The sequence below is a fragment of the Prochlorococcus sp. MIT 1306 genome, assembly GCF_047304515.1.
GTDB classification, from domain to species: domain Bacteria; phylum Cyanobacteriota; class Cyanobacteriia; order PCC-6307; family Cyanobiaceae; genus Prochlorococcus; species Prochlorococcus marinus_D.
In genome coordinates this window covers 1651075-1766417 of the sequence record NZ_CP138959.1, presented here as the reverse complement: position 1 = coordinate 1766417, position 115343 = coordinate 1651075, and the positions used below count along the sequence as shown (strand labels likewise).

General features: G+C 51.7%; 99 protein-coding genes, 4 tRNA genes and 2 pseudogenes (2 of these 105 only partly in view). 31 read left to right on the top strand and 74 right to left on the bottom strand.

Annotation, left to right across the window (positions count from 1 at the left end):
• Positions 1 to 760 carry the 3' portion of an Rne/Rng family ribonuclease gene (locus tag SIB74_RS08945; protein ID WP_063396880.1) on the top strand. 1184 nt of this gene lie to the left of the window's left edge, so only the last 760 of its 1944 coding nucleotides appear in the window; its start codon lies beyond the left edge, outside the window; its stop codon occupies positions 758 to 760.
• Between the two features lies 1 nt (position 761).
• A complete protein-coding gene (locus SIB74_RS08940) occupies positions 762 to 1364 on the top strand; it encodes a ribonuclease HII (protein WP_063396881.1) in 603 nt (200 codons plus the stop codon).
• Here SIB74_RS08940 and SIB74_RS08935 read toward each other — a convergent pair.
• Positions 1320 to 1904, bottom strand: coding sequence for a DUF1997 domain-containing protein (locus SIB74_RS08935; RefSeq protein WP_082818525.1), 585 nt, complete (start codon positions 1902 to 1904; stop codon positions 1320 to 1322). The genes SIB74_RS08940 and SIB74_RS08935 overlap by 45 nt on opposite strands.
• Before the next feature lie 33 nt (positions 1905 to 1937).
• On the opposite strand from SIB74_RS08935, the gene pheA reads away from it, so the two are divergent.
• Complete coding sequence (pheA, locus tag SIB74_RS08930) at positions 1938 to 2780, top strand: prephenate dehydratase (protein WP_063397011.1); 843 nt, start codon at positions 1938 to 1940, stop codon at positions 2778 to 2780.
• Between the two features lie 2 nt (positions 2781 to 2782).
• Here the strand turns inward: pheA and SIB74_RS08925 are convergent, their stop codons facing one another.
• The 8 genes from SIB74_RS08925 to SIB74_RS08890 form a co-directional block, all read right to left on the bottom strand.
• Complete coding sequence (locus SIB74_RS08925) at positions 2783 to 3718, bottom strand: methyltransferase domain-containing protein (RefSeq protein ID WP_063394976.1); 936 nt, start codon at positions 3716 to 3718, stop codon at positions 2783 to 2785.
• Positions 3718 to 4380: an LON peptidase substrate-binding domain-containing protein gene (locus tag SIB74_RS08920; protein WP_011131151.1), complete on the bottom strand. Its 663-nt coding sequence runs from the start codon at positions 4378 to 4380 to the stop codon at positions 3718 to 3720. The genes SIB74_RS08925 and SIB74_RS08920 overlap by 1 nt, the downstream gene beginning before the upstream one ends.
• Before the next feature lie 58 nt (positions 4381 to 4438).
• Entirely contained in the window at positions 4439 to 4759 is a 321-nt protein-coding gene (rpsJ, locus tag SIB74_RS08915; protein ID WP_011131150.1) for a 30S ribosomal protein S10, read from the bottom strand.
• Positions 4760 to 4907: 148 nt separating this feature from the next.
• The gene (tuf, locus tag SIB74_RS08910) at positions 4908 to 6107 is read right to left on the bottom strand and encodes an elongation factor Tu (protein WP_063396882.1); all 1200 of its coding nucleotides are present in this window, start codon (positions 6105 to 6107) and stop codon (positions 4908 to 4910) included.
• 42 nt (positions 6108 to 6149) lie between these two features.
• Entirely contained in the window at positions 6150 to 8225 is a 2076-nt protein-coding gene (fusA, locus tag SIB74_RS08905) for an elongation factor G (protein WP_011826957.1), read from the bottom strand.
• Between the two features lie 92 nt (positions 8226 to 8317).
• Positions 8318 to 8788, bottom strand: coding sequence for a 30S ribosomal protein S7 (gene rpsG, locus SIB74_RS08900; RefSeq protein WP_011131147.1), 471 nt, complete (start codon positions 8786 to 8788; stop codon positions 8318 to 8320).
• A gap of 59 nt (positions 8789 to 8847) precedes the next feature.
• Positions 8848 to 9225 (bottom strand): 30S ribosomal protein S12, encoded by a 378-nt coding sequence (gene rpsL / locus SIB74_RS08895; RefSeq protein WP_011131146.1) that lies wholly within the window; start codon positions 9223 to 9225, stop codon positions 8848 to 8850.
• Between the two features lie 233 nt (positions 9226 to 9458).
• Positions 9459 to 11210 (bottom strand): phosphodiester glycosidase family protein, encoded by a 1752-nt coding sequence (locus tag SIB74_RS08890; protein ID WP_063396883.1) that lies wholly within the window; start codon positions 11208 to 11210, stop codon positions 9459 to 9461.
• Between the two features lie 126 nt (positions 11211 to 11336).
• On the opposite strand from SIB74_RS08890, the gene gltB reads away from it, so the two are divergent.
• Entirely contained in the window at positions 11337 to 15920 is a 4584-nt protein-coding gene (gltB, locus tag SIB74_RS08885; RefSeq protein ID WP_413681662.1) for a glutamate synthase large subunit, read from the top strand.
• Positions 15921 to 15923: 3 nt separating this feature from the next.
• Complete coding sequence (locus SIB74_RS08880) at positions 15924 to 16232, top strand: YciI family protein (protein ID WP_063396885.1); 309 nt, start codon at positions 15924 to 15926, stop codon at positions 16230 to 16232.
• Between the two features lie 2 nt (positions 16233 to 16234).
• Here SIB74_RS08880 and lipA read toward each other — a convergent pair whose 3' ends face one another.
• Positions 16235 to 17119, bottom strand: coding sequence for a lipoyl synthase (lipA, locus tag SIB74_RS08875; protein ID WP_063396886.1), 885 nt, complete (start codon positions 17117 to 17119; stop codon positions 16235 to 16237).
• Positions 17120 to 17186: 67 nt separating this feature from the next.
• Between lipA and SIB74_RS08870 the strand changes: the two genes are divergently transcribed.
• From SIB74_RS08870 to crtL, 4 genes are all read left to right on the top strand, one after another.
• Positions 17187 to 17260: transfer RNA gene (locus SIB74_RS08870), tRNA-Pro, on the top strand.
• Positions 17261 to 17482: 222 nt separating this feature from the next.
• On the top strand, positions 17483 to 17875 hold the full coding sequence (locus SIB74_RS08865; protein ID WP_413681661.1) for a hypothetical protein: 393 nt from the start codon (positions 17483 to 17485) through the stop codon (positions 17873 to 17875).
• A gap of 472 nt (positions 17876 to 18347) precedes the next feature.
• On the top strand, positions 18348 to 18629 hold the full coding sequence (locus SIB74_RS08860; RefSeq protein ID WP_063396888.1) for a hypothetical protein: 282 nt from the start codon (positions 18348 to 18350) through the stop codon (positions 18627 to 18629).
• Positions 18630 to 18838: 209 nt separating this feature from the next.
• Positions 18839 to 20119 carry a lycopene beta cyclase gene (gene crtL / locus SIB74_RS08855; protein WP_063396889.1) on the top strand — a complete coding sequence of 427 codons (1281 nt, stop codon included), beginning with the start codon at positions 18839 to 18841 and terminating at the stop codon, positions 20117 to 20119.
• A 65-nt stretch (positions 20120 to 20184) separates the two neighbouring features.
• On the opposite strand, the gene cobJ is transcribed toward crtL, so the two are convergent.
• Entirely contained in the window at positions 20185 to 21972 is a 1788-nt protein-coding gene (cobJ, locus tag SIB74_RS08850; RefSeq protein ID WP_063396890.1) for a precorrin-3B C(17)-methyltransferase, read from the bottom strand.
• Positions 21973 to 22147: 175 nt separating this feature from the next.
• Positions 22148 to 23614, bottom strand: coding sequence for a hypothetical protein (locus SIB74_RS08845; protein ID WP_413681659.1), 1467 nt, complete (start codon positions 23612 to 23614; stop codon positions 22148 to 22150).
• Positions 23615 to 23841: 227 nt separating this feature from the next.
• Here SIB74_RS08845 and SIB74_RS08840 point away from each other — a divergent pair, with 227 nt between their 5' ends.
• Genes SIB74_RS08840 through psaB form a run of 3 tightly spaced genes read left to right on the top strand, consistent with a single transcriptional unit; the run spans position 23842 to position 28670 of the window.
• A complete protein-coding gene (locus SIB74_RS08840; protein WP_063396893.1) occupies positions 23842 to 24072 on the top strand; it encodes a hypothetical protein in 231 nt (76 codons plus the stop codon).
• Complete coding sequence (psaA, locus tag SIB74_RS08835) at positions 24069 to 26399, top strand: photosystem I core protein PsaA (protein ID WP_063396894.1); 2331 nt, start codon at positions 24069 to 24071, stop codon at positions 26397 to 26399. The genes SIB74_RS08840 and psaA overlap by 4 nt, the downstream gene beginning before the upstream one ends.
• Before the next feature lie 21 nt (positions 26400 to 26420).
• A complete protein-coding gene (psaB, locus tag SIB74_RS08830) occupies positions 26421 to 28670 on the top strand; it encodes a photosystem I core protein PsaB (RefSeq protein WP_011826945.1) in 2250 nt (749 codons plus the stop codon).
• A gap of 783 nt (positions 28671 to 29453) precedes the next feature.
• Here psaB and SIB74_RS08825 read toward each other — a convergent pair.
• Both SIB74_RS08825 and SIB74_RS08820 read right to left on the bottom strand, forming a co-directional pair.
• Complete coding sequence (locus SIB74_RS08825) at positions 29454 to 30017, bottom strand: photosystem I reaction center protein subunit XI (protein WP_011131135.1); 564 nt, start codon at positions 30015 to 30017, stop codon at positions 29454 to 29456.
• A gap of 44 nt (positions 30018 to 30061) precedes the next feature.
• Positions 30062 to 30178, bottom strand: coding sequence for a photosystem I reaction center subunit VIII (locus SIB74_RS08820; protein WP_011131134.1), 117 nt, complete (start codon positions 30176 to 30178; stop codon positions 30062 to 30064).
• A 141-nt stretch (positions 30179 to 30319) separates the two neighbouring features.
• Here SIB74_RS08820 and SIB74_RS08815 point away from each other — a divergent pair, with 141 nt between their 5' ends.
• Positions 30320 to 30799 (top strand): hypothetical protein, encoded by a 480-nt coding sequence (locus SIB74_RS08815; RefSeq protein WP_063396895.1) that lies wholly within the window; start codon positions 30320 to 30322, stop codon positions 30797 to 30799.
• Here SIB74_RS08815 and SIB74_RS08810 read toward each other — a convergent pair.
• Both SIB74_RS08810 and SIB74_RS08805 read right to left on the bottom strand, forming a co-directional pair.
• Positions 30757 to 31719, bottom strand: a complete 963-nt coding sequence (locus SIB74_RS08810) for a glycosyltransferase family 2 protein (RefSeq protein ID WP_063396896.1) — start codon at positions 31717 to 31719, stop codon at positions 30757 to 30759. The two genes, SIB74_RS08815 and SIB74_RS08810, sit on opposite strands and share 43 nt — an antisense overlap.
• 43 nt (positions 31720 to 31762) lie before the next feature.
• On the bottom strand, positions 31763 to 32515 hold the full coding sequence (locus SIB74_RS08805) for a C40 family peptidase (RefSeq protein ID WP_063396897.1): 753 nt from the start codon (positions 32513 to 32515) through the stop codon (positions 31763 to 31765).
• Positions 32516 to 32533: 18 nt separating this feature from the next.
• On the opposite strand from SIB74_RS08805, the gene SIB74_RS08800 reads away from it, so the two are divergent.
• Positions 32534 to 33421, top strand: a complete 888-nt coding sequence (locus SIB74_RS08800; protein ID WP_063396898.1) for a serine hydrolase — start codon at positions 32534 to 32536, stop codon at positions 33419 to 33421.
• Between the two features lie 716 nt (positions 33422 to 34137).
• Here the strand turns inward: SIB74_RS08800 and SIB74_RS08795 are convergent.
• Both SIB74_RS08795 and alr read right to left on the bottom strand, forming a co-directional pair.
• Positions 34138 to 34226, bottom strand: a tRNA-Ser gene (locus tag SIB74_RS08795).
• 64 nt (positions 34227 to 34290) lie between these two features.
• Positions 34291 to 35487 carry an alanine racemase gene (gene alr, locus SIB74_RS08790; RefSeq protein WP_063396899.1) on the bottom strand — a complete coding sequence of 399 codons (1197 nt, stop codon included), beginning with the start codon at positions 35485 to 35487 and terminating at the stop codon, positions 34291 to 34293.
• A 73-nt stretch (positions 35488 to 35560) separates the two neighbouring features.
• On the opposite strand from alr, the gene SIB74_RS08785 reads away from it, so the two are divergent.
• Complete coding sequence (locus SIB74_RS08785) at positions 35561 to 36106, top strand: HNH endonuclease (protein ID WP_063397013.1); 546 nt, start codon at positions 35561 to 35563, stop codon at positions 36104 to 36106.
• On the opposite strand, the gene prfA is transcribed toward SIB74_RS08785, so the two are convergent.
• The 30 genes from prfA to rplC all read right to left on the bottom strand — a co-directional run bounded on the left by prfA (position 36084) and on the right by rplC (position 52799).
• Positions 36084 to 37181, bottom strand: a complete 1098-nt coding sequence (gene prfA / locus SIB74_RS08780; RefSeq protein WP_063397012.1) for a peptide chain release factor 1 — start codon at positions 37179 to 37181, stop codon at positions 36084 to 36086. The two genes, SIB74_RS08785 and prfA, sit on opposite strands and share 23 nt — an antisense overlap.
• Before the next feature lie 54 nt (positions 37182 to 37235).
• Positions 37236 to 37520, bottom strand: a complete 285-nt coding sequence (gene rpmE, locus SIB74_RS08775) for a 50S ribosomal protein L31 (RefSeq protein ID WP_063396900.1) — start codon at positions 37518 to 37520, stop codon at positions 37236 to 37238.
• 48 nt (positions 37521 to 37568) lie between these two features.
• On the bottom strand, positions 37569 to 37976 hold the full coding sequence (gene rpsI / locus SIB74_RS08770) for a 30S ribosomal protein S9 (protein ID WP_011826929.1): 408 nt from the start codon (positions 37974 to 37976) through the stop codon (positions 37569 to 37571).
• Positions 37973 to 38425, bottom strand: coding sequence for a 50S ribosomal protein L13 (gene rplM / locus SIB74_RS08765; protein ID WP_011131125.1), 453 nt, complete (start codon positions 38423 to 38425; stop codon positions 37973 to 37975). Before rplM ends, rpsI begins: the two co-directional genes overlap by 4 nt.
• Positions 38426 to 38626: 201 nt before the next feature.
• The gene (truA, locus tag SIB74_RS08760) at positions 38627 to 39514 is read right to left on the bottom strand and encodes a tRNA pseudouridine(38-40) synthase TruA (protein WP_063396902.1); all 888 of its coding nucleotides are present in this window, start codon (positions 39512 to 39514) and stop codon (positions 38627 to 38629) included.
• A 38-nt stretch (positions 39515 to 39552) separates the two neighbouring features.
• The gene (rplQ, locus tag SIB74_RS08755; RefSeq protein WP_011131123.1) at positions 39553 to 39903 is read right to left on the bottom strand and encodes a 50S ribosomal protein L17; all 351 of its coding nucleotides are present in this window, start codon (positions 39901 to 39903) and stop codon (positions 39553 to 39555) included.
• A 36-nt stretch (positions 39904 to 39939) separates the two neighbouring features.
• The gene (locus SIB74_RS08750; protein WP_063396903.1) at positions 39940 to 40878 is read right to left on the bottom strand and encodes a DNA-directed RNA polymerase subunit alpha; all 939 of its coding nucleotides are present in this window, start codon (positions 40876 to 40878) and stop codon (positions 39940 to 39942) included.
• A gap of 47 nt (positions 40879 to 40925) precedes the next feature.
• Positions 40926 to 41318, bottom strand: coding sequence for a 30S ribosomal protein S11 (gene rpsK, locus SIB74_RS08745; protein WP_011826926.1), 393 nt, complete (start codon positions 41316 to 41318; stop codon positions 40926 to 40928).
• Positions 41319 to 41381: 63 nt separating this feature from the next.
• Positions 41382 to 41747 carry a 30S ribosomal protein S13 gene (gene rpsM / locus SIB74_RS08740; protein ID WP_063396904.1) on the bottom strand — a complete coding sequence of 122 codons (366 nt, stop codon included), beginning with the start codon at positions 41745 to 41747 and terminating at the stop codon, positions 41382 to 41384.
• A gap of 108 nt (positions 41748 to 41855) precedes the next feature.
• Positions 41856 to 41969: a 50S ribosomal protein L36 gene (gene rpmJ / locus SIB74_RS08735; RefSeq protein WP_011826924.1), complete on the bottom strand. Its 114-nt coding sequence runs from the start codon at positions 41967 to 41969 to the stop codon at positions 41856 to 41858.
• A gap of 46 nt (positions 41970 to 42015) precedes the next feature.
• The gene (locus SIB74_RS08730) at positions 42016 to 42564 is read right to left on the bottom strand and encodes an adenylate kinase (protein WP_063396905.1); all 549 of its coding nucleotides are present in this window, start codon (positions 42562 to 42564) and stop codon (positions 42016 to 42018) included.
• A 40-nt stretch (positions 42565 to 42604) separates the two neighbouring features.
• The gene (gene secY / locus SIB74_RS08725) at positions 42605 to 43924 is read right to left on the bottom strand and encodes a preprotein translocase subunit SecY (RefSeq protein WP_063396906.1); all 1320 of its coding nucleotides are present in this window, start codon (positions 43922 to 43924) and stop codon (positions 42605 to 42607) included.
• A gap of 107 nt (positions 43925 to 44031) precedes the next feature.
• The gene (gene rplO, locus SIB74_RS08720) at positions 44032 to 44487 is read right to left on the bottom strand and encodes a 50S ribosomal protein L15 (protein WP_063396907.1); all 456 of its coding nucleotides are present in this window, start codon (positions 44485 to 44487) and stop codon (positions 44032 to 44034) included.
• A 7-nt stretch (positions 44488 to 44494) separates the two neighbouring features.
• Positions 44495 to 45130, bottom strand: coding sequence for a 30S ribosomal protein S5 (rpsE, locus tag SIB74_RS08715; protein ID WP_063396908.1), 636 nt, complete (start codon positions 45128 to 45130; stop codon positions 44495 to 44497).
• 14 nt (positions 45131 to 45144) lie between these two features.
• Positions 45145 to 45513 (bottom strand): 50S ribosomal protein L18, encoded by a 369-nt coding sequence (gene rplR, locus SIB74_RS08710; protein ID WP_011826919.1) that lies wholly within the window; start codon positions 45511 to 45513, stop codon positions 45145 to 45147.
• Between the two features lie 33 nt (positions 45514 to 45546).
• A complete protein-coding gene (gene rplF, locus SIB74_RS08705; protein WP_063396909.1) occupies positions 45547 to 46086 on the bottom strand; it encodes a 50S ribosomal protein L6 in 540 nt (179 codons plus the stop codon).
• Positions 46087 to 46101: 15 nt separating this feature from the next.
• Positions 46102 to 46503 (bottom strand): 30S ribosomal protein S8, encoded by a 402-nt coding sequence (gene rpsH / locus SIB74_RS08700; protein ID WP_011131112.1) that lies wholly within the window; start codon positions 46501 to 46503, stop codon positions 46102 to 46104.
• 24 nt (positions 46504 to 46527) lie between these two features.
• Complete coding sequence (gene rplE, locus SIB74_RS08695) at positions 46528 to 47067, bottom strand: 50S ribosomal protein L5 (RefSeq protein WP_011131111.1); 540 nt, start codon at positions 47065 to 47067, stop codon at positions 46528 to 46530.
• 120 nt (positions 47068 to 47187) lie between these two features.
• On the bottom strand, positions 47188 to 47544 hold the full coding sequence (rplX, locus tag SIB74_RS08690) for a 50S ribosomal protein L24 (RefSeq protein ID WP_063396910.1): 357 nt from the start codon (positions 47542 to 47544) through the stop codon (positions 47188 to 47190).
• A gap of 1 nt (position 47545) precedes the next feature.
• Positions 47546 to 47911, bottom strand: a complete 366-nt coding sequence (rplN, locus tag SIB74_RS08685) for a 50S ribosomal protein L14 (protein ID WP_011131109.1) — start codon at positions 47909 to 47911, stop codon at positions 47546 to 47548.
• The gene (rpsQ, locus tag SIB74_RS08680; protein ID WP_063396911.1) at positions 47908 to 48174 is read right to left on the bottom strand and encodes a 30S ribosomal protein S17; all 267 of its coding nucleotides are present in this window, start codon (positions 48172 to 48174) and stop codon (positions 47908 to 47910) included. Before rpsQ ends, rplN begins: the two co-directional genes overlap by 4 nt.
• 17 nt (positions 48175 to 48191) lie before the next feature.
• Positions 48192 to 48404: a 50S ribosomal protein L29 gene (gene rpmC, locus SIB74_RS08675; protein WP_011131107.1), complete on the bottom strand. Its 213-nt coding sequence runs from the start codon at positions 48402 to 48404 to the stop codon at positions 48192 to 48194.
• A gap of 3 nt (positions 48405 to 48407) precedes the next feature.
• Positions 48408 to 48884: a 50S ribosomal protein L16 gene (rplP, locus tag SIB74_RS08670; RefSeq protein ID WP_063396912.1), complete on the bottom strand. Its 477-nt coding sequence runs from the start codon at positions 48882 to 48884 to the stop codon at positions 48408 to 48410.
• Positions 48885 to 48900: 16 nt separating this feature from the next.
• On the bottom strand, positions 48901 to 49629 hold the full coding sequence (gene rpsC, locus SIB74_RS08665) for a 30S ribosomal protein S3 (protein ID WP_063396913.1): 729 nt from the start codon (positions 49627 to 49629) through the stop codon (positions 48901 to 48903).
• A gap of 19 nt (positions 49630 to 49648) precedes the next feature.
• Entirely contained in the window at positions 49649 to 50017 is a 369-nt protein-coding gene (gene rplV / locus SIB74_RS08660) for a 50S ribosomal protein L22 (protein WP_011131104.1), read from the bottom strand.
• A 4-nt stretch (positions 50018 to 50021) separates the two neighbouring features.
• A complete protein-coding gene (gene rpsS / locus SIB74_RS08655) occupies positions 50022 to 50297 on the bottom strand; it encodes a 30S ribosomal protein S19 (protein WP_011131103.1) in 276 nt (91 codons plus the stop codon).
• Positions 50298 to 50332: 35 nt separating this feature from the next.
• Positions 50333 to 51196 (bottom strand): 50S ribosomal protein L2, encoded by an 864-nt coding sequence (gene rplB, locus SIB74_RS08650; protein WP_036912644.1) that lies wholly within the window; start codon positions 51194 to 51196, stop codon positions 50333 to 50335.
• Between the two features lie 16 nt (positions 51197 to 51212).
• A complete protein-coding gene (locus SIB74_RS08645; RefSeq protein ID WP_011826907.1) occupies positions 51213 to 51515 on the bottom strand; it encodes a 50S ribosomal protein L23 in 303 nt (100 codons plus the stop codon).
• Positions 51508 to 52143: a 50S ribosomal protein L4 gene (rplD, locus tag SIB74_RS08640; RefSeq protein ID WP_063396914.1), complete on the bottom strand. Its 636-nt coding sequence runs from the start codon at positions 52141 to 52143 to the stop codon at positions 51508 to 51510. Before rplD ends, SIB74_RS08645 begins: the two co-directional genes overlap by 8 nt.
• Positions 52143 to 52799, bottom strand: a complete 657-nt coding sequence (rplC, locus tag SIB74_RS08635) for a 50S ribosomal protein L3 (RefSeq protein WP_011826905.1) — start codon at positions 52797 to 52799, stop codon at positions 52143 to 52145. The genes rplD and rplC overlap by 1 nt, the downstream gene beginning before the upstream one ends.
• Before the next feature lie 399 nt (positions 52800 to 53198).
• Between rplC and SIB74_RS08630 the strand changes: the two genes are divergently transcribed.
• From SIB74_RS08630 to recA, 6 genes are all read left to right on the top strand, one after another.
• Positions 53199 to 53660: an NAD(P)H-quinone oxidoreductase subunit N gene (locus SIB74_RS08630; protein WP_063396915.1), complete on the top strand. Its 462-nt coding sequence runs from the start codon at positions 53199 to 53201 to the stop codon at positions 53658 to 53660.
• Positions 53661 to 53731: 71 nt separating this feature from the next.
• Entirely contained in the window at positions 53732 to 54703 is a 972-nt protein-coding gene (locus SIB74_RS08625; protein WP_063397014.1) for an LdpA C-terminal domain-containing domain, read from the top strand.
• 54 nt (positions 54704 to 54757) lie between these two features.
• Complete coding sequence (locus SIB74_RS08620; protein WP_063396916.1) at positions 54758 to 56395, top strand: AAA family ATPase; 1638 nt, start codon at positions 54758 to 54760, stop codon at positions 56393 to 56395.
• A gap of 104 nt (positions 56396 to 56499) precedes the next feature.
• Positions 56500 to 56571 (top strand) — tRNA-Gln (locus tag SIB74_RS08615).
• 15 nt (positions 56572 to 56586) lie between these two features.
• On the top strand, positions 56587 to 57363 hold the full coding sequence (locus SIB74_RS08610; protein WP_063396917.1) for an HAD family hydrolase: 777 nt from the start codon (positions 56587 to 56589) through the stop codon (positions 57361 to 57363).
• A gap of 153 nt (positions 57364 to 57516) precedes the next feature.
• On the top strand, positions 57517 to 58656 hold the full coding sequence (gene recA, locus SIB74_RS08605; protein WP_011826900.1) for a recombinase RecA: 1140 nt from the start codon (positions 57517 to 57519) through the stop codon (positions 58654 to 58656).
• Between the two features lie 108 nt (positions 58657 to 58764).
• Here the strand turns inward: recA and SIB74_RS08600 are convergent, their stop codons facing one another.
• Both SIB74_RS08600 and SIB74_RS08595 read right to left on the bottom strand, forming a co-directional pair.
• Complete coding sequence (locus tag SIB74_RS08600; RefSeq protein ID WP_063396918.1) at positions 58765 to 59004, bottom strand: DUF2839 domain-containing protein; 240 nt, start codon at positions 59002 to 59004, stop codon at positions 58765 to 58767.
• A 41-nt stretch (positions 59005 to 59045) separates the two neighbouring features.
• Entirely contained in the window at positions 59046 to 60491 is a 1446-nt protein-coding gene (locus tag SIB74_RS08595) for a hypothetical protein (protein ID WP_063396919.1), read from the bottom strand.
• A 58-nt stretch (positions 60492 to 60549) separates the two neighbouring features.
• Here SIB74_RS08595 and SIB74_RS08590 point away from each other — a divergent pair, with 58 nt between their 5' ends.
• Entirely contained in the window at positions 60550 to 61494 is a 945-nt protein-coding gene (locus SIB74_RS08590; protein WP_063396920.1) for a prephenate/arogenate dehydrogenase, read from the top strand.
• Here SIB74_RS08590 and crtD read toward each other — a convergent pair.
• Positions 61454 to 62965: a C-3',4' desaturase CrtD gene (crtD, locus tag SIB74_RS08585; RefSeq protein ID WP_063396921.1), complete on the bottom strand. Its 1512-nt coding sequence runs from the start codon at positions 62963 to 62965 to the stop codon at positions 61454 to 61456. The genes SIB74_RS08590 and crtD overlap by 41 nt on opposite strands.
• On the opposite strand from crtD, the gene SIB74_RS08580 reads away from it, so the two are divergent.
• Positions 62950 to 63894 (top strand): fructosamine kinase family protein, encoded by a 945-nt coding sequence (locus SIB74_RS08580; RefSeq protein ID WP_413681652.1) that lies wholly within the window; start codon positions 62950 to 62952, stop codon positions 63892 to 63894. The two genes, crtD and SIB74_RS08580, sit on opposite strands and share 16 nt — an antisense overlap.
• A gap of 22 nt (positions 63895 to 63916) precedes the next feature.
• Here the strand turns inward: SIB74_RS08580 and SIB74_RS08575 are convergent, their stop codons facing one another.
• On the bottom strand, positions 63917 to 64306 hold the full coding sequence (locus tag SIB74_RS08575) for a CAAD domain-containing protein (RefSeq protein ID WP_063396923.1): 390 nt from the start codon (positions 64304 to 64306) through the stop codon (positions 63917 to 63919).
• A gap of 89 nt (positions 64307 to 64395) precedes the next feature.
• On the opposite strand from SIB74_RS08575, the gene SIB74_RS08570 reads away from it, so the two are divergent.
• Positions 64396 to 64863, top strand: a complete 468-nt coding sequence (locus SIB74_RS08570; RefSeq protein WP_231906140.1) for a M67 family metallopeptidase — start codon at positions 64396 to 64398, stop codon at positions 64861 to 64863.
• A gap of 100 nt (positions 64864 to 64963) precedes the next feature.
• Positions 64964 to 65833 (top strand): annotated as a pseudogene (locus tag SIB74_RS08565) (ThiF family adenylyltransferase).
• A gap of 13 nt (positions 65834 to 65846) precedes the next feature.
• Here the strand turns inward: SIB74_RS08565 and SIB74_RS08560 are convergent.
• The 5 genes from SIB74_RS08560 to SIB74_RS08540 form a co-directional block, all read right to left on the bottom strand.
• Positions 65847 to 66773 carry an HlyD family secretion protein gene (locus SIB74_RS08560; protein WP_156486183.1) on the bottom strand — a complete coding sequence of 309 codons (927 nt, stop codon included), beginning with the start codon at positions 66771 to 66773 and terminating at the stop codon, positions 65847 to 65849.
• Between the two features lie 197 nt (positions 66774 to 66970).
• Positions 66971 to 69871 (bottom strand): peptidase domain-containing ABC transporter, encoded by a 2901-nt coding sequence (locus SIB74_RS08555; protein WP_063396926.1) that lies wholly within the window; start codon positions 69869 to 69871, stop codon positions 66971 to 66973.
• Complete coding sequence (locus tag SIB74_RS08550) at positions 69868 to 70584, bottom strand: peptidylprolyl isomerase (RefSeq protein WP_413681649.1); 717 nt, start codon at positions 70582 to 70584, stop codon at positions 69868 to 69870. The genes SIB74_RS08555 and SIB74_RS08550 overlap by 4 nt, the downstream gene beginning before the upstream one ends.
• Before the next feature lie 195 nt (positions 70585 to 70779).
• The gene (locus SIB74_RS08545; RefSeq protein WP_063396928.1) at positions 70780 to 83958 is read right to left on the bottom strand and encodes a putative Ig domain-containing protein; all 13179 of its coding nucleotides are present in this window, start codon (positions 83956 to 83958) and stop codon (positions 70780 to 70782) included.
• 10 nt (positions 83959 to 83968) lie between these two features.
• Positions 83969 to 84223: a hypothetical protein gene (locus SIB74_RS08540; RefSeq protein WP_156486184.1), complete on the bottom strand. Its 255-nt coding sequence runs from the start codon at positions 84221 to 84223 to the stop codon at positions 83969 to 83971.
• Between the two features lie 500 nt (positions 84224 to 84723).
• Between SIB74_RS08540 and SIB74_RS08535 the strand changes: the two genes are divergently transcribed.
• On the top strand, positions 84724 to 86676 hold the full coding sequence (locus SIB74_RS08535; protein WP_156486185.1) for a 6-hydroxymethylpterin diphosphokinase MptE-like protein: 1953 nt from the start codon (positions 84724 to 84726) through the stop codon (positions 86674 to 86676).
• Positions 86677 to 86889: 213 nt separating this feature from the next.
• On the opposite strand, the gene SIB74_RS08530 is transcribed toward SIB74_RS08535, so the two are convergent.
• From SIB74_RS08530 to SIB74_RS08515, 4 genes and pseudogenes are all read right to left on the bottom strand, one after another.
• Positions 86890 to 90285 carry a hypothetical protein gene (locus SIB74_RS08530; RefSeq protein WP_413681646.1) on the bottom strand — a complete coding sequence of 1132 codons (3396 nt, stop codon included), beginning with the start codon at positions 90283 to 90285 and terminating at the stop codon, positions 86890 to 86892.
• Between the two features lie 497 nt (positions 90286 to 90782).
• Positions 90783 to 94607 carry a matrixin family metalloprotease gene (locus tag SIB74_RS08525; protein WP_413681644.1) on the bottom strand — a complete coding sequence of 1275 codons (3825 nt, stop codon included), beginning with the start codon at positions 94605 to 94607 and terminating at the stop codon, positions 90783 to 90785.
• A complete protein-coding gene (locus tag SIB74_RS08520; protein WP_063395031.1) occupies positions 94607 to 94981 on the bottom strand; it encodes a hypothetical protein in 375 nt (124 codons plus the stop codon). Before SIB74_RS08520 ends, SIB74_RS08525 begins: the two co-directional genes overlap by 1 nt.
• Before the next feature lie 452 nt (positions 94982 to 95433).
• Positions 95434 to 95655: pseudogene (locus SIB74_RS08515) on the bottom strand (cob(I)yrinic acid a,c-diamide adenosyltransferase); the annotation flags it as partial.
• A gap of 75 nt (positions 95656 to 95730) precedes the next feature.
• Between SIB74_RS08515 and moeB the strand changes: the two are divergent.
• Positions 95731 to 96894, top strand: a complete 1164-nt coding sequence (gene moeB / locus SIB74_RS08510; protein ID WP_063395032.1) for a molybdopterin-synthase adenylyltransferase MoeB — start codon at positions 95731 to 95733, stop codon at positions 96892 to 96894.
• Positions 96895 to 97017: 123 nt separating this feature from the next.
• Here moeB and SIB74_RS08505 read toward each other — a convergent pair whose 3' ends face one another.
• Entirely contained in the window at positions 97018 to 98226 is a 1209-nt protein-coding gene (locus SIB74_RS08505; protein WP_156486022.1) for a cob(I)yrinic acid a,c-diamide adenosyltransferase, read from the bottom strand.
• A gap of 76 nt (positions 98227 to 98302) precedes the next feature.
• On the opposite strand from SIB74_RS08505, the gene larE reads away from it, so the two are divergent.
• On the top strand, positions 98303 to 99142 hold the full coding sequence (gene larE, locus SIB74_RS08500) for an ATP-dependent sacrificial sulfur transferase LarE (protein ID WP_063395085.1): 840 nt from the start codon (positions 98303 to 98305) through the stop codon (positions 99140 to 99142).
• 305 nt (positions 99143 to 99447) lie between these two features.
• On the opposite strand, the gene SIB74_RS08495 is transcribed toward larE, so the two are convergent.
• Entirely contained in the window at positions 99448 to 99615 is a 168-nt protein-coding gene (locus tag SIB74_RS08495; protein ID WP_156486023.1) for a hypothetical protein, read from the bottom strand.
• Between the two features lie 893 nt (positions 99616 to 100508).
• Here SIB74_RS08495 and SIB74_RS08490 point away from each other — a divergent pair.
• A complete protein-coding gene (locus tag SIB74_RS08490) occupies positions 100509 to 100823 on the top strand; it encodes a hypothetical protein (RefSeq protein WP_197463247.1) in 315 nt (104 codons plus the stop codon).
• A 149-nt stretch (positions 100824 to 100972) separates the two neighbouring features.
• Here the strand turns inward: SIB74_RS08490 and speD are convergent, their stop codons facing one another.
• Together speD and recF are read right to left on the bottom strand one after the other, a co-directional pair.
• Positions 100973 to 101446, bottom strand: a complete 474-nt coding sequence (gene speD / locus SIB74_RS08485; RefSeq protein WP_063395034.1) for an adenosylmethionine decarboxylase — start codon at positions 101444 to 101446, stop codon at positions 100973 to 100975.
• Positions 101447 to 101473: 27 nt separating this feature from the next.
• Positions 101474 to 102571: a DNA replication/repair protein RecF gene (gene recF / locus SIB74_RS08480; RefSeq protein WP_231905982.1), complete on the bottom strand. Its 1098-nt coding sequence runs from the start codon at positions 102569 to 102571 to the stop codon at positions 101474 to 101476.
• Positions 102572 to 102679: 108 nt separating this feature from the next.
• On the opposite strand from recF, the gene SIB74_RS08475 reads away from it, so the two are divergent.
• A tRNA-Arg gene (locus SIB74_RS08475) sits at positions 102680 to 102753 on the top strand.
• A 191-nt stretch (positions 102754 to 102944) separates the two neighbouring features.
• Here the strand turns inward: SIB74_RS08475 and SIB74_RS08470 are convergent.
• The 8 genes from SIB74_RS08470 to SIB74_RS08435 form a co-directional block, all read right to left on the bottom strand.
• Complete coding sequence (locus SIB74_RS08470; RefSeq protein WP_011826878.1) at positions 102945 to 103427, bottom strand: hypothetical protein; 483 nt, start codon at positions 103425 to 103427, stop codon at positions 102945 to 102947.
• On the bottom strand, positions 103399 to 106413 hold the full coding sequence (gene ppc, locus SIB74_RS08465) for a phosphoenolpyruvate carboxylase (RefSeq protein WP_197463248.1): 3015 nt from the start codon (positions 106411 to 106413) through the stop codon (positions 103399 to 103401). The genes SIB74_RS08470 and ppc overlap by 29 nt, the downstream gene beginning before the upstream one ends.
• A complete protein-coding gene (gene gshA / locus SIB74_RS08460) occupies positions 106410 to 107552 on the bottom strand; it encodes a glutamate--cysteine ligase (protein WP_063395036.1) in 1143 nt (380 codons plus the stop codon). Before gshA ends, ppc begins: the two co-directional genes overlap by 4 nt.
• Positions 107549 to 109069: an anthranilate synthase component I family protein gene (locus SIB74_RS08455; protein WP_063395037.1), complete on the bottom strand. Its 1521-nt coding sequence runs from the start codon at positions 109067 to 109069 to the stop codon at positions 107549 to 107551. Before SIB74_RS08455 ends, gshA begins: the two co-directional genes overlap by 4 nt.
• A 64-nt stretch (positions 109070 to 109133) precedes the next feature.
• Entirely contained in the window at positions 109134 to 109562 is a 429-nt protein-coding gene (locus SIB74_RS08450; RefSeq protein WP_063395038.1) for a photosystem I reaction center subunit II PsaD, read from the bottom strand.
• Between the two features lie 118 nt (positions 109563 to 109680).
• Complete coding sequence (locus tag SIB74_RS08445) at positions 109681 to 111072, bottom strand: HAMP domain-containing histidine kinase (RefSeq protein WP_156486024.1); 1392 nt, start codon at positions 111070 to 111072, stop codon at positions 109681 to 109683.
• Entirely contained in the window at positions 111069 to 112352 is a 1284-nt protein-coding gene (gene rodA / locus SIB74_RS08440; RefSeq protein WP_063395087.1) for a rod shape-determining protein RodA, read from the bottom strand. Before rodA ends, SIB74_RS08445 begins: the two co-directional genes overlap by 4 nt.
• A 2-nt stretch (positions 112353 to 112354) precedes the next feature.
• Positions 112355 to 113431 (bottom strand): Mrp/NBP35 family ATP-binding protein, encoded by a 1077-nt coding sequence (locus SIB74_RS08435; RefSeq protein ID WP_063395040.1) that lies wholly within the window; start codon positions 113429 to 113431, stop codon positions 112355 to 112357.
• A gap of 130 nt (positions 113432 to 113561) precedes the next feature.
• Between SIB74_RS08435 and hemF the strand changes: the two genes are divergently transcribed.
• A complete protein-coding gene (gene hemF, locus SIB74_RS08430) occupies positions 113562 to 114635 on the top strand; it encodes an oxygen-dependent coproporphyrinogen oxidase (protein ID WP_063395041.1) in 1074 nt (357 codons plus the stop codon).
• Here hemF and SIB74_RS08425 read toward each other — a convergent pair.
• Positions 114562 to 115343, bottom strand: the 3' portion of a protein-coding gene (locus SIB74_RS08425) for a hypothetical protein (RefSeq protein WP_063395042.1). It continues 73 nt past the right edge of the window; only the last 782 of its 855 coding nucleotides appear in the window; its start codon lies off the right edge, out of view — the gene reads right to left on this strand; its stop codon occupies positions 114562 to 114564. The genes hemF and SIB74_RS08425 overlap by 74 nt on opposite strands.

Sequence of the window (115343 nt, the reverse complement as noted above, 5' to 3'; positions counted from 1 at the left end):
TGGTGGCCTTGGCCATGTGGCGGTACTACCTGGCAAAGATCTGCTACAGCCACTTGCTATGGCGACTGGATTGGTGAGATCAGCAGCCGCTGCTCGAGCTGAAGCGCAGGTGCCAGCGGATGGCGGGAATGGTCGCCGTAGGCGTGGTGGGCGCATTCGTACCGGTGCTGTTGAGCTGCCTGCACATACGCCTCCTTCTGATGTGGCGAATGGAGTTGAGTCAACCACGTCTGTTGAACCTGAGAGACAAGAGCATTCGGCCTCGTCTGAGGGTGTTATTCGTCGCCAGGAACCTGAATTGGTTGCTGTTCCAATGGATTCAGGGCAGGAGGAGGTGTTTGCTTGGCTTGGATTAAACCCTTTGCTTTTGATTGAGCCACCTCCAGAGAATGACAACCTTCTGGTTCGCGTGGTTCGGCCTGGGGAAGATGCTGAGTCTGTCCTTGAGGAGGCTCGTGAGCAGCTTTCAGCTAGTTCCAATCGGCGTCGGCGTCGGGGACGAGGTGGTGGTCGAGGGGCCGGCCGTGGTGCTCCCGAAGCCAGTGTCGAAACCCATTCATCCAATGGCACAGAGGTCGTTGTCCAGCAAGCCAAGGTTGTCGCAAAGAATGAGCCCCTAAGTGTTCAAATCACTCCTCTTGAGATTGATCATTCATCGAGTAGCGCTTCTGTAGAAACCGTTTCTTCAATTTCTGAGCAGCAGGAGAGTGAACCCGAGGATCCTCGCCGCCGCCGCCGCCGCTCCTCTGCCGCAGGCTGATATGGACCCTTCGGCGGAATCCATCGCCGGAGTTGATGAGGTGGGCCGGGGCTGCTGGTTTGGTCCTGTGTTTGCCGGAGCGGTTGTCCTGACTGAAGTTGCGGCAGTCGAATTGTTGGCTGAGGGGTTAACAGACAGCAAAGCACTGACTGTTCGCCGCAGGGCTCGCCTAGTGCCGCTGATTGAGGATGCCGCGACGGCTTGGGCTCTTGGACAGGCCTCGGCTCGCGAAATTGACGCGCTAGGCATTCGCTCAGCAACGGAACTTTCCATGCTGAGGGCACTGCAGCGGCTGCCTACACCGTTGGAGCTTGTCTTGGTTGATGGCGTCTTGCCATTGCGCCTCTGGATGGGGCCACAACGTACGGTGGTGCGCGGCGATAGCAAATGTGCGGCCATCGCTGCAGCCAGTGTGTTGGCCAAGCAGGCTCGTGATGGGCTGATCAAGCGGTTGGCTAGCCGCTTCTATGGCTACGGTTTGGAGCGACATGTTGGCTATGGAACGGCGATCCATCGGCGTGCCTTGTTGGATTTAGGCCCTACAGCGCTTCATCGTCGCTCATTCCTCACCAAGCTGTTTGCTGTTAATGGCAGCCTCATTTGAGCTTATGGGTGTCTCTTGGCACCATTGGCTGAAATCCTTGACAAGTTGTTGGCCAACACGGGTTTTGATGCCAAGCAGGATGCCGCTGAGAATTGATTGACCGGTGCTTTTTAACACCCCTTTGGGGATCAGCTTCAGCAGTGCTGGTGGGGTAACGCTGACCGATAGCAGAGCTTCCCCTTCAAGACCCTTTGGTGTGGCTTCCATGATGGCCTCTAGGCCGAGGTCGAAGTCATCCACTAGATCTAGACCTTTAAGTTCGCTATCGGTTGCGCGGATGCTGAGTTTGCCGTCACAGTTGTCTACTTTGAGTGAGACGACTGGGTTGATCTGCAGCTGAAAGACTTTCAGGCTGGTCACTGCGTAGCTGAAGCGACCCTCGCCTAGTGGGGTAAGTTTTTCCCATTCCAGTAGAGCAGCCAGAACCCTATCCTGCTCGAGCAGGTAAGCAGGCAGTCGCTCAGCGTTTTGCCTTACCGGCAAATTGAGGTTCTGGCTGGCTTGGAAAGCCAGAGGCATGGCTTGCGGTTGACGCGTCATGATCCTATCGACCTCACTTGCGATGCGCTTCTGATGCCAATACGCGTGGCCTTCCTCGGACCGGAGGGAACCTATGGTCAGCAAGCGGCCCAAGCTCTGGCGGAGCTTGAGGGATTAGCAAATTTTGAGCTGGTGCCATGTATAGGTCTGCGTTCCGTCGTTGAGCATGTGGCCACTAAACGCTCTGAAATGGCGGTGGTTCCGGTTGAGAATTCCGTGGAGGGTGGTGTAACTGCCAGCTTGGATGCGCTTTGGTCTCATCCGCAGTTATGCATCCTTAGGGCAGTGGTTTTGCCGATTCGTCATGCTCTACTGAGCAGTGGCGGACTCAAAGACATCTCTGAAGTCCTGTCTCATCCCCAAGCTCTGGCTCAGTGCAGTGGCTGGTTGGCTGATCATCTTCCTGATGCCCTGCAGCTGCCTACAAGCTCTACGGCCGAGGCGGCCAGAATGGTTATAAATAGTCGATTTCGGGCAGCGATCGCTTCTCGGCCTACGGGCCAGGGAAGAGGCCTTAAAGAACTGGCTTTCCCTATCAACGATGTCGCGGGCAATCGCACCAGATTCCTGTTGTTACGGCAGGGAACACCGCTGCAACGTGGTGATGTGGCCAGCTTCGCATTCTCTTTGCATGCCAACGCCCCGGGCAGCCTGCTCGAAGCACTCACTTGTGTGGCTCGACTGGGGTTCAATATGAGTCGGATTGAGTCGCGTCCCTCGAAGCGAGAACTAGGTGAATACGTGTTCTTTGTGGATGTGGAATTGAGGGATGGGGGTGTTGGTGCATCTGAGCAGCTCATCGAGGCCTTGCAGCCTTTCTGTGAACATCTTGTGCATTTCGGCTCTTATCTCAGCAGCGACTTGGAGCTCGATTGAGATCAGTCGCGGCTGCGGAAGACACCGAATTGCATCAGACCATGGGCAAAAGCCCAGCGCATCAACAAAATCGTTGGTATTTCTCTGAATCCCTTGACCACGGCGGCTGGACCCAACCCGAGCACGGCTCCAGGACGACGAAACCCCTCCAAGATCGAATCATTCCAGGAGGGCAGGATGGATCTTGTCCAGTCGTCAGATTCGACAGGGCCGCAAGCAAAAGGGCTATGAAGCAAATTGCGGCGGAATCCTTTAATGCTGGCGAATTCTGGATGGGCCCACTGGTCGAGTAGCTGACGCATCACCCATCGCTCAAGGTTGGTCATCTCCCCATCTTCGTAATCACGGCGGTTCCAATCGGCCACCGCAAGTACACCTTTTGGCCTCAGCACACGCAGCAGTTCATCTGCATAGCGCTGCTTGTCTGGCATGTGGGGTCCTGCTTCCACACTCCAAACAGCGTCGAAGCTACCTTTGGCCAGTTTTAAATCGAGGGCATCCATCACCTGGAATTGGCAGGTCATCCCCTCAGGAGTGAGTTGAGACGCTCGTTTCACCTGGGCTGGACTGATGGTGATGCCAAGCACGTCAAAGTTGTAATCCCGGGCCAGGATTCTTGCGCTACCACCAATACCGCAGCCCACGTCAAGTACTCGGGAGCCTCGAGGGAGTTTGGCGAGTCCACTCCATTGAACGAGCTCATGTACGAAGTCTTGCTTTGCAGCTCGGAAATCTCTGGGGCTAGGAGGTTTGCCGTAATAGCCGAGGTGGACGTGTTCACCCCAGAGCCGCTCGAGCAGCTGGTCATTGGTCCAGGCATCGTAAGCAGAGGCAACACTGGCGCTTGATTTGTAGCGCCGATCCCGTTGGGTCCAGATCACTACAGCAGAAGCCAGGGTTGTCCCTGCCAGGATCAATATCCACACCCAAACGTCCATTAATTGTTGGCTTGATCGACGTTGGTGAGGCTTTCTTTGAGTGCAGTCCTTGCCGCAAGCTGACGGCGGGTGTGGTCAAGCATCTCGTATTCACGCTGCAGGCGATGGCTGGTTCTTGTGAGCTCCAGTAGTGCCTGTTGCTCTTCAGCCACAGGTCCCCCGAGATGGGCGCCGATCCAGAAAGAGAGTTCCCTGGGAAGATCAGGCAGGTCATCCGGCATGGTGATGTCTGAATCTGTGAGCTTGCCTGTAAGCATCACCACATCGTGTAAGGCTTTTGCAACGCTGATGGATAGCTCCTCTAGCTGGCTGTGGTTATCCATTTGGTCATCCTCGATCCAGCTCACCATGGCAGTGCGGAAAGGGGCGTCTCGAATCACATCGAGCACTCGGAAGCGCTGCTGTCCAAGGGTGACGATATTGCTGCGTCCGTCTTTGGATGTTTGGTGTTGCAGGATCTCTGCGCAACATCCCACATTCGCCATTGTTTTTGTTTGAGGATCCCAGCGCAGCACACCAAAACGCCGATCACTTTCAAGCACACTCTGGAGCATCATTCGGTAACGAGACTCAAAAATGTGCAGTGGAAGCACTTCTTGGGGGAATAAGACGACATCCGGCAGAGGGAAGAGAGGCAACTCCCTGACGGACAGGTCGGTCACAGATAATGTCCTAGAGAGATTAAAAGCCTAGTTAGCCGGCCCACATCTTGGTAGACCTTCAGAGTTTCACTTCAATGTCAACACCACTTGGCAGGTCAAGTTTCATCAGGGCATCGATGGTCTTTGCTGACGGGTTGTAGATATCGATGATGCGCCGATGGGTCCGCGTTTCGAAGTGTTCCCTTGAGTCTTTGTCCACATGGGGTGAGCAAAGCACGCAGTAAATCTTCCTTTTGGTGGGAAGAGGGATTGGGCCGATTGCCGTCGCGGCAGTGTTGTCGGCTGTTTCAATGATTTTGTCGCAGGAAAGATCCAACATGCGACGGTCAAAAGCCTTAAGGCGGATGCGGATCTTCTGCTGAGCGATAGCCGTGGACATGAAAGGTTTAGGAGATTTTCCCTGTATTGGGGTTAGGGATGGATTGTCGAGGTTCTTTGGAGATGCATTGAACGTTGATCGTTCATGCAGGCTGAAGCTTTGAATTTAAGGGATGACAAGGCAAAAGGCCCAATCATCCCCCTCTTGATCATTCGATGATCTTCGAGACAACTCCGGCACCGATGGTGCGGCCTCCTTCGCGAATGGCGAAGCGCATACCCTGTTCGATGGCCACAGGGCAGATCAATTCACCAGTCATTTTGATGTTGTCACCTGGCATCACCATCTCCACATTGGAGCCGTCTTCGGCTGTGAAGGCGGTAATTTGGCCAGTCACGTCAGTGGTTCGGATGTAGAACTGTGGACGGTATCCGGCGAAGAAGGGGGTGTGGCGTCCACCTTCTTCTTTTTTGAGGACGTAAACCTGACCCTCGAATTTAGTGTGAGGTGTAATTGAGCCTGGCTTGACGAGGACCATGCCGCGCTCGATGTCTTCCTTCTCGATGCCGCGAAGTAGGAGCCCGCAATTGTCTCCCGCTAAGCCTTCGTCAAGATCTTTACGGAACATTTCCACACCGGTCACGGTGGTTTTGCGGCTGTCTCTAATGCCGACAATTTCAATTTCCTCGCCTTTTTTGACCTTGCCGCGTTCGATTCGTCCGGTGGCAACGGTGCCACGACCAGTGATTGAGAAAACGTCCTCTACGGCCATTAGGAAAGGTTTTTCGATTTCTCGCTCGGGTTCTGGTATGGACGTATCAACTGCGTCCATTAACTCATCGATCTTTGCTTCCCATTCAGCTTCACCTTCAATGGCTTTGAGCCCAGATACTTGGACTATGGGGATGTCATCACCAGGGAAGTCGTAGCTGCTCAGGAGTTCACGGATCTCCATTTCAACGAGCTCAATAATTTCCTCGTCGTCGACCATGTCGCATTTGTTGAGAGCGACAACCAGTGCAGGCACGCCCACCTGCTTGGCAAGAAGGATGTGCTCCTTGGTTTGAGCCATGGGACCATCGGTTGCTGCGCAAACAAGGATTGCGCCGTCCATCTGGGCCGCACCGGTAATCATGTTCTTGACATAATCCGCGTGGCCGGGGCAGTCCACGTGTGCATAGTGACGCCCATCGGTTTCGTATTCCACGTGGGCGGTGTTGATCGTGATGCCGCGCTCACGCTCTTCAGGTGCGCCGTCGATCTCGGCGTAATCTTGCACCTTGGCTTGACCTTTTTTCGCAAGCACACTTGTGATGGCTGCGGTCAGGGTTGTTTTGCCGTGGTCGACATGGCCGATGGTGCCAATGTTGACGTGAGGCTTGTTCCTCTCAAACTTCTCGCGAGCCATTGTGTAAAAGAATCGGGGGGTGGAAAGTGGGTGTTATAGAGATCAGGAATTGCCCTGATTCTTGGAGATGATGGCTTCAGCAACGTTGCGAGGAACTTCCTCGTAATGGCTGAACTCCATCGAGAAGATACCCCGACCCTGAGTCATAGATCGGAGCTGGGTGGCGTAACCGAACATTTCGGCTAGAGGCACTTTGGACTGCACTTTAGAGAGTCCATCGTCAATGGACTGGCCTTCAACCTGACCTCGACGGGAGGACAGATCGCCGATGATCGAACCGAGGAAATCCTCGGGGATCTCGACTTCAACCTTCATCATCGGTTCAAGCAGTACAGGATTGCACTTCTTGACGCCGTCTTTGAAAGCCATCGATCCGGCGATTTTGAAAGCCATCTCGGATGAGTCCACATCGTGGTAAGACCCGTCAACCATGGTGACTTTCACATCGATGAGCGGATAGCCAGCGATAACGCCGGATTCGCATGTTTCACGCATGCCTGATTCGGCAGGCTTGATGTATTCCTTGGGAACGATGCCGCCGACAATCTTGTTGACGAATTCAAAGCCTGAACCAGGTTCGCCTGGCTCCATTTCAATCACCACGTGGCCATATTGGCCTTTACCACCCGTTTGACGGGCAAACTTGCCCTCGCCTTTAGAGCTGGCACGAATGGTTTCCCTGTAGGAGACCTGAGGAGCGCCGATGTTGGCCTCCACCTTGAATTCTCGCAGCATGCGATCCACGAGAATTTCAAGGTGGAGTTCGCCCATACCAGCAATCACGGTTTGACTGGTCTCAGGGTCTGTGCTGACGCGGAAGGTGGGATCCTCTTCCGCTAATGAAAGCAGGGCTTTGGAAAGTTTTTCCATATCACCCTTGGTTTTGGGCTCAACAGCCACCGATATCACTGGCTCGGGGATGTAGAGGGTCTCTAGAACAATCGGATCATCAGTCGTGCAAAGGGTGTCGCCTGTCGTGGTGTTCTTCAGGCCTAGAACAGCACCGAGATCTCCTGCGCGTAGTGCATCGACCTCTTCACGGTCATCGGCCTTGAGAATGATCAGTCGGGATATGCGTTCTTTCTCGTTCTTCGTGGAGTTCAGCACATAGCTGCCTTTCTCGAGCACCCCTGAATACATACGCACGAAGGTGAGCTTGCCGTAGGGGTCCGCCATCACCTTGAAGGCCAAAGCACTAAATGGTGCGTTGTCATCGGATGGCCTTACTGCCTCCTTGCCATTGGGAAGTAAACCTTGAATCGGGGGCACATCAACAGGAGCGGGTAGATAGTCCACCACTGCATCCAATAGCAGTTGAACGCCCTTGTTCTTGAAGGCAGATCCACACAGCAAAGGTACAAGGCCGTGATTGAGAACCCCTTCGCGAATGCCTGATGCAAGTTGGGCTTCGCTTAGTTCTTCCGTCTCTAGAAAAACTTCAATCAGTTCTTCGTCGGTTTCAGCAACACATTCCATCAGCTTGGCTCGCCATTCAGCTGCAAGCTCTTTCATATGGTCTGGGATCTCTGTTTCTTCGATGTCCTTGCCGAGATCGTCCTTATAAATGAAGGCTTTGTTCTTGACGAGGTCAATAATTCCGCTGAGATCTCCCTCTGCACCAATAGGCAGCTGGATTGGGATGGCGTTGGCTTTGAGGCGATTCTTGATCTGTCCGTGAACCTTGAGGAAGTCGGCCCCGGTGCGGTCCATTTTGTTGACAAAAACCATCCGTGGAACGGAATAGCGATCGGCTTGCCGCCAGACGGTTTCTGATTGAGGTTGCACCCCACCTACCGCACAAAACACGGCGATCACACCATCAAGCACTCGCATCGAGCGCTCCACTTCAATGGTGAAGTCAACGTGCCCTGGAGTGTCAATGATATTGATGCGGTGATCGTTCCAGGTTGTCGAGATCGCAGCCGCTGTAATCGTGATTCCGCGCTCGCGCTCCTGAGCCATCCAGTCGGTGACTGCGGCGCCGTCATGCACCTCGCCCATCTTGTGAACCACACCGGAATAGAAAAGGATGCGTTCCGTACAGGTGGTTTTGCCGGCATCAATATGGGCGGCAATCCCGATATTTCTGACGCGTTCCAGGGGAAAGGCGCGAGCCACAGGAAACTCTCCGGGGTTTGGCGTTAAAAGGCGGGTGAGACTCTACAGGTCAGCCCTTGGATCGGTTCAGTGCCGTCAGGGCTTGGCCATGTTCAGTAGCGATAGTGGGCGAAAGCTTTGTTCGCTTCTGCCATCTTGTGGGTTTCTTCTCGCTTGCGAACGGCGCTGCCAGCTTCATTGGCGGCATCCATTAGTTCAGCAGCCAATTTTTGGGACATGCTGCGGCCATTACGGGCTCGAGAGAAGTTCACCAGCCAGCGCAGGGCCATTGCCGTGCCTCGCTCCTGGCGTACTTCCATCGGCACCTGATATGTGGCACCACCAACACGACGGGCTCTTACTTCCACCAGAGGCGTGGCGTTTTTTACGGCTGTTTCGAAGAGCTCTATCGGGTCGCCACCGGTGCGCTCATTAATCAATCCAAAGGCTTGGGCCAGGATGCGTTGTGCAGTTGACTTCTTGCCGTGCTTCATCAGCCGAGAGATCATCATCGTGGCCAGTCGGTTGTTGAACTGGGGATCCGGCAGGACTGGGCGTTTTTCTGCTGCGTTGCGACGGGACATAGACCGTTAGGAGTGGAGAAGGTAGAGCTAATAAGGAGAGAGATGAATAACGAGGCTCTTTAATCCTGCTTAGACGCCTTGGCACCGTATTTTGAGCGGGATTGACTGCGATCCTTGACACCTGCAGTGTCCAAAGTTCCGCGGATGATGTGATATCTCACCCCAGGAAGATCTTTGACTCTGCCGCCGCGGATGAGCACCACAGAGTGTTCCTGGAGGTTGTGGCCGATGCCTGGGATGTAGGCCGTGACCTCAAAACCTGAGGTAAGGCGCACGCGCGCAACTTTGCGAAGGGCTGAGTTGGGCTTTTTAGGTGTGGAGGTGTAGACCCGTGTGCAGACACCACGTCGCTCTGGACAAGCGCGCAGCGCAGGAGATTTTGTCTTGCGAGTCAGGTGCTGACGCTCAGTTCGGATCAGCTGTTGGATGGTTGGCATCGAAGGTCGGCATTTGGTCGGAGATCCGACCTGATTCCACAATCAACCACCATACCGTTTCGGCTTGCCTTATTGATGATCAGACGGAATAGATTGCGATTAGAGCAGCTCTGCAACCAATACTCATTTGAAATTTAATCTTAAAAGCGATGGAGGATGTGGTGATAAGGGAGGAATGGTCCCTTGCAGTGCTTCGGTTTTGTTGGGCGAGAAGCCAAGTTTGATCTCTTTAATTATTTGTTGGCAATTGGATCCTGACCTCTGGCATTTTTAAGAGGCTCATTAGCTTTTTTAGGATTGCCTTTGTGTTGGCGCAAAATGAGTCCAAGGCCATTGTGGATCCTGGGGGGTGTGCCTCGACCTGTTACAACCAATTGATTCGCTACCAAGAGGGACGTTGAACTGCCTCCATCTAAGTTCAGGCCGTCTTTGATCCCAATTTGTTGCAGAGCTAGGCTTGTTTCCAGCAGGGTTGGATCGCTGCCCCTGGCCCCTTTGAGAGTGAGTAGCCAGAGCTTGTCACCCCCTTGGCCCACCACACTGCGGGGAGCTGCAAGGGATAGAAAGCTTGGGCTGAAGCCTTCTTGTCTTCCAGACAGAACCACCCGCCCGTTTTGCAGCAGCAATGGACCACCACCAAGCACTTGAGGCAGTTCGCCAAGAGGATGTGATGCTTTCATCCGCATGCTCACTGTTTCACCAGTCGCCGCCGGTAAAGGGAAGCCTCCTCTGGCTACGACCAGATCCCCATCCTTCCTCAGAGGAACCCCCCGGGCCAGCTGCACTTGTTGGAAGCTCTGCACTACTCGCCCGTTGATGATCATCATTGCGTTCTCTTCTCCGCTGAGGGCTTGGTAGATAGGCCCCCAGGCTCTGGTGTAGCGACTAAGGCCTCGCTGCACATAACCACTATTCAAGGTGCCAAGATTCCATCTCTGCCCTTTAGAAACTTGAAGTTCTTGTTGAAGTTGCAGGCGGCCGAAGGATAGGTGGCCTGTAGGGCCCCAGCCGATTGCCCCTCGATTGAGGATTGGGCCTGAAAACCATGTGCCATCAAGTCGTAAGGCCCCTAGGGGCAACTGGCGCACTCGATTGAAGAAACCCCCGTTGATGGCGATCAGAGCGTCTGCAGGTTGGGCCAACTGGTTGAGAAAACGCAGGCCTTGTTGATGGTTGATTTGCGGCAGAGGCCTGAGGAGCAGGCCTTGCTTTGACAGATTTGTACCAACCCTGGTGATTTGCAATGGTTTGACCCCAACGTTCACCACTTTTGTGTCGAAGATCAGGCCGCGCTGGATGAGGGCCTGGATGGATGGATTGAGCAGTGGTGAGCGCAGATTGGTTGCGTTGCTGTGCTTGCCAATACCGTCCAAGACAATGCGCCAGGGTTTGTCCAGGGTGAGGCTGCTTAGGGCTTCTGCCTGACCGATGAGCATGAGGCCATTGCGCTGCTGTTTGGGCATCAGGCCTAATGCCTTCATCTGCCTACGCTGATGGGCGGTGGCCTGAAAATTAAGAAAGAGATTGTTGTCAAGGCTTTGCACGAGCGCCGGACCGCTTAGGTCAAGCACCAGACGATTTGAATTGCTGCCCTTGCCCTGCCGAAGACCTTTGAGGCGTGGTGTTGGCAGTTCAACGTGAAGGGTCTTGTTTTGCCGCTTGATCTTGACTCCTGTCGTCGTGAGCCATTCGGCCACATTCAAAGCCACTTCATCTTGAAGCGTGATTTGTGGGAGGGATTTCAGAGAGGCTTTGCTTCCATACCATTGCAATTGCTGTCCGTTTGGCTGGGTGGACCTGCGGAAGCCAAAACGTCCGACCAGTAGATCCAGGGGAAGCCAGAGCTGGTTTGCAGTGCCATCCCTATGGCCTCTCCAGCTCCAAGGGGCCTCGATTAACTGACCATCGATGTTGAGGCGATCTCCAACAAATAAGTTCGCGGCTCTTACCTCAACAGTGGGAGGTGGGGGAGGAGGAGAAACCATGATTTCGACGCTAGTCCTCTCATTCGGCTAAGTCTTAGAGGAGGGCGCCTGCCTAGGATCACTGATTGAGCTTTTCACTGTGAACGCAGTCCACTGCGGTGCAGGAAAATAGTTTGGCTGAAGGTTATGTCTCAGGATCACCGTCGCTCCAATTGGCCCTATTGCGACAGCAGCGCGCCTACGGCCGTGGTTGGCGAAAAGGATGCATGTGGCGTTGGTTTCTTGGCTCAAATTGATGGGGTAGCTAGCAATTGGATTTTGCAGCAGGCACTTCGGGCCCTGAACTGCATGGAACATCGTGGTGGTTGCGGAGGTGATGCGGATTCCGGAGATGGAGCAGGTCTGCTTTGCGCTATTCCCTGGAGCTATCTTGAGGCCGTGTGGTCGGCAGTGGAAGCTGCAAACCATCGTTGTGGCCTGGGCATGTTGTTTATGCCTCGAGATGCTGCACGTCGCGCAGAAGCACGTTGCTTTTGCGAGCAGGAGGCCGAGTCTCTCGGTCTCAGGTCCAGAGGATGGCGAGAAGTCCCTGTGGATGTGGCGGTGTTGGGTCCCCTCGCCCGTGATACAGCGCCGGTTATCGAGCAGTGGCTGGTGCAGGGATCTCAGCCAGGTGATGCGTTGGAGGCGTTGTTATTTCGATTGCGGCGGCGTATCGGAGATCGTGCTCGGCAGGCCTGGGGAGAGCATGCCAATGATCTCTACGTGGCGTCACTCAGTAGTCGCACTGTCGTTTACAAAGGCATGGTGCGCTCCGAGGTGCTTGCGGCGTTTTATGCCGATCTCCGCGACCCTCGCTTTGAGGTTCCTTTTGCGGTTTATCACCGCCGCTTCAGCACCAATACGTTGCCCCGTTGGCCACTCGCCCAGCCGATGCGTTTGCTCGGTCATAACGGTGAAATCAATACGTTGTTGGGCAACCTGAATTGGGCTAGGGCCACTGAAGTCAACCTAGATGCAGTTTGGGGTGTTGATGCGGCTGATCTAAAACCGGTTGTTAATGCAGCTTTTAGTGATTCCGCCAACCTTGACGCGACTCTGGAGCTGCTTGTACGCAGTGGTCGCCCGATTGTTGACAGCTTGCTGACCTTGGTTCCTGAGGCCTTCCGGGAACAGCCAGAGCTGGCTGACAAGCCAGAAATTCAGGCTTTTTATGAGTATTCCGCGTGCACGCAAGAGCCCTGGGATGGCCCAGCCTTGCTTGTGTTCTCAGATGGTCGCAGTGTTGGTGCCAGCCTCGATCGCAATGGCTTACGCCCGGCCCGCTATTGCATCACCAGTGATGGCTTGGTGGTGATGGGTTCAGAAACTGGTGTGGTTGAGCTTGAGGAAAGCCGCATCATCGAGAAGGGACGCCTTGGCCCTGGGCAGATGTTGGCGGTTGATCTTGAAAAGGGTCGTTTGCTGCGCAATTGGGATGTCAAGCAGGAGGTTGCTGGCCGATATCCCTATGGCGAATGGCTCAGTCAAAATCGTTGCAAGCTTGGTCAAAAGTCTTGGCAGCAGGATTCTCAACTGGGAGATCTGGAACTGCTTCAGCAGCAGACAGCCTTCGGTTTCACTGCTGAGGATTTGGAGTTAATCATCGATTCAATGGCGGCTGGGGCCAAAGAACCCACTTTTTGCATGGGTGATGACATCCCATTGGCGGTGCTCTCCGATAAGCCCCACCTCCTATACGACTACTTCAAACAGCGCTTTGCGCAGGTCACGAACCCGCCGATTGATCCCTTGCGGGAAAAGTTGGTGATGAGTCTCGAGATGCATCTGGGAAAGCGTGGGTCTCCCCTCAAGCCTGAGGCAGCGGCGGCTTCGTTGATTCATCTTGAGACTCCGATTCTCAATGAAGCGGAACTTGCAGCTTTTGGTCAGCTGGAGTTTCCCACGACCACTCTCTCCACTTTGCTGCCCGTTAATGATGGGCCTAGCGGTTTGGGGGATTCTCTTAAACGGCTCTGCGTTGAAGCAGCGGATGCTGTGCGCGATGGCAGCCAGATCGTGGTGCTTTCCGACCGCGGGGTTGTTGCTAGCACCACCTACATTCCACCGCTGCTAGCGGTTGGTGCAGTGCATCACCACTTGCTGAAGCAGGGTTTGCGGCTGAATGCTTCCTTGGTGGTCGACACGGCACAGTGCTGGAGCACCCATCATCTGGCCTGTCTAATCGGCTATGGCGCTAGCGCTGTGTGCCCTTGGCTTACTTGGGAGACGACGCGTCATTGGTGGCAGCATCCTCGTACTCAGAAACTGATTGAAACCGGCAAATTGCCAGCGCTGACCATTGATCAGGCCCAGGCCAACGTACGTAAGGCGCAGGAAGATGGCCTGCGCAAGATCCTCTCCAAGATCGGTATTTCCTTACTTGCTAGTTACCACGGTGCTCAGATTTTTGAGGCGATTGGTATCGGTGCCGATTTAATTGAGCTGGCTTTTAAGGGCACGACCAGTCGAGTCGCTGGTCTCAGTCTCAATGACTTGGCTAGCGAGACCCTCATCTTCCATGCCAAGGCATTTCCTGAATTGGATCGCACCAAGCTCGAGTTCATGGGCTTTGTGCAATATCGCAGTGGCGGTGAATTTCATCTCAACACTCCGGACATGTCTAAGGCCCTGCATGCGGCCGTGAGGGCTGGGCCGGGCTACGACCACTTCTCTACCTACAAGAACCTGCTGGAGAATCGGCCGGCTAGGGCCCTGCGCGACCTGCTGACGTTTCGCTTAGCCCCTACACCCCTCCCGTTAGATCAGGTTGAAAGTGTTGAATCCATTTGCGCACGTTTTTGTACTGGTGGAATGAGTCTTGGCGCCCTATCGCGCGAGGCTCACGAGGTGCTTGCCGTGGCGATGAACCGTATCGGTGGGAAGAGCAACAGTGGCGAAGGAGGAGAAGATCCGGCTCGATTCAAGATCCTTGATGATGTCGATCTTGAGAGTCGTTCAGAAACCCTGCCCAGCATCAAGGGTTTGCGCAATGGCGATACGGCTTGCTCTGCGATTAAGCAGGTCGCCTCTGGTCGCTTTGGTGTGACGCCGGAATATTTGCGGAGCGGTAAGCAACTTGAGATCAAGGTGGCTCAAGGGGCAAAGCCTGGTGAGGGAGGTCAGTTGCCGGGTCAAAAAGTTGATCCCTACATCGCCAAGTTGCGTAATAGCAAGGCTGGTGTGGCGCTGATCTCGCCACCTCCCCATCACGACATCTATTCAATTGAGGATTTGGCCCAGTTGATTCACGACCTACATCAGGTTCACCCGGCTGCCAAGGTGAGCGTGAAGCTGGTTGCTGAGATTGGCATTGGCACGATTGCTGCTGGAGTGGCGAAGGCCAAGGCTGATGTGATTCAGATCTCCGGTCATGACGGTGGTACAGGCGCATCTCCGCTGAGTTCGATTAAGCACGCTGGAAGCCCTTGGGAGTTAGGTCTCACCGAGGTACACCGTTCACTGCTTGAAAATGGCTTGCGTGATCGTGTGTTATTGCGTGCTGATGGTGGTCTGAAGACTGGTTGGGACGTGGTGATCGCCGCCTTGCTTGGTGCTGAGGAATATGGTTTCGGCTCAGTCGCGATGATTGCCGAGGGCTGCATCATGGCTCGCGTCTGTCATACCAACAAGTGTCCTGTGGGGGTTGCTACCCAGCAGGAGGGCTTGCGCAAGCGCTTCCCAGGTGTCCCGGAGCATGTTGTCAACTTCTTTCTGTTTGTAGCTGAGGAGGTGCGCCAACTGATGAGTGTGCTCGGTGTGGCTCGGCTTGAGGATCTCATTGGTCGCACAGAGCTGCTTGAGCCTCGCAGCCTCAACCTGGTGAAGACCCAAACCCTTGATCTTTCTTGTTTGTTGGATCCGATTCCGGGGGCCGTTGATCGGGCTTGGTTGATTCATGACGCCAAGGCCCATGACAATGGACCGATCCTCGAGGATCAGCTGCTTGCTGATGCCGAGCTGATGGCAGCGATCGATAGCCATGGTCATATCGCCCGCAATCTCGCGATCGTCAACACGGATCGCAGCGTTTGTGCACGGATCTCTGGTGAGATTGCTGAACGTCATGGCAACAAAGGTTTTCGAGGTCAGCTCGATCTCTCCTTTGAGGGGGCTGCCGGTCAGAGTTTTGCGGCATTTCTGCTGCAGGGGGTGAATGTGCGCTTGGAGGGTGAGGCCAATGATTATGTCGGTAAAGGCATGAATGGTGGTCGGATCACGCTGGTACCAGCTTCGAGTGCAGATCACAGCGGCAGCCAGGTGATTTTGGGCAACACTTGCCTGTATGGCGCGACCGGTGGGGAGTTGTTTGCTTTAGGTAGGGCTGGCGAACGTTTTGCTGTGCGCAATAGCGGTGTGAAGGCCGTTGTTGAAGGTGCGGGGGATCATTGCTGTGAATACATGACCGGTGGGGTGGTGGTGGTGTTGGGATCAACCGGCCGCAATGTTGGGGCAGGGATGACCGGTGGCGTGACGTTCCTGCTGGATGAGCAAGGCGTGGTGAGCGATCGGGTCAACAAGGAGATTGTTGAGATCTGCTTGCTAACCACTGTTGAGCAGGAAGCCATTCTCAAAGCACTGCTCGAAGCCCATCTCGCGCAGACTGGCAGTACAAAAGCCAAGGCGATTTTGGCCAACTGGATCAGTTGGAAAGCACTGTTTAAGGTGCTTGTTCCACCCAGTGAAAAGGTCAATGTTGGTTTAACTTTGCTTGAGAAAGTTGCAGCCTGATTAATGCCTTGGTTTATCAAAACCGAGAAGTTTACGGCGGAGACTGTGACCCTTTTGCCAGAGCAGCGGCAGATTTACTTAGCTGCCCACCATGAATGGATCAAGGCTTTGCGCTCCGAAGGTGTCAAGGTTTCGAGTGGTTTTTTGGTTGATGCTGAACAACGACCAGGAGGTGGAGGGTTGTTGGTGCTGCAGGCAGACTCCTTTGAAGCAGCCAAACGCTTAGTCGAACAGGACCCGATGATTGTTGAGGGTTTAGTTAAATGGGATCTGCAGCAGTGGATCCCTGTGTGTGGGGAGCTCATGGCTTGAGTTCAGCGTGGGTGGGCGGCCATCAGCCGCTGGACCTCGCCGGCGTGGTAGCTGCTGCGTGTGAGAGGGGTACTAACCACTTGAAGGAACCCCAGCTCGGTTTCCCCTATAGAGCGGAAATATTCGAACTGTTCTGGTGTCACAAAGCGATCGACTGGCAGATGCTTTGGACTTGGCGATAGGTATTGGCCGATGGTCACTATGTCGACGCGGTGACGGCGTAGATCCTCTAGGACCTCAATCACCTCAACATCTGTTTCACCTAGCCCCACCATCAGGCCGGACTTGCTATAGACCTTCGGCCAGCCTTGCCGCACTTGATACAACAGCTCAAGAGATCGCATGTAGGCGGCTTGAGGACGAGCCCGTTTGTAGAGCCGGGGGACGGTCTCAATGTTGTGGTTGAGCACCTCCGGAGCTGCTCCCATTACCTTGGCGAGGGCATCCCAATTGCCGTTGAAATCCGGAATTAGCAGCTCAATTGTGGTTAGGGGAGAACGTTGGCGAATGGCCTCGATGCATGCGACGAATTGACTGGCTCCCCCGTCGCTGAGGTCATCACGGTTAACTGAAGTGATGACCACATGACGAAGGTTCATCTGAGCCACCGCTTCGCTTAGGCGCTCGGGCTCAGTGGGGTCTAGGGAGCGTGGGCTTTTGTCAAAGTCGATGTCGCAGTAAGGGCAAGCGCGGGTGCAGCCCGGCCCCATGATCAAGAAGGTGGCAGTTCCTCCTGCGAAGCACTCCCCGATATTCGGGCAGCTGGCTTCTTGACACACCGTCTTGAGATTGAGGCCCTTCAGCAGCTCGGCCACCTCGCCGATGCGTTGCTGTTGTGGAGCCTTGACGCGCAACCAGTGGGGTTTCAGTAAGGCCTTTCCAGTCATGAGAGCAGTTCAGGAATCCACTGGCAGCAGCAGTTCCAGGCGACTTCACCTTCTACAGTGAGCCTATCGGGATGTAGCGCAGCTTGGTAGCGCACTTCGTTCGGGACGAAGGGGCCGCAGGTTCGAATCCTGTCATCCCGATTGATCGTTGCTTTGGTCCGAGGTAATCCCTTCGACAATTGATATCAATCAGTTCTCTGTTCATTCTTAAGGCCTGCTTGGAGCCTGAAGTTTTGATGGCATCAGTGCCCAGTTTGGCCGGGGAACGATACTTGCAGCCCTGTTTGTTAAATGGCGCGACTTCAATCAGAGAAACCAGGATGGTCTCACACTGACGAATCTCGACAACGGCAACAAGATCCAATGCCTCGGCACAAATTGATGAAGATCAAAAGAGTCACCCAAATAGCTTCTGCCTCAGGACTAATCGCCCTCGGGGTTATGGCGGCCCCAGCACAGGCTGGTTGCGGGCACTACAACGGCCAGATTCAAATCTGCTTCAAAGGCAAATGCGAGGTGCAGCGAATGGTTCGCCATTGCTCGAGTGCCGTTGCAGGGAATCAGTGGATTTCCGATCAGGGTTATCAACTTGGTTACTCAAATCCAATCGGAGGTCGTTACACCACCTTTGAAGTGAGAAGGCATAGTCAGGTTCTCTACAGCGGTGACCCGGATAAATCTCCATGGTCATTCGAGATATGTGGAGAGTCGAGACACGTTGGCGGTTTTTGCTCGGCCAACCCCTGGGCCAAATAAATCCATCAATGATTATTGCAACAATCGCCTTCTTGTTTCGATCCTCCTCCTCGGGTTCGAGTTATCACTCGGCAATCTTGACCAGATCTTTGCCTCCACTCGGTAGGTAGTTGTTAGTAGTAGCGTTTATGAGTAGGTCCCGCTGAGATTTCGCAAGCCGGACGGCACTAATTGGATCAATCATGATTTTGTTGACCTATTGGCAGGTTATTTAGCAGTAATGCCACTTAGACTTAACGTTAGAATCCTCTTGTCAAGTCCTGTCATCCCGATTGATCGCTACCACTTGAGTTAATGTCTTCGGGATTAGTCATGAATCGGTTTTGTGATCAGTTTCTAGGCCTGTGCTTGAAGGTATGTGGAGCTCTATAACAGCTGTTGATGGCTTCTTAATGCCTAGGTCAAAGAAAAGTTTGCATAAGCTGCTTGACTTTTGGAATGGAGGCTCAAGGCTTAAGGGAAATTTGAAGTGATGAAACCAGTAATTTTGCTTGCTGCAGTGGCAATTGCGGCTGTTCTTTTTGTTCTAAATCCACGCATGGCTGTTGATCACGGTCGGCCGATTTATCTTGTTTCTTGTCGTGTGGACTGGTCGGTGCATTGGTTGGGAGCCTTTAGGAAGGGTGGCCTATTGGGGCTCTATCCACTGGATCGTGCTGCTCAAGCTGTTGTGTCTGACACTCCTATTGAGTACGTCTCAAAGGATGAGCAAATGGCTATCGCAATGACCACTGTTATGAAGCCTTGTCGCTGAGCGCTTGCGGTATCAAGCGGATTGCTCTTTAAGCGATGTTGCAAAGTCACGAGAAAGCTATGTCGTTTAAATCACTATCGCCAGGGGCGGTAGTCTCGTTTTAAGAGACGATCCCTGGCAGTGGTGGTTGACGAGAGCAACAACGTCTATCGCTGTCTACTAATGCCTTTGCTGGTGGCTTACGCCCAACCAATTGTTCTGGTGAGCCAGTGACAGAGGCAGTGGTGGATGTCTTAGTGCTTGGCGCTGGTCCGGCGGCCCTGGCCATTGCTGCAGCCCTGGGCAAGGAGGGTTTACAGGTCTCAGCACTGACGGCTGGCAATCCTCGCGAGCCATGGCCATATACCTATGGCATTTGGGGTGACGAGGTGGATGCCTTTGATATGGGGCACCTGCTCGAGCACCGCTGGTCGAACACAGTGAGTTTTTTTGGCCCAGGCGCCTCTGACCCCAATGCTGACGCGAATCGGCCCAGTCCTCATCATCGGGATTACGGCCTATTCGACAAGATCAAGCTCCAGGAGCATTGGTTGCAACAATGCGAAGCTGCTGGTTTGACTTGGCATCAAGGTCTCGCAACTGATTTGGCTGTTGATGCCACCGTTAGTACTGTGACCACCGCCGAAGGTCTTGAGCTGCAAGCTCGTTTGGTGGTTGATGCAACTGGCTATAAGCCTGTCTTTCTGCGTTCTATAGATCATGGGCCGGTGGCGGTCCAGACCTGCTTTGGCGTGGTGGGACGTTTCAATAAGCCGCCTGTGGAGCCTGGGCAGTTTGTCTTGATGGACTACCGCTGTGATCATCTGAGCCCTGCGGAGAAGGCTGAGCCACCAACGTTTCTTTATGCAATGGACTTTGGTGGGGGATGCTTCTTCTTAGAGGAAACTTCGCTTGGGCTCGCACCTCCGGTGTCATTAGAAACCCTGCGTTCACGATTGGAGCGGCGATTGGCTCATCAAGGCTTAACGATCACAGAACTGCAGCACGAGGAGCTTGGTTATTTCCTGCCGATGAATTTGCCTCTACCTGACCTGCAGCAACCGCTGCTTGGCTTCGGAGGCTCGGCGGCGATGGTGCACCCTGCTTCGGGCTATTTGGTAGGCAGCATGCTGCGCCGCGCACCTTATGTTGCAAAGGCTGTGGCTGAAGCCATGGCCGATCCAGTGGCGGGGCCGGCGGTGCTCGCGGCTGCAGGTTGGGAGACTCTTTGGCCCAAGGAGTTGCGTCGTAAGCATGCCCTTTATCAATTTGGCCTTGAGAAGCTGATGCGTTTTAAAGAGCCTCAACTGCGTGATTTCTTTATCAGTTTCTTTGCTTTGCCGAGCGATGAATGGTACGGCTTTTTGACCAACACTCTTAGCCTGCGCGAATTGGTCGCTGCCATGGTGAACATGTTTGTTAGCGCCCCTTGGAGTGTTCGCTGGGGCCTAATGGGTATGCAGGGGCGGGAGCTGAAATTGCTTTCACGCTTTCTTTTCCCGCCTCGCTAAAAAGTGCCGTATCAATTCAGCGATGCCTTTACACAACTTTCAGCTTGACTGAATTTGCCTTGTTTTTAAGCCAGTTCGGCTCCGGGGTATCCCCTTGGTGTCACCACATGATTGTCTTGTAAACGACTGCTGCTATTGCCGATTAGCACAATGGTGAGCATGTCCACCTCTTTGACTGGCATCGTCTGAAGTGTGTGGAGCTGTATGTCTTCCTGGGCTCGTCCAAGTTGACGTGCTACGACCACTGGCGTGCTGGGGGCTCGATGCTCCAGCAAGAGTTCAAGGGCACGGGTCAGCTGCCAGTCGCGTTCTTGAGAGCGTGGGTTGTAAAGGGCTACCACGAAGTCTCCGCTGGCTGCACTTTTAAGGCGGGTTTCAATCTTTGACCAGGGAGTGAGGCGATCACTGAGACTCACGCTGCAGAAATCGTGCATCAGAGGGGCACCTACCTTGGCGGCAGCTAATTGCAGTGCTGAGAGGCCAGGATGCACCTGAAAATCTGGCCGATCACTAGGGGGTTTTGTGAGCCAAAGTTCCAGGGCTAGGCCGGCCATGCCGTAGATGCCACTGTCCCCTGAAGAGATCAAGGCGACTCGTGCTCCCTGTTCGGCTAGCTCCAGGGCCTTAAGGCAGCGATCCCGTTCGCGAGTGAGTTGGCCGTCCAGACGGGCTTGGTCTTGGCGCCGCAACGGTTCCAGTAGATCGAGGTAGAGGCCGTATCCAACCCATATGGCACTGCGGGCTAGGGCTGCTCGGGCATCGTGGGTGAGAAAGGCCAAATCTCCAGGACCGCTTCCGATCAGGTGCAATTCGCCTCTTTGGGGTGCAAAAGGTTGATTGGCTTTGCTGATGGCGATGGTGGCAGCACCATGTTCAGCGTTTTGGGCGTGGTGAATCTGTTTGGGTTGCAGCAAAGTGCCTTTGTTGCTAGCTGCGAGTAGTGCTGCTGCTTCGGCCACGGAATAGGTGCCCATAGCTTTTGCTACCACAGCAGATGGGGTGGGTACTTCAACTTCTGCGAGGGCATCAGCGTTGAAGAAGCGCACTGGCCAGTCCTTTGCTTGAGCGAGAGCGAGCAGAGCGGTTTCATTAGCCTTTTGGTCAATGCTGGCAAGGCCTGCTACTGCCTCTGGGGCAAGGCCTGCCTCTGCCAGGGCAGCTGCCACGGCGCGCTCAAGCAGGCTCAGGCTTGTATCGCGTTCGCAGCCAATTCCAATCCATAGAATGGCGGGATGCCAGCTGCAAGACGACATGCTGCTTTGTGGGCCGATGTTCAGCTGGGCTGGCCGAGCTCTATCACCATTGGCATTGGCATTGGCATCAAAAACTTCTTGTGCAGCAGCTGTTGTTTGCCAAAACGTCGCACCAGAACGCTGAAGAAGCAAAAGCTTCCCACCTTGGGCTTGGGACAGCATCAACTGATTCCAGTTGTCGCGGCTGCCGCTACGTCGCCAGCCCCAGCTTTCGCCAAAACTATCGAGGGCCAAGCGGTTTTGGCTGTTGGCGTCTCCGGTGAGTACGGCATGACCTCCTAGCTCTGCGGCCAGTTCCATTGCAAGTTGTTCAGCGCCCGCCTGGTGACCGCCCAGCAATGGCACGACGTGTTTGCCATGGGCATCAAGGACGATGACGGCGGGATCTTTGTCCTTCCCAATGAGTAATGGAGCGATTAAGCGAGTCACTGCTCCGATAGCACCCACGATAAGCAAGACCCCGTTTGGCTGCCAGTTCCTGCTCAGCACTTCGCTGGCGGGGCCAACTACAAGGCTTTGAGGTGTTTTGTCGAGAGTGTTTGCTGCACGCGGGGTAAGGGCCAGTTGATCCACCTGGCGGCGTCTTTCAAGCCTTTGCAAAAGTGGCCAGGCGCTGACAGAGAGACCAAGAGCCAGGCGCAGAGTGGGGCTAGGTGCGTCGGGATGGGTCAGGGCAGGCTGGCCAAGGGGAACGTTGGAGGCTGTTTCCTTTCAGCTGATCTAGGCATGAGAGTTAAAGCATGCTTTTGGATCAATCAAGGGTTGGCCAAGGGGGTTAGGAATTGGCTCCTGGGGAGGCTTGGGCAGTGTCTGCTTTGAGTTTTGGCTCTAGTTCGGCGTTGGGTTCTAGATCAGGAGTTGGCTCTAAAGCAGATTCTGGATCAGGGTTTGGTTCTAGATCAAGAGTTGGCTCTAGAGCAGATTCTGGATCAGGGTTTGGTTCTAGATCAAGAGTTGGCTCTAGAGCAGATTCTGGATCAGGGTTTGGTTCTAGATCAAGAGTTGGCTCTAGAGCAGATTCTGGATCAGGGTTTGGTTCTAGATCAAGAGTTGGCTCTAGATCCGATTCTGGTTCTAGTTCGGTTGCTATCTCGAGCTCTGGCTCGGGTTGGCTTGAGAGCGTCAACTCCTGTTTTGCAGACGGATCAGAAAGTTCGTCTTGGATAGGTTTTGACTCTGATGTGTTGTCAAGTGTCGAGATTTTCGGGAGTTCTGTTTTGTCTTGAGGGGTTTGATCAGCCAAAGGCTGGTCTTCTTCTGGCTGGGGTTCACCTAAGAGTCTGGCTATTTGCTGTTTCGTCAGTGTTGCCTGCATCCAAGCTGGCTTATCTGCTTCCCTGGTCTGAACAATCCTCAGTTGGTTGTTGAATACTGGATTAATTGGCTTGCCAAAGCCGTCGAGCATTTCTGTTTGAACGCTAATGGGGCCTGATCCTGAGGGCAGGCCCTTGATCCAAATGGCGTCTTGGTGAGTGATTTGGAAACTTTCACCATTCACACTCACTTGGAGTCGCCAGCGGCCATCGCCTTCTTTAAGGTTCTGAATGGGAGCATTCCAGATCAACCAGTCCAATAGAAGGGGTTCAGTGTTGCTGAGTTCTGAGGGGCTAACGGTGACGAACCAAGGCTCATCTTCTGTCGGTTGAGTTCGTTGCAGAGATTGCAGCTGATGGAGCCGCCATTGCAGGCTGGCCTTGGGATCCTTTACAGCTTCGCCCCATGGATAAGCGGCGTAGGCGCTGAGTCTGTGACTTCCAGGCTGCAGGCCCTCCATCGCAATGCGCAGTTGGGCACCATCTGCTTCGCTAATGCGGAGTGGTGGATTCTCATCAAGTTGCACCACAACATGGGCACCGAGGCCTAGTTCTGGATCGTTGGTCAGTGGCCAGTCCTTCAAATTGAGCAAGAGCTCCCAGCTCCCCTCATTCGTCAGCACAGTCCCGTCTGTTGGGCTTTCCAGACTCAGCTGGGGGTGATGTTTCGCTAGTTGCTCTCGTATTTGTTGTACTGCGCCTGGTGGGGCAATCTCTTGCAGAGTTCCAGTTGGCGCTGGCACGAGTAAGGATTGAGTGGTTGAACTTTCCCTGTTTTGGTTGTTAAAGGGCCAGCCTGGCAGAGCTTGTGCGGGAGAGAGCCCAGAGATGCTCAGCAGCACAACCAACACCAGGCCTTGCAATAGGCGCATGGCTTTCCCATGCCATAACGACAGATTGAATTGCTGACGCCGTCTCGAAAGCGGCATTAGAGGGGGGCAAGATTTCGTCATTCTGGGCAGCCACCCGGTGTGGGTAAAAGCGTGGCAACTCCTTGCAAGGCGGTGGTGTTGGATTAGTTGATTGATTTATGTTAATTAGCGTTGAAAATACGCTTCTTTTACAGTTGTAAACTTACGTGTATTAATGATCCGCTTCTGTCAGTGGCCCTTATGCAGACGCCAGGCCCCCACTGATTAGCGACCGGATAGAACATTTGTTACTTGCTGTCGTAGTGAGTGGTGCTCAGCTTTATGCTTCTCGAAGCGGTCCCCTTGTAGGGGCCCATAGCTCCAGTGTGAGTCTGAGTTTCGACTTTCGACTTGTGCTGGCGCCCGGTATCAGCACCACTTCGGTGGTGGTGTCTCCGGGGCCCCGGCAAGCCCTTGGGCCTGTCGAAGGGGTGGCCCTCCACCTCGATCCCGTCCCTCGAGGAACCTCTCGATGACCATCAGCCCACCAGAGCGTGGGGAAAAAGCGAAGCCTATTTACGATCAACCAGTCGACCGGGACCACGTTCCAGCCGACTTCGAAAAATTCGAACAACCCGGATTTTTCTCGAAAAGCCTCGCTAAGGGACCAAACTCCACAACCTGGATTTGGAACCTCCACGCTGACGCCCACGACTTCGATACCCACATTGGGGATCTGGAAGAAACCAGCCGGAAGATCTTTTCGGCGCACTTCGGCCATTTGGCCATAGTGTTTATTTGGATGAGCGGTGCCTTCTTCCACGGTGCCCGCTTTTCCAACTACTCCGGCTGGCTAGCCGACCCCACGCACGTGAAAGCAAGTGCGCAGGTCGTTTGGCCAATCGTCGGTCAAGAAATCATGAATGCTGATATGGGTGCCGGTTTTAACGGCATCCAGATCACCTCCGGCATTTTCCAAATGTGGAGGGCCTGGGGCATCACCAGTGAGACAGAGCTCATGGCTCTTGCAACTGGTGCCCTAATCATGGCTGGCCTTGTTCTCCATGGTGGAATCTTCCACTACCACAAAGCAGCTCCAAAGCTTGAGTGGTTTAAGAAGATTGAGTCGATGCTTCAGCACCATCAGATTGGTCTGTTTGGCTTGGGCTCTCTTGGTTGGACAGGTCACTTGATCCATGTGGCCAACCCCACCAACGCCCTATTGGATGCCATAGATGCAGGCACTCCAATGGTGCTTGATGGCAAGACTATTGCCACTGCAGCGGATATTCCTCTGCCCCACGAGCTCTACAACGCTGATCTCGTTGGCCAGATTTATCCAGGTCTTGCTTCAGGCATCGGGAATTTTTTCTCGGCTAATTGGTGGGCCTTTAGTGATTTTCTCACCAACAACGGAGGAGTGAATCCTGTAACAGGTGCTCTATGGAGTACTGACGTTGCTCACCACCATTTGGCATGGGCTGTCTTTTTGATGTTTGGTGGCCACGTATACCGCTCAAGATTCGGTATCGGCCACAGCATGAAAGAGATCATGGGGAACGTAAAGGGTGATCCCCTTTTATTCCCAGCTCCCAATGGGCATAAAGGTCTCTTCGAGTTCCTTTCCAACAGCTGGCATGCTCAGCTGGCAGTAAACCTGGCATGCATTGGTTCAGGGAGCATCGTGGTGGCACACCACATGTATTCTCTACCTCCATATCCATACCTAGCGACTGATTACCCAACCGTTCTTGGGCTATTCACACACCACATGTGGATTGGTGGTTTGATGATTTGCGGAGCAGCAGCTCACGCTGGCATCGCAGTCATTCGTGACTATGACGTCTCTGTTCACGTCGATAACGTGCTTGACCGCATGTTTAAGGCGCGTGACGCCATTATCAGTCACCTCAACTGGGTGTGCATGTTCCTTGGCTTCCACAGCTTCGGACTTTATATACACAACGACAGCATGCGTGCTTTGGGTCGTTCCCAAGACATGTTCAGCGACTCTGCAATCCAGTTGCAGCCTGTCTTGGCTCAATGGATTCAAAGCCTTTGGGCGTCTTCAATTGGCACATCATCTGTGGTTGGCACGACAACAGGTCTGCCAGGTGCAGTTAGTGATGTATTCAACGGAGGCGTTGTAGCAGTTGGCGGCAAGGTGGCTCTGATGGCTATTCCCTTGGGAACAGCCGACTTGATGATTCACCACATTCATGCCTTCACCATTCACGTAACTTGCCTCATCCTTCTTAAGGGTGTGCTTTTTGCTCGCAGTTCCCGTCTTGTTCCTGACAAGGCGAATCTTGGCTTCCGCTTCTCTTGCGATGGCCCAGGTCGTGGTGGTACCTGCCAGGTTTCCTCTTGGGACCACGTGTTCCTAGGCCTGTTCTGGATGTACAACTCCCTATCGATGGTGATCTTCTACTTCTCGTGGAAGATGCAAAGCGATGTATGGGGCACTGTCAATTCAGACGGGAGTGTGACTCATCTCGTTTCTGGCAACTTTGCTCAAAGCGCCATCACTGTGAATGGTTGGTTCCGTGACTTCCTATGGGCTCAGTCCTCACAGGTGCTCACGAGCTACGGCACTGGCTTAAGTGGCTATGGCCTGTTATTCCTTGGTGGCCACTTCGTGTGGGCCTTTAGCTTGATGTTCTTGTTCAGCGGCCGTGGCTACTGGCAGGAGCTATTTGAATCCATTATCTGGGCTCATAACAAGCTCAAGCTTGCTCCCACCATCCAGCCCCGGGCACTTTCTATTACGCAGGGCCGTGCAGTTGGTGTAACCCACTTCCTGTTTGGTGGCATTGTGACCACCTGGGCCTTCTTCCATGCCCGCCTTCTTGGGCTCGGCTGACCTTTCCTGACCTTTCCCCACATGGCAACGAAATTTCCTTCGTTCAGCCAGGGTCTGGCACAGGACCCTACAACCCGCCGTATTTGGTACGGCATAGCCACGGCTCACGACTTCGAGAGCCACGACGGCATGACCGAAGAACGGCTTTACCAAAAGCTGTTCTCTACCCATTTCGGTCATCTGGCTGTTATTGGCCTATGGGTTGCAGGAAACCTGTTCCATATCGCCTGGCAGGGCAACTTTGAACAGTGGGTCGCCGACCCACAAAATGTTCAACCTATTGCCCACGCAATTTGGGATCCTCACTTTGGTCAAGGCATCAGTGATGCTTTGACTCAAGCGGGTGCTTCCCGTCCAGTAAACATTTGCTATTCCGGTTTGTACCACTGGTGGTACACCATCGGAATGCGCACCAATACAGAGCTTTACCAGGGCGCCATCTTCATTGACATCCTGGTTGCCTGGCTCTTGTTCGGTGGCTGGCTGCATTTACAGCCAAAGTTCCGTCCTTCGCTGGCGTGGTTCAAGAACGCTGAGGCGATGATGAATCATCACCTCGCAGTGCTGTTCGGTTTCACCAACATCGCCTGGACTGGTCACCTCGTTCACGTGGCCATTCCTGAATCACGTGGTCAGCACGTCGGTTGGGACAACTTCCTCACAGTTCTCCCACACCCTGAAGGGTTGACCCCATTCTTCACAGGAAACTGGGGAGCCTATGCACAGAATCCTGATTCTTTGAATCATGCCTTTGGTACTTCTGAAGGCGCTGGCACGGCCATCCTTACTTTCCTAGGTGGTGTTCATCCACAGAGTGGTGCGCTTTGGCTGACTGACATCTCGCATCACCACATTGCGATCGGTGTCTTCATGATCATCGGTGGCCACATGTACCGGAACAGTTTCGGTATTGGCCATACCTTTAAGGAAATTACCGATGGTCACAACACAAGTCATCCTAATGATCCTCATAAGGATGGTTTTCGAGAAAAAATCGGTCACTACGGTCTTAGTCACACCGGCATCACCGATACGATCAACAACTCCCTGCACTTCCAACTGGGTCTTGCTCTTGCCTGTCTAGGTACAGCAGCCAGTCTTGTAGCGCATCACATGGGTGCTTTGCCCTCGTATGCCTTCATTGCGCAGGACTACACCACTCAGGCAGCTCTTTACACCCACCATCAGTACATCGCCATCTTCCTGATGTGCGGTGCCTTCTCTCACGGAGCAATCTTCTTTGTTCGTGACTATGACCCTGAGGCCAACAAGGACAATGTTCTTGCAAGGGTCTTAGAAACCAAAGAAGCACTGATCAGTCACTTGAGCTGGGTTTGCATGCTCCTCGGTTTCCATACCCTGGCGCTGTATCTCCATAACGATGTGGTGATTGCTTTCGGAACCCCCGAAAAGCAGATCCTTGTTGAGCCCATCTTTGCTCAGTTCATTCAGGCCGCTAGTGGCAAGGTCATGTATGGCCTTGATGTGCTGCTTGCGAATGCAAATAGTGCCCCCTCCTTGGCTGCGGCTGGGATGCCTGGGGATCACTACTGGATGGATCTGATTAATGCAAGTCCTGAGGTTTCCAACTTCATGCCTATTGGTCCAGGAGACTTCCTGGTTCACCATGGCATTGCATTGGGCCTTCACACCACTGCATTGATCTTGATCAAGGGTGCACTTGATGCAAGAGGTTCCAAGCTGATGCCCGATAAAAAGGACTTCGGCTATGCCTTTGCATGTGATGGCCCTGGACGTGGCGGCACCTGCGACATCTCTGCGTGGGACTCCACTTATATGGCCATTTTCTGGGCACTGAATACCATTGCTTGGGCAACTTATTACTGGCACTGGAAGCACCTTGCTGCTTGGCAGGGCAACATGGCTCAGTTCAATGAGTCCAGTACCCACTTAATGGGTTGGTTCAGGGATTATCTCTGGATCAATAGTTCTCAGATCATCAATGGCTACAACCCATTCGGGATTAATAATCTCTCCCCTTGGGCATACATGTTCCTTGCAGGCCATTTGGTCTGGGCAACAGGATTCATGTTCCTGATCTCATGGAGGGGTTATTGGCAGGAGCTGATCGAGACTCTCGTTTGGGCTCATCAGCGTTCTCCGATTGCCAACCTGGTTGGATGGCGTGATAAGCCAGTAGCTCTTTCGATCGTGCAGGCCCGTCTCGTTGGTGTGACTCACTTTGCAGTGGGCAACATATTTACGTTCGGTGCCTTTGTGATTGCATCTACAGCTAGCAAGTTTGGATAACATCCCCCTCGCTAGCTAGTTAGTCGATTCATCGGCACAAAGATATTCCCCGTCAGGTTTTGCCTGACGGGGTTTTTTCTTGCTTTGTTGGATGCATTTGTCCTTTGAGTATTGGCTGGTAAAACACCTTATTGGGCAAGTAATGCCATGAAAATGGTTTATCAAATTCTTTGAAATTACCTAGCCAAAGTGTTGGCTTTTGGCTGGATTAATTGATAAGAGGATGCCAATTGAAAGCCGTCAAAAGTTTGTTCATTTCCGACAGAGGGCTTCTTTTTATTCGCTTTCTATGGGCTATCTTGTCTATGAGTTAATCCGTTCTGTGTATACAAGTTGGCTCAGGGAATCTTGTTAGGTGGTTTTGCTTGGATTAGGCTTTCATCTCTCTTTGTATTGGCGCTTACCAAGATGCGAATGCAGGCCCATTTGTTCTGCAAATTTGCTTGCTTTGAGGAGACTCCAATGCCTCTAATTGTCTATTAACCTCATACGAGTCTCTAGGCTCACCACAATTTTCTTAGTGACTTTTTATCAATGCCTGTGATTTTGAAGTTTGGTGGGGATTTTCCGCCTCGCCTTGGCGAGGCGGAAAATCCTTAAATTGATTGGTTTATGAGGGCTAGAGGCAGGTTTCATATTTCAGCCTTGAAACACCTTTAATCATTGGCCTTTCAGCATGACTTGGCATTCTTGAAGCAATAAAAAACCTGGGGAAGCAGTCAAGCCACCCCAGGAGAAGGTTTTCTACTTTTCGATTTAGATGATCTGAAAGTTTCTTGATTCTTAAGAAGCCCAGACATTCATGGGAACATTCAGCAGTGGTTGCATGTGCAAAGTGTTGCATAGGAACCATGCAAAGGCTGCGCCCGCGCAGCCACCCAGCCAAAAGCCACTCGTGAAGTCGGCCCAGCCTTTCCTTGTGAACAGGTCGGCAGGAGGGTTGGCAACAGTGACGTCCGGGGGTGGCACGGTGGGTGCCTTGCCGGGGACGTTGTAAAGCACTAAAAGAGCAGTAAGGATATGCACTGCTCCAACTGTTGCCAATAAAGCTGCGGTTGTAGCAAAATCGGTCGTTCTTAACGGACCCATTACAAGGAAGGGACCGTAAATGAAGTAGCCGATCGCGGCACCAGTTTCCAAGCCGCGGAAGTTTGCAGAAATACCCTCGCGATAGAGGGGAAGATTGTTGACTAAGGCTTTCACGAAGTAGCCACTATTGACTGGAGTGGCCAGGTTTCCGACGCATGGGTCAGCAGCAGGCTGCACAGCCCACTCTTCTACGTGCCCTCGGTCACGGTACTTTTCGTTGAGCGTCTTTGGGCCTAGGGGCAGGTTCTCGTCAGTCATTCGGTATTAGGGGAGTCGGTTGGCTGGGGTTAAGCGTCTACAGCTCAGTCGGTAGCTGTGATATGGCGACCCACTAGGACAATGAAAATTGCCGGTGTCACTAGCACAATCAGGGGTACAAACACCGCAGGCAGCCAGGTGGCAGCAAAATCACTTGTCATGGCGTCAGCCAAAGGTTCCATAGCTACTGTATAGATCGCCTTTGAACAGGGCCTATTCAGGCCCTGTTGGCGACATAAAAGTTCAATCCATCACTATCGGGCTCATCATCGGTTACCGCCGTTTCAACGAGCCATCTTTCAATGAATCAACTGTTTGCTGGTGCTGCTGTTTTAGCTCTCACCCTGGTGCTCTGGGGTTTGGGTAGACGCCCTCGCAAGCTCCTGCTGAGCAGTACTGACGCCAGCAGCGTGGCTGCTTTGAATCGTGTTCAGCTAACCCTAGTCAAGCCTCAATGGCAGGGATCTGAGGATTCCACTTCGTTAGCCCTTGAGAGTCCGGTTACATGGAATTCGCCGGCTACGTCTCTTGAACGCCTTGCTCTGCAAAGGCAGTTACGTGAGGCCATGGCTGCAGGCCCTGATCAACGATTAGAGGCTGTGACCCTGGCAGGCCTCTGGGGTCATGTTTCAGTTATGTCACTGTTGCGGCAGGGGCTGCACGACTCCGATGGCCGTGTTGTGGCTGCTGCAGCGGCAGCGCTTGATTGCTATCGAGGCAAACCGCGTGCAGAGCTAATTCAGGATGTTCCGCCGCCGCGCAACGTCGCCCGTATGCGGTAGATCGGTCGTCCTTGGCTTTCGTGGTAAGTGCGCATCAGCAGCTCGCCTAGTAGTCCAAAGCAGAACAATTGGACTCCCGTCAGGCCGAGTACCACGGCCATGGTGAGTAGTGGGCGGTTGCCAATGTCTTCTCCCATCAGCTTGATCGCCAGTAAATACATACTCGTCAGCAGGCTCCCGCTCATTGCCACTAGTCCACCAAAGCCGAAGAAGTACATCGGTCGGGTCAAAAAGCGCTTCATAAACCAAACGGTGAAAAGGTCCATCAACACACGGAAGGTTCGATCAATTCCGTACTTGCTGCTGCCGTATTGGCGTGCACGGTGGTGCACCTTTACTTCAGTGATCCTTGCGCCTTCTATCGATGCCAGTGCGGGTAGAAAGCGATGTAGCTCGCCATAGAGACGCATGTCGCTGAGGATTTCTTTGCGGTAGGCCTTTAGTGAGCAGCCGTAGTCATGCAGCCTTACACCGGAGAAGCGTCCGATCAGGCGATTGGCAATTTTTGAGGGCAGCTTGCGCTGTAGGGCAGGGTCCTGGCGTTGATGACGCCAGCCGCTTACGAGGTCGTATCCCTCATTCAACTTTTCAAGTAGTAGTGGGATATCTGCGGGATCGTTCTGTAGATCGCCATCCAGGCACACAATCACCTCGCCTTGTGATACGTCGAATCCTGCTGACATAGCAGCTGTTTGGCCATAGTTTTTGCGTAGAAGTACGCCCACCAGTTCTGGCGTTTTAATACTTAGCTGCTCCAGCACCTTGGCGGTGCCGTCGGTGGAGCCATCATTCACGAGCACTAGCTCGAAGGTTTCACCAGTAGGGCGTAAGGCTGCAAGGAGTTGATCTACCAACTGTGGCAGGCTTTCCTCTTCGTTGAAGAGGGGTACTACGACTGAGAGGTCCATGGGCGAGGTCATGCCGGAGGCCTTCCGCAGTAGAGAGCAATTTAGGCGCTGCCCTTCAGGGGAGAGTGGTGCCGTCATGGCAGTGTTCCACTCGCCCCGCCCCGCGCAGCTCAGCTCGGTAGTAGCAGGCCACTGGATGGGTGTCGTGGGCAGGCAGTCGATCGCAACCGATGCCGTTGCGACCATGCTCTTGGCCGGAGCTATGCCAGTAGCTTCCGTTGCCTCTATATAGGCCAACGTGGCTGCAGTGTTGGCGACTGCCGAAGAAAATCAGATCTCCAGGTCGGAGTTGTTTGGTGTTGTCAGGTTGCACAGTTATTGGCGTACAGAACCTTTCCTGCTGATAGGCGTCGCGCGGCAGCCAGATGCCTTGACTAGCAAAGGCGGTCTGTACAAGGCCGGAGCAGTCAAAATTTGGCCCGATGCTGCCGCCCCATAAGTAAGTGTTTGGCTGGTTGGCTGCTGCCTCCACCCAGGTCATCACAGCCGCTAGTCGTTGCCGGATCTCTCTGATGACAAGCAGTTGAGGTCGCCAGCTCCCCCGTTGAATGATCTGGCCGTTCACTTCGCGCAGATCAAGCCAGCAGGGGTATCCGTCTTCCAGTAGCCGCACCCGTAGCCGTGTTACTGGCTGTTGATATTTGTTGGGCTTCGCTGCATCGAGCACTTCAAAGCTTCGGCCTGCGGCCGCCTGGGTGGCCAGACCTGCTCCTTCGACACCGGCATAACCGTTGACTCCCTTTTGCAGTTGCCAGCAGCTGCCTGGAGCAAGAAGGTCAGTGGTGATTGGGGTGCCTAGGGTCGGCATTGCCTGAAGTGATTAGCAATGGCGTTCTACCGCCCCGATAGTGCTATGCAGGCTCAGCTAACGGGGCTGTTAGATCGATTGGCGGCAGAGAGGCGCCCTGGCCTTCATAACAGCGTGGCGATCAGTTGGGTTCGTTATGACTGTTCTGATCCAACTCCCGGCAGTGGTTCGGGGGCCGGTTGGTCGGATCAGCGCATTCTTTTCCCTGCCAGTGTGGTCAAGCTTGTCTATGCCCTTGCTGCTGAGGCATGGCTCCAGCGGGACCTGTTGCCAGAGGCCGATGAGCTTCGTCGGGCGATGCGAGACATGATTGCTGATTCGAGTAATGACGCCACCAGCCTTGTGTTGGATTTGCTTACCGGCACGACAAGCGGCCCATCGCTGCTTGGAGAATGCTGGCAGACTTGGCAGCAGCAGCGGCACCTGGTGAACGACTGGCTGCAAGGGTTGGGCTGGGAAGAGTTGGAAAAGGTGAACTGTTGCCAGAAGACCTGGGGTGATGGACCTTATGGTCGAGAGCGAGATTTTTATGGCGTAGGTCTCGGTAATCGCAATGCGTTAACCACCGCAGCTACAGCTCGCCTGCTTGAGTCAGTGATGACTGATGCTTTGGTGTCTCCGTTGGCCTGCAAGCGCTTGCGTCAGCTTCTTTCAAGGTCTATTGATCTCATGCAGCGCAAGGCTGATCCAGAGAATCAGGTGGATGGATTTCTTGGAGAAGGTTTGCCGGTGGGATCCCTTTTGTGGAGTAAGGCTGGCTGGATGAGTCAGGCTCGTCATGATGCGGCTTGGTGGTCTTTACAAGGAGGCAGACCGATGCTTTTGGTGGTCTTCACTCAAGGAAGGGACCGAGCTAATGACACAACCCTCTTGCCGGCAATAGCTCGCGAACTCAGCAAGTTATAGGGTTAAAAGAATTGAGGCCTCTAAGTAAACTAAGCGATAAAAAGTTGAATTTGAGTGAAAGCGGTACAAGACAGGCAGTGCATGCCTAAATTATATTTGCCTATATAGATAAAGCCTTTAATGGCAAGTGACCTATTGAGTTTATATCCTTTTATCTTTTTAAAAGTACGCCCACCTTTCTAGTTTGGCGGGGCTTGAGTAGATCGATTCAATCAAGTCGGTTGAAGCGGGATTAGTTTGGAGGAAGTCTATATATATTATGCTTGAAGCCAAATGCTCACACATGCTTTGGAGTCTAGATGTTTAAGTAGAGAAGGTAAATCCTCCTGCTATGCCCCATTTAACAAATCGCCTTTAGAGGGGTAAAACGGTAGAGAATTTGTTCGAGGTTTAATGCTTTTCAATCCCAGCTTGGTTAGTTGAGCAAAAAAATAAGCTTTTTAGATGTGTTCATTGCCTGCTTTTGTCGAGCTGGAGAGCCTTTCGCTGAACGTTACGCAGAATTGGACAATGAATTCCTTGCATGCCTTTGCAATCAAAGCGATTTGCCACGCCACTAAGAAAAATTCTTGCTGATTACTGGACAGCTTCTTGGACAACACAAGCTCGCCGCTGGTCCAAATGGCGCAAATCCATTTGACACCCAGTAACTGTTTGATGGCAGTTGATTAAAGCCGTTTGAGGAGTGCCTGGCACTCTCGGAAACTGATTTTCAACGGAGAGGGAGGGATTCGAACCCTCGACAAGAGTTGCCTCCTGTAACTCCTTAGCAGGGAGCCGCCTTCAACCACTCGGCCACCTCTCCAGCGGCCTACATACCCTACCAATACCCACATCTAGTGCTTTGTTTTAGTTGTCTGGGTTTGGTGTCAAATCACCAGTCTGGGTAGTCGATGTTTGAAGCTGCAGAGCACCTCCCATGGAATTGATCCACTGAGATCACTCCATTGTTGTGGTGTAATACAGGCGTCGCCGTCCTTGCCTAGGAGGGTCACGATGCTTCCCACCTCTAGGTCGGGGTGATTTGTGGCATCAAGCACGAGTTGATCCATGGTGATGGCGCCAACCTGGGGGAGAAGCTGACCATCGGCTATTGCAGAGATTTGGCCTGATAGGGATCGGCTAACCCCGTCGGCATAGCCGATTCCTACGACTGCTAGGCGACTGGGGCGACGTGTGGTGAAGCGATGGCCGTAACTCACTCCCACTCCTGCAGGCACATCCCTTATCAGTGTCACCCTTGCTTTGACGCTGAGAGCTGGCTGAAGATCTACTTTCCCTTGTAGTTGCAGGTTGGGGCTGTGGCCATACAGAGCAAGACCAACGCGCACCATGTCGTAGTGGAGTCTGCGATCGCGAAGGGTGCCGGCGGAGTTGGCAAGGTGCCGCATAAATCCATTCTGTTGCTCTGGCAGCGTTCTTAGCACCGCCTCAAAGTGTTGCTGCTGCTGATCCGTCACCATTGCGGCTTCACCTTGGAGATCCCCATCTGCCAGGGCTAAATGGCTATAGATACCCTTTAATTCGAGTTGATTGAGGTGGCCTATCGCCTCCACCAGCCTGGGAGCTTCCTTTAACTCGCAGCCGAGGCGGGTCATCCCAGTATCGATTTTGAGCTGAATCCTGAATTGCCGGCCGCTGCCATCTGCAAGGTTTTGGCAGAGAAGAGCCTCTCGCATACTGCTGAGGGTGGGCATGAGTTGCCAATGAAGGCAAGCTTTCAGGTCTTCGCTATGGGTGAGATTGCCTAGCACAAGCACTGGGGCATTGTGGCCGGCTTGACGAAGCTCAATTCCTTCTTGGAGGGTTGCTACTCCAAGGCTTTTTGCTCCTCCTTGCAAGGCGGCTCGGGCTACGGTTACAGCGCCATGGCCATAGCCATCAGCTTTCACCACGGCCATCAGGGCACAACTTTCACAAAGGTGTCTCCGAAGGCTGCGGCAATTGGCTTCCACAGCTGCAGGATTAACTTCCACCCAGGCGCGCTGACGTGGATCGGCTTTTGCCATCTGCTCAGGGTTTGTGCCCCTAGGCAGATCACCGTGTGGGGCGATCAGGTCTCGCATGCTGGCAGGGTAAACAAGGGAATGACCTCACCCTTGGGGTGTCGTTAGCATGGCGCTTAATCAGGGGGCTGGCATGAGCCAGGTTCTCGTACTCAATGCGTCCTATGAGCCCTTGAACATCACCACCTGGCGACGCGCCCTGGTGATGATGTTCAAGGGCAAGGCGGAGAGCCTGGAACAGGATTCCTCACGCATGATTCGCGAGGACACCATGCTCCCTACGGTGATTCGGTTGCGGCATTTTGTTCGGGTGCCTTTTCGGCAATTGCCCCTGACGCGTCGAAATGTGTTTTTTCGCGATGGTCATTGTTGCCAATACTGCGGTTACCAAGGAGAGAAACTCTCCATAGATCATGTGATCCCTCGCAGCCGTGGAGGCAGCGATACCTGGGAAAACGTCACCACGGCTTGCTTGATTTGCAATGTACGTAAGGGCAGTCGTACTCCTCAGGAGGCTGAAATGCCTCTGCTTCGGTTGCCGCGGCGACCACTCAGCAGTCTCAGTTTTGAGGCGACTCGACAGATTCACTCGGGCCGACACAGCGAGTGGGAAAAGTATGTAATCGGCTGGGGCTCTGGTGATACCAGCCTCAACGTCAGCCTTCCTCCTGATGACTGAGTTCTTCGAGTTGATGGCGTTGCTCTTCGGCAATGCAGGCGCCGATCAACTCTTCCAGCTGGCCAGTCAGCACTGGCTCGAGGGAGAAATTGCGTCCTAATCGGTGGTCAGTGGTGCGATTGTCTTTGTAGTTGTAGGTGCGGATCTTTTCGCTGCGGTCGCCAGTTCCCACTTGGGCTCTTCTCGTTGAGCTTTCACGCGCGTTGGCTTCGGCAATTTGTCTTTCCAGTAACTTCGCTCTCAGGATTTCCATGGCACGTTCTCGGTTCTGCAGTTGGGAGCGTTGCTGGGTGCAGAACACCCTGATACCGGTGGGCTTGTGTAGCAGGTCCACTGCCGTTTCAACCTTGTTGACATTTTGTCCGCCAGCCCCGCCTGAGCGAGCAGTACTGATTTCTAGTTCGCTGGGATCGATCTGCACTTCCACCGCATCAGCTTCTGGCATCACGGCCACTGTTGCTGTGGAGGTGTGCACACGACCTTGGGATTCTGTAGTAGGAACCCGTTGAACTCGATGCACGCCGGCTTCGAATTTCAGTTGGCTGAAGACGGCATCGCCTTTGATTGAGAGGATTAGCTCACGGAATCCCCCCAAATCGGCCTCTGTTGCACTCAACGGTTGGACTGACCAGCCAATGCGTTGACCGTAGCGCTCATACATGCGGGCTAAATCACCTGCCCATAGGCAGGCTTCGTTTCCGCCTGCACCGGCGCGGATCTCGAGCATGACGCTGCGTTGATCTCGTGGATCACTTGGGAGTAGGGCCAGGGTGAGGCGTCTCACTAAGACTGTTTTGCGGGCCTCTAGTTGTTGCAACTCTTCCTGGGCTAAAGACTCCATGTCTTCATCACCCCTACTTTCTCGTAGTAGCTGCTTGGTCTCTTCCCATTCCTGCTCAACATGCTGGAGCGCTTCAAAATCGAGTACGAGGGGTTCCAGTCGTGCTCTTTCTCGCGCAATACTTTCAAGAAGTTTGGGATCAGCTGCCACATCGGGATCAGCTAGCTGGCGCTCCAGACTTTGAAAACTCGTCTTGGCTGTTTCCAGCCGAGTGATGAGGGTTGAAGAGTCCATACCCATCAACAGCGGATGTTTTTGGCACCCGGCGAAGTCTTTGAGGACAACAGCTCAGTCTTCTTTAGAGGTGTTGTTGTCCTTGTTGTTGTTTTTGGAGTCTGGGGTTTTTTCATCCGCAGCAGCATCGGCACTGCCCATGCCGTACTTGCGCATGAAGCGATCCACACGTCCTTCTGTATCAAGGATTTTCTGGGTACCGGTAAAGAAGGGGTGATTACCACTCCACACATCAACGTGGAGTTCTGGTTGGGTGGACCCGGTGGTCATCACCACCTCTCCATTGCAGATCACCTTTGCATCGGGATACCAGTTGGGATGAATATCAGGTTTAGGCATATCAGGATCAGGAGATGGCAGTCAGGTACAAGTAGGAGGGGCGAAGGATCAGCGCTTGGAGAACTGAGGAGCTTTGCGAGCTTTCTTGAGGCCGTACTTGCGACGTTCCTTGGCGCGGGGGTCTCTGCTGAGATGGCCTTCAGTTTTGAGCGGTTTACGGTTGTCTGCTGATAACTCACACAGGGCTCGTGCCGCACCCTGTTTGATGGCGTCGGCTTGGCCGGTGAGTCCACCTCCGTGAACGTTGACGAGGACGTCGTATTGCTCGTTTAGACCAAGGGTTTGCAGGGGTGCTTTCACTGCCGCGAGATAGGCGGGATTGAAGTTCAGATAGTGGTCACCGGGGCGTCCATTGATGGTGATCGTGCCAGTGCCAGGGACAAGGCGAACGCGGGCAACTGAGGTCTTGCGGCGGCCAGTGCCCCAGTAGACAACGCTGTTATTGGAACTGCTCATTGCGATGAAGCGGCGGGATTGAGCTGAAGGGTTTGGGGTCTCTGGGCGGAATGGGGATGTTCCGGGCCGCGGTAGACCTTGAGTTTGCGGAACAACTGTCTGCCAAGGGCGTTGTGAGGAAGCATCCCTTTAATGGCTTTTTCGACGATGCGTTCAGGTAGACGATCCTGCAAGGCTTGGAAGGTTTCAACCTTCATCCCTCCTGGACGGCCAGAGTGACGGCGGTAGAGCTTTTGATTTGCCTTGTTGCCGCTGACTCTGATTTTGTCCGCATTGACCACCACAACAAAGTCACCGGTATCCAGGTGAGGGGTGAAGCTTGGCTTGTTCTTGCCGCGCAGCACGGAGGCCACCTCAGTAGCAAGTCTGCCGAGTGTCTGATTCTCTGCATCCACCAGAAACCACTGGCGTTCGATCGAATCAATTGAGGGAACGGAGGTCTTGTTCATCACGCCGGCATGCCGGTTCGGAGATGCACTATCGCAAGGGATAGTGCTGGGCAGGGAGCATCAGGCACATTTAGGACTGAGCCTGATCAAGCTCGATCTTCAACTTTAGCCTTTCATGGGAGCAAATCCAAAAAGATCACTCATGGAATGGCTCGCGAAGCCCTTGTGTTTGCCCTAGGGGTGAGGCTTGGTGGTGGGAGTTCAGCTTGACTCCGGTGCAGATGGAGGATCCAAAGGAGGATCATTTGCTCCGAGGGAATAGCGCGGTTGGCAGTCATACCAACCTCCTTTAGAGAAAATGTCTTCTTCGTATCCTGCACGCAGGAGGCAAAGACCCTGAGCTGGTGCCGCTTCTTTTACTTCTTGACGGCGTTTCTCCTTCCAGCGCCGCTCAAAGGCCTCAACATTAAGTCGGTGTTCGCCTAAGGCCACCAATTGGCCCATCAACAGTCGCACCATGCCATAGAGGAAGCCACTGGCTTGGATCTCAATCACTATTAAATCTCCCTGCCGCTCAACCATCACCTCCTGAACTGTGGTGCGGGCATGGGCTCGTCGACTGCCAGTCCGTTGAAAAGCGCTGAGGTCTTGCAGCCCCAGGAGTCCCTCTAGAGCCACTTGCATCACGGTTTCATCAAGGCGAACGTGGTAGCGGTGCCAGCTCCAGGGGGCCAGGAACAGATTGGGTCGCCGACCGTTGTAGATCGTGTAGCGATATCTTCGGTATGTGGCTGAATGACAGGCATGCCAGGTAGCTGGGCGTGCCACTGCTTCCCGCACACGAATCGTGCTGGGTAGTCGTCCGTTTAGAGCAGGTGCCCAGCTTTCAGCTGGGATCGGGCCACAGCAGTCGAAGTGCACAACTTGGCCCGCTGCATGGACACCAGCATCTGTGCGGCCTGCTGCAACGGCCTGAATAGGCCTCTGAGGATCTAGCTGGGAGATAGCCTCTTCAAGAACTTGTTGCACGCTCACCGCTTGAGGTTGACGCTGCCAACCGCAAAAGTTTGAACCTTCATATTGCAAGCTGAGGCCAATACGTCGAACTGGCGTACTTTTTGGCGGTTCGACTTTTGGGTTTGGGAACATTGCTGATCAGTCCAGCATGTTGTCACTGTTCCCAGGCTTTAGACCAACTCTATGATTGCCATCTCAGCATTGTCGCCGCGGCGAGGCACCGTGCGGATGATGCGTGTATAGCCGCCTTGACGATCGCCATAACGGTCTTGGGCCTTGTCGAAAAGCGCATGGACCAGTTGCTTGTCGTAGATGTATCCGATTGCGCGGCGTCTTGATGCCAGGCTGCCGTTCTTGGCCAGAGTGATCATGCGTTCGGCCTCGTCCCGAAGGGCTTTGGCTCTGGCTTTGGTTGTTGTGACTCTGCCTTCACGGATGAGTTGAGTGGTCAGACCGCGAAGCATGGCTTTGCGTTGATCAGTTGGGCGCCCAAGCTTTGGGACTCGACATTGGTGACGCATGGTTCTCGGTGGGGCCGGGCGGGAAGGTGAAAAGAGTTAGGCGCTGGTACGGCTCTGAGGAATTGAGATGCCGATGCGCTCTAGGGCTTCGATGACCTCGTCTGCAGACTTAGAACCGAAGTTCTTGATCTCAAGCAGGTCCTCATAGCTGAAGCCCATCAGGTCAGACACTGAGTTCACCTGGGCTCGCTTGAGGCAGTTGTAAGCCCTTACAGAGAGGTTGAGCTCTTCAAGGGGGATCTGTGATTCAGCGGAAGGTTCGGGCTCCAGGCCAGGCTCTTCCACCATGGTGACGGTGGCAAGGGGCTGAAAGAGTTCGATCAGTTGGTTGGCTGACTCTGCAAGTGCATCATCTGGTGTGGTTGAACCATCGGTGACAATTTCTATGCGCAGCCTCTCGCGGGTAGAGCCTCCTTCTGCGACGGCAGTCTCGTCGATGGTGAAGTTCACCCGACGGACGGGCATGAACACAGCATCGATCTGCAGTAGATCAATGGCGCTGATATCTTCATTGTGGCGATCAACGGGCCGGTAACCGATCCCTCGCTCAACATGCACTTCTAACTCAAGGCTGTGACCCTCATGCACAGTGGCAATTTGGCGGTCCCCATCCACCACTTGGACTTGCGAGGAGAATTGCAGGTCTTTAGCTTTGACCTGAGCGGGGCCGGTAACCACAAGTCGCCCAATCTCTAGTTCACTTGTTCGACTGTTTACCGAGAGCTGTTTGCAGTTCAGCAGGATGTCGAGCACATCCTCTCGGACTCCTGGGATGGTCGCGTACTCGTGGTTGACACCTGCTATACGCACGGCGGTGATGGCGCTGCCCTCAAGGCCCCCCATCAGCACCCTGCGGAGGGAATTGCCAAGCGTGGTGGCTTGCCCGCGTTCGAGCGGTCCAATGAGGAAGACGCCTGTTTGGGCGCGATCATCGGCAACTTGATGCTCGATCCGGTCGATCTGGTATTGCAGCACGGTCTGAAGCGGGGCGAGAGGGCAGGAGCTAGGGAGTGAAACGCGGTTCAGACGCGCCGGCGTTTGGGCCGACGGCAACCGTTATGGGGGAGTGGGGTGACGTCTCTAATAAGAGTGATTTCGAGGCCTGCCACCTGCAGGGCGCGGATGGCGGTTTCACGGCCGGAGCCTGGTCCACGGACTAGTACCTCGATCTGGCGCATGCCCTGTTCGAGAGCTCTACGGGCTGCAGCTTCAGCTGCAGTTTGAGCAGCGAAGGGTGTGCCTTTACGAGCACCCTTGAAGCCACTGGCTCCAGCAGATGACCAGGCGATAACTTCCCCAGCTGTATCGGTGATTGAGACGATCGTGTTGTTGAAGGTGCTCTGAATATGCGCAACCCCATTGGGGACGTTGCGCTTGGTCTTCTTGGAACCTGTCTTTTTGGTGGGTTTGGCCATGGGCTGGGGCCTGGTAGATACGGTTTTGGGAGGGTCTGCCTGGGCAGCTCAAGTAGATGGTGCTTATTTTTTCTTGCCAGCCACGGTTTTGCGTGCACCGCGACGGGTACGTGCATTGGTTCTGGTGCGTTGACCGCGAACTGGGAGGCTCATGCGGTGTCGACGTCCGCGAAGGCAACCGATATCTTGCAGTCGCTTGAGGGCCATGCCCTCTTGGCGTCGAAGGTCTCCTTCAATCGTGAAGGCTTCTAAGGCCGTACGCAGCTTCTGCACATCTCCATCTTCCAGATCCTTGACTCGGATGTCCGGATTGACGCCAGATTTGGCCAGGATGGTTTTGGCTCGGGTTAGACCAATTCCATAGATGTAGGTGAGTGCAACTTCAACCCGCTTGTCACGGGGTATGTCTACGCCAGCAATCCGTGCCACTTAGCAGTTAATCGAGGGGGGATAGGGGTCGCCGATGGTGGCGAGAAAGGTTGGTGATGATTGACGGCCCAATTCAGGGCTGTTCAATCACCAATGAGGAACAGGGAGTTATCCCTGACGCTGCTTGTGCTTAGGGTTGGAGCAGATCACCATGACCCTGCCGTGGCGGCGGATCACCCGGCATTTCTCACACATTTTCTTGACCGAGGCACGCACCTTCATGGAGTGTGGCTCTCCAAATTTCCAAACGGCAACCCTACCATGCAGGTCAACATAGGGATTTCTCGATGCTGATAGCGATTGATTCGATACTGCCTTGGGCTTCCACTGTTTGCAGCAGTCCTTGTTGGCGGTAATGGTCGATGAGGGGGGCTGTTTTTTCGCGGTAGACCTCAAGGCGATTACGAATCACGCTTTCGTTGTCATCACTGCGGCCTCGGGAAATTAACCGTTCAATTAACACTGCATCGTTGAGTTCCAGTAGTACAACAGCCTCAATTGGTTGCTTGAGTTCCTTAAGTAAGGGTTCGAGTGCTGTGGCTTGGATCAAGGTGCGTGGAAAACCATCCAAGAGCCAACCACCACTTTGGTTCTTGAGTTGGTTCTCGACGATGGCGAGCACCAACTCATCGCTTACTAGCTCGCCTCGGTTCATAACAGCAGCAGCCTCCTGACCAAGGGGTGTTTTGGCGCCGACCTCAGCACGCAGTAGATCGCCAGTAGATAGGTGCATTAATTCATGGGCTGCGCAGAGACGTTCAGCCTGGGTTCCTTTGCCTGCGCCGGGGGGGCCTAGGAATAGGAGACGTTGCTTCATGGATGGCAAAAAAGGGCTTGCAGGCGAAGTAGGGAATCGTTCATTGGCGGACAAGGCCTTCGTAGCGTTGAGAGATCACGTAGGTCTGAACTTGTTTTGCGGTGTCGATGGCAACACCTACAAGGATCAGCAGTGAGGTGGCTCCGAGGCCTTGAAAGGTCTGAACGTTGGTGGCGCGTTCCACCGCGGCGGGAATGATTGCAACTGCACCGAGGAACAATCCGCCCAGTAAGGTCAGTCGGTTCTGAACCCCGGATAGGTAGTTCGCTGTAGCACTGCCTGGCCTCACTCCTGGGATAGCCACGCCTCCCCGTTTGAGGTTTGTGGCGATGTCTATTGGATTGATGGTGAGTGAGGCGTAAAAGTAAGAAAAGCCGACAATCAGCGCGAAAAACACCAAGGCATAGGGCCATGGATTAGCGGCACCTGGGTTAAGAGTGCTTGCAGCCCTTATGAGTAAAGGGTTTTTGGTGAAGTTCGCAATGGTGATTGGTAGAAAGATCAGTGCAGAAGCAAAGATGATTGGCATCACACCACCGGCATTCAGCTTCAGAGGTAGATAACTCTGGCGGTTTGGTAGCAAATTGGTTCCACCTATCTGTCGTTTTGCGCTCACAATCGGCAGGCGGCGGGATCCTTCCTGCACGAAGATGATCCCAACGATTGTCATTAGGAAAACCATCACGAGCACAATGATGCCCACCACATCGCCGCGATCACCGGTCTGTGCTTTTTCAATGGTTGAAGCCAGTGCTTTTGGCAGGGTGGCAACGATGTTCAGGAAGATCACAAGGGAGGCCCCTTGACCAATCCCTCGGTCAGTGATGATTTCGCTCATCCACATCACGATCATGGAGCCTGTTACTAATGCCAGGGCTGTCTGCACGACAAAGACGACCTCGCTGAGACCTTCCACGGCGTACTGGCGAAGGATTAGGGCAAAAATCACACTTTGAACTAGACCCCAGCCAAGGGCTACATAGCGGGTGATCTGTGCGATCTTGCGGCGACCAGCCTCGCCTTCGTTTTTTTGCAGGTCCTCGAGTTGGGGCAGGGCTGCTGTGAGTAACTGGAGAATGATTGAGGCGTTGATGAATGGGAGGATCCCAAGAGCGAAAATCCCCAGGGTGGAGATGCCTCCACCGGTGAAAATGTCTAGAAATCCGATCAGTTGCCCTCCCTGTTGCAGAAAGCTCTGAAAGGCCTCCCGATCAATACCTGGCATTGGGATGTAGATGCCGAGGCGAATAAACAGAAGTAATCCCAGGGTTGTCAGCACTCTGCCGCGCAGCTCTGGGTTGCGCACCAATTGGCTGATGACTTCAGCGGCACTGGGGTTGCGACCCCGACTGACGAGCATTGAGGGAAGGGATTGGGTGGGTTTGAAGCAATAAAGCAGTCCGTTGACCGAAGACTCGTCGGACTGCTCAGACCATAGACAGGCAGTTGTATTGACTTGGCATCGCTTCAGTCAAGGATTTCGCATGTGCCGCCAGCGGCTTCGATCTTGTTGCGGGCTGTAGCTGTGAATGCAGCTGCCTGAATGGTCAGCTTGACTTTGAGCTCTCCATTTCCAAGTACCTTTAAAGGGTGTTTAGGACTAGTGACAACACCATTTTTGACAAGGGTGTCGAGATTGATGGTGCTACCCGTCTTGAGCTCATTGAGGGCCGCTACGTTCACAACAGTGAACTCTTTTGAGTTCACTGTTGTGAAGTGTTTGAGTTTGGGTACGCGCCTATAGAGAGGCATCTGCCCGCCTTCGAAGCCTGGGCGGGTAGGGCGACCAGATCGGGACTTTTGGCCGCGCATGCCGAAACCACAGCTTGCTCCTTGGCCAGCGGCAATACCGCGACCTTTACGCATTTTGCGGCGCCTTGCACCTGCGTTGGCTTTGAGAGAGTCGAGTCGAAGAGTAGTCATAGGGGAATCAGGAGTAGATCTGCTCGAGGGAGATCCCCCGTTCCTTTGCGGTCTCCTTATGGGTGCGGAGACTTGCTAGAGCCACCATGGCAGCTCTGGCATTGTTTAGAGGGGTTTTGCTGCCGAGACGCTTGGCTAGAACGTTTTTGATTCCTGCTAGTTCCAGAACTGTGCGAATTGAACCGCCTGCAATGACCCCTGTTCCTGGGGCAGCGGGGCGGATTAGCACGTTGGCAGCACCTTCGCGTCCGTTGGAAAGGGTGGGGATGGAGTTGTGGCGAGTGAGAGGAACCTTGACCAGGTGCTTCTTGCCATCAGCGACACCCTTGCGAACAGCACCGATCACATCGCCGGCTTTGCCGACTCCAACACCCACTTGGCCACGCTCGTTGCCTACAACCACAATGGCCCGGAAACTCATCTTTTTCCCACCTTTTACGGTTTTGGAGACGCGGCGAATCTGAACGACTCGTTCTTGCCATTCCGAATCACGCTCTTGGCCTCGGCGGTCGCCACGGCGTCCGCCACCTCTGCGCTCACGCCCACCGCCACGGCGTTGCTGTTGCTGTTGCTGTTCTTGTTGTTGACCTTCCGCAGCTGCGGGGACGTCATTGGGGGTGGTCTGGGTGTTGGGTTGGGTCATGGTGAGAGCAGGGATCAGAACTGAAGGCCCGCTTCCCGGGCGGCATCGGCGAGGGATTTCACTCGGCCGTGGTACAGGTTGCCGCCGCGATCGAAGACCACCTGTTGGATGCCCTTGGCGAGGGCGCGTTTTGCGACTAAGTCCCCGACGGCATTGGAGGCGTCACAGCTGCTGCCATCGGCTTTAAGGCTGGTGCGTAAGTCCTTGTCGAGAGTCGAGGCGGCGCAAAGGGTGTTTTGGGCTTCGTCATCAATAACCTGGGCATAGATGTGGTTGTTGGAGCGAAATACAGCCAGTCGCGGACGCTGGGCGGTGCCATTGAGATGGCGCCGCAGGCGCCGATGGCGCTTCTGGGTCTGCTGCTTTCGGGAGAGGTTAGACATGGTGGGTAATGAGGAGGGAAGTCAGGCAGACCTCTATTTCTTGCCGGATTTGCCGGCTTTGCGCAGGATGCGTTCGCCTTCGTATCTGATCCCCTTGCCTTTGTAGGGCTCAGGTGGACGAATGGCTCTGATCTTTGCAGCTTCATTGCCCACCAGTTCCTTGTCTGCACCTGAGACGGTGACCTTGGTGTTGTTCTCTACTGCAAAGGTGACTCCTTCGGGGGGGTCCATTTCTACCGGGTGGCTAAAACCTGCACTCACGACAAGCTTTTTGCCTTTCACTTGTGCACGTGAGCCCACACCGATGAGTTCTAGTTTGCGCGTGTAGCCCTTGCTCACCCCTTCAACCATATTGGCGACAAGCGAGCGACAGAGACCGTGTCGCTCACGCGACTTACGTTTCTGACTTGTGGGTGTAACCACAATTGTGTTCTCCACCTGACTGACGCTGACGCCTTCGGGAAGGGTGCGGCTCAGTTCTCCTTTGGGGCCCTTCACGCTGACTGCAAGACCATCAAGGGTTACAGCCACCTTGTCGGGGATGGGGATGGGATTCTTACCGATACGAGACATGGTTCAGGTTCCGGGTCAGTACACGTAACAGAGCACTTCTCCGCCAACGCCCTGTTTGCGGGCATCGCGGTCGCTCATCACGCCTTTGGAAGTGGAGATGATTGCCATACCAAGGCCACCAAGGACTTTGGGCAGGGCACGGGTGTTCTTGTAGATGCGCAGGCCTGGCTTGCTCACCCGCTGCATTGAGCGGATGGTGGGATGGCGGTGTTTGCCGCTGTACTTCAATTCGAGGACTAGATGGGTGCGTACACCTTCACCTTCTTCGCTGATTTCAGAGATGAAGCCCTCTTGTTGTAGGACTTTGGCAATACTGCGTGACATGCGGGAGGCAGGAACGCGGGTGGTTTGGTGACGTTTTTCACTCGCATTGCGGATGCGGGTGAGCATGTCTGAGATTGGATCGTGGTTGGCCATAGTTCAGTCGTCTCCGAAGAGGGCTTAATTGCTGCGGAACGGCATTCCCATCTCTCGGAGGAGGGATTGGCCCTCTTCATCCGTACGGGCGCTGGTCACGATGGTGATGTCCATACCCCTGATGGCATCGATCTTGTCGAAGGAAATTTCAGGGAAGATGAGTTGCTCCCTCACTCCAAGGGTGTAGTTTCCACGGCCGTCAAAACTTTTTGGGCTGACACCTCGGAAGTCCCGGATTCTGGGCAGTGCAAGATTGATCAGGCGCTCCAGGAAGGCATACATCCGCTCTCCGCGGAGTGTGACGGCGCAACCTATGGGCATTCCCTGCCTGATTTTGAAGCCAGCGATGGCCTTCTTGGCCCTAGTCACGACAACTTTCTGGCCAGTGATAGTAGCCAGTTCAGTAATTGAGGCCTCCAAGGACTTTGCGTTTTGGGCGGCCTCACCGAGCCCTCGGTTGACGGTGATTTTTAGCACCTTGGGGACTTCGTGAATATTCGAGAGGCTTAGATCCTTCAGCAGTTTGGGCTGAATGGTCTCCCGGTAGCGCTGTTTGAGTGACATGGCTTGGTGGAAGGGTTCTTCTGGACGTGGTCAGAAGATCGGGGATTGGGAAGAAAGGGAAGTTGGTGGGCTGGAAATTGTGATTTAGATGGCCCAGGGTTCTATGGCTGGAGCTGTGACTTAGTCGATCAACTCTCCGGTTTTTTTGAGGCGGCGTTTTTTGCTGCCGTCTTTTTCGACAACCAGCGCCACACGACTGGCGATCTTTTTGTTATTGGAATAGAGCATCACGTTGGAGGCGTGAACGGACGCTTCCTCTGTGACAATCCTGCCGCTTTCTCCCTCTTGGGTGGGTTTGACGTGACGGGTGCGAATGTTGACGCCCTGCACAATCACGCGGTTCTCTATGGGCAGAGTGCGTAGCACTTCGCCAGTTTTTCCTTTGTCCTTGCCTGTGATGACTTGGACGGTGTCCCCTTTATGGATGCGCATCTTGATGCGCTGAGTGTTTTTTTGTTTGGGGGTTGCGATAGGCATTTCAGATCACCTCCGGAGCGAGGGATACGATTTTGGTGAAGTTGCGCTCGCGAAGTTCCCGAGCCACCGGCCCAAAAACACGAGTGCCTCTAGGGTTTTTGTCCTCGTTAATGAGCACTGCAGCGTTGTCGTCGAAACGAATCGAGTTGCCAGTATCTCGGCGCAGGGTTGCTTTTGTGCGCACCACCACAGCTTTGACGACCTCGGATTTCTTGACGCTCATATTCGGCATCGCGTCTTTTACGGCTGCCACGATGACGTCGCCTACATGGGCATAGCGACGGTTTGAGCCCAGCACACGGATGCATTGGATTCGCTTGGCGCCACTGTTATCGGCAACAGTGAGGAAGGATTCCTGCTGAATCATGTGGAGACCTCTTGAGCTTTGGGACTTTGGCTGAGGACTTCAGCAACCGTCCAACGCTTTGATCGACTGATAGGGCGTGTCTCAGTGATTCGAACGCGATCACCGACACGGCAGGTGTTACCAGCGTCGTGGGCTTTATAACGGGTGGTTCGGCTGACCGTCTTCTGGTAGATGGGATGTGGGTAGCGGTTTTCCACCGCTACCACTACTGTTTTGTCCATCTTGTCGCTGACGACGGTGCCGAGCCTTTCCTTGAGTGCCATGGGTTCTAAGGGGAAAATCAGGAGGAGGCGGCGGAGCGGCTGCGCTCCTTCTGCACCGTCAACAGCTGGGCCAGCTTGATGCGGGCCTCTTTGAAGCGGTGCGTATTGCTCAGCTGCCGGGTGGCTTGCTGAAAGCGGAGATCGAACAGCTCTCGGCGGATGCCATCGATCTGCTCTGTGATGTCGGCGTCGGTGAGTTTGCGCACCTCGGCGGCTTTGGGATGGGCCATGGGTCAGGACTCCGCGGTAATGGCGGGCACACTGGCAGGCTTGTCGCTACCAGCAACCTTCTCTTGGTCGTCCAGGCCGATGAACTTTGTTTTGATGGGTAGTTTGTACTGGGCAAGCCGCATGGCTTCCCTAGCAATGTCTTCGGTGATCTCTTCACCGCCCATTTCGAACAGAATCCGACCTGGCTTAATGACGGCAACCCAAAATTCAGGGTTGCCCTTGCCAGAGCCCATGCGTGTTTCAGCGGGACGCATAGTGACTGGCTTGTCTGGAAAGATCCGGATCCAGATCTTTCCACCCCGTTTGACGTAGCGGGTCATGGCTCGGCGGCTGGCCTCGATTTGGCGTGAGGTAATCCAGCCACATTCCTGGGCTTGCAAGGCAAACTCTCCAAAGGCAATGGTGTTGCCCCTGGTTGCGACGCCGCGCATACGGCCTCGTTGCTGTTTGCGGAATTTGACTCGTTTTGGACTCAGCATGGTTCAGGCCTCCTCATCAACCCTCGTTTGAGCGATCTTCGAATTGTTGGGGTCGACGATTGCCCCTGCGCCGTGGGCTTGCACCCACAGGCATTGACTGGGCCTCGTCTCCCAGTACTTCGCCTTTGAAGATCCAGACCTTGATGCCTAGTACTCCGTAGGTAGTGCTAGCCACTTTTGTGGCGTAGTCGATCTCGGCGCGAAGGGTGTGTAGAGGCACACGGCCTTCGCGGGTCCATTCGGTGCGAGCGATTTCGGCGCCGTTGAGCCGACCACCAACCTGGATTTTTAAGCCCAGTACACCCGCTCGCTGGGCCCGTTGTACGGCCATGCGGATGGTGCGGCGGAAGGCGACTCGCTTCTCGAGCTGCTGGGCGATGTACTCGGCCAGCAGGAAGGCATCGGCATCGACTCGCTCGACTTCGACGACGTTGATCCGAACCTGCCGGCTGTGATCACCGATGGTTTTTTGAATGCCGGTTCGCAGCTCTTCGATGCCACTACCCTGGCGGCCAACGAGGACACCTGGTCGTGCAGTCTTCAGCTCCACTTCGAGTTGGTCGGCCTTGCGGGCAATCAACACATCGCTTATGCCTGCTGCGCCGTACTTCTTATGGATGAATCGACGGATCCTGTCGTCCTCCTGAAGGAGGATTGGGTACATCTTGCTGGTGGCGTACCAACGAGATCGGTGCTCCTGGGTGATCCCCAGGCGTAAGCCGGTTGGATGGATTTTGTTTCCCATCGGTCGGTGTCCTCGGGGGTCAGGAGTCGGTCTGGGCTGCCACAGCAATGCTGATGTGGCAGGTTTGCTTCTTGATCGCGAAAGCGCGACCTTGAGCTCGGGGCCGATAGCGCTTCATGGATGGACCCATGTCGGCGCTGGCTTGGGCAATCACAAGCGATGCTGGATCAAGACCCAGGTTGTGTTCTGCATTCGCTACAGCTGACCTCAGAACTTTTGTGATCGGGCCAGTGGAGCGGTAAGGCATGAACTCGAGCATGATCAGCGCGTCGCGATAGGTGCGACCGCGGATTTGATCGAGCACTCGCCGTACTTTTGATACGGAGCCGCGGATGAAACGGCCGTGGGCCTTGGCGATAGTTGTCGTCGTGGGTGATGAGGTCGTCATGGTCTCAGCGGCCTCCTTTTTTGTCTTTGATGTGGCCTTTGAATGTGCGGGTGGGAGCAAATTCACCCAGCTTGTGTCCAACCATCTGCTCGGTGATGAACACCGGCACATGGCTCCTGCCGTTGTGAACGGCAATGGTATGGCCGATCATCATCGGCAGGATGGTGGAGGCTCGAGACCAGGTCTTGATCACCGACTTGTCATCGTCAGCATTTTGCTTTTCCAGCTTGCGAAGCAGGCTGTCAGCAATGAAGGGGCCTTTTTTTAATGAACGTCCCATGGCGGGTTAAGCGAACGGCAGAACAGTGATTGACATCAGGAATCGCGTCCTCCTCGGCTTCGTTTGGAGGTGCGGCGACGTTTCCGAAGAACGAACCGATTGCTGGGCTTGTTCCGCTTACGCGTCTTGAGACCAAGGGCAGGCTTGCCCCAGGGTGTCACCGGGCCTGAACGGCCAATCGGTGCACGTCCTTCGCCACCACCATGAGGGTGGTCACAGGGGTTCATCACACTGCCGCGAACTTGGGGGCGTCGCCCTAGCCAACGGCGACGCCCAGCCTTGCCAAGGCTGGTGTTGCGCACTTCCGAATTGCCTACTTCGCCGAGCGTGGCGTAGCACTCATGGCGCACAAGGCGGACCTCAGTGGAGGGCAGTTTGAGAGCGACGTAGTCGCCCTCCTTGGCCATGACTTGTGCACTTGAGCCGGCCGTACGCGCCATCTGGCCACCCCGGCCGGCATAAAGCTCAACGTTGTGGACGCTGGAGCCAAGAGGGATGGCTGAGAGTGGCAAGGCATTGCCTGTCTCGATCGGTGATTCCGGGCCTGAAATCAGCTGCTGACCAATGGCGATCCCGGCGGGAGCAAGGATGTAGCGCTTCTCGCCATCAGTGTAGAAAAGCAGTGCTAGGTGGGCATTGCGATGGGGGTCGTAATGGATTGCCGCCACTTTGGCCGGAATGCCGTGCTTATTGCGACGGAAATCGACGATGCGGTATAGGCGCTTGTGCCCGCCACCGCGATGGCGGCAGGTGATAACACCTCTGTTGTTGCGACCCTTGCGGCGATGTTTCGCCACCACAAGAGAACGCTCGGGTTTACGGCCGGTGACCTCATTGAAGTCTGTGACCACCCTGGTGCGTGTTCCTGGGGTGTAAGGGCGGAAGGTACGGATTGCCATGATGTTTTCAGATCCCTCAGGACTCAGGGAAGAGTTGGATCGTGTTGCCTTCGGCAAGCCGCACGATGGCTTTTTTCACCTGGGCTCGCTTGCCAGTGAAACGACCCACTCGACGGCTGCGCCGTGGAGGATTCATGGTGCTGATGCCGACCACACGGACATCGAAGAGTTGTTCTACGGCTGCCTTGATATCAGGCTTGGCGGCACGATGGTCAACCTCAAAGGTGTACTGGTTTTGTTCCAGTGCGCTGGTCGCCTTTTCTGTGATCAGTGGACGGCGGATTACATCCGCCAGCCGACCGTTGAAACGTTCAGTCATCTCCGTAAACCTCCTGGATCTTGGCGAGAGCCTCCTCGCTCAGCACCAGAGAATTGGCGTGGAGCAAATCGAAGACGTTGAGTTGATCGGCGGCGATCAGTTTCACCTTCTCGAGATTGCGCACGGAGCGTCGGATGATCTCGGAGGGTGTGGAAAGAATGATCAAAACCTTTGCATCTGCGGCAACGCCGAGCCTTACAAGGGCATCTGAGATCTCTCGGGTCTTCGGCGCCTTGAGGCTGTTGCCAAAGTCTTTGACCACAATGACGTCCTCAAGACGGGCCATCAGCGCGGTGCGTAGGGCCAGACGACGTTCCTTTCGGTTCATCGCCAGGTTGTAGGTCCTTGGCTTTGGTCCGAAGATGATGCCGCCGCCTGGACGTAAGGGGGTGCGGATCGTTCCCTGGCGGGCACGGCCGGTGCCCTTTTGCTTATAGGGCTTGCGACCACCACCACGAACCTCGGCACGGGTGAGGGTGCTTGCCGTTCCCTGACGGCTATGGGCCTGCTGCCTGAGCACTGCACGGTGCATGAGATCAACCGCCGTGGTTTCTTTAGAAACTTTGAGCTCAAGGCTTGCCTTGCCGGCTTCCTTCCCCTGCCAGTCGTGAACAACACATTCAGCCATCACTTACCTCCTTGAGCAGGCTTGCTGCCTACGCGTTTTGCGGGTCGGATGTTGAGCAGGGCGCCTGGCTTGCCAGGCACTGAGCCCTTAACCACCAGGAGATTGCGGTTGCTGTCCACTTTGAGGATGGTGAGTCCACGCGTGGTGCGCTTTTTGCCGCCGTAGCGGCCAGCCATGCGTTTGCCTGGATAAATCCGCCCTGGCGTGGTTCCGGCGCCTGTGGAGCCTGGCTCTCGATGGTTTTTGGAACCGTGGCTCATCGGACCACGGCTGAAGCCGTGGCGCTTTTGATAACCAGAGAACCCACGACCCATCGTGTCGCCGCTGACGTCTACCTTCTGGCCAGCTTCAAAACTGCCGACGGTGATCGCTGCTCCGAGCTCTAGGCCTTCAAGGCCCTCGACGCGATATTCGCGCAGGTGCTTCAAGAGAACCTCGCCAGATTTGGTGAGGTGCCCTTTGGAAGGCTTGTTGATCAATTTTTCGCGGGTATCACCGAAACCGATCTGCACGGCGGCATAACCGTCGATGTCAGAAGTCTTGAGTTGGGTGATGCGGCAGGGGCCGGCCTCGATCAGGGTGACCGGGATGGCTCTGCCTTGATCGTCGAAGAACTGAGACATGCCCAGTTTCTTCCCAAGGATGCCGATTGACATGGAGGGTAAAAACGCCAGCGTGGATGACCTCCTTCCGTTGTCCGGTCGGGGGGTTGTGATTCAGTGCTGATCAAGGGAGCGCAGTCGTCGCCGAAAGACCTCGGACCGTAAGAAACGGCGGCTGAGGCAATTTCGGATAGAGCTAGCGAGCAAATCAGCTGGCTGGGACTTGGGCGACCTTTTGAGTCAATCAGTTTCCCGGCAGTTCAGGGATAAATCCCTTTTCTGCTCTGGCCTAGGGATCCGGCGCAATCGTCGGACCTGATTCGCCTTCTGGAGGCCCGGCTAGCGGACGGGCACAGAAATACGAACCAAACCAAGACTTTACACCACTACTTATGCCAATTAAATATTTTCCGAACCTGCTGGCAGACTCATGGCTACTTGAGTGATGTCGTCATGCCGCTGTTGCTTTCTGGTCGGGTGTTTCGCCGTGACCTGGATGCTTGCGGCTGTCTGGCCATGCATGTTCCCCTTGAAGGTGGCAGTGAAACCCGTTTACTGCGAAGGCTTCGGGCTGCTGGATACCGCACCCAGCTGAGCTCAGCTCGGGGGCTTGGTGATCCGGAGGTGTTTCTTTTTCAGCTGCACGGTATTCGGCCTCCCCATCTCGGGCATCAAAGCGTTGGGCGCAATGGAGCTGTCGGTGAGGTTCAGCAGGTGATGCCCCAGTTGGCTGAATTATTTGTCGACAATGCTCCTGTGGTGCTCTGGCTTTTGGAGGGGCAGGTGCTGTCAAGATCTGAGCTCTTGGCGCTTTGTGATCTTTGTAAGCGTGAGTCGCGTTTACGGGTCGTTGTTGAGATGGGTGGTGCTCGCAGTTTGAATTGGCAGCCGATGTCCACTTTGCTCGGGGTCTGAACACTATTCCTTCTAACCCTTTGCAGCAGAGTGCTCTTCGCGGTGAGCTCGCCCTGGCCAGTGGGTCTTGGGTGAAGTTGATCTGTGGTGCCAGCAATCAGGATTTGCTTGCCATAACAGACCTTTGTGCCGTTTTTGCCGCGGCTGGTATTCACTGTGTGGATGTGGCGGCCGATGCTGCCGTTGTCAGGGCAGCTCGTCAGGGGCTTGATTGGGTGCAAGCGCGGAGTGGTTTTCGTCCTTGGTTGATGGTGAGCATCAGCGATGGCAAGGATGCCCATTTCCGAAAAGCTTGGTTTGATCCTGCGCGCTGTCCAAGCGATTGTTCGCGGCCTTGTCAACATGCTTGTCCTGCTGAGGCTATTGGCGAGCAAGGGGGGGTTCAGCTAAGCCGTTGTTATGGCTGTGGACGATGTCTGCCGACTTGTCCTCTTGGTTTGATCGATGAACACGACCGGCGACTTGAACTGAGAGATTTCGGACCTCTGTTGGCGGAATTACATCCTGATGCAGTCGAGATTCACACGGCACCTGGGCGGGCTGAGGCCTTTGAATCCACAGTTGCAGAGCTGATGTCGGCTCAGGTGCCTCTGCAGCGGATTGGGGTGAGCTGTGGTCTTGAGGGGCATGGGCTCACGGTTGAGGCTTTAGCAAGTGAGTTGTGGCAAAGACATGTTTGTTTAAGGCGTTCTGGGCAAAGACCTCTTTGGCAGCTTGATGGCCGACCCATGAGTGGTGATATCGGGTCAGGAACGGCTCGAGTTGCGGTAGCGCTCTGGCGGAAGCTGCGGCCATTGGCTCCGCCTGGCCCCCTCCAGTTAGCGGGGGGCACCAACGCCCACACGATCTCCTATATCTCTAGTGACGATGGGCCGGCAGGTATTGCCTTTGGAGGCATGGCTCGTCGTCTCCTCCAGCCCTGGTTGCTTGAAGCACAGGCCAGGCATGTGAGCCTGAGAGAATGGCCTGAGGGTTGGCAAGCTGCTCTTGCGCAGGCAGAGCAGCTTGTTCGTCCATGGCTGTTCCGCCAATCTGGGTCGTAAGCCTGCTAGAAGGCCGTTAGGGGAGCCATTTCTACATGGCTGCGGCTGAGGGCCATGAAGCCAAAGCGTATTACTGATGATCTAGACCGATTGTTGGATTTGTTGCCTCTTGCGGTTCAGCAGGCTTTGGCGACACCCAATAGCCGGGAGCAGTTACTCGAGGTGGTCTTGGATCTCGGCAGAGTGCCTGAAGCACGCTATCCGGGACGAGCGCTTGCTTTAGGAGAGCAGTGCCTCACGCGCGATGACCTGCAAACCACTGTTGATCGGTTGGGCCAGTTTGGTTCTGATAACCGTGCTGGCATTGAACGAACTCTGCATCGCATCAGTGCTATTCGTAATCGCCAGCGAGAGGTGGTGGGCCTCACCTGCCGTGTGGGAAGGGCCGTTTTTGGCACCGTGGCGATGGTGAGAGATTTGCTGGATAGTGGTCAATCGCTCTTGCTGATGGGGCGCCCCGGAGTTGGAAAGACCACCGCGCTGCGTGAGATTGCCAGGGTTCTTGCTGATGATCTGCAGCGCAGGGTTGTGGTGATTGACACCAGTAACGAGATTGCTGGTGACGGGGATATACCCCATCCAGCTATTGGTCGGGCCAGGCGCATGCAAGTGTCTCTGCCAGAACAACAACATCAGGTCATGATTGAGGCCGTGGAGAACCACATGCCGGAAGTCATCGTGATTGATGAAATCGGTACGGAGCTAGAGGCTCAGGCTGCGCGCACGATCGCTGAACGGGGGGTGCAGCTTGTGGCTACGGCCCATGGCAATGCTTTGGCGAATTTGATCAAGAATCCAACCCTTAGTGATCTTGTTGGCGGGATTCAGGCTGTCACTCTTGGAGATGAAGAGGCAAGGCGGCGACGCACGCAGAAGACTGTGCTTGAGAGGGCTGCTGAGCCCACTTTCCCTGTGGCAGTTGAAATCAATACTCGCAATCGTTGGTCGATTCATGCCGACGTGGCTGCCACTGTTGATCAGTTGCTGCGCGGACAGTTGCCACGCCCCCAGTTGCGGGAGCTGGACTCTGATGGATCGGTGCGGCTCGTGGATGCGCAGCCGAGTCGATCATCTTCACCACGTCCTGCTCTGGCGGCGGTCCCTCTGCCGGATCCAAAAGCACCTTCTCCTAGAGCGGCCCCCCCCGCTCAAGATCCTGCTGAGGCGATCTCTGCTGAGCGTTCAGATCAAAGAGCACTGCAGGTGCTCTGTTGTGGAATCACGCCCCAGCTGGTGGATGAGGCTATTCGTCGTCATGGCTGGCCTGTTCGTTGGGTGGATGACCTCAATGAGGCTGACGTTGTGCTCAGCATCCGTAAGGGACTCGGCCATCAGCCAACTCTGAGACGTCAGGCGCGTGAATCACGTGTGCCGGTCCTTGTGATTAAGTCCGACACTTTGCCTCAGGTAGAGCGTGCTCTGGAGCGGCTGTTAGCACGCCGCACTGGGCCGCAAGATCAGCTCTCACATTCAGAGTCTCAGGATGGTGATCAGGAAGATGCCCTGGCTGCACTTGAAGAGTGCAGATTGGCTGTGGAAAAAGTAGTGCTGCCCTATGGACGGCCGGTGGAGCTCTTACCCCGTAGCGAGCAGGTTCGTCAGATGCAGGTTGATATGGTGACTCGCTATCGCCTCAGTAGTGATGTTTTCGGCCAGGCGGAACAACAGCGATTGCGGGTTTATCCCCCTTGAAATGGCTCTGCTTGATCAGCATGCATTGACGAAGGTGGCTTCAATGTGGGTAACTATCTGGATTCCAGTGAAGTCTCCTCTGCGCGGCTAATGATCTGGATCATTGGGCCGTCGCCAAGTGGTAAGGCAGCGGGTTTTGGTCTCGCCATTCCTAGGTTCGAATCCTAGCGGCCCAGTTTCTCAATCCTCAGTTGACGTCTCGCTCCCTGTTGGTTTTCGACTTTGACGGTGTCATTGTTGATGGGATGGGCGAGTACTGGTGGAGTGCCCGTCAGGCTTGTATGCAGTTAGTGGGTCTTGACTTTGGTTCAGACCCTTTGCCCGATGCGGCTCCTGAAGCTTTTCGTTTGCTCCGGCCCTGGATCCATCAGGGTTGGGAGATGGTGCTTCTAGCAGCAGAGCTGCTGCGTTCTGATGGACCCTTGCTGCGGCATGGGGCTAAGGCCTTTTCGGTCGATTATCACTTGCGATGTCAGCAGGCTTTAGAGGCTTGGGGATGGCAGCCAGGTCAGTTGCAGGAGGCCTTGGAGCAGGTGCGGCGGAGTGCGCTGGAGGCCGATCGGTTGAATTGGCTGGCCCGCCACCATCCTTTTCCTGGTGTGATTGAGCGTCTTCGTGGCCTCCACGATGAAGGGTTCGACTTGGTGGTACTCACCACCAAGGGGGCGGAGTTCACCGCTGAACTGTTGAAGTGCTTTCAACTTGCTCCTCATGGGTTGTATGGCCACGAGTCGGGTAGTAAGCCTGAGGTGCTGCTGCGGTTAGCGGCGGAGCGACCACTGCGGGGCTTTGTGGAGGACCGTCGTGCCACCCTCGAGACGGTGCTCGCGACGCCCGGACTATCTTCTCTGCCTTGCTATCTGGCGAGTTGGGGCTATCTCAAGCCGGAAGACTGTCGGACCTTGCCGATGGGCATTCGCCTGTTGGAGCCAGAAGCTTTGGCGGCACCCTTGGCGAGCTGGCCCTGATCCGTTAGGGTACGTCTGTACTATCTGGGACGGTTCGCGGTTGTGGTGGTATTGGACTCTTTGATCGGTGTCCGTCAGCTTTGCCGCAGTGCTTTTTGCTTCGCCTAGGTCAGCAGCCGACGGTACTCGTTTAATCCTTTATTCACCATTGCTATGTCAGTTGACGTGAAATCAGCCCAATCCTCTAAGTCTGATTCCCTCCAAGCTGAGCCCCGTCCAGGTGAGCGGGACAAAGCTCTCAATTTGGTGCTTGGTCAGATTGAACGCAATTTTGGCAAGGGTTCGATCATGCGCTTGGGGGATGCCTCTCGGATGCGGGTGGAGACCTTCCCTACAGGTGCGCTGACCCTTGATCTTGCCCTTGGCGGTGGGTACCCGAAAGGACGAGTCGTGGAGGTGTACGGCCCGGAGAGTTCCGGTAAAACCACCCTCACCCTGCATGCCATCGCCGAGGTGCAGCGTCGTGGTGGCGTCGCTGCTTTTGTGGATGCCGAGCATGCGCTCGATCCGGTCTACGCAGCCTCTTTAGGAGTGGATATTGAGAACCTGCTGGTCTCGCAGCCGGACACGGGGGAGATGGCTCTGGAGATAGTCGACCAGCTTGTGCGCTCTGCCGCCGTTGATATCGTTGTTGTGGATTCCGTTGCTGCGCTCACTCCTCGGTCTGAGATCGAAGGTGAGATGGGCGATTTGGCTGTGGGTAGCCAGGCCCGTCTGATGAGTCAGGCGATGCGCAAGATCACTGGCAACATCGGCAAATCCGGCTGCACGGTCATTTTTCTCAACCAGTTGCGTCTCAAGATAGGCGTCACTTACGGCAACCCGGAGACGACGACTGGTGGCAATGCTCTCAAGTTTTATGCCTCCGTACGTCTCGATATCCGTCGTATTCAAACGCTCAAGCGCGGCACGGAGGAGTATGGAATTCGTGCCAAGGTGAAGGTGGCTAAAAACAAGGTAGCCCCTCCGTTTCGTATTGCTGAGTTCGACATTCTTTTTGGTCGTGGCATCAGTACCTTGGGTTGCTTGCTTGACCTAGCTGAAGAAACCGGTGTTGTCATCCGTAAGGGTGCCTGGTACAGCTATGAGGGCGACAATATCGGTCAGGGACGTGACAACACGATTACTTGGCTTGAGCAGAATTCTGAAGCCCAGGAGCAGATTGAAGTTCTTGTGCGTCAGAAACTCACTGAAGGGTCTGAGGTGACCGCTAATTCCATGCGTCCGTTGGCGGCTGCGGCCCGTACTGCGGCTAAAAAACCAGCCGTCAGCTTGGCATCTGAAGCTGCTTAAGACTGGCTAAAAGAACGAGACAACCCAAGAGCTCTTTGAGGGTCTTGGGTTTGTTGCTGAAGAGAGAGATTTGGGATGATTGATGCTTTCTTTCCCCAGCAGTTTCTTTTACCTGGCATCGGCGGGGGTCCACCACCCAGCGGCTGGGCCCACGAAGCGCGCTACGACCCACAAAGCCACCATGAAGCCGATGCCAATCCAGGCGCCACGGGTTGTGATGGCGTAAAAACGCTCTTTATCACGTTGGGTAATGGGCAGCCAGGAGACGATTCTGGGGGAGTCATCTTTTTTGGACTGTTTCTGGCGTGGTGCTAGGCCCTGATCGGATCGTCGTCTGGCTTCTCCCATGGCCTTCCTCGTTGCTGTTTGGTTGTTAAAGAGTAGTTGGCTTAATCCGGTAATAGGCGTTGCAGGGGTGTCCAGGGTTCGAGTGTGCTCAGCACTTGCTTCCCCCAGCTCCGTCCTCTTAGACGTCCGTCCAGGATGGCCAGTCGTCCGTGATTCTTTCGGAGCGGGGCAATCGCTGGTGTTAGCAGGCTGAGAGCTTCAGGCAAGAGAAGGTCTCGGAACCAGTCACGACCTTGATTCTTGAGGGATTCTACTCTTGCTGCTGTGAGTGGTGACTCTACGCTCGCTAGGGGAAGTAAGGCCACGATTAGTTGTTCTGGGAGAGGGAGTTGATCCTGGTGATGAAGCCACCAAGCCCAGCGGCAACAGACAACACCGTTGGATTCGGGCGCGGTGGTTTCATGAACGACTCTGCGTCCAAATTCCGCTGCTAACTCACTTGTGAGTTGGTGGCGCAGTTGCTGATCGTCAAGTAACACCACAGTGATGCCAGGACGTCCCAGGATCAGACGACGGCATTGATCGAGCAGATGCTCTGCATAGATTTCGGTATTCGGTAGTGGTTGGCGGCGCGGTGCAAAAAGAGGTATTGGTTCCTGCAGGTTGGGTTCACTCAATCTGGCCATGACGGTTGCAGGAAATGCTGCAGCGTCCAACTCAGTGCGGATGAGATCGTTCTCCCTTGATTCGCTCAGCAGGACAGAGGGCTGGTCTCGTAACAGACCTGGAAGATTTTGAAGGGGTTCGAGCGGTTGTAGATGCCATTGCCATTGCAGTAGTCGGTGATCGAGTTCGGCCCAGCTTGCCCAAAAACGGCTATCGGCTTTCAGCACTGCAGGCCAAGGGGAAGGTGAGGGGCCTAGAAGTCGCATGAGATCTTTGAGAGCTTGAATTTCGCTGCCATCAAGGCGAACCTGGGCATTGGCTCGGGTGGCGTGAGTAAACAGGCTGCGGCTTAATCGTTCGTGCAGTTGCATGAGGGAAGCCTCCGCAGAAGGATGTGCCCGCCGCAAACGCTCCCAGTCTTGAGGTGTGATCGACAAAGCCATGCTGTCCCTTAGTCGCTGGCTTAGTTGGTCTGCTTCTGGAATGATCAACTGCCTTGATTTGAGATGCCCCTGGTGGTGTGCCTCAATCAACTCACTGTGGTTCATCAACCACAGTTGATTCCCTGAGGGCGGAAGGTGCCCTTCCCAGCAGGGGAGTTTGATGCCTTTCGTCAGCAGTTGTGGCAGTTCTACCTTGAGGAGTCGGCGTCGCTGCTGATCGGAAAGGATCATCACAGCATCCTTGGCCTCCAGGCAGAGAGGAACCAGCAGACCAAGCCACCAGAGGTCTTTGCTACGAGGGTCGAGCTGGATCAGGGTGTGATCTTTGCGCCTGAGACTGCGGGCAACAAGACGGCTCAAAGTGAGGTGATGAGGCCAGGGGGAGGAGTTCTGCAGGAGCAGGTGCTTGAGCTGCTGATGGCTGCGGGCTTCGAGCATTGCGAGAGCCTAGGAAGCTGTAAACCCGAGAAAGCTCCATGTTGATTGGTCGATCAACATGAACTGCAGTGCGAGAACCGTAGGGATGGAGCAGAACAAAAAAACATCACTTTGCGCTGGAGTCGTAGGGCTTGGGCTGATTGGTGGCTCCTTGGGATTGGATCTGCAGGCGCTTGGTTGGAAGGTCAATGGTCTGGTGCATCGTTCCAGTACAGCTGATAGGGCACGCGCTAGGGGTTTGGCTCACTTGGTGAGCACCGATCCGGGCATTCTTGCGGATTGTGATTTGGTGATCCTGGCGCTGCCTTTGGCTCAGCTGCTCAATCCAGATCCGAATCTCCTAAAGGCTTTGCCTACAGCTGCTGTGGTAACTGATGTGGGTTCAGTGAAGATGCCTGTTTTAGAGCTCTGGCGCGACCTACACCCCCGCTTTGTGGCTAGCCATCCCATGGCAGGCACCGCTGAAGCAGGAGTGGAAGCAGGGCTGCGGGGCTTATTTCAGCAACGTCCTTGGGTAGCGACACCTGACAATCAAACAGACCTTGAGGCGCTCGAGTTGGTGCGTCGATTTGCGGTGTCTTTGGGCAGTCAATGGTTTACGGCGGATGCAGCTAACCATGATCAAGCGGTGGCGCTGATTTCCCACCTGCCTGTACTGGTGAGTGCTGCGTTGCTACGAACAGTGGGTGAGGAGCGTGATCCTGCTGTTCGCGAACTAGCCAGAGTGCTGTCTTCTAGTGGTTTTGCTGATACCACCAGGGTGGGTGGTGGTAATCCCCAGTTGGGAACATCTATGGCTGAGAGCAACACCGCAGCTATCTTGCGTGGTTTGGCTGCTTATCGCTGGAGCTTGGAGCAGCTTGAGGAGGCCGTTTTGAATGGGCACTGGTCGCAGTTAAAGGCTGAATTGGAACGTTCCCAGGCATTGCGACCCAGCTTTCTTGTTGCTGCCAACAACGACCTCAATTCGCCACCCGTAACTGATGACCTCGCTGAGCCATGAGCTGGCGACAGGTCATGAGTGCCGAGGTGCTCACCCCTGCAGTACCTTCACCAGGGTGAATTGAGTCGCCACAGAGCCAGAGCCCTCGCATGGGGGTGCGGCTTGCTAGTCCGAAGGGCCCAAATTGTGAAGGGTGCTGCCCAAGACCACCCACAATTCCATTAGGCCGACCAGTCCAATGTGCAAAGCTCCTTGGTGTGGCTAGTTCTTGATGCTGCCAATCTTCAGATGCGAGATCTAACCAACTTTCAAGTGTTTGGCGGATGGCTAACAGGGCCGTTTGTTTGCGTTCTTGATAGGTGGATTCAGTTAGGCCACACCACTCCGCTGTGGCGGTGAACACACTTGCAATCACTGTGGCTTGTCCAGCGGGAGCACGGCCATCTCCCTCACGGCTGATTGATACGAACAGGGAGCCGGGTGTCTTGGAGGCTCTTTGTAGATGGACAGGACAGTTCTTAGGCAGGGCGCTGCGATCGATGGCCCCGTAGAACACCAAAGCTCCACTGGGTTGAGGTAATTTCATTAGCCTTTGGCGATAGGCCTTGGGCATGCCTGCTCCTTGTGGCATCAGCGATCTCAGGCATTGAGGAGGCAGACTGCAGACCACATCTGGTGTGGTCAGTTCTAAAGCCTTGCCATTGGGGGTTTTGATGCTGACTGTCCAAGCCATACCCCGCGCTGCTACTTCTAGGCCCACCACACGATGGCGCAGCAATACCTGGCCGCCATCCCGCTTCAGGGCATGCATTAGGTCATCGCTGAGTTTTTGCATCGATCCCTGCAGATGCCAGAGCCCAAGAGGTGCTTGAGCCATTTGCAACACGGTGGCTCCATAGAGGGCGGCTGTGCGATCGAGCGGTTCTTGCGAATAGAGCTTGATCTGGAGGTCTAGGAATTTGCGAAGGCGCTGATCCTGCGCACAGCCGCATAGCTTTAAGAGATCTGCCACTGTCAGGCTGCTCAATAGCCCTGAGGTGATTGTTGCTGGACGCAGAGCCTGAAGCAGTTGGCCTAAGTCCCAAGCGTTGCGGGGTGTGACTACCGGATCATGGCTGGCAAAGCCCCAGTTGCTTTGGTGGAGCTTGGCAGTCAGAGCCCAGAAGGAGTCACTGCCAGGGAAGTGATATCGCCATTCTTGTTCCCAGCGCTTTGGATCATGCCAGAGCTGAATGGGTTGGCATCCATCGGCGAGATCCACTGCACAAGCGGGGTTGAGTAGCTCCGCTTGTGGCATGGGTAGGTTCAGATGCCTATAGATGCGTTCATGGCTGCCACTGGGTTCTAGGCCGGCAACCTGGGTGGCACCCACATCGAAGATATAGGGACCTCGCCTGAATGTGCCGGCACACCCTCCAGGTTGATGGTGCGCTTCCACCAAGGTGACGGGTAATCCTTGCTTGGCTAAGAGGGCTGTTGCCGTTAGGCCGGCAATGCCGCCCCCGATCACGATGATTGAGTCCTCAGCCATCCGGTCATGCTGGCAAGGTCTATAGAGGTGTGGGTATGAACGAGCGTCTGAGACAGGGCTTGGTAGCAGCCGAGGGACCCTTGAGTGGTGAAGTGATTAAGGATGTTGAGTGCGTCGCAGGCGGATGCATTCATCAGGCCTGGTGTTTGCAGTTGAAGGGTGGTCGGCAACTGTTTGCCAAAACAGGTGGGGCAGATGCTTTGCCAATGCTAAAGGTCGAAGTTGAGGGGCTAAAGGCTCTTAAGGCATGGGTTGATCCGGGAGTGTTGGAGGTGCCGGAGCCTTTGGCGTTTGATCAGGTCTGTGGTGAAGCTGTGTTGTTGCTGCCTTGGTTGGATTTTCGGGCGGGTAATCAGGCATCCCTGGGCCGTGGACTGGCCCTTTTGCATCGGGCGTCTGCCGCCGAAAACCCTGGACGCTTTGGTTGGCCCGTGGATGGTTTTATCGGTGCTGGCTCTCAGCCAGGGGGGTGGAGGGAGGAGTGGGGCGACGCATTCGTGACGTTGCGCTTGCGTCCTCAGCTCAGAGAGGCGTCTCGATGGGGCTTGGATCTGGTTGATGTTGAGCCAATCCTCTCGGCGTTAATCCCTTGGTTGGATCGCCATCAACCCAGTCCAAGTCTCGTGCATGGGGATCTTTGGAGTGGCAATGCCAATGTTCTCTCAGATGGGCGGGGAGTCTTACTGGATCCTGCTACCTGGTGGGCCGATAGAGAAGTTGATTTGGCGATGACTCAATTATTCGGTGGTTTTTCGCAGGATTTTTATATCGGATATGAGAACGTATGGCCACTCCCAGCTGATGCAAGCAAAAGGGTGGAGGTTTATAACCTTTATCACCTCATCAATCACGCCAATCTCTTTGGAGGCTCATATCGAAGTCAGAGCCAAGCCATTCTGAATCATTTGGCAAGTTGGTTGCTGACTTGAATTGCATTTGGATTTGCAATGTTCAGCCTAAATATTCCTTGCGGAGGTTCTGAACCCTTTCAGACAGGGCAGAGCGCTTCTCACTGGTGGTGAGGTTTTGCCAGCTCCATTGGCCCACCATCACCACACCAAGCAGTTCGAGCAGTCCAGGCACGATTGGTAGCAAATTGATTGTGTCCATCACTCCCTTGATCAGGATCTGGGCAACAATCACAGCTGCAAAGATGCCTAAAACCTTGCCGATGCGCCCCATCTGGTTCCAATCGAGCTTGTTTAGGGTTTCGTTGACCTTGCCAACGGCTTCGCTGTAACGCTCTGAGAATTTAATCTCCTCACCTGCGTTATCAACGCTGTTTGTGGTGGTCTTTTCTGAGGTGGATTGTTCGTTTGTCACGGTGTTGATGTCGCTCATGAACACGAAACCGATGGCAAATCTTTGCCGAGCGTATCGAAAGGATCTTTGTTATGCCAGGGCTGCTGGAGTTTGATCGTAATTGCCTGATGGTTCTTCGTCGCAGCTTATTGGCTGTGGCGCCATTTGAGGGATGTGCTCTTTTATTGGGTGATCAAGATGATTCTAATAGTGATCAAGGCGGCAGTATCTGGAATGTTCGGCTGATTTGGCCTTGCTGCAATGTATGGGGGCCGGGAATGTTAAGCCTCCCTGAAGGCTCGAATGATCCGAATCTTGGGGCTGAGTTGCTGCCATCACGCAAGTGTCGCTTTGCTTTGGATCCTCGTGAACAGTTGCAGGCTCAACGCTTTGCCAGAGAGCACAATTGGCAGGTGTTGGGCAGTGCCCATTCTCATCCTGGCGGTGAGGCTGTGCCGTCCGTTATGGATCATCGCTGGGCCACTGTGCCGTCGTTAGTCGTGATCGTGGCTGGTTCAGGCAATGTGCGCGCTTGGTGGCTGACAGGAGTGCAACCTGATCAGCAGCATGAGGTTGCGCATTTGGGACAGTGGTAAGGGCATATCTTGCGGCACTCTTTCCCCTATCGGTCTCCACGAAACCGTTGATGTTGAACTGAGCCCCGATGAGTTAGAGCGCTTTTCTCGTCACCTCACCATGCCAGAGGTTGGGATGAATGGTCAGAAACGACTCAAGGCCGCTTCTGTGTTGTGAGTGGGTAGTGGTGGACTCGGCTCGCCGTTGCTGCTTTATTTTGCTGCTGCTGGTGTAGGGCGTCTAGGTGTCGTTGATTTTGATGTGGTGGATCAAAGCAATCTGCAGCGCCAGGTGATTCACGGCACAAGTTGGATTGGTAAGCCGAAGGTCGAGTCGGCAAAGGCTCGCATCCAAGAGATCAATCCTCATTGCCAGGTGGATCTTGTTGAGCTCGCCCTTAATAAGGATAACGCTCTCGAAATTATCCTCCCCTATGACATCGCTTGCGATTGCAGCGACAACTTCCCCACGCGCTATCTGCTCAATGATGCTTGCGTGATGCTGGGTAAGCCCAATGTCTATGGCGCGGTTTTGAGGTTTGATGGGCAGGCTTTAGTTTTTAATCTCACCACAGATAGCCCTAACTATCGCGATCTAGTACCAGAGCTACCAGCTCTAGGCCTTATTCCTTCTTGTGCAGAGGGTGGCGTGATGGGAGTGCTCCCAGGTTTGATTGGTGTGATTCAGGCCACTAAAGCAATCAAAATCATTACTTGTATAGGCAGCCGATTGGATGTTCTTGAACACTATGAATATGAGATTCCTAGTATCATTGGAGCAGAGCTGATTTCGCTGAGTTCCATTGAGAATGGAGACGCTATAGCACGAATCCGCGAGTTGGTGATTGGGCTTAGATTGTTTGTTTACTGCAAGGCTGGGGCTCGATCTAAAAGGGCTTTGCTTGAATAAAAAGCCAACGGCATCGAGGGGGTGAATGTTGTCGGTGGAATAGATGCCTGGATAAAGGCATTGAAGAGTTCAACCTCATGAGGTTGAGTTGCTCTTAGCGCTGCTCATTTAGCGGTGTGAAGAGTTTGGAGAGAACATCAAAGACAGTCGTTATAACTGCTTTATTTCTAAGTTTTAATCGGGCTGTAATAGCCATGCCTGGTTTGAGTTGATCCAAGCTGAGCTGACCCGGAAGACTTGTTTTGACTAGCTTTAAATCTGCGCTGTAAATCTTTTGGGCTGAATCTCTTGACTCATTGCTAGTCATTGGAGAAAGGGAGATGACTTTTGCTTCCACAGAGCCGAAATCAGAGGAAGGAAAAGCATCAACCTCTAGAGTTGCAGAAGTTTCAACCTCTACAGGAGCACTGAGTTTTGAAGGAATCCTAACCTTGGCAATTAATTCGCGATCAGGAATTATCGTGGCAACAACTTCTCCGGCTTGGATCCTTTCGCCAGGACTCTGATACTTTACTTCATGGATGAAGCCTTTCACTGGCGCCGTTATTGTAAAGCGCTTTGTTTTAGCTTCTAGCTCTCGAATATTGGCTTTTACCTCTTCATTACTTTGCTCTGTCTTATGGAGGGCGTGTTGCTTTTCTACTATCAAGCTTGAGATGGCTAGCTGGCTTTTCTTTACCTGAGCACGTTTTTCTAGAACTTGAGTTTCTTGGATTGCTCCTTCCTCTAAAAGACCAGTTAGCCTTTGAAGTAGATCCTTTTCTAATTTAAGTTGATCTTCACTTTGGAGCATGCGATAGTCGTACATTTTCATCTCTTTTTCGCTTTGGAGTGCAAGAAGTTTTAAGCGAGTTCTAAGACTTTCTAAACGTAAAACTGTTTCATCATCGCCATAGATTATTAGTGGGTCACCTGATTCAATAGGTTGATGTGGACGAATCAGGATTGAGCTTATTTCTCCTGGATCTAGAGCGGCAACTTGTACTGCTGGACTAGCTGTTGCTATCTCTCCTTGAAGCATCACAGTCTCGTCTACTCGTGCGAAAACTGACCAGATGATAAGGAAGACTGAGCCAGACCCAAGTGTCCAGATCAATACTCTCGACCAAGCAGGTGGAGGTGGCAATAGTGCAAGATCTGCTTGCGGTGAATCCGAAGATCGTTTCTCTTTATTCGAAAGCCAAGGAATATTTATAAGCTTTATGCTATTTAGACTCCTCACGCTGGTTCTCCAAATTGCGATTGATAAAGTGCGTAATAGCGACCTTTCTCATTCATCAGATTTACATGACTTCCGGTAGAATCTACGCGTCCAGCATGCATTACTATGATTTGATCGGCGTCGACTAATGTTGAGAGGCGATGGGTTATCATTAATAGCGTTTTATTGCTGAAATATTTTCTAAGATTGGTCACGACTTGTCGTTCAGTGTCTACATCTAGAGCTGATGTTGCTTCATCTAAAACAACCATATTTGGGTTTTCAAGTAGCATCCTTGCGAGTGAAATGCGCTGACGTTGTCCCCCTGATAATCCAGCACCCTTTTCTCCTATTGGAGTGCTGTACCCATAAGGTAATTCCATGATGAATTCATGTGCGCAAGCAATCGTTGCCATCTTTACTACCTTTGCACTTTCTGCTTGGGGATCACCCAAAGCAATATTTGAGAAAATCGTACCTTCAAAAAGCATGCAGTCTTGTGGAACGTAGCCGATTTGCTTGCGAAAAGCATAAAGCTCAACCTTAGATATATCGTATTGATCTATAAGTATTCGCCCTTTTGAGGGGAGATATAGCCTAGGAATCATTTTCAAGAATGAGCTTTTCCCACAGCCGCTCTGGCCAACAATTCCAACAAATGTACCAGCCTCTATGTTTAAGCTTACGGAAGAGAGTACTGGAGCGGCAGTCGATGAGTAGGAAAAACTGACCGAGTCTGCAGTGATTTCTCCTTTTATAGCAGGCATTACGATATTACCTTCTTCATTCTCACTGATTTCCAGAGGTTGATTTACTATGTCTCCAACTCTTTCCAGAGAAAGAGACATTTCCTGGAAACTTTGCCAGGTTGAAGCAAGCCTAAGCATAGGCTGTGTGACATAGCCACTGATTATTCTAAAAGCAATTAACTCTCCTAGGGTAAGTTCGTTCCTTAAGACCAGCCATGAGCCGATACCGATAATGAGAATGCTGCTTACTTTGTTTATCAATTGAAGTGCATTGGAGCTCGATGTATTTGCAAGAACGGCTTTGAATCCTTGATTGATTGAATCTAAGTGCCTATCTTCCCACTGACGCCTGGCTGACAGCTCTGCATTTTGCAATTTTATTGTTTGGATTCCACTCAGTATTTCAACTAATAGTGACTGTGTTCGAGAAGTTGCTTCTGCTCTCCTTCTAATGAGCCTTTGTGTAATCGGTGTTATCCCAACTGTGACTAAGAAAAGGAGAGGAATAGTAAGTAGTACTGTAAGAGTTAGAAGTGGGCTGTAGAAGAACATCACTAAGAAATACATGATAGAGAAGATCGCATCAAGTACTGCTGTGAGTGCTGTTCCAGTTAGGAACCGGCGTATATTCTGCAGTTCGCCCAATCGACTAGATAGTTCTCCAACCGGTCTTCTGTCAAAGAATCTTGCATTAATTCGCAACATCCTGGAGACAATAGATGAGCCGACCCCAATGTCTATTCTGTTAGAGACTTCCACGAACTGGAAAGTTCTCAAACTGCTAAATATAGTTTCTAGTATTACAAATGTAAGCATTAGTACTACAAGAGGTGTGAGAGCATCAAATGCTCCCTTGCTGATTACTCGGTCAATAATTTGCTGAAAAAGCAATGGTGTTGCGAGAGCAAAAATTTGATTTAAGAAGCTAGCTGCAAACACTTCAATGAGTTGAAGTCGATAACGCTTTACATATGGCATTAGCCATAATAAATTGAATCTCTTTCTAGGCGTATGTAGGCCGATCTCAACTGATATCACTTCGGGTGCTTCAGCCAGTCGTTCAGATGCTTGAGAAACTTCTAGTCGTTCAATTCCTTTTAGCGGATTTAGCAGAATTAATTCCTTAGCACTCGTGCCAGCCATGATTGAGCACATCCCATTCGCATCAATCCACATGCAGGGCGTCGGCACCCTCAAGGGATTTTCCACCTTGCAACGCACAATCCGTACGGCCAATCCAAGATTATCTAATAAGGAAAGTAGCCTGTTGTTCCAATTGATATCATCTTGATCCAAAAGATCAGCAGCACGATTAATCGTATCCCGCCGTGTTGGGAGTTCAAAATGTTGCACTAGCATCCCTATGCAAGATGCGAATGCTTCTCGCCGATTAGTACCACGTACTAATCGGAAGCCTTTATAATCCTTTGTCTCCCTTTCTGGGATTAATTCAGGAGTAATCGGGATTGACTCAATATCGACTGTTTCTTCAGTTTGTGCTTTTGTTGAAACCGACTTCTTCACATTATGTGGAGTCTGAGTGTATGAAACCTCATCAGGATCTTTTTTGATTCTAATGAGCCTAGGCCATTCTTTACCTTTGAAGAATGTGGTGCAAATCTCTTCTGTTATTCTTTGACCAAAAGTGAAGCCATCAAGCTCATTATCTAGATAGACTAGGCATTCACCATCCAGGAGTTTGTCATTTTGAGTAAAGAAGCCTAACCGTCTCTTTGCTTCGTTGTAATTGCTAAATGTGGTTAAAATGTTCTGATCATTTTCGTAGATCAGAGGAATCTCATGGGGATTTATTTTTTGCCGCAGTATATTACTTACAATTAAATATTGCTGCTCTGAAAGTTCATTCAGATCGATTAGATAGTACTTGCAAGGCGTGATAGCTCTGATCTCCTCGATGAATGGGACTGTGATCAGTTGAGAGATCCCAAATATTTCAGGAGCCTGCATTTTTATTAATGTATAAGATCCAAATGTTCTGTTTGTATCGATAATTCGAACTTCTCCTGCTTTTATAAGTATTAATTGCCCTGACTGGTGCTTGGATGAATAAATTAGAGCACCTGAGTCTGCCTCAATCGCTTCCACTGATTCTTTGTTAGCTAAAAGTGTTTCTAATATTTCTTCGTGAGTCTCCAGATTTATGTTCATTCAGCTAGCTTAACCCCGCTGAGATGAAATTTCAATAGTTGATTGGCGATGTCTCTCGACTTACTCCCCAATACAAGACCTCCTAGGAATTCCTTTGTCTTGTCATCCAGTTCACTGTCAAAACGGTATTCAAGTCTGATTATTGCGTGCCAATTATCCGCTATAAAAGGTTCAAATATTTGTCTTGGCTGAGCAGTACGCAGTCGAGCCGCTACTTCTGGATGTGGTGTCGTGAGGTCTACGGGACCAACAATTCCTTGGGTTTTTGCTTCAGGCCCACAGCTGTATTTTTCTGCTGCCATCCCAAAGTCAACTTCACCTGAGTCAATTGAATAATAGATACTGTATGCTTGATCCTCTGACTCTACTCTTATTAGGCTATACAGAACTCTGTCAAGCCGATCTTTATATCGGAGAAATAGTGATTCGCTACTCCCTTTTAATAGTTCATTGATTACTTGCTTTCGTTTTACTCGAATGCGAGCAAAGTCTATAAATGCCTCATCGTCTTCTTTAAGTAGGTGCGCCGACCGCCATTTTTTTAGAGCATCATCATCAGTTAGTCGAAGATCTTTTCCTAAAGAAGATACAGCTTCCTGGTCTGAGACATCCGAAGTATCATCAGGAAGTTCAAATTGTCGGATGAAGTCGATCTCAGCCTGAGCGCGCGCCATGGGCTCAAGTAATCCATGCAGCGCGATTTGCTGAATCAACTCTTGGTCATAGCACTGTTGTATTGGCATGCCTAAATATTAAGCTTATGCTTAGATTTTAACATCCTCCTTTTTTTTCAAGTCTTCTTGCAATTATTAAAGACCTGCTCTATTTACTAGCTCAGTGTGTTGCGAGCCTTCTTGAGGCATGCAACTCATGGACAGCTGCTTGAGAGAGAAGTATTTGTGTGAAATTTATTCGACAATATCTTTTTTTGCTAAAATTAGCGAGGCTTTATGCTCGCGAAAATCTATTGCATCATTTTTACTGGGTTGTACTTTTAAACCTAGTTGGTCACTACAATCTTTTAATTGGCTAAGCATTAAGACGTCAGCAAGTACAGGTTCTCCCTCGATGGCATGTTGCACTATTTGTAGTAGTTCCTCAATGGCTTTCTTGGCAACCATATTCTCTTTGTTAGCCTCATTAGTTGCTGGCAAGAAGTTTTCGTCAATCCAGTTCTCCCAGTTGATGTCTATGGCTCTGCCATCAGTAAGCTCTTTTTGTAGACTTATTAGCGACCTGACAAATTTACCAGGATTCTTACAAATTGGGATTGCATGACTTAGTAGTGAAATACCGTTGCCATCAAATCCTGGAAGAAGAGTGAGTTCTTGCAAACTTTGTTCAGTATTTTTAGACTCATCAAATGTAAGTGAGGAACTTTCACTTTTGATAACAATCAGTCGGCCATCACGTGTAGGCATAAGCCATCTCCCATTGAAATAAGGCTCTCTCCTCCTTAGTTTCAGGCGTAGATCACGGTTCATTGCTTTGGCTGTATTGGTTGCAATCCTTTCTCCAGCAATGGGCATTACGATTATTCCAAGTATTGTTGCGATTGACATTCCAGCTTCGTTATTCAACGGCTCTATTAGTGAGCTCAATACTTCCTGTGCATCATTCTTTCTTGCCTGCATCCAGTCCTGAAGGGATGACATGAAATTCTTATTGCTCTCAAAAGGATTAGCATTAGAAGATGGTATGGTTCCCTTATTTCCTACATCCGCTTGTTGTAGATCTGTGGAAGTATTAGCCAAATCAGGTGTGGTTGGTACTGATGGATTCCCTTCGAGCTGGTTTGCTGTTTGAATTCTTCTGCCAGTATCAATACCCGCATTGTTAGATCCTATCTTCGACTGCAAGCTATTCGAATTTGCTTGGCCTTTCGATTCACTTAAGCCGTTGTCTCGATCGTCATTGGTTGGAGCATTCTCTTGGCCATCCTCTTCAGTTGACTCTGAATCTACATTGTCTACCTCTTCAATATTGTCTACCTGTTCAACATTGTCCACCTCTTCAACATTGTCTTCCCCGCTTTCATCCTCGCCGGTAGTGGATGTATCCCCAACCTCGTTTGTGGGCTTGCTTGAAGATACTGTTTGGTACCCAGATGAGCCTGAAGAAGTGCTAGACACCGCCGCGGCCTTAGAAGTTGAAATAGGGATCAGTGGGTCTCCTATAATTCCTATCCCTTCATTCTCTAGAGTTGAGGGGTCATCTTTAATTGTGTCAAAGAAACCCTCGTCAACAAGTAACATGCTGATGATATCAGTTATCCCATCTTCATCTAGATCAATTAGAATTCCCGACCCATCAATCTGATCTAGTTGATTAAAGTCGAATTTGGCATCCGCAAGCAAATTCTCAATACTATCGCTAGATCTAAGTTTGATGTCTTTGATCTTTAGTTCGTCGGAGCTTGAAATACCTGTACTATTATAATAATGTATTCCGTAGTCTAGTCCAGAAAGCCAGGTATCTAGCTCACCATCTTCGCTTGCATTGTAGCTTTCTTTTCTTGATTTAAAAATATAAGGGGTCCCATCCGCAATTGTTTTTACTAGAGCGTCGAGATCAGCACCTCCATTTTCTAGTTTCACTTGTACAACACTTGTGCTTTTCCCTTGAGTGTCGAGTGAGAAGTCAAGCTTGCCTATTGGTGTCTCAGAGATAACTTCTTCAGTCAGTAGTTGCTCTGATTGTGCTAGTAACTGACTGCTCGCTTCTTCTTTCTCTGCATTAATCAATAATGCGCCTTGACTCTTTGAAGCATCAAGTAGAACCAACGGCTCTCCGTCTATTGGTTCTCCAAGAATGGCTAGTGAGCCTTCCTCTAGTTCTTCTATGAACTTGTCTCTGGTTGATGCTGAAACATTTAAACGTTCAAATATTTGCACAACTTGCTTTTCAGAATCTTTTAGATCTTCAACCTGTTTGTTGAATATACCTTTGATTTCACTGCTGCTGCCGCGCGAAATCAAGTCGAGGCCTTGTATCGTTTGTTCAGAACCATTGCCATTACTCACATTAATTCTTAATACGCCACTGCCAATTCCGCTTGCGTCTCCGATCTCTCCTGAGCTATCTGTCTGTCGAACAACAATGCGATGATTCCCAGAGGGTAGATCCTTTAACTGTTTCACATCCTCTGCCAGGAGAACTTTACCTGTCAGCTTGTCTAGTTCTATGAGGCCTCTCAGGGATCGGGGCACCTTCATGCTCCATGAAGCTTTGTCTTCTTTATCTAAATCAATGAACTGTTCTGAAAGAGAGAACAGTGTTCTGTCTTTTTTGGTCATATCTTCGCTGAATAAGTTCTCATTGATCATTGTTGTACTGGCGCTCTTGAAGACAGGTGCGCTATTGTCAATAGGTATCCATATTGTCGACTGATCACTACTCTTAGATCCAAATAATTCTCCCGCAGCATCATTCTTTACGTGTGTTTCTGTCCATATCTTTATAGGTAGTCCTGCGACCAGTTTTGGGCTCAATTCACGTGGTATTAGGCCTAGCTCATTAGGAGCTATCGATAGCTTGACTCTATCTAAACTTCCATACCCTTCACCAGTTAATTCCTGAAGACGACCTAAATCAATAGTTGCTGTCGAATGATTTGTGCCTTTATTCATCACGAAGAAATCTTGTTTTTCCGATCCTTCTAGATTGATCTCAACACTTGATGAGAACATTTGTAGATAGAGCAAGGCTTCGTCACCTTGTTTATCGTTGAGCTCTAGTGCATTGATAGCAAGGGCAGCTCCTAAATCAAGACTTAGATTTTTCTTTGCTGTATTCCCTAGTTCATACTTCTGCAACTCTTTTTGCTGTTCACCCCGTCTTAGTATTGTTGGCTCTGATGCAGGTGTAAATAATACTGATAACCAATCAGTGTTTTTGGACACTCCTTCTTGGTCTTTTACCTCAAGCCGGAATTGCTGTATAACTTCGCTCGTCAACCCTGGAGGTGGAGTTAACTCTAGGTTGATTTCTCCATTGTTCTTTGCAGATACCACAATGCTATTAGCTAGTTTGAAGTCTTTGACTTCAGCATTGTTTTCCCCTGGTACCAGTCTGATGCTTAGTTTGTCACCATGGACCAGATCTGGGTCATTGAATAATTTGATTAATGGACTATCAATCTTTTTGCCTTCCAGGATCTTCGCTTGCTCTTTGGTGGCTAACCATGTGGAGAGATTATCATGACCAACAATAATAGGTGAGTCATTCGTATTGAGAATGGTTAGTGGAACATCTGCACTTGTTTTTTCGCCTGCGAGATCTGTGGATGTAATTGTAATAACAAAGTTACCTACCTCAGCATTTTCAGGCGCAAGAATCTCTACGTCTGCACCTGACTTGCTTGCGAAGGAGTGGATGACACTGTTCTTATTGTTAAATTGCTCTCTATTGAGACCCCATAGGCCCTCTCTGTTTGGTCCTTCCCCTACATTGACTCCAACAAGAATATTTTTAGACGGGTCATCTAGTATTGCCTCAAAGCTTACGAGCTGATCGGTGGCAGGTAGCCATGCCTCACTGTTTTCTGATTTGGTTACACCAACACGTGCACCACCATAGCCAGCAGTTGAACCTGCCTGGAATCTAAGGCCTCCCTTTCCCTCCACGATAGAAGGTTGGAATGTAAGTTTATCGGTAATGCTTGCGCTACCTTTTATCAATTTAAGTGCAGAGTTCCAGGTGATATCCATGTCGGCTACGATCAATCCTGGAAATAGATCTGCCTGACTTGGCCGCTTGTCAGTCGCTTCTACGACTACTTTTAGCTTTGTTCCTGATGGCAGTTTGCCAAGTTTGTCTGCTTCGATTATATTGCCTTGAGAACCATTTTGATTGATAGCATAAAACTTTGGCTCAATTAATAGCTTATTGGTTGAATCTGGTGCCACTGAACTACGATATGCTAGCCCCAGCCAATCAACATCAACTTCTTCATTTTTAACTTTATTTACTACCTTTGTTATCTCGTAGCTGAGAACATCTCCGTACTTGCCATCTGGATCTATGAATAGATTATTAAGATCTAATCGTGCGTAACCATCTTCATTCACAGAGGGAACGCCACTCTCTACTGCTCCTAAGCCTGATAAGTCTGGATTGCTTATGGTGACTGGTGTGTCGTTGATGTTATTCACTTCAAGTTTGATTTTGTAAGTAGCTGTATCTCCACGATTGTCAACAGCTTGCCATTGCATGGCAATTAATCCAACATCATCGTTGCCAGGAGTTCCGCTTAGTATGCCACCTGTGCCTGTTGATGATGATTTATACGTTAACCATGCTGGCAAGTCCGTTGGTGCTATTTGATCTATTCTATCTCCAACATCAGCGTCACTAAATAGACCTTCTAGGTTCACTTTCCATTCTTTCTGACCTTGATCTAGATCAATTGACTCTTGCCATAAGCCGGTCCGCAACATGGTTGCTGTTTCTCTATTGACAATAGGAGCATCATTTATGTTCCTTATCGTAACTTCCATTTTCTTGGTAAGGGTTGCCCCCATTTGATCACTTGTACGGAGTTGTATCTGCTGCTTGCCGAGGCGATCTTTGCTCGTGGCTTCAATTATCAGCTCATCATTCTTTATTTGGGCCAAGTCTTTGATTCTTTCACTCCAATTGAGTCCATCAGTGCTAATTACGTGCTTTAGTTTGTCACCATTGATAATGTCTTCGTCGGTAAAGGCTTCGCTTAGCTTGATCGAGTGTTTTTCTCGTAGGTCTAACTTGCGGCTATATGTTGTAAGTTGGTTTTCTGTTTTGGCTTCCCATCCACTAAATGCATTTGGGTTGAAAACAGGTTCTGCGTTCAGGTCTCCAACTTCTAAGCTTACACGTTGTGACTCTGCTTGCCCTAGTGGATCGGTGGCAGTGATTTCAATTTTCAACATCCCAACATCGCTGTTGGTTGGTTTGCCACTCAGAACTCCATTTGTACTTAGACTCATCCAAGTAGGCAGAGACACTTTCTTGCCATTTTCATTGATTAGTCGTGCATCGATTTTAAGCTCACTTGTGTCGTTGTCTATATCGACGAATCTTGATCTAAGATTCCATTCTCCCTGATCACCTTCTTTGACTCCGTTTAAATCACTGGATACAGTGATTCTCGGCTTGTCATTAACTGGAGTCAGGATGATTTTCGTGTCTACGATCTTACTACTCATTGTTCTCCCATCGCTCCCTACACTCGATGCTTGTACTTTGAATGTGAATGTTCCCGACTTGTCTGCTGCTCCTTGCCAGTGAACTTGCCCCCACTGCACATAGGGTAGTTTTAGACTTGAGGTGAGATTGCCTTCTTCGTCTAGGTTTAGAGGTGCACTAAATAACGCCACACCATTAGAATCTTTGCCTTTCAGGTTTACAAGTTTTGAGTCTTTAGGTAGGCTCGTGATTCCAAGCTCAAGTGTTTGACCAGCACCACTTCCCCTTAACTTTGCATCGATTACTCCCTCTAGTTTTGAGAGTAACGGGATTGGTACATCTTCCAGCCCCTCCATAACCCCACGGATCTCAAGTAGTGGTACACGGACTTTCGCATTGGCAGCAACCTTGACCACCGACACCTCGCTCATAGCTATGTCATCACCATCAGTTGAACGAGCTGCTATAGAGAGGCTCAGTTCTTCGTCAATTTCGCCCAGATAAAGGCTCAGGCCATCAACATCGATGGCCTGTACTTCCCAGCGTCCATCTCCCAATTGCCTTGCAGAACTATTAAGTTGTGCCTGTGATGGTAGATTGACTAGTTCGTTATTTGTATTAACAGATCCAATAATCAGGCTTAATTTCTCCGACCCATCTTTGTCAGAAGATGTTATCTTTGGCTGAAGTAGTTTATCGATCTGCAGCCATCCATTGGCTTCAATACTTAGAGGAGAGCCTGAGCTATTGCTAATATTTAGTACTGGCTTTTCAGCTACTGCTGTTACTTTAATACTTCTACGGATTGTTGATGTAGTTGCTGTATTGCCAGCTCCAGGTGGGTGGCTAACTATTTTCAAATCAAAGCCAAAGTTGCCAGCTAAGTTTGCTTCTGTTTTTAGCAGCCAGCCATCCGCTGATGTGATGGTAAGTTCTTTATTTTGTTCATCAAAGATCTGGGTTTCCTTGTTAGGATTTATAATGGTTAGTCCTTTAGACAGGTTGGAAATTTTGTAACTAAGAGAATCCCTTGAATTGGCAGCCTCTGCTTTGATTAAATCAAGCAATTTTACGCCATCTGAATCTTCAAGAGTTTTGGGCTGCTCGAGGAGTGTGACACTTGCCTTACGTGCATTTCTTGCGAACGGAATGCTGAGTTCAGTTGTTTCACTTCTAGCAAGGTTCCCATTGCTGATTTCTCTACTTATGCGCGTAACGGAGAACTTCATTTCTTCTACTTCTCCTAGTCCCTTGTCGACAAGGTTCAACGTCTGTAGATCTTTGGCTTTAATAACTATGATTTTTTTCCCGCCACTTGTTGTCGAGCTTATCGGTAACCAGCTTTTGTTATTTGGTTGTTCGATCGTCAGCCCTGCTGGAACTACGAATTCGAGGCGCAGTTGCTCTGAGCCGTCACTATCTGTAAGGCCTTTTGTTGCATCTGGTTGATTGATTAGATTTCTCAAGGCAAGGCTTCCACCTTCTTGTAATGGGAGGGATGATGCTTTCCCGATGATCTGATCTGGTGAGTCTGAGACTGCTCGAATTGTGATCAGTGCTTTTTGGCTGTTTACCGCCTTGTCATTATTTGAGGATTCAGTTGCGACGGCCTGCCATTGGAATTGAAGGCTCCCCGAAAAATCTTTTGGAGGCACAAGCGTTAGGTCTTTGATTTCAGCAGTGCTGAATCGATAGACTCCTGCCTCTGGTTTAATAACTTTGCTTGTCACTCCATCATTAGAGCTCTGAATCTTTATGCCAGCAGGAAGTTCACTTAATTCAAAATGGAGGACTTCTGAGCCATCTTTATCTAAAAGTTCGGCTTTTTGAAGCAACTTGTTTAGTGCTAGTGATTGGTCTTCATTGATGATCACGTTGCTGAGTTGCAGCAGTGGCTTATCTGCCTCACTTATTACATCTAAAGCCAGATTAGTAAGTGCTGAGCTCTGGAGTGAGCCATCAGCCTGCAATTGACTCATTAGCACTTGCAAATTTACATTCCCACTCCAATTTGGGTCTGGTATTAGTTCAAGTTTGCCCCCATTAGCAGTGAGGTCAGACCAGGTAAATAACCAGTCACCACGAGCATCACGTACTCCAAGAGAGGGCACGATGTTATTTGGTAAACCTGCAAGACGAACTAATGTGAGAGTATCTAACCCGCTTTCTACCCAATTATTGCTGTTCTCGCTAAGCAAACGTAATGAGGCGGGATCACCGTTTTCGCGCATTCTTAGTCTTGTAACCTTAGTTTTCTTCCCATCCTTTGATTCTTCTCCTTCAAGTTGCAGGTCAAGAGGTGCTTTGCCTGAAGGTGCAATCCGCAGGCCTACATCGTAAAGACTGTAATTTGGCTCACTGTCGTTGATACTGGATCCACTGAGGCTCCGCAATATTGAGTTTCCTGCCGACCATTCTGGTTGGACGGCTAGGGTCTCTAGGCTTCCAAGATCAATAGAACTTAGAAAATCACCAATATTTCTCAGTTCGTTCGCTTGGCTGATTGCATCACCATCATCGAACCAGAGTTGTAGTTTACTCCAGGCAGAATCCTGCTCATCTAGTAATTTGTCGCTGTTGCTATTTAGGCTTGCTAATGCAGAGCTACCGCTAAGGAAACTTCTTTCACGACTATTGCTTTGGAAGTATTCTGATAAAAGCTCTTTGATACTAGTGATAGTCACATTGCCGTCAGGATTGTCATTGCTTGTGTCGTTAAGGACAACAAAAGCAGCCTTTTGATCTTCGTTTGTATTTGCGTTGCTTGCCAACCAAGCGGTTGGAACTGCACTTGCCTCGGGCAACATCGAGAACTTGACGCCATTCCCTGTCTTTTGTAGTGATGTTAGGGGTAACCCTTTGCGAGTCAAGTCTATAATTATCGGGTCAATTAGTTCCTTGCTGGCATTCAGAGAAGGTATCGCATCATTGAAATTACTTAGTTGGAGCGACTCCAGGATAGGTATTGACCTTGAGTCACCCCCTGGTTGGTCACTGATTCTTGCCGTTAGCGTGAGGTTTAGTTCTGCACTGCTAAGATCGCTAGGATTAGAGTCAACTGCTACTAGGAATAAGTTGCCATTGTTGAGTAGTTCGAATTGTGAAAGATTTGCCTCTTCGTTTTCCTCTGATACGGATGGAATTGTAAAAAGGGTCATTGTGCCAAAAGCATCGGTTGCCCCTACGGCTTTATAGCTATCACCTGATTTCTCTGCGAGTGCATAGCCTGTGGGTATATTTCGCACGGCAAGTGTGAGTGTTTCAGCGCGATTTCGCATCCCACTACTGCTTGGACCGCGTCGAATAGGTATTTGCAGGGCTCCAAGACTTGGATTGAAGTTAAGAACAGGTTGATCGTTTGAGGAGTCAATTGAGAACTCGGGATTACGAGCAACTTGTGCAACGTCCCAACTGAATTCAATGTTTTCAACGCAGCTTGCAAAACCTTTGTTGATTTCTTCTGACCAATCTTCTATCTCTGCGCTTGTATCAACTTCGGCTCGTGTTGATGCGATTGCTGTCAGATTGCCAATAAATGAACCTCTAAAACTTTCTGCGCTGCGAATTTGAAGTTCTAGATCGCTAGGAATTGGTTCGTCGGTGTTGTTGATAGTGATTAGATATGTCTTTTCTTGTGTTGAGCCTGATGCGCTTTCAGGAGTGATTATTGAGCTATTGTCGTTTTCGATATTGATGAGACTCCCCTGGGGAAGAGATATGCTTAGCTGGAGGGTGCGGGTGCCTTCAGGGAGGTCAAGATCCACATAGACAGTGCTGTATTCACCTGATCTTTGAATACCAGCTGGTGGTTGGATGATTACTTCTGGATCTTCTTGCACTAGAGGGCTTGGTAGCCAACTCAGCACTTTCTGCTCCGATAACGCCTGAAGCCAATTGTTTGGCTCAATGCTAATCGCCTGAATAATCAATTCAGCATTGAGATCTGATCCTGTTTCGCTCCGCAGTAAGGCCTTGCTCCAATCTGCAGGGCTAAGGAATAAGTAGTCGTCGTCTCTCTCTCCTAACTCTGTCCCATTTGCATCAGTAATTAGTAGGTCTGGGCGATCTTCGGGTAGCTTTATTTGGTAGCTTAGAACTTCTCTTGGGTCGGAACTTCTTGCTGTGATGTAATCGCCAATAGCTTTGAATGAGAAGCGATCCGATGGCACTTCTGCTGATTCCTCTTGTTCCCATAAAGGAATATTGGCTTCCGGTTCTAAGTTAAAATCTAGTATCTCGTTTGCAGCATCTGATCGCAAGCCTGTTTCACCCAGTTCCGTTTCTACATTAATCTCTATTGTGAAGTCGCCAATTGCATGAGAGTTGTTGGGAACTTTAAAATGTAACTCCTCTAATCTTGCCTTGATTTCCTCTGCGTTGCCGCTAATTTCCCAGCGTTGCTTGATGCCGGAATTTGCATCTGTCGTATCAATAGTGCCTTTTGAATCGATTAACACTAATGATTGTGGATCAGAATCTTTTCGATCAATTTTTAGATGAACCAATTCGCCCTCTCGAGCATCGACAGAGAGCTGGATAAGACTTTTTAATTGTATTGAGCTCCCCTCGCTAGCGCTGATGGATTCACTCTCTATAATTATTTCAGGTGTCGAGGCCTCTCTCTGCAGGTTGAATACTAGATCAAAACTAGTGGTTTCACCTGCTGTATCTGTTGCAGTTAAAGTTGCTTCCCATTCGCAATGCCCCCCATTTTTTGTTAGCCCTAACCCATGAGTGCTACCTTTGATCGTTAAGTTTGCTGGGTCAAACTCAAAGGCAGCTTTATTATTGGCACCAGTTGGCTTAAATAGCTCATTGTCTCCCTGCAATTCAAGTTTGAGTAGCTCTGCAGGATCAATGCTCAGGTCAGGATCACTAAAGAGCCCAATAGGCAGTTCAATATTTACTTCACTTTCTTCATCTAGGTTAATCCTCAGGCCGCTAAGTTGCTCTTCTCCATCTTCATTCTCGGATGAGATTAGAGCTGTTGCTTCTTCGAATCCATCCCCTCGAAGGTTTTCTATGAGTTCATCAGGGTTCGTTATCTGCAAGATTGGTGCACTATTGCGGTGCCGCACAAGTAGAGGAACAATGGCTGAAGCTTCTAGACCTTCGATATCACTAGCGCGTACTCTAAGAATGTGTTGACCGATATCATTTAGTCCTGGGTTGATTGTCAAAAGGCCTTCGTCTGGATCCCAGTCCAGCCATTTAAGATCATAATCTGGGTTTAGGTTTTCACCTGCATTAGCTAGATCTATTACTTCTCCTGTTCCTGTGTCGAGTTCAACCCGGATATTTAATCTCTCGTCATCAACTACGCCCATGTCTGGGTCGTTGAACCATGGCTTTAGTTCAATTGTTCGTTCGATCCCGGTGAAAAGTGCATTGGGGTCATTTTCACTCGGAGGTGTTTCTCCTTGCGCTGTGGGCTGTTGTAGCTTTAGAAAGTTGTTCAGCGCTGATGTTCTATAAGGAGCATCGTTAACGTTCTCAACCATGAGCTGCACGGCTTGATCGGCATACAGACCTGCAGCATCAATGGCACGAACCACCATCTTGCTAGCCCCTACATCCTTTGGTCCAGCTGTTCCTGTGAGGGTACCGTTTTCACCATTGATTTGAACCCAGGAGGGAACTTCTTCCTGCCCTTGCGCTGCTATCAGTTCATAGTGCAATCGTTCATCAGGATCGATTGTTAGGTCTGGGTCGTTGAAGGTTCCTTCGGGAAGTCGATAGGTGAAGCTTTGCCCCTGGATGAGGTTTGGTAAAGCAATAGAAACACCAACTTGTGGAGAATCATTGACGTTTTCGACGTCAATAATCAGCTTTTGTTGAGCGCTACCCCCTCGGCCATCATCGGCCATAACAGTGATATTAAAGCCCCCAACATCAGCATTGGCTGGTATGCCACTTAGCTCACCAGTTTGTGGATCTACCTGCAGCCATTTAGGGCCATCGACTAATGAATATTCGAGGTTTGCATCATCTTGGTCGCGGAAAAGATTACGCAGATCGTGACTAAGTTGTTGGTCTTGAAGTAGCTCCTGATGTAAAGAGTCTTGTTGAAGCTCACTAGCAGCTATTGGCTCTGGTGGATCATTGACTTCCCTTACTGCTACGGCTAGATGGCCAACCTTGGCGCTCTCACCTTCCCCCCGGCGAAGAGTAAAGGCATGGCTGCCAACTTGCTCTTGATCAGGTTTGGCCTGAACTGCCCAGACCTTTGGACTGCGTTCATCAAGAATCAGCAGGTCGCCTGCTTCTATAGCAATGCCTGCTGCTGCTGGTAAGAGTGTGGCTTCCAGTTGAACATCAGGATTCTGAGACGGGTCTTCAGTTCGGAAGGCCAGGCGTGCAAATAGGGTTTGTGGCGTTTCGCCCTTTAGGTAGCCCAGTGGCTTCCCTTGTCCACCATTCGGAAGGGCTGCAGCGCCTAGTCCTATAAGGGCTTCCCTTGGAGATTGTGTTGTGGATTCGGTCTCAAGAGTGTTTGTTTTGCCGGTGTTCTGAAAAAGCGGCAGATGATCACGTTCAAAAACTTTGTCAACGTCGAGTTCTTCTGGGATCAGTTCCAGTGCTGAGGCTTTCCAGTCGAGATTGAGCTCCAGGCCCACCAGCCCCTTCCCATTTGAGCGACCATCGTGAACATGGATTTCTAGCCATTGTTTTTGAGGGTCTGAAGCATCGGCAGCAAATTTTTGACTGATAACAACTCTGCCTTGGCCGACTAATTCAGGTGTGGGGTCAAGACTCACCAGCTGCAACCAGTCTGGGAGGGGCGCTGCGGTTTCTCCTGGGAGTGTAAAGGAGGCTAGATGCCAGTCGAGGCCAGCGTCTTCATCAACTGGTGGCGGGTAGTTGCCTAAAGGCAGAAGTGTTGTTCTGTCTTCCAGCCACTCCTTCACAGTAAAAGGAATGCTCAGCGGGCTGCCATCTTCCTGAAGCCGAGAAGCTCCTTCTTCTGTGAGCGGATACCAAACTAGAGATTCGAGGTTGAGATAGGGGTCTACATCAGGCGTAAGGCCTTTGGATGACACAATTGCTTGATCTCGCCCATCGCCAAAATCGACAATCTTTTGAGGATCCGGCTCTATGAGGCTGATGACGTCATTGCCTGAACTTGGCTCGATGATTTCAACATCTTCCCGCAGACTACTTTGCCCTGATTCGTTATCAACCACTCCTATCTCTTTGTAGGTCAGTAAGGAATTATTGATAAACCCGCTGCCATCAATGATAGGACTTTGTTGTGAATAAGCCTTCTTTAGGATCTCGCTAGTAGAGTCATTCTCTCCATTTACTTTGATATCTATGTCTTCTGACTCTGAGCTTTGGATGTCTAACTCCTTGTAGACCAGTAGCGGATCGTTGGCAAAATCATCCCCTAAGAGAGGCGGAAGATTGTTGGAAACAATTGGGAGTGCCTGAGGCTCATTGCTGATAAATAATCCCGAGACAGCGTCTGAAGGTGTTGCAGCTTGGCTCCCATTTGTATTGTTCTTGAGTTCATGGAGCGTGTCATCGAAGGGCACTTTCTCCAGGGCCTTTAGATCAATCTGGTCATTGTCTATGGAGTCATAGTAGCTATTTTCAGCTTTCTCTCCGTTTAGGATTGGCTGAGAATCCCAGGGAGTAGAGTGGTTTGAATTGTCAATTATCAGCCCTGGAACCTCGCCTGCTAAAGCCTGAACACTGATGTCAATATTATTATGATCAAGGGCTATAGAATTATTTGCGTTTAAATCTTGAGTTGTCTCACTGTTGCTATCTAGATCAACCGATGTTGAACCGATTGTATGTACATCGCTTGCATAGTCGTATGGAAGCTCTGGAGTGGCCAATGACGTATGAGCAGCTTCTATGTTGTCATCGATTGGATCGGATGACCAAAAACCTAAGGTGGGCTGCTTGTCTGTCAATTTTATCGACCTATGAGATTGATAAATTTATTGGTTGATAATCATGGTTTGGATGGCATCGATATGTTTTTCTTTTTGTAGGGAGAGGGTTGGTAAGCTTTGCTTGAGAGCACCAGAATTCTTTCTTGAGAATTGTGAAAGCATGGAGATTTATATTGGTTTTTTCTAGGTTGAGCTTTACTAAGATAGTAGGTATTGATACTCTGCCGGCTTGCTCTTTGAGCTCATTGGCCAAGCTGTGGTTGCTTCTTGTGTTGTCGGCCATGGAGTTTCTTATTCTTCCTCATCTTTTCTATTCTATCCCATTTCAGTCATTCTAAGCCCCTTGTAAAAGGCCAGCCATTCATCAAGGGCAAAGGTCCAAGTTAATTCCATGATTGATGACACTAATTTTACCGAACTGTGAGTGCTCTATCCATTGACCTATGCCTGCTATTTTTTATTGATTATGTATATCAATTGATTGTCTTCGATGTCTTGTGATCTGATTTGCCCGATCTTAAATTCAAAGAGTGAACGCATCTTGGAAGGTATCTCCTTGCATGTCATTATCGTTGGCATTTTCGTTGCCATCAGCGCCGATTACCCCTGAAGTACCAGGAGCTTCAAAGGAGCTGACGTAGTCGTTGGAGGCCTCGATTGCATTTTGTGCATAAGAAGGGGTCTTTTATGCGTAAAATGCATAACGCCTCCTTCGGTTACCATTTTTGAGAAAAATTATCTTGTAAATTGAGTTGTTGGCATATAGAAGGGGCTTTGCAGGTATTGGCAAAACAAGGCGAAAATATTAAGGCTTTGAGGAGTGTGGCTCCTAAGCTTGCCATTGATCTAGAGGATGGCCTCAAACAGACAAGACCTAGCCATCCGATTCGAATAGAGAAATATATGGCTATTTCAATGGTGGCCTTGAGAGGCACATCTGATCTTTGGCAAGGTCGCTTGCCTATGGGTGTATATCAAGCCGTTAGCTCTGTTTTGCCTGTCAGCCAAGCCAGGGATATCAGCAAAGAAGAAATGTCGTTAACTGGTCATGAAGGGCATCAAGATTCGGATTGTCATTTTCGATACCTTCTGAGTGAGCTACAGCTTCTTAAGCCAAATCATCAAGGTAATGATGATTCTAAAAATATAAATAAACAAGCCGATGTGGCGCTTTTGATATTGCTTGGTGCTCCTCCATCGATCGCTTGGCTTGAAAGGGAGATTTCTTACTGGAAACCTCGTAAAATCGTGTTATTTCTCAATGTAATTACTGACCTGGAGCCACTTCTTGATACGGGCAAGCTTGCGTCGATTATTACTGAGTTGCACTCTAATTCTGGGGAATTAGAGTGGTTTTTGCTGAGTAATAGCAGGCAAAAGCTTACACAGTTATTGCATCATCGTTATTTGGGTTGCGTAGGTTCATGTCGCTTGGTTCAGTGTCAGGCAGGAGATCGATTTAGCGAGGCTTTCGCTTCTCTTCAGCAGGATTTTGGTAGGTCTTTGCGACCTCAAACTGGCGGACCTTTTGTGGATGAGTTGAATATGTTGCGCCGTAGCCGTCAAAACCTTGCCGAAGCAAGGAATTTGCTTGTGAGAGAACTCCCTAGAGAGAACGTCTCCGCACCAATCATCTTGGTGGCTTCTGGTCCATCATTGGATCGTTGTCGTGAGTATCTTGTTCGCAATGTGGGCAAGGCTCTTATTGTTTCTGCTGGCAGTAGTCTTGGCACATTGCTTGAATGGGGTATTCAGCCTCATTTTCATGTTCATGTAGAGCGTGGAGATGCTAATCATGAACTAACAAAGCTATATACAGATTATGTGCGGGCTAATGGTTTGACTCGTTTGAAACATACGATTGGAGTGGTTCCAACATCGATAGATACACAGCTGAAGGATTTGTATCGAGAATGTATTTATTATTTTCGCGGTGGCCAGAGTCCAGTCGCTGCTTTTGTAGGAGCAGAGCAGGCTGTTTTGGATAATGAAGGACCCCAGTGTCTATCAGCAGCATTCTCTTTTTGCATGTTAGTCAAACCGCAGAAGTTATTTCTTTGTGGCTGTGATCTTGGTTCTGCTGATAGATCGCTGGTTCGCTCTAGGAATGCGATTGGGGACTCTGCAAGAGATTTCGATTTGAGAGTGGCTGGCAACCTCTCAAGTTATGCTTGGACCAACCATGAAATGAGGCTGCAGTTGAATTATATGGTGTCAGCCTATAATTCTTTGTCAACTAGTTGTTCAGTGATTAATTTAAGCAATGGAATAAAAATCCCATTTGCTGAGGCGGGTCATGCTGACTTGTTGGATCAATTGTTAGATCCAAGTTCTCAAGACTATTTAGAGAACTTGCTATCAAGAATTTGCCTCCCATCTGATCAGGTTATTGAGCAAGATGTTGACGATACTATGATCGTTGATCTTCAAGCAAAGCATTGGTTGAAGAGTTGGTTTGCTCTAGCAAGTGAAGCCCCTTCTCTTGCTAATGGAGATTTGCGAATGACTGCTTCAAGGTGTTTACAGATTCCAGAGGCTTTGCATAAGCAATTGGTTCCTCGATTGCTTCGTGGCACGATGAGAGATGCTTTCTTCCTCATGGCGTGGTTTCATGAGCTTTATTCTGATGATTCAGTGATTATTGAGAATGGATGGAAAGCTTTTGAGCGCTTTCTTTTAGCCATATCTCTAGAGCTTGATTGGTTGGCGGAGTGCTTTGAAAAAGTTGATGATTAGTTTGATTGGATCATATTCTCTGCTCTCTTCTTTTTAGTATTTATTGTATTAAAGATGGTCAAGCGGGATGTGGTGTTTATTGCTGCAGGGCGATAATTGCTAAATAATCACTTAGTGCAATGACTTGATTGCCATCTACTATATTTTTTATTGATTATGTATATCAATTGATTGTCTTGGATATCTTGTGATCTGAGTTGCTCGATCTTAAATTCAAAGAGTTAGCGGATCTTGGAAGACATCGCCTTGCATGTCATTGTCGTTGGCATCTTCGTTGCCATCAGCGCCGATCACCCCTGAAGTACCAGGAGCTTCAAGGGAGCTGACGTAGTCGCTGGAGGCCTCGATGGCATTTTGATTTTTAAAGGAGTCGTTATCCCAGGCTGCATCACCTGTTGTGCCTTGGCTATCAAGCTCGTTCCAAGAGACATCACCGGATCCAACAAAGTTTTGATCGCCGTCGTGCAGTGATTTACCCCAGTCAGCGTCAAGTACAGATAGATCAGCTAGATCAATCTTGCCGTTGAAGTCGGCATCAACGTCGTGGGCAACGCTGGCATCAACAACACCATTGTTATCAAGGTCTTCCCCAGTGTTCTGCGAGGTGCTTTGTTGCCTTGCTGCACCAGCGTTGAGGTAAGCGAGGTCTTTCATTGAGACCCGGCCGTCGTAGTTGAGGTCACCTTGATAGGTGATCAGGTTGCTGGAGCCTTTTTCATTGATAAAGACATCAGAGTCATCTGCCGTGATGCTGAGAATGCCATCAGCAAGATCAACGACCTTGCCAGCATCACCAGTCACTTTGATATCAGCAACAAGCTTGGTTGATTCGCGATCATCTTCTATAAACACACCATTTTTAAAGTTGCCACTATTGAGTGAAGTCTTGCCATCGACAAAGCTATGGCCGACAAGTTCGGCATTGGCATTGCCGTAGGCAGAGACTACGAGGTTATTGCTATCGGTATTGCCGACATTGAGCCATTCTGATGTTGCCGAAACGGTGTCACCAGAGCGGATGAGATTGGTGAACGTTGCATCACTACCAATCACACGATCAGTACCAATGATGAGGCCATCACCTTGCTCCTCAATATTGATCAATGCTTGATAGAGGGTGACGTCTTGCCCCTCAACGGCAATTGCTCCACCGAGATCACTAAGGCTGCTGATTTCTCTATTGGTGAAACCAGTTCCATCGTTGAACTTACGTGAGAAGACGGTTTCTTCCTGGTTGGCTGTGATATTAAATGTGAGAGGACTTACAAATAGACTTCCATCGGCATTGTTGTATTCACTTTCACCAGGAGCTGGATTTGCAAGGCTCTGCTCATCGAAGTCGAGAGCAATCGAAGCGAGAACGGTTTCATTGGTAATGGGAGAACCTTCTCCAAGATCACCAAGGCTTGCCGCTGCAATTCGGATGGTTCCAGCTTCGTTATCAATCTCAACGGCATTAGCAACATTGAAGTTTTTGCCAATTTGAATGTCTTCAGCTGTAATATTTTTGAAGATAACTGGATCAAAGGCAATGGTGATGTCAGCACCTTCTAGGCTGTAATTATCGGCGAGAGTTTCACCAGTGACCTGAAGTTCATAACGCTTGCTGTAATCAATACCGCCGAAGCGTTGATTGCCTACGGTTTGACCTAAAACACCAAGTTGATCAAGGGCAGTATTGGAATTAGCCTCAAATAGCTGGTAGGTGAAGGCTGCTGCTGCATCTCCTTGGTAGACGTCACCAAAACCATTTAAGGTTGCTCTAACAGAAGAGATTGATACATCAGGTAAGTCATCAGTGAATAGATTCTCGATCTTAAAGTGTAGATTATTTGTATCTATGATCTGACTAAAAACAGAGTTTAAATCAACATTTCCCCAACCGTGGTTGTGATTATTCTCCCACCCGCCAGTCGCTTGGTTTAAATTCCAATTCGCATTGGCCTCAATCCCATCCTCCCGATAGTAAATTCCAGTATGAAGGCTGGTTGCATCGGCGTAAACAACAGTATCTGTGCCAATGAGTTCCTTATTTTGGTCTCGTATGTCTGCTAATGCTCTGGTGTCGAAGTAAGCGTCTTTTAAGTTGTAATTACTATCGGAGTTGGCGCTCACATGACCATTCCTGCTGTAATCGTCTCTTCCTTCAACAGTAAAATTATAATTAACACCAACATATGCATGGCCTGATGCTGAGTCTGTGTAGCCATCAATGATGGATCCAAGGTCAATATCTACTAGCTCTTTAAAAGTGCCCCTATCAACTAAATCAAAAACATCTACGTGAGTGTCAAATCCAAAATCAAAAGCAGTGTCACCAGGTGAACTGAAATCAAAGCTGAAGCCATCTTCCCCTCCTCCTGCGGCAAGTTCGTAGGACTCTAATGAGCCAACCAACTTAAATCCAGGTGCAGTTAGATCACCTCTATCCACATGTAGGTTCATCTCATCAGATAAAAATGATCCCATATACATGCTTCTGGCTTCGAAATTGATGGTTGTTTCGAAACCGTCGTTTTGTCCATAGTCATCGAAGTAACGTCCTGCTCTGCCAATCAGATCTGAGACAGACCAGTCACCAATCGCGTATTCAACAACAGTTGTTCCGTCAGTTGTTGTACTAAGGGCATCTCGGTACCTGTTCAAGTCATCCGTTGGATGCCAACCACCACCAGGTCCACCGCTTCCGGATGTCCCTGATGACCAGTCGTTGTTCTCGTTGTCGCCAACGTTCAAGTGGAAGTACATTCCAGGATTGTGGCCATCACTTGTTCTGCCATCCCATGACATACTTCCATGCCTTACGCCCAGCACATTGGCATCTATCTCTAGATTAATATCTAGCTTTTCTTGAAGATAATTATATTTTTCTTCTTTAGTTAGTGATGAGTCGACTAAGACATCCAGGCTGATCTCGCGAGTACCAGTGGGACCCTCTGCCCAGCCAATTTGCTTGTAGCTATCATTGAAATCTTGGCCCGCGTATTCAGTTAAGCCGTCTATGAAATCTGATGTTAATTCTATTTGGACATCTGGACTCTCTCTTAAAAAATCTTTCGCCTGGCCAGGAAAATCATTGTTTATGTTTGCCTCCATACGTTCATGTAGGCCAAAATTATCAATCCTGACCTCATTCGGGTCAATATTCAAGAAAACGCTCTCACCTCCAACCCAGGTAGCACCGTTGGAGTATTGCTGGACTACACCTTTTAGACGATTATTGATGTCATAGGCGCTAGTAGCCATTGGCATTGGATATCCATCGCCTGCACCTCTTTGGGAATCATTCCAATCCATCCATTGGGTGCCACTGTCAATGGATAATTCACCATCTTTGCTGCCGAAGGAGTAGTTCACGCTCCCATTGGACCACCTAGGTAAATCGTCCGTTCCGCTTACATCGACTTCCATCCGTAAGTCGCTGATGGTATCGATGTATTCAGACCAGTTGTTCACCGTCGCCGTCTCGGCGTCTCCGGTCCACCATTTTGTGTCGCCCGTCCCTGATTGGCCGGCTGTCCAGTCGCCTCCTGTGTCGTCTGGGGTCGGGGTCCCGTAGCCGTCTCCTGACTGGAGGTTTGCCTGGGTTGGGGTTGTGGTATCGGCCATGACCTGCCCTTCCTATCTATATGTATTGACTATACCTCAGCCAAGCGTTTCGAGCACTGGCTGATCTTGAAATGTGCGCCACTATTGAGTAAGCATTTTTGCGTGATTTTTGGTTGCCCCTGTGTCTGCCTTCTGTTTTGGCTTCCAGCGCCGTAAAAACCCTCGTTTTTGCTCTTTACGGTCGCCTCTAGGGCAACCAGCTTGATGCTTGTGTTGCGGACTCTTAACGCTTCCTCGGAGGGAGCTCCTGGCATAAGCCGCATGTAACAGTACTGTGATCATATGATACTTGCGCTTTTGTTGCTGGTGCGGCTGCGTTTTGGTTGATAGCTTGATCCAATTTTATATTTAATGTGTTGATGATTGTTGAGAGAATGTTCCAGAGATCTTCATGCCTTGATTTGAATCCATGTTGGCAGGAATGAATGGCTCATATCCGCAATTGGCTTGGGTTGAATTGTTTTGATTTAGATCCTTTTGCCTCGTATTCCTTATCTCTATAGCGTCAAGGGATCTTGAAAGACATCAGCTTGCATGTCGTCATCGTTGGCATTGTCGTTGCCATCAGCACCGATGACGCCTGTTGATGTTGGTGATTCCAAGGAACCAACGTAATCAGGAGAAGATTCGATGGCATTTTGATCTTTAAAGGAGTCGTTATCCCAGGCTGCATCGCCTGTTGTGCCTTGCTGATCGAGCTCGCTCCAAGAAAGATCAGCAGAACCGTGGAAGTCTTGATCACCGTTATGCAGTGTCTTGCCCCAGTCAGCGTCAAGGACCGCAAGATCAGCCAGATCGATTTTGCCGTTGAAATCGGCATCAACGTCGTGGGCAACGCTGGCATCCACCACACCATTGCCGTCTTGGTCTTGCCCGGTTGTGTTTTCAGAAGTGGTTTGTTGCCTTGCAGCCCCTGCGTTGAGGTAGGCGAGATCTTTCATTGAGACCCGGCCGTCGTAGTTGAGGTCACCTTGATAGGTGATCAGGTTGCTGGAGCCCTTGTTATTGACAAAGACATCAGAGTCATCGGCTTGCAGGCTGAGGATGCCATCGGAGAGATCAACCACATTGCCTGCAGCACCTGTGATTTTGATATCAGTGACAAGTTGGAAGGATTCACGATCAGATTGATCAAATTGGCCTTTGACATACCTACCGCTTTTAACGCTGCTGATGTCATCAACAAAGTGATAGTCGCTTAGTTGAGCATTGGCGTTGTCGTAGGCCGTCACTTGAATGTTGTTGGCATCTGTATTGCCAACATTGAGCCATTCGGTTGTTGCAGTGATCGTGTCACCAGAGCGAATCAGGTTGGTGTAGGCCGTATCAGAACCAATGACCCTCTGACTACCAAGAATCAAACCATCATCGACCTCATAGATGTTGATACCAGCGGAATAGAGCTTGACCTCAGTGCCATCAACATGAATATTTCCACCGAGATCAGCCAGGCTCTTGATCTCACGATTGAGCAATCCACTGCCATCTTCTTCTGTATAGGAGCGAGAGAAGACGGTTTCATCTTGATTGGCTTCTATTTCAAAGATCAGTGGGCTAGCAGCAAGGCTGCCGTCTTCTTGGATGCCTAAGGTTTTGAGAGTGCCCTCATCAAAATCAAGAGTTAAAGAGGCAAGTAAACGCTCTGAGGAGATGCCATCGCCTTGCGCTAGATCAGAGAGGCTAGAAGCAGCGATGCGAACAGCACCTGTTTCGTTATCGATGTGGACAGCATTGGCCAGAGGAAGATCAGTGCCGATTTGGATATCGGAGGCATTGATGGCTTGGAAGATCAGTGGATTGAACTTGAGAGTGACATCAGCACTTTCAAGGTTGTATTGATCGAGCAGAGATTGAGCCGTGATTTCGAGTTTGTAGCGATCAGTGCCATCAACGCCTTGGCCTAAGACAGCTAATTGATCAAGAGCCTGGTTGGAATCAGCACTAAAGAGCTTGTAGTTAAAGGCAACGGCCCCTGAACCATCTTCTAATGATGTTGAGGTGTCGTTGATTTGAACAGCCTCAGATTGAGCAAGGAGTTGTTGGCGTGCTTGATCAGAGAAGAGCTTGACGATCAGGCTCTCAAGGCCTTCTGTAGTGAGATCTTCTGCGAAGGTATGAGAGACGGAGAAGTTGCCATCAGCGCCGACTTGATTAGATCCAGTTAAAGAGCCTATTCGTAGATCTTCTTGTGTGAAGTTGTTTCCTTCTAGAGCCCAGAACAGTTCGGTGCCGAGGTCAACATCTGTGGTGCTTACTGTTGTGTTTAGGGTGTCGCCTTCATCAAGAAATGTTCGAGATAAATCGATGTTGTAGTTGGCTTCATCGGTGTCGTTGACTTGTAATGAAAATGACTTGGCAATCGCCAGCCCATCAGCATCTGTTGCCGCGATTCGGATTGAGTATTGATCTTTTGTTTCGTAATCAGCAATATCGTTAAGGATGAGTTGATTGCCACTGATGCGAAAGAAGTTGTTGGCTTCGCTTTCGGTCCCGGATACAAATGAGTATGTATGTTGATCCAAGGAATCTAAATCAGTTGCTGTTAGGGTTGAAATGGTCGTCCCAATATCTAGGTTTTCGTCAAAGCTCGTTGCTGAAAGTGTGATGTCTGTTGGGAATTCATATTGCTTCTGGTTGAAGATGATACTTTCCACACTACTGAGGCTGTCCTCTCCATCCCTTTCGAGAGTGCTGTCACTCACTTTAAATAGATCATTAATTGCATCAAGCACAAAGTTGTAATCAGTTATCTCTCCTGTGAACTCGGCGGTGTCGAATGAATTGCCGCCATAAATCTTGTCGTTGCCTTTGCCGCCAAAAAAATTGTCGTTGCCGTCTCGACCATGAAGAATATTGTTTACTTCGTTGCCTATAATGAGATCGTTGAATGATGATCCGTTGGCATTCTCAATTTCAGCATCTCCATTGGAGTTGTATGCAATTGTATAGCCTTTGAACTCTTCATTGATTCTTGAAACAAAGCCTCCTCCTCCAGGCTGGTTCTTAAGTGTTGCACTTCGCAGATCAATCGTTACTCTTTTTGATGACGAGGAACCATCAATGGTGTCAACTCCTCCAGCATCCCAAATCGATTTGAAGCCATCAAGTGTGTCGTCAATGGAATATATGTTGTCGCCAGTATTGAATGAATTGTTGGCTCCATATAGATACTGTATGGCTGCAATATCAAAAGCCCCAAGACCAGTTAGGTAGCCTTCGTATGTACCGATTGCATCGAATGATGGAGCGTATTCATTGGCACCAACATCGTTGTATGTCATGACACTCCAAGGAGTGGCATTTAATCCATTGTCGCCTGTATCCCATGGTGAATCGACCCCTGGAAATACAGGATTTGTATTGATACTGTCATGTGGGTGCTTTAGCCCTAAAGCATGACCAAGTTCGTGGGTAAAGGTTATGTGGTAGTAGCTGCCTGGGGAGACTGGGTCAGGATTTAGGTTCTCTTGATCGTTATCTGGGCTTGCATACTGATCTTGATTGATTCCTATATGGCCTGAATATCCTTCTGCGCCTGGCATGTAGGCGTAGCCAAGAATCCCACCTGAGCCAGTAGCAAGTTCAGCATCTTCATTGTCTATAAAAGCCCAGCGGATAGCTGCTTCATTTGAGGTGGATGCTTCCGTAAATTTTAGATTACCAACTTCTTCAAATGAATTGTGGGCTTTGATAGCTGCATTGATTTCTTGTTGATATGGTTCGGACCCCCACGTTCCATCGATGGTTTCCTCTTCGTTGAAAAAATAATACTTTAATTCTTTTGCTGCATTGTTATCATCTGGATCTGTTGTTCTCCATTTGATTCCATACATCAGGCCGGCTATGTAGTCATTATCGCCAGATAGTTCGTCCCATGTAGTTGCTTGGCTTGTCTCCTGCCATTGTGAAGCTTCGGAGTTTAAGCCAAGGTTATTGCTAGAGTTTGAGGCACTGTCCCCTTTATCTATGCCATCAGTTGTTATTGCAACTAATCGTCCATCTGGCTGACCTTGCCAGGAACAGCGATTCCAAAGGCGGATGCATTCCTCTGTTGAGATGTCGAGATCGACTGATGATATGTCGATCAAAGAATCGTTCTTTGTCGAGCTAATTTGGCTGTCAAGGTATTGACTCTCTTGACTACTATCTCCTCCGCTTTGGCCTGCTTTGGCGTTAATGATTTCAATTAACTGGTCTTGGTTGTCCAGCCATCCAACGGCTGAGCCCGTCGTGGAGACAACACATGTCATGCATTCACCACAATCTTTGTGGTAAGAGCTTGTGTAGGACTCCTCGAAGCTGATTGTGGAATCGTTACTCATTATTCTTTTCTCACCACAAGTCTTTCACGTCTAATTTCTAGAATATTGATCTCTAAATGCCTTCTTTTTTGGGTACACTCGATGTCTTTTGACTCGAGCTGTAAGGCTTCTTTATTCTCCAAGAAGAATACTTTACGGCTCGCATCTGTTTCCGTGCCGCTTGTGATTGTATCGTAAGTTTCCCTGCTTTTGTTTTGTATTTTAGCCGCAACTGTGTATTGATTCTGCTGGAGATTGTGCATCCTGCCCGTTGTTTTTTGATTCCTTTTAGGACTGCTAAATAGAATGCAGTTGATTGAAACGGTATGCTTGCAGTGCGACTGTTTTGTATGCTTGCCGTCGATTCTCGATTTTTTAGCTATTGGTGTAAGCATGGAGCTGTGTTTTGGGAGGATTCGTTGGTTGATTTCTCCTGGGCTTATCGATGCTTTTGCTCTCACCTTTTATGGAAGCTAGCCTTAAAAATCAGCTCTAATATATAAGTCTATAGGATTGCTTAGTAGTATCGCATATTAGGATGCCATACGGGGCGACGTGCTGCTTTGTCTGTGAAGCCACAAGCGCCCAGCACGAAGTCATTGGCTTGAGTGCCGAAATGGTTTTGTGTTGCTTTTGTTCAAAATATGTTTAATTCTTGCATTATCGTCCACTATGCCGCTTGTCAAGAAGTTCATGAATATGTGGCCTTGCTAGGTGGATAATGCAAATTTCCCTCTTCAATAGATGTTGGTTGTGAGAAAAAAAATAGTCTTTTGTAAACACTTAATAGATCGATCTCTTGTGAATTGAGGCTTTGATCTAACGAAGGCTTCTAGCGATTGGTATATCAGTAATCCACGCCTCGCTTGAGGTCGACGCCCTGCTCGGCATTGTGCTTGTGGCACACCATCTCTAAGTGGACGCCGGCTAGAACGAAGTATGCCGGTTGTTTTTTGCAGCGGCAGGTGATCCATGGCACGAGTTGGCTAGGCTTGTTGAGCAGGCCTTGAACAACTTCCACTTGAGGCAGCAGATCAATATTCAGGTGGTTGAGTTCATCAACCAGCAGTAATAGGCTTTGATTTGTTTAGAAGCTTTGGGAGAGTAGGCAGGCCGATGTGCTTGCTCCCACGCACCAGCCGCCATGCTTCCTCTCGATATCAGTGGTGTTGAGCTTTTGCCCGATGAGATCGCCCGCTTCTCACGGCACCTGACTCTTCCTGAGGTGGGGCTAGCAGGACAGCAGCGGCTTAAGGCTGCCTCTGTGCTCTGCGTTGGCATCGGTGGTCTTGGCTCTCCAATACTGATCTACCTTGCCGCTGCCGGTGTAGGGCGTTTGGGGATCGTTGATTTTGATCTAGTGGATCACAGCAACCTGCAGCGCCAGGTGATTCACGGCACAAGCTGGCTTGGTAAGCCGAAAATCGAGTCGGCAAAGGCTCGCATCCACGAAATCAATCCACATTGCCAGGTGGATCTTTATGAGATCGCCCTCACTAGCGAGAACGCTCTCGACATCATCCGTCCTTATGACATGGTCTGCGATGGTACTGACAACTTCCCCACCCGTTATCTGGTCAACGATGCTTGTGTGATGCTGGGCAAGCCCAATATCTATGGCGCAGTCTTCAGGTTTGAAGGGCAGGCTTCGGTTTTTAATCTCACTACAGATAGCCCTAACTACCGCGATCTGTTCCCAGAACCGCCACCGGCAGACATGGTTCCTTCCTGCGCAGAAGGTGGAGTCGTTGGAGTGTTGCCTGGGATCATCGGCCTGATCCAGGCCATCGAAACGGTGAAGATCATCATTGGAATCGGAACTAGCCTCAGCGGCAGGCTTCTGCTATTCGATGCCCTAAAGATGAGCTTCCGCGAGCTCAAGTTGTGCCATAGCTCCGAGAACTCTGTCATCGATAAGCTGATTGACTATCAGGATTTCTGTGGAATGGGCGATATTGCCCCGGAGGTAGGTGCGGTGGAGAGTATTAGTGTCAGCGAGTTCAAAGCGGTTCTCGACAACGGTGCAGATGACATTTTGCTAGTTGATGTGCGCACCCCCAAGGAAGCGGAAATTGCCACTATTGTTGGGTCTGTGTTGATACCTCTTGATCAGATCGAGAGCGGGAGTGCTATCGAGCAATTGCGCTCTTTGGTCAATGGGAAGAGACTTTATGTGCACTGCAAGCTGGGGGGGCGAAGCGCAAAGGCCCTTATAGCTCTCAAGCGTCATGGCATTGAAGGTATCAATGTGACTGGTGGCATTGATGCTTGGGCCAAGGAAGTTGATAACTCATTGCCTCGCTATTGAGTCGAGCGTGATTTATGTAGGGACTCATTTCTGAAGGGATTTCAATCAGCCCGCTTCAATAATTACCAGCTGCGGTAGGTGTTTAGGTCAGTCAATCAAAAAGCTTCGTTGTCGAGGATTGCCTTAGTAATCCACGCCTCGCTTGAGGTCTACGCCCTGTTCGGCATAGTGCTTGTGGCACACCATTTCTGAGTGGACGCCGGCCAGATCGAAGTAGGCAGGTTGGTTTTTGCAGCGGCCGGTGATGATGACTTCGGTTTCGGCCGGCTTGCGGAGCAGGGTCTGAACAATCGGCTCCACAGGAATCAGTTCAAGATCCACGCTGGGATTGAGTTCATCGAGGATGACAGTTTTATAGAGCCCACTGGCGATGGCGGCTCTGGCAATTTCCCATGCGCGCTCTGCTTCGACGTAATCGATCGGTTGTTGTTGACCTCGCCAGACGATGGCATCCCGGCCGGAGCGAAGATGATCAACAAGGTGGGGATAGCTTTCTCTTAAGGCTGCAATGGCAGCGTCTTCGGTGTAGCCATTGCCACCTTTAAGCCACTGCAAGATCAACACGCGATGGCTTTTGTCTTGGCTGATGCCACGGCCAATGGCCTGTAGAGCCTTGCCTAGGGCACTGGTGGATTTGCCTTTGCCCTCACCGGTGTAGATCTCAATTCCACCGGTGGGAAGGAAGGGAATAACGCCATCAGCCTGAGGCTCCGGACGACGATGGGCGCGCATTTCGGAATGCAGATCGGCTACCTGAACCAGGGCTCGTGGAGCGGCTCGTCCGGTGACGATGATCTCCATGCCGTCAGGTCGGTCGGTGAGTGTTTTGACTACATCGTCAACATCCAGCAGGCCTAGATCCAGCACGGGATTGAGTTCATCAAGAACAACGACTGAATAGAGGGCGCTGGCGATGGCTCCCTTGGCGATATCCCAGCCGCGTTGGGCTTCTTGGCGATCAAAACGGGTAGCGTCCTCGGCGATGAAAAATTCACCCCGACCTGTGCGCACTTGGTCGATTAGGTGAGGGAAGCCCTGTTGCAGTGCCTCAATAGCAGCATCTTCGTCGTAGGCGCGGCCTGGGCCTTTGAGGAATCGAAGCAACAGCACCCTGGTTCGTCGTTGCTCGCAGATCCCCAGCCCGATGGTGCGTAGGACAACACCAAGAGCGGCCTGGCTTTTCCCTTTTCCTTCGCCGTCATAGATGTGCAGTTGGCCATGACTGCGTTCATTGCTTTCGGCTGCGGTCGCGATGCCAATCCCACGTCCTCTTCTGCCGCTTGATGTTTGGCGATTTCTGGGTGTCTTGGATGCTGCCGTCTGCGAAGCCATTGACGGGTCCTCTACGGTTGGAGCTTAACGAGATCGATGGGCTGAGAAGGTGGTTGCTGGGACGGCTGGTGCAGCGGTGTTTCGGCAGTTGGAACCTCTGCCGGAGCGGGAGTATGCCCAGTTGCAGATGTTGCGCAAGCGTCTTGCCAGTTTTGGACGTGTTTGTGTGGCCTATTCCGGTGGAGTTGATAGTGCACTAGTGGCAGCGATTGCGCGGGAACAACTTGGACCTCAAGCCTTTGCTGTGACAGGGGTTTCTCCTGCACTTGCCCCTGAGCTTCTCGATGAGGCCCGTCAGCAGGCTGCCTGGCTTGAGATTCGTCACCAGGAATGCATGACTCAGGAATTGGATGATCCGGCCTATAGCAGCAATCCCACAGACCGTTGTTTTGCTTGTAAGCGTGAATTACATCGGCATCTGGGCCCGATTGCGCAATCAGCCGGTGGAGCTCAGGTTGTGGATGGCGTGAATCACGACGACTTGGGAGAGCATCGACCTGGCATTGAGGCGGGCCGTCAGGCTGGTGTGCGTTCTCCGCTGGCTGAATTAGAGATTGGCAAGGCAGGTGTACGTCAGATGTCACGAGCTCTTGGATTCCCTTGGTGGGATAAGCCCGCGCAGCCCTGCCTGTCATCACGTTTTCCCTATGGCAATAGCATCAACGCTCAACGGTTGCGTCAGGTTGGTCTGGCTGAAGCCTGGTTAAGAACGCTTGGTTTTGCTGAGGTGCGAGTGCGCAGCCAGGGCTTGGCTGCACGCATTGAAGTTCCCGCTGATCGGATTGAGGATGTGGTGCTTGAGTTGGATCGTGAGCAGGTCGTTGCGCATTTCCTTGCGCTGGGTTTCACCTCCATCAGCCTTGATCTGGAAGGTTTGGTCAGTGGCAAGCTCAATCGCACTGGCCAAGTGAATTGAAGGCCTGCAATGGCTTGCAGCTGTATCCCTTTCGCGACTCCTCTTGACTGAGTTGCTATCTGCGGATGATTGAACTTGCTGCTGTGGCTGATGTCATAGGCCACAAGCCTGAAAGGTCGTTCTCGCTGCTCGACCAGCTGGGCGAGTAGGGCAACAACAGCTTGATTTGGAGCTTGAGAGGAATCAACTAGCTAGAGCTAGCTCTGCCGGCTCTAAGGCCACGGTGGCTAACAAGGCTGGCTGTTGAGAGGTCCTATCCCTTGTCGGCCTGCATCTTGATAACGCAGGAAACACTGATGATTGATTCAGTTTTGATTGGAGCTTGATTCAGGGCGAGCAGAGCGATTGCCAGGCGTTTTCTTGGTGCTTGGATGCTTGCGGTCAATCAGGTTTTGTTGGCTATGAGGCTTTGTGGCTAAGGAAGCCTCAAGACGAAGCACCTCTGCCTCACGAATGGCTGTGTTCTTATCCAAGTGCTCAATGCTGTTTGGGTGTGCTGGTGGCAAACCTTCGGCTGCGCTTCCAGCTCGCAAACAATACAGACTTTTGCAGAATCAACCATGAGCATTTCTGCACATCAAATTCCAGCAGCCAGAGAGAGATTGCTTGGGAGCCACATGGGAGGGAGAATTAGCAGTTTTTCCTACTGAACGTCCTTTTTCTCTCGTTGAAAACTGGAACTTGCCGTCCGAGGACGTCGAAACCCTGAAAACCTGTCCTGGACTGGAGGGCATCCAACGCGGGTGCCCTCCTTCTTGGCAGTTATTTTCTCTACTTGCAGAGCAAATGCATATGTTCTAGATGCTTGTACCAAAATTCACGGCTGGCGTTGAGCGAGGTCACTGCTTGCCAAAAGAATTTCAGAGAACCTGTCGATAGCGGTGAAGGATGAAAACAAAAAGTCGCAACCGCGCTAGGGGGGAGAAACTAAGCATCAAAAAGCCCCGCCAATATGCAGGGCTTTTTGATGCTTAGTTAGCACAAACCCTAAATAGATGAGTGCTGCAGTTGATGTGGGCTGATGGCTGCAATCGAAAATATCCAAGACAATGAGTTACCTTTTAAGCGTTTAATCCCAGTGCTGCATTCACTTTGCCTTCCTCTTTCGCTGACTGGTGTGGATGCATCGAAGATCCAGCTTGACAATCTATTCAAAAAGAGTGGTGGTACTGCACATTGCATGCATCCATATACATTGCTAATGGCTGAAAGATGGAGAGTAAACCGAACCTGTGTTCATGTTGAATCATTCTCTCGCTCCGGGATTTATATTTACTAGGCTCTTATCTCCCTTCCCTAAATATCCAGTGTTAGTGGTAGTTGTAGATAAGTGGTTGGAACGAATTAGCCAAATGGTTAGAACGTTGTGGTCACTCTTTCGCTAGGAAATTTCTCTGTATTCAAATACTTGTCAAGACTTGCTATGAAGCCTACATCGGAACTGCTGAAGGAGTCTCAAGAACAGCTCAGTCAAACAGAATTAGCTATCCAAGACCTAGAAAAAATGCTAGGGCTAATGAACAAAAGGTTTGATGAACTGAATGGAATGGTGATTGGGTTGGGGCAAGTTCTTACTTTAGAAGAGAGAAAGAGAGACGATGATCGAAAAAGGGAAGAGCAAAGGTTGAGGTTAGAAGAAGAGCATTTGGATAAGTTTGAGCAGAACACGAGGCTTGACTAGTCACCAGTCTCTGAATCTCAAGCCACCACTAACCGTAAGGTGGATGAATTGGGTAATGTGATTAGGCGTGAGATACACCTTGCCTTCTAGAAGTGCCCGTGATGATCACTCAAGCGCTTCAGTATTGGTTTCAGCAGGTCGCTAGCTGATTAAGCCTTTGGGTGGCGTATTGCGGTCGCTAGAGCTGCTGGTGTTTCCCGTTGGAAGCTCTTTAATGTATGGCTTTTGGCGCCAAGTTCCTGGCGTAAGAGCTCACAAGCTCGTTCCGGCATCGTTTGATCGCCGCAAGTGAAGACATCCACCGCCGCATAACCATTCTCAGGCCAGGTGTGGATGGAGAGATGCGATTCAGCTAGAAGGGCAAGCCCTGTGACCCCCTGAGGTTCAAATCTGTGAGTGATGAGATTGAGAAGAGTGGCACCAGCACGCTTCGCTGCTGTTGTGATCGTGGTTCTTAGAAAGGCTTCGTCATTGAGCTTGGCGTGATCGCAGTCATAAAGCTCGAGGATGCAGTGCTTGCCCACCATGTCGGTGGCGCTGTGATTGATGGAGCTTGTGTTGTCTTGGTAATTGGTGTCTTCCCATCCTGGATTGGGATGCAAGCAAGACAGGGTTCTCTCCATCAAGGCAATAAAAATCAGCTCGCCACCTTAGCGGACCTCTTCCGAGCGATTTAAAGATCCTGCTTCGATGATCTGTGATCGCTGCTGCCATTCATCCTGGAAGCCCTCCAGATGGGTCGCGCTAACGAGGCACTGATGCTTCTCTCCTACAGCCTCGAGCAGCAGCAACTGTCTGCCGGGATCCAGTTCCGCAAGAACGTCATCCAATAACAGCAGAGGGGGTTCACCGCAGAGTTCGCCTACGAGTTCTAGTTCGGCAAGCTTGAGCGCCAGCACCACGGTTCGCTGTTGCCCTGCTGAGCCAAAGCGGCGCGCTTCTAAATCGTTGAGTAGCAATCTCACCTCGTCGCGGTGAGGACCGATCCTGCAACTTCCTAATCGTTCCTCCTCACTGCGCTGGCCTAGGAGTTGCGTTTCGATCGCCAACCGCCAAGGCTCTTCCGCTTCCTCACCTTCCAGTTGGCTGCCTGGCTGATAGTCGAGTCGCAACCGTTCCTTGTGTTTGCTAAGGGTTTCCTGCCATCGGGCTGCAAGTGGTTCAAGGCGGGCGAGAGCTCTACTGCGACGTCGATGAATGCGTGTGCTGACTAAAGCCATCTGTACATCGAAGGCATCCAAGAGGGAATCACGCTCCTGAATCGGGATATGGCGCCACTGACGCCATAGCTGGCTTCGTTGACGCAGCAGCTTGTTGAAGCGACTAATCAGATCTGAATAGATCGGTTCAAGTTGTTGTACGACGCGATCAAGCCATTGGCGCCGCAGGGCAGGCTCGCCTCGAACGAGATTGAGATCGAGAGCGCTAAACCCCACGCAACGCAGTGGACCGATTAGATCCAATTGGCGGGTGAGCGTTTTGCCGTTGCGGCGGGCTTGTCGACCTCCTTGCCGCCGCAATTCCAGTTCGAGCTTCTCAGTGTCATCAGCGATGGCGCGCAGCAGGGCCCGCTGTTCTTCCCAGTGGATCAAGTCTTGGTCGCTGCTTGCGCGATGCGAGCGCAGACTGCCGAGCAGCTCTACGGCTTCGAGAAGGTTGGATTTACCGATGCCGTTGGGGCCAATGACCAGCAGCCGATTTTCCGTCAACTCCAGCTGAAGCCTGCTGTAATTGCGGTACCCCTGCAGTTCGAGCTGGTGAAGCCGAATCGGTCTTGGAGCGGCATGAGGTTAAGGTACCTTGATTGAGGGGGCTTGAGAGTTGCTCTCATATAGCGGCATCAAGCCGATATTTGTGGGCATGTAGCTCAGTTGGATAGAGCATCAGATTCCGGTTCTGAGGGTCGGGGGTTCGAGTCCCTCCATGCTCGTATTTGCTTTAGCTCCCATACTCTTCAAGCGTCGTCAGCGGCATAGTTCAGCTGATGCGCTGATCTCAATTCAGGTTGTAGTCGGTCAAGCAAAGATGGTCAGAGTGCTGGAGTTCTCTCGTCATGCTTGGGTTAAAAGCGTGGTTTTGATCGCTGCAGGAAGGATCCGATAATGATGTTGACTCGACGACTTAGCGGAGTCGATAACTCATCGCTCGTATGCCATCTGGATCAACGATGAAGCCTTGATCCTTCAATGCTTTGAGGGAGATGGCAGGTGCCAATATTGAGATGCTGCAACCAGGCAGAATTCGGCGCAAATTTTCAAGTGCTTGATGCACGAGAACTGCAAGCAATTGTGCTTGCAATGAGCCGGGTTGGGCGACGAGATTCCAGAGGTTGACATTGAGGCCATGGTCGCTTGTGGCGCGCACAAAACCAACCAGGGTTCCTTTTTCTTGTTCAACAATGCTTAGATGCCAAACGCTTCGCTCAAAGGCCAGGGCCCATTGCTCTGAAGTGTGAGTGGCTTCTCTGCAACGAGCGAGAAGTTTGTTGAGTGCTTGAGGATTGGGTGGCTGTTCAAGGTCTAGCCGGAAGCCGGGGGGGAGTTCGGGCTGTTGAAGAAAGGCAAGCAAGGTGGTTTCAACCGGTGTTGCGCATGCCTGCAGCAATGCCGTTAATGGTGAGCAGTGCGCCTCTTAGCAGTTCGCTGCGGCTGTAAGTACGAGCATCGCCAGCATCGTTCATTGGTGGTTGCCGGTTCTGATCACGCAGTTTGCGAAGCAGGGCCACTTGAAGAAAACCAAGGGGCACGATCGTGCGATTGCGAAGATCGACTGATTGCTGTAGGGCGGGATCGGCCCCGAGCAACCTGGGTTGTCCTGTGATGTTTAAGACCAACCGGCGGGTGAGGCTGTACTCCGTTTCGATGATCTCGAAGATACGGTTAAAGGCTTCACGGTAATCCTCGCTGCCAAGGCTAGTCATGTAGTGATGGGCCAGGTCTAGGTCTACTTTTGAAAGGGTCATCTCCACCTTGGAGATCAGCATTCGGAAGAAGGGCCAGCGTTGGTGCAGTCTGCGCAGAAGGTCAAGCTGGTCAGCGTCTGATTCGACTTCGGCGGCTAGTGCTGTTCCCACGCCAAACCAGCTCGGTAGCAGGAATCGACTTTGCGTCCAGCCAAATACCCAGGGGATCGCTCTCAGGCTAGAGAGGTCCTTGGCGCCGCTTTTGCGTCTAGCAGGACGGCTGGAGATTTGCAATTTGCTGATTTCTTCGATCGGCGTGACCTGTTGGAAGAAGGCCACCAGATCAGGGTTGTTGTGGACGAGGGCCCGATAGTGCTCACGTGAACGACCAGCCAGTCTGGTCATCAGTTGGTTCCAGCTTGGGGTGGCATCCAGCTGGTTGGTTACCAGACTGTTTTGCAGGACGGCCGTTGTGAATGTTTCTAGGTTGTAAAGGGCTAGCTCGGGCAGGCTGTATTTCGATGCCAGCACTTCTCCCTGCTCAGTGATCTTGATTCGGCCGCGCACGGTTCCGCTTGGTTGGGCAAGGATTGCTTGGTAGGCAGGGCCACCTCCTCTGCCAACAGATCCACCGCGTCCATGGAAAAGGCGCAGAGCCACACCCTGGCGGTTAGCTAGATCTTGCAGGGCAATTTGGGCTTGATGGATCTCCCAATTGCTGGATAGAAATCCGGAGTCTTTGTTGCTGTCCGAATAGCCAAGCATCAGCTCCTGCAGAGGTTGGACCTGTTCGCTGACACGAGGGAGCAAATTGCGGTAGACAGGTGAATTTAAAAGTGCCTCCATCACTGCTGGAGCTCGCTGGAGATCCTCTACGGTTTCGAAGAGGGGCACCACAAGCAGTTCAGCATGGCCAGCCGCAGGATCCACGAGGCCGGCTTCTTTGGCTAGCAGCAGCACCTCGAGTAGATCGGAAACTGTGTGACTCATTGAGATCACATAGGTGCGGCAGATTCGGCTGCCGAATTCCTCCTGCAATCGGTGCAGCATGCGAAACACGGCCACCGTTTCTGCTGTACTGGGCGACCAGATAACGGCAGAGGGGATCAGGGGGCGGCGAGTCTGTAGTTCCTCTATTAACCATTGCACCCGCTCATTTTCTGCCATGTCGCCATAGGCCTTAGGCAGGTTTAGGTAGCGGGTTAATTCGTCGAGAGCATCGCTGTGGCGATTGCTCTCCTGACGAATGTCGAGGCTGGCTAGTGAGAAAGCGAAGATGTGGACCTGATTTAAGAGGGTATCCAGAGGCTCACAGCTCAGATCTGTGCTGACCAGGCTGTTGCGGATCAGTTCCAGGTCGCTGCGGAATTCTGCTACTGATTTGTAGTGAAGGGCTTCTCCCGCATTAATTAGATTGGGACTGGGGTTGAGGCCTTCTGGTGGGGTTTGCCAGCCTGCTTCTGCCAATTGCTGGTTGCGTTGTTGAGTGAGTTTCAACCTCTCCAGGGTGTAGCTGAGTTTGAGGCGATAAGGCTCGAGTCGATAGCGGGCTGCTCGTTCCTCGTAAACCTCGGGGAATCGAAGCCGGTCCATTTCCAGTGACTCCAACAGTGGAGTGCTTACCTGGCTCCATTGCATGGAGATGCTGAGTTGATCTCGGAGTTTTTGAACGGCATTGACATAGCGCTCCAGCATCAGCTGACGTTGATAACAGGCGGTGCGCCAGGTGATTTCTGGTGTAACGGAAGGATTGCCGTCTCGGTCTGATCCAACCCAAGATCCAAAAGTGCAGAAGGCAGCTTGTGGAATGTGTACGTCTGGATAGCTCTCGGCCATTGCAGTGATCAGGCGACGCCGTAGCTGGGGCATGGCATCAAAAAGCACCTGTTGGAAATAGTGGAGGGCGTAATCCACCTCATCCAGAACGGAGGGCTTGAACTGATGAAGCTCATCGGTTCGCCACCAGAGCCTGATCTCCTCCTCAAGCTGCAGTCTCAGGCTTTCTTTCTCAGATGACGATTTTGTTGGATCTGATTGCAACTGTTGCAACAGGCTTGCAACCTTGCGTTGCTTATGGCGAACGGTATGACGGACGATTTCAGTGGGATGAGCAGTGAAAACTAGGCGGATATCCATCTCCTGTAGAAGGGTCTCCAGCTGAGCTGGTGGCACGTTGAGAAGGCGAAGTCGTTCGAACAGCTCTCTGAATGTGGCTGGGTCTGTCTGCGTGGCGAGCGGTGGAGCAAAGGGGTCATAGGGTTTGTCTTGGCGATTGTTTTCTTTGCCAGAAGACATACTTTCGAGGTAGCTGTCTTCCTCGATCCGTTGCTCGAGGATATTCACCAGTTGGAAATAGAGGGAGAAGGCGCGTGCTGCGGTGATCGCTTCTGCCAGGTCCATCTCTTTGATCAACAGCACGATTGCTGTGCTGGCACTGTTCTCATCTGCACCTTCAAGGGCCAAAGGTTCACTGAGTTGCTTCAGTCGAAGTAGTCGTTCTGCCTGATCCGGTGGACATTCGCTGCGTAGCACCGTTTGCCAAAGGTCTTCCACCAGTTCAAGGCGGTTCTGCAGTAAGCGTCCTGCCTGCTGCCCTTCCCCGATTGCCCTGGGCTGATCGCAATCAGGCTTTTGGGCGGAAGACTGCTGCATCGATGCGCTAGTGGACTCAGGTTTGGCCATGATCATCCCAAAATGGCCTCGGCTTTGCTTGCTTTGAGCTCTTCGGCGTTCATTTCGGCAATGCTGTCTTGAATGACAGCCTCCACAGGCTTGCCATCGGCATAGTTCTGTAGCCATTGCATGGCTTGATTGCCCTTATTTAGGACCCTATGCAGCGGTGCAAGTTGTTTCTCCAGACCCAGATCTCTACTGATCGGAATGATTTCCTCGAGCATTGTCTCGATCCAGGAGCGGCAAAGGATGGGGCTCCCATCTCGCCAGTGGTGCAGGGTTGCGTCCAGGCTCATTTGAGCGACAGCAGAATCATTTGCATCACAAAGATCAGCAAGTTCATCGGTGGTTAGTCGACTCACTTTGAGTGGATCCAGTTGGCTTGGGTTCTGAAGAAGGCTGAGCACGCGCAGTTCGATTAGGGCAGTCACTGCAAGCAGAACATCGGGATCGGTGATTAAGTCGCAGATGCGCAGCTCTAGACGGTTGAGTTGATAGGGGCGGCGAGGTCCGTTTGGCCGTACTGAGGTCCATAGATGACGCTCATTTTGCATCGTGCCAGTGGCCAGTTGTGCTTCAACCCAAGCGACATAGTCAGGATGGCTTTGGAAGAGTGGTACCCGCTCTGGAGTGAGTGGAAATTGCAGCCATCGCTGAGAGTGGCTTCCCGTCGGCTGGCCATCTAGGAAGGGGGAGCTTGCACTCAGGGCAAGAAAGAGGGCTGCTTCACAACGCACCAAGCGCAGCGCAGCAAATAGCAGCGGTAGATCTTCAAGCCCTAGGTTGATGTGGACACTGGTGGTAACCACCCTGGTGCCGTAGTTGGCCTCAATCAAATCGTGATAGGGGTTGAGCGGATCAGATCGTTCAAAGTGATGACTGTCGCCCAGGCTGAGGGTGCTACCAGGAATCAATGTGAGCTGCCGTGGAACCAACCATTGCCGCAGTCTTCGCCTCGGAGCCAACAGGGCTTCCCTCAATGGGCCGTAGTGTTGATTTGGCTCAGTGATGTATTCCAGATTTCGGTGGTCTGGTTCTGTGACGAAATCAGCAAGATCGCTTGCTGCGGCAGTAGCTACGCCGACGTGCTCACCACTGAAGCGTCCTGTGAACAGCTCCACTTCGAACCCCTTAAGTAGCAGCCTGGTATTCATGACTTTTGGGACTCGAGGCAGGCCAGGGCTGTGAGCATTCCCCTTGCCTTGTTGAGGGTCTCTTCGTATTCCTTGGTGGGGATGGAATCGGCCACCACACCAGCGCCTGCTTGAACCTTGACTTGCCAGCCGCCTTCAGGATGGGGCCGCACAATCATTGTGCGAATGGTTATAGCTGTATTCAAGGCACCATTGAGATCGATGGACCCATAAACACCTGAATAAGGTCCTCGTGAGTCGGGTTCGAGCTCATGAATGAGCTGCATGGCTCTGATTTTTGGGGCGCCACTGACAGTGCCTGCTGGGAATGAGGCCATGAGTAGATCCCAAACATCCTTGCCTTTGGCAAGCACACCTTCCACTGCACTGACGATGTGCATGACGTGGGAATATTTCTCGATCACCATCAGCTCTTTCACCGTCACACTGCCCGGCCTGCAAACGCGTCCAAGGTCATTGCGGCCAAGATCAACCAACATCACATGCTCGGCACGTTCCTTGGGATCGGCCATCAACTCTGCTTCAAGATTGCGGTCCTCAAGTTCGTTGCCGCCACGCGGACGCGTGCCGGCAATAGGCCGAAGACTGGCCTTAATGCCATCCGCGACAGGCTCCGCCTTGACCATGACCTCCGGGCTTGAGCCAATCAGCTGCCAGTCGCCGAAGTCAAAGAAAGCCATATATGGAGAAGGATTCACCATTCGCAGACTTCGGTAGAGCTCAAGTGGCTGTTGAGGAACTCTGGTCTCCAGCCGTTGACTGATCACAAGCTGGAACACATCACCTGCGGCGATGTGTTGCTTGGCCGTTTGAACTGCCTCTTCAAAGCCTTGTTGGCTGTAGTTGCTGATGGTGGAAGGTGGAGATTGACCTTTTGGTTGCCATTGCAGTGGCTGAATTGGCGCCAGTGGTTCCGCCATGCACTTTTCTAGGTCTTGAATGCGTGCTTGTGCCTTGTCCCAAGCTTCGTTAGCCGTTTGCTCGCCACTCAGGTCTGCGTATGCAACGGCAGTGATGAGGCGTTTGACTTGATCAATGATCAAGATGCTGTCCATCAGCATCCATATGCCATCAGGCGGATCGTTGTTGTCCCTTAAGTGAACGGGCACTGTGGGTTCAACCCACTTGATCAGTTCAAAACCCCACATTCCATAGAGCTGGCCAAGGGGGGGTAGGCCTGGCAGGGTTGCGGTGCGATAAGGAGCAAGCCATTGCCTGAGGCCTTCAAAAGGGTTGCAGATGGCTTCATCGGTTCGTCCTTCTCGCCAACGACGTGTGAGGTGTTCCCCTCGGCAGGTGGCAGTCCAAAGTGGATTGCAGGCCACCACACTCCAGCGCCCAAGAGTTTCACCCCCTTCGACCGATTCGAGTAAAACCCCAGGGGGATGGTCTGCCCCAACTTTTAACCAAGTTGTGAGAGGGGTCTCCAGATCCGCTGGCCAACTGTGGGCCAAAGGAATGAAATTGGCACCACTAGCAGCCATCTCAAAGAAATGGGCACGATCAGAGCTGAGCATGAGGGAATCTTCGCAGCTGGTGCCGAGTGGTTGAAGATCCCCGTACCCTTCAGGCGAAAGGGACTCAGGCGTCGTAGGTGTTGCGCCCGCTGAATTTTAATTTCGCTGGATTGGCGTTTTCTCCGATCCGGCGATTGTTGACGTTCACCATAACCCTCCCTTCATTGACTTTCTCGGGGAATACTCCGTCTTTTGGATGCAGGAATTCGGTGTCACCACCAGGGAAGACGCGATAAATTTTGTAGTCTTCAATCTTGGGTTTGAACGTACGCAGTTGAGTGCCTAATGCGAGGCATTGTTCTTTGCGAGCGAAGTACATGAGGTTCTCGCCCTCATTCATCTCAGCTGCGCCGCCAGTGGGTAGTTCGAATACCTGAGCTGTTGAGCTGCTCCAAGTGATGGCGTATTTCTCTTCGGTTTCAGCGGAATTTAGAAGGCCCCCGGTGCTCCCTAGATACTTGGGATACTGACCTGTTAACGCCGTTGCTGTCATGAGTAACCTCGAGAATCGGCATACCGTTACTGGTGAAAAGTAGCACTGCGTTTTGTGCCCTATGGCACTGCTTGGCAGCAAGCTTCACACCCGTCAACATTGTGGCTTGTTTTGGAGTTCAAAGTTTTTCCTCAGCGATGGGAAAAAATACTGTGAGCCCTTTGTCCCGACGCTGTGTTAGCCACCCACCCAAGCTAGCCAGCATTCGTTGGGTTGCAGCTTGGCTGAGTTGCAAGCTGCCGGTTTTGGGGTCCCAGCTCAGCACTGGGCCTAGAGCAGCCTTTTGATCCCTACTGCTGGCTCCTTGATCTTCATTATTTGGTATTTGGCTGAGGATTTGAAGCTTTAGGCGGGGGCCTGCAGGGCGAAGCGTGAGCGATAGGCTGCCACCTGCTGGCAGGCCGCGGCTCGTGCGATCAATTAATCCACCCAGCATCGGTTCAAGACGTCCTGGATCACTAAGAACTTCTGGCAAATCAGGGGTGATATCGATCTGGAGCACTACCCCGCGGCGTTCGAGCTGCTGGCGCCAGGCTGGATGAAGCATTGTCAGCATGGCGCCGAGGTCGGTATGGGCGAGCATGGACGCTTCTGGCGGCTGCCGCTGAAGTTCTGCGGCATGAAAAATGAGGCCGAATCGATCAATTTGCTCAGTGCACTCAGCATCGATCTGTTTGAGACGGTTGACTACGACACCAGGAAGGTCACTTCGCCGCAGCAGGGAGTGGATCAGGGTTCGGATGGTGGCTAGTGGGGTTCGCACCTCATGAGTGAGTGCCTCCAGCAGAATGAGTTCAGCACTCGTTTCTTGATTGGCTTCTCCTCTGGACTTGGCCGGGTGTGATCTTTCAGGAATCGGTTGCAGTGTGAGACTTGGGGCCATGCCTGCCAACCGTTCCGCAAGTCGAGGCCAGAAGATTTTTTCTAGTTCAGGGTTGCTTTGTAAAGGTCCTAGGTTTGCCAAAGCCTGACGAAGCTCAATGGCATGGCCAGGGTCTTCGCTGTTCAGTCTCAGGTCCAGCATCTTCAAGAGATCACTGAGGGTTTCTGGATCACTGCGCATTAACAGATGGCGCTCTGCGGGTTTGCCATGCAGGGCCAGGGCAATTTGAACATCCGGGGTAATGATCAGCAGAAGGGGCTCGTGACCATCGTTTTGGCGCAGTGGTAACCGTTGATAGCCCCCGATGGCTGAATTGCTTCTCTCATGGATTGACCTCACGCGACTGGGAGGCAAGAGGCCGCCTTGAGGAGAATGGAGTGTTTCGAGCTCGTCTGGTGCCCAGACCCATCCTTTTAAGCGTTCGAGCAGTCTTGGCTCATAGAGCGCAGGTAGGGGTGCTGCCAGCCAAAGCCCCTTCTCAGGATCCATGGGCAGCAGGATGTCGTCTTGCAAGGTGTCCAGAGCTGCCCACCACAGACGTCGAACGGTGGCTTCATCGACTCGGCCAGGAGGGACACCTTCTGCAAGCCGTTGTTGGATCGTGGTGAGCGAGATGGAATCGCTCACCAGTTGTTGAGTCTTGTGTGGCCTCGGCGTGCCACCGAAAGGCAGAGTCCAAGTGCTACGAAGTTCACCACCATTGCTGAGCGGCCATAGCTCATAAATGGTAAGGGGATACCAGTTACAGGACCAAGGCCAATGGTCATAAAGATGTTCACGACCACTTGGAACATCACCATCGTGGCGACGCCTATGACAACCAGTGATTCGAAGTCAGTGCGGGCTTCTCTGGCAACTTGTAGTAGGCGTCCCATTAGTAGCGCGAAGCCTGTTACGACAAGGATGGTCCCGATGAAGCCAGTTTCTTCCCCTAGGGCACTGAAGATGAAATCGGTGTGCTGCTCGGGGATGAAACGTAGCTTGGTGAGTTGACCTTGCAGCAGCCCTGTGCCAAATAGCCCGCCAGAGCCAATGCCCACAGTGCTTTGCAGGAGGTGATAGCCACCACCTAGGGGGTCTTTGGTGGGATCGAGAAACAACACCAGCCGTTCTCTTTGATAGTCCTTGAGGCCATGCAACCAAAGCCAAGGGGTGGTAACAGCCACGATTCCTTGCAGCGCCAAAGTGAGCGAAGCGGCCAGGCGTTTCCATGGCAGTGAGCGATAGGCCAGGAAACCCATCAGAGGGAGCCATGCACAGAGAGTCCAAGGCCATAGCCCTGCAAGGAGTGCTGTGGCTAGAGGAGATAGGAGCAACAGCACCCATTCCCAGGGCATGTCAGCCCAATAGAGCATTGTCACTAGCAAGGCGCCGAACACGAGTGAACTGCCGAGATCCGGTTGCAGGAAGACCAGTGCCCAGGGCACAGAAATCACGGCCAAAGGCCTCATCAGGTCGATGGGGCGTTCTATCGGGTGGCGGTCGAGTACTGCTGCTAAAAGGAGGATTGCTGCCAGTTTGGCGAATTCAGATGGCTGAACATTCACCCCAGCGATGCTGATCCACCGCTGAGCGCCTAGGGCGGAGGTGCCGATTAGGCGAACGGCTACCAGGCTCAGAACCGTGAGTGCGTAGAGGGGAATTAATAGCGGCCGAAGTCTCTGGAGTGGCAATCGGGCCAGCAACAGAGCGACCAAGCATCCCAATCCAGCGGTGATCCAGTGGTGATACCAGTCGGCGTAATCAGCCTGTCTTTGAGTGCTGGCGATCAGAATGCCCGCAAGGATCACCATGGCCACTGGCACCCCCCAGAGCACTAGATCCAGTTCTTTCCACCATCTGCGTAGATGCCCCTTAGAACGGACGGACTTGCCACCATTGCGTCGCCGCCTCTGGCTTGAAAGCATGGTCAGCTGGCCTGGGAGGCGCAATCCAGAACTTGTTTGGCTAATTGCTTGAAGGCTTTGGCACTCACTGATTCGGGTCGGCTATGAACGATGGGGCTACCTTCATTGCCCCCCTCTTGCACAGGCATTTCCATAGGGATCTGTGCCAGCAGAGGGACATTATTTTCCATCGCCAGCTGCTCTCCCCCTCCAGAGCCGAATAGGGCGTAACGACGATCTGGTTGATCGGGGGGTACGAAGGCGGTCATGTTTTCGACCACGCCGAGCACGTTGACGCCCATTTGCTTGAACATTGCCAGTCCTCGGCGAGCATCCTGCAGTGAAACTTTCTGGGGGGTGGTGACAATCACCACCCCCGCAATGGGAACTGCCTGCGCTAGTGACAACTGTGCATCGCCAGTGCCTGGAGGTAGATCGACCACCAAAACATCCCGCTCCCCCCAGTAGGCCTGATAGAGGAACTGGCGGATAATCCCGTTCAGCATCGGGCCGCGCCAGATCACTGGTTGGTTCTCCTCGATCAGCAGACCCATCGACACCATGGCTATCCCATGACTTTCGATCGGGATGATGCATTGCTCAGCACCGTTGCCGCTGACCTCAGGTGTGCGATCAGCGACTCCAAGCATGGTTGGAGTATTTGGTCCGTAGATATCAGCATCGAGCAGTCCCACGCTTAGGCCCTCTTGGGCTAGTGCGCAGGCCAGATTGACGGCCACGGTACTTTTGCCAACACCTCCCTTACCACTGCTTACGGCGACAATCTGCCGAACCCCTTGGATGGCCTGGGGCTCGGCAGATTGTCCATGGCCAGCCTGGCCTATAGGCCCCTGGCTGGCAGTCTCCCCAATTTCAATCTGCACCTCACTGATGCCGTTGAGCTCTAGTAGTACTTGTCGAGCTTCTTGTGCCAATCGATCCCTTTGGCTTTGGGCAAATCCAGGCAAGGTGAGGCGGATTACGGCGCGAGGAGGAATGACACGGACCTGGTCAATCCAGCCCATTTCAATGGCCGAGCGGCCGCTGCCTGAATCCTTGACTTGATCAAGCGCATTGTGTGCCTGCTCGGCTGTGGCCATGCCTTTCCTTCAGGTGAGAGGATCCTATGTGTGGACTCTCGTGACAGTTCTCAAGGGCGATATCTGAAAAGACACAAAAACAGAGCTGTTCTGGCGCAAAATACAACGCAATTCTAGTACTGTTGTCTGTATGGTTCCTGCTTTGATTGGCAAGGTTATGGGTGCTTCTGAGAATGTTGGCCAAGGTCCTCCTCCTCACTCGCGCGAACGTGCACGTGAATTGGTACTCGGATTGCAAGATGAGATCTGTAATGAACTGGAGAGTCTTGATGGTGGCCAATCTTTTAGAACTGACAGTTGGGAGCGGCCTGAAGGGGGTGGTGGGCGATCCAAGGTGATGCGTGAGGGCCGAGTTTTTGAACAGGGCGGCGTTAATTTCTCTGAGGTGCACGGCGAGGAGTTGCCTCCGTCGATTCTGAATCAGCGACCTGAGGCAAAGGGGCATCCCTGGTTCGCTACCGGCACTTCGATGGTGCTACACCCGCGCAATCCCTATGTGCCTACGATCCACCTTAATTACCGCTATTTCGAGGCGGGGCCGGTGTGGTGGTTTGGCGGTGGCGCTGACCTCACGCCGTTTTATCCCTACCTGGAAGATGCCCGCCATTTCCATCGCGTTCACAAGCAGGCTTGCGATACGGTTGGACCTGAGCTCCATAAGGTCTTTAAACCTTGGTGTGACGAATATTTCTATCTGAAGCACCGTGGTGAGACCCGTGGTGTGGGTGGAATTTTTTACGACTACCAGGATGGATCTGGAGTGCTTTACAAAGGTCAAAACCCTGAGGGTCCAGCTGCACAGGTCTCACGGGATTTAGGGCCTCATCCGAAGAGCTGGGAACAGTTATTTGAGCTAGCCAAGGCTTGTGGGAAGGCTTTCTTGCCGGCTTATGTGCCGATTGTGGAGAAACGTCAGCAGCAGGCCTATGGCGACCGAGAACGTCAATTCCAGTTGTATCGCCGTGGGAGATATGCGGAGTTCAATCTGGTCTGGGATCGGGGCACGATTTTCGGATTGCAAACCAATGGCCGAACTGAGTCGATCTTGATGTCTTTGCCACCATTGGCTCGTTGGGAGTATGGATATGCCGCACCAGCTGATTCAAGGGAGGCTTTGCTCACTGATTTGTTTACTCGACCTCAGAATTGGTTTGAGGATTCGACGTTAGAGGAGCGTTGTCGACCACACCAGGCGGTGGATTAGAAGACGTCTTTCCACGTACTCCCAGCATCAAAGCATCGGTGACTTGAAGGGCGATGGCTTGAATGGTTGCTTCTCTGGTTTTGGGGTTGCGGAGATTGGCCTCCAGAATCCCTTCCAGCATTCCGATCTCAAGGATGCTGATCCCTCGTCGTGGTCCACCAAGGCCTCCCCGGAAGAGTCTGGGAAATCGACCGAAGCTCAGAGCAAGACTTTCATCCACTCGGTTGAGGTTGCGATTGAGGGCCGGGATCAGTCCAGATCCATATCCATGCGGGCTGTAGGCATCGAAGTGAATTTCTAGGATGTAGTTGCCTTGCCTAGAAAGGCGGCGGGCTACTGACCAGTTGGTACGTGGATCACTCGCTTTAGCAATTGAGAGTGCTCCTGGGTCGTAGCCGATGATGTTGAGTCCTTTTTGCTTGCTGAGGGCAACGACTGCATCGCGTACTTTCCGGTTCCAAAAGAGTTCATCCCGCATGCGGGGATCCATCGGCGCTTCTCCCCTTTGATCAACTGCAGCACCTGGGGTTCCTGAGCCATGCATCCCCTGAGAGTCTGCGTGTCCTGCCATGACAACAATCTTTAAAGAGGGAGACACCGGTTGGCGACCTACCCAATTGCCCCTTAAGCGCGTGCGGGGACCGGTGTTTAGCTCTGCAATCGGTGATTGAGCCGGTGCTGTTCTTGAAGGAGATTCAATAGCTGGCG

Bases quoted from the DNA above. Each gene is read 5' to 3' on its own strand.
- SIB74_RS08940 (WP_063396881.1), top strand. From the start codon at position 762: ATGGACCCTTCGGCGGAATCCATCGCCGGAGTTGATGAGGTGGGCCGG.
- SIB74_RS08935 (WP_082818525.1), bottom strand. From the start codon at position 1,904: ATGACGCGTCAACCGCAAGCCATGCCTCTGGCTTTCCAAGCCAGCCAG.
- pheA (WP_063397011.1), top strand. From the start codon at position 1,938: ATGCCAATACGCGTGGCCTTCCTCGGACCGGAGGGAACCTATGGTCAG.
- SIB74_RS08925 (WP_063394976.1), bottom strand. From the start codon at position 3,718: ATGGACGTTTGGGTGTGGATATTGATCCTGGCAGGGACAACCCTGGCT.
- rpsJ (WP_011131150.1), bottom strand. From the start codon at position 4,759: ATGTCCACGGCTATCGCTCAGCAGAAGATCCGCATCCGCCTTAAGGCT.
- tuf (WP_063396882.1), bottom strand. From the start codon at position 6,107: ATGGCTCGCGAGAAGTTTGAGAGGAACAAGCCTCACGTCAACATTGGC.
- rpsG (WP_011131147.1), bottom strand. From the start codon at position 8,788: ATGTCCCGTCGCAACGCAGCAGAAAAACGCCCAGTCCTGCCGGATCCC.
- rpsL (WP_011131146.1), bottom strand. From the start codon at position 9,225: ATGCCAACCATCCAACAGCTGATCCGAACTGAGCGTCAGCACCTGACT.
- SIB74_RS08890 (WP_063396883.1), bottom strand. From the start codon at position 11,210: ATGGTTTCTCCTCCTCCCCCACCTCCCACTGTTGAGGTAAGAGCCGCG.
- gltB (WP_413681662.1), top strand. From the start codon at position 11,337: ATGTCTCAGGATCACCGTCGCTCCAATTGGCCCTATTGCGACAGCAGC.
- SIB74_RS08880 (WP_063396885.1), top strand. From the start codon at position 15,924: ATGCCTTGGTTTATCAAAACCGAGAAGTTTACGGCGGAGACTGTGACC.
- lipA (WP_063396886.1), bottom strand. From the start codon at position 17,119: ATGACTGGAAAGGCCTTACTGAAACCCCACTGGTTGCGCGTCAAGGCT.
- SIB74_RS08865 (WP_413681661.1), top strand. From the start codon at position 17,483: ATGCCTCGGCACAAATTGATGAAGATCAAAAGAGTCACCCAAATAGCT.
- SIB74_RS08860 (WP_063396888.1), top strand. From the start codon at position 18,348: ATGAAACCAGTAATTTTGCTTGCTGCAGTGGCAATTGCGGCTGTTCTT.
- SIB74_RS08845 (WP_413681659.1), bottom strand. From the start codon at position 23,614: ATGCCGCTTTCGAGACGGCGTCAGCAATTCAATCTGTCGTTATGGCAT.
- psaA (WP_063396894.1), top strand. From the start codon at position 24,069: ATGACCATCAGCCCACCAGAGCGTGGGGAAAAAGCGAAGCCTATTTAC.
- psaB (WP_011826945.1), top strand. From the start codon at position 26,421: ATGGCAACGAAATTTCCTTCGTTCAGCCAGGGTCTGGCACAGGACCCT.
- SIB74_RS08825 (WP_011131135.1), bottom strand. From the start codon at position 30,017: ATGACTGACGAGAACCTGCCCCTAGGCCCAAAGACGCTCAACGAAAAG.
- SIB74_RS08820 (WP_011131134.1), bottom strand. From the start codon at position 30,178: ATGACAAGTGATTTTGCTGCCACCTGGCTGCCTGCGGTGTTTGTACCC.
- SIB74_RS08815 (WP_063396895.1), top strand. From the start codon at position 30,320: ATGAATCAACTGTTTGCTGGTGCTGCTGTTTTAGCTCTCACCCTGGTG.
- SIB74_RS08810 (WP_063396896.1), bottom strand. From the start codon at position 31,719: ATGACCTCGCCCATGGACCTCTCAGTCGTAGTACCCCTCTTCAACGAA.
- SIB74_RS08805 (WP_063396897.1), bottom strand. From the start codon at position 32,515: ATGCCGACCCTAGGCACCCCAATCACCACTGACCTTCTTGCTCCAGGC.
- SIB74_RS08800 (WP_063396898.1), top strand. From the start codon at position 32,534: ATGGCGTTCTACCGCCCCGATAGTGCTATGCAGGCTCAGCTAACGGGG.
- alr (WP_063396899.1), bottom strand. From the start codon at position 35,487: ATGCGAGACCTGATCGCCCCACACGGTGATCTGCCTAGGGGCACAAAC.
- SIB74_RS08785 (WP_063397013.1), top strand. From the start codon at position 35,561: ATGAGCCAGGTTCTCGTACTCAATGCGTCCTATGAGCCCTTGAACATC.
- prfA (WP_063397012.1), bottom strand. From the start codon at position 37,181: ATGGACTCTTCAACCCTCATCACTCGGCTGGAAACAGCCAAGACGAGT.
- rpmE (WP_063396900.1), bottom strand. From the start codon at position 37,520: ATGCCTAAACCTGATATTCATCCCAACTGGTATCCCGATGCAAAGGTG.
- rpsI (WP_011826929.1), bottom strand. From the start codon at position 37,976: ATGAGCAGTTCCAATAACAGCGTTGTCTACTGGGGCACTGGCCGCCGC.
- rplM (WP_011131125.1), bottom strand. From the start codon at position 38,425: ATGAACAAGACCTCCGTTCCCTCAATTGATTCGATCGAACGCCAGTGG.
- truA (WP_063396902.1), bottom strand. From the start codon at position 39,514: ATGTTCCCAAACCCAAAAGTCGAACCGCCAAAAAGTACGCCAGTTCGA.
- rplQ (WP_011131123.1), bottom strand. From the start codon at position 39,903: ATGCGTCACCAATGTCGAGTCCCAAAGCTTGGGCGCCCAACTGATCAA.
- rpsK (WP_011826926.1), bottom strand. From the start codon at position 41,318: ATGGCCAAACCCACCAAAAAGACAGGTTCCAAGAAGACCAAGCGCAAC.
- rpmJ (WP_011826924.1), bottom strand. From the start codon at position 41,969: ATGAAGGTGCGTGCCTCGGTCAAGAAAATGTGTGAGAAATGCCGGGTG.
- SIB74_RS08730 (WP_063396905.1), bottom strand. From the start codon at position 42,564: ATGAAGCAACGTCTCCTATTCCTAGGCCCCCCCGGCGCAGGCAAAGGA.
- secY (WP_063396906.1), bottom strand. From the start codon at position 43,924: ATGCTCGTCAGTCGGGGTCGCAACCCCAGTGCCGCTGAAGTCATCAGC.
- rplO (WP_063396907.1), bottom strand. From the start codon at position 44,487: ATGACTACTCTTCGACTCGACTCTCTCAAAGCCAACGCAGGTGCAAGG.
- rpsE (WP_063396908.1), bottom strand. From the start codon at position 45,130: ATGACCCAACCCAACACCCAGACCACCCCCAATGACGTCCCCGCAGCT.
- rplR (WP_011826919.1), bottom strand. From the start codon at position 45,513: ATGTCTAACCTCTCCCGAAAGCAGCAGACCCAGAAGCGCCATCGGCGC.
- rplF (WP_063396909.1), bottom strand. From the start codon at position 46,086: ATGTCTCGTATCGGTAAGAATCCCATCCCCATCCCCGACAAGGTGGCT.
- rpsH (WP_011131112.1), bottom strand. From the start codon at position 46,503: ATGGCCAACCACGATCCAATCTCAGACATGCTCACCCGCATCCGCAAT.
- rplE (WP_011131111.1), bottom strand. From the start codon at position 47,067: ATGTCACTCAAACAGCGCTACCGGGAGACCATTCAGCCCAAACTGCTG.
- rplX (WP_063396910.1), bottom strand. From the start codon at position 47,544: ATGCCTATCGCAACCCCCAAACAAAAAAACACTCAGCGCATCAAGATG.
- rplN (WP_011131109.1), bottom strand. From the start codon at position 47,911: ATGATTCAGCAGGAATCCTTCCTCACTGTTGCCGATAACAGTGGCGCC.
- rpsQ (WP_063396911.1), bottom strand. From the start codon at position 48,174: ATGGCACTCAAGGAAAGGCTCGGCACCGTCGTCAGCGACAAGATGGAC.
- rpmC (WP_011131107.1), bottom strand. From the start codon at position 48,404: ATGGCCCATCCCAAAGCCGCCGAGGTGCGCAAACTCACCGACGCCGAC.
- rplP (WP_063396912.1), bottom strand. From the start codon at position 48,884: ATGCTGAGTCCAAAACGAGTCAAATTCCGCAAACAGCAACGAGGCCGT.
- rpsC (WP_063396913.1), bottom strand. From the start codon at position 49,629: ATGGGAAACAAAATCCATCCAACCGGCTTACGCCTGGGGATCACCCAG.
- rplV (WP_011131104.1), bottom strand. From the start codon at position 50,017: ATGACGACCTCATCACCCACGACGACAACTATCGCCAAGGCCCACGGC.
- rpsS (WP_011131103.1), bottom strand. From the start codon at position 50,297: ATGGGACGTTCATTAAAAAAAGGCCCCTTCATTGCTGACAGCCTGCTT.
- rplB (WP_036912644.1), bottom strand. From the start codon at position 51,196: ATGGCAATCCGTACCTTCCGCCCTTACACCCCAGGAACACGCACCAGG.
- SIB74_RS08645 (WP_011826907.1), bottom strand. From the start codon at position 51,515: ATGACTGAACGTTTCAACGGTCGGCTGGCGGATGTAATCCGCCGTCCA.
- rplD (WP_063396914.1), bottom strand. From the start codon at position 52,143: ATGGCTGAATGTGTTGTTCACGACTGGCAGGGGAAGGAAGCCGGCAAG.
- rplC (WP_011826905.1), bottom strand. From the start codon at position 52,799: ATGTCAATCGGCATCCTTGGGAAGAAACTGGGCATGTCTCAGTTCTTC.
- SIB74_RS08630 (WP_063396915.1), top strand. From the start codon at position 53,199: ATGCCGCTGTTGCTTTCTGGTCGGGTGTTTCGCCGTGACCTGGATGCT.
- SIB74_RS08620 (WP_063396916.1), top strand. From the start codon at position 54,758: ATGAAGCCAAAGCGTATTACTGATGATCTAGACCGATTGTTGGATTTG.
- recA (WP_011826900.1), top strand. From the start codon at position 57,517: ATGTCAGTTGACGTGAAATCAGCCCAATCCTCTAAGTCTGATTCCCTC.
- SIB74_RS08600 (WP_063396918.1), bottom strand. From the start codon at position 59,004: ATGGGAGAAGCCAGACGACGATCCGATCAGGGCCTAGCACCACGCCAG.
- SIB74_RS08595 (WP_063396919.1), bottom strand. From the start codon at position 60,491: ATGCTCGAAGCCCGCAGCCATCAGCAGCTCAAGCACCTGCTCCTGCAG.
- SIB74_RS08590 (WP_063396920.1), top strand. From the start codon at position 60,550: ATGAACTGCAGTGCGAGAACCGTAGGGATGGAGCAGAACAAAAAAACA.
- crtD (WP_063396921.1), bottom strand. From the start codon at position 62,965: ATGGCTGAGGACTCAATCATCGTGATCGGGGGCGGCATTGCCGGCCTA.
- SIB74_RS08575 (WP_063396923.1), bottom strand. From the start codon at position 64,306: ATGAGCGACATCAACACCGTGACAAACGAACAATCCACCTCAGAAAAG.
- SIB74_RS08570 (WP_231906140.1), top strand. From the start codon at position 64,396: ATGGTTCTTCGTCGCAGCTTATTGGCTGTGGCGCCATTTGAGGGATGT.
- SIB74_RS08560 (WP_156486183.1), bottom strand. From the start codon at position 66,773: ATGCTTCAAGGAGAGATAGCAACAGCTAGTCCAGCAGTACAAGTTGCC.
- SIB74_RS08555 (WP_063396926.1), bottom strand. From the start codon at position 69,871: ATGAACATAAATCTGGAGACTCACGAAGAAATATTAGAAACACTTTTA.
- SIB74_RS08540 (WP_156486184.1), bottom strand. From the start codon at position 84,223: ATGGCCGACAACACAAGAAGCAACCACAGCTTGGCCAATGAGCTCAAA.
- SIB74_RS08530 (WP_413681646.1), bottom strand. From the start codon at position 90,285: ATGGCCGATACCACAACCCCAACCCAGGCAAACCTCCAGTCAGGAGAC.
- SIB74_RS08525 (WP_413681644.1), bottom strand. From the start codon at position 94,607: ATGAGTAACGATTCCACAATCAGCTTCGAGGAGTCCTACACAAGCTCT.
- SIB74_RS08520 (WP_063395031.1), bottom strand. From the start codon at position 94,981: ATGCTTACACCAATAGCTAAAAAATCGAGAATCGACGGCAAGCATACA.
- moeB (WP_063395032.1), top strand. From the start codon at position 95,731: ATGCTTCCTCTCGATATCAGTGGTGTTGAGCTTTTGCCCGATGAGATC.
- SIB74_RS08505 (WP_156486022.1), bottom strand. From the start codon at position 98,226: ATGGCTTCGCAGACGGCAGCATCCAAGACACCCAGAAATCGCCAAACA.
- speD (WP_063395034.1), bottom strand. From the start codon at position 101,446: ATGGAGAGAACCCTGTCTTGCTTGCATCCCAATCCAGGATGGGAAGAC.
- ppc (WP_197463248.1), bottom strand. From the start codon at position 106,413: ATGATCATGGCCAAACCTGAGTCCACTAGCGCATCGATGCAGCAGTCT.
- gshA (WP_063395036.1), bottom strand. From the start codon at position 107,552: ATGAATACCAGGCTGCTACTTAAGGGGTTCGAAGTGGAGCTGTTCACA.
- SIB74_RS08455 (WP_063395037.1), bottom strand. From the start codon at position 109,069: ATGCTCAGCTCTGATCGTGCCCATTTCTTTGAGATGGCTGCTAGTGGT.
- SIB74_RS08450 (WP_063395038.1), bottom strand. From the start codon at position 109,562: ATGACAGCAACGGCGTTAACAGGTCAGTATCCCAAGTATCTAGGGAGC.
- rodA (WP_063395087.1), bottom strand. From the start codon at position 112,352: ATGCTTTCAAGCCAGAGGCGGCGACGCAATGGTGGCAAGTCCGTCCGT.
- SIB74_RS08435 (WP_063395040.1), bottom strand. From the start codon at position 113,431: ATGGCCACAGCCGAGCAGGCACACAATGCGCTTGATCAAGTCAAGGAT.
- hemF (WP_063395041.1), top strand. From the start codon at position 113,562: ATGGTTCCTGCTTTGATTGGCAAGGTTATGGGTGCTTCTGAGAATGTT.